At 40.1% G+C, this 115343-nt stretch carries 80 protein-coding genes (1 of these 80 running past the window's edge); 41 read left to right on the forward strand and 39 right to left on the reverse strand.

Going from position 1 to position 115343, the window contains the following annotated elements:
* Positions 1–676: 676 nt before the first annotated feature.
* The 7 genes from LV83_RS13920 to LV83_RS13950 all read right to left on the reverse strand — a co-directional run bounded on the left by LV83_RS13920 (position 677) and on the right by LV83_RS13950 (position 13711).
* Entirely contained in the window at positions 677–2026 is a 1350-nt protein-coding gene (locus LV83_RS13920) for a TolC family protein (protein WP_111612358.1), read from the reverse strand.
* Positions 2004–2687, reverse strand: a complete 684-nt coding sequence (locus tag LV83_RS13925; RefSeq protein ID WP_111612162.1) for an ABC transporter ATP-binding protein — start codon at positions 2685–2687, stop codon at positions 2004–2006. Before LV83_RS13925 ends, LV83_RS13920 begins: the two co-directional genes overlap by 23 nt.
* Before the next feature lie 426 nt (positions 2688–3113).
* Complete coding sequence (locus LV83_RS13930; protein WP_111612359.1) at positions 3114–4463, reverse strand: Gfo/Idh/MocA family protein; 1350 nt, start codon at positions 4461–4463, stop codon at positions 3114–3116.
* A 28-nt stretch (positions 4464–4491) separates the two neighbouring features.
* The gene (locus tag LV83_RS13935; protein ID WP_111612163.1) at positions 4492–5151 is read right to left on the reverse strand and encodes a 3-keto-disaccharide hydrolase; all 660 of its coding nucleotides are present in this window, start codon (positions 5149–5151) and stop codon (positions 4492–4494) included.
* A 1051-nt stretch (positions 5152–6202) separates the two neighbouring features.
* On the reverse strand, positions 6203–8620 hold the full coding sequence (locus LV83_RS13940; protein ID WP_111612164.1) for an ABC transporter permease: 2418 nt from the start codon (positions 8618–8620) through the stop codon (positions 6203–6205).
* Positions 8621–8807: 187 nt separating this feature from the next.
* Positions 8808–11219, reverse strand: a complete 2412-nt coding sequence (locus tag LV83_RS13945) for an ABC transporter permease (protein WP_158530586.1) — start codon at positions 11217–11219, stop codon at positions 8808–8810.
* Positions 11220–11302: 83 nt separating this feature from the next.
* A complete protein-coding gene (locus tag LV83_RS13950) occupies positions 11303–13711 on the reverse strand; it encodes an ABC transporter permease (protein WP_158530587.1) in 2409 nt (802 codons plus the stop codon).
* Between the two features lie 403 nt (positions 13712–14114).
* Here LV83_RS13950 and LV83_RS13955 point away from each other — a divergent pair, with 403 nt between their 5' ends.
* Both LV83_RS13955 and LV83_RS13960 read left to right on the forward strand, forming a co-directional pair.
* A complete protein-coding gene (locus LV83_RS13955) occupies positions 14115–15380 on the forward strand; it encodes a sulfite oxidase (protein WP_111612167.1) in 1266 nt (421 codons plus the stop codon).
* 3 nt (positions 15381–15383) lie between these two features.
* Positions 15384–15899 (forward strand): hypothetical protein, encoded by a 516-nt coding sequence (locus LV83_RS13960; protein ID WP_245947062.1) that lies wholly within the window; start codon positions 15384–15386, stop codon positions 15897–15899.
* 101 nt (positions 15900–16000) lie between these two features.
* Here the strand turns inward: LV83_RS13960 and LV83_RS13965 are convergent, their stop codons facing one another.
* From LV83_RS13965 to LV83_RS13995, 7 genes are all read right to left on the reverse strand, one after another.
* The gene (locus LV83_RS13965) at positions 16001–16540 is read right to left on the reverse strand and encodes a GRAM domain-containing protein (RefSeq protein ID WP_211320485.1); all 540 of its coding nucleotides are present in this window, start codon (positions 16538–16540) and stop codon (positions 16001–16003) included.
* A 7-nt stretch (positions 16541–16547) separates the two neighbouring features.
* A complete protein-coding gene (locus LV83_RS13970; protein ID WP_111612168.1) occupies positions 16548–17021 on the reverse strand; it encodes a nuclear transport factor 2 family protein in 474 nt (157 codons plus the stop codon).
* A 95-nt stretch (positions 17022–17116) separates the two neighbouring features.
* Positions 17117–17329 carry a helix-turn-helix domain-containing protein gene (locus LV83_RS13975; protein ID WP_111612169.1) on the reverse strand — a complete coding sequence of 71 codons (213 nt, stop codon included), beginning with the start codon at positions 17327–17329 and terminating at the stop codon, positions 17117–17119.
* 3 nt (positions 17330–17332) lie between these two features.
* Positions 17333–17869 carry a DUF2975 domain-containing protein gene (locus LV83_RS13980; protein ID WP_111612170.1) on the reverse strand — a complete coding sequence of 179 codons (537 nt, stop codon included), beginning with the start codon at positions 17867–17869 and terminating at the stop codon, positions 17333–17335.
* Positions 17870–18177: 308 nt separating this feature from the next.
* The gene (locus LV83_RS13985; protein WP_111612171.1) at positions 18178–24183 is read right to left on the reverse strand and encodes a PAS domain S-box protein; all 6006 of its coding nucleotides are present in this window, start codon (positions 24181–24183) and stop codon (positions 18178–18180) included.
* 268 nt (positions 24184–24451) lie between these two features.
* Positions 24452–26155, reverse strand: coding sequence for a GH39 family glycosyl hydrolase (locus tag LV83_RS13990; protein ID WP_111612362.1), 1704 nt, complete (start codon positions 26153–26155; stop codon positions 24452–24454).
* A 131-nt stretch (positions 26156–26286) separates the two neighbouring features.
* Positions 26287–27204 carry a carboxypeptidase-like regulatory domain-containing protein gene (locus tag LV83_RS13995; protein ID WP_158530589.1) on the reverse strand — a complete coding sequence of 306 codons (918 nt, stop codon included), beginning with the start codon at positions 27202–27204 and terminating at the stop codon, positions 26287–26289.
* 274 nt (positions 27205–27478) lie between these two features.
* Here LV83_RS13995 and LV83_RS14000 point away from each other — a divergent pair, with 274 nt between their 5' ends.
* From LV83_RS14000 to gdhA, 3 genes are all read left to right on the forward strand, one after another.
* Positions 27479–27850, forward strand: coding sequence for a single-stranded DNA-binding protein (locus LV83_RS14000; protein WP_111612173.1), 372 nt, complete (start codon positions 27479–27481; stop codon positions 27848–27850).
* Positions 27851–28024: 174 nt separating this feature from the next.
* The gene (locus LV83_RS14005; protein ID WP_111612174.1) at positions 28025–30334 is read left to right on the forward strand and encodes a GH92 family glycosyl hydrolase; all 2310 of its coding nucleotides are present in this window, start codon (positions 28025–28027) and stop codon (positions 30332–30334) included.
* Between the two features lie 607 nt (positions 30335–30941).
* Positions 30942–32303: an NADP-specific glutamate dehydrogenase gene (gene gdhA, locus LV83_RS14015; RefSeq protein WP_111612176.1), complete on the forward strand. Its 1362-nt coding sequence runs from the start codon at positions 30942–30944 to the stop codon at positions 32301–32303.
* A 60-nt stretch (positions 32304–32363) separates the two neighbouring features.
* Here the strand turns inward: gdhA and LV83_RS14020 are convergent, their stop codons facing one another.
* The 3 genes from LV83_RS14020 to LV83_RS14030 form a co-directional block, all read right to left on the reverse strand.
* Positions 32364–34340: a M1 family metallopeptidase gene (locus LV83_RS14020; protein WP_111612177.1), complete on the reverse strand. Its 1977-nt coding sequence runs from the start codon at positions 34338–34340 to the stop codon at positions 32364–32366.
* A 166-nt stretch (positions 34341–34506) separates the two neighbouring features.
* Positions 34507–36693 carry an acylase gene (locus LV83_RS14025; protein WP_111612178.1) on the reverse strand — a complete coding sequence of 729 codons (2187 nt, stop codon included), beginning with the start codon at positions 36691–36693 and terminating at the stop codon, positions 34507–34509.
* Positions 36694–36770: 77 nt separating this feature from the next.
* A complete protein-coding gene (locus LV83_RS14030) occupies positions 36771–37661 on the reverse strand; it encodes an aldo/keto reductase (RefSeq protein ID WP_111612179.1) in 891 nt (296 codons plus the stop codon).
* A gap of 236 nt (positions 37662–37897) precedes the next feature.
* Between LV83_RS14030 and pfkA the strand changes: the two genes are divergently transcribed.
* Both pfkA and LV83_RS14040 read left to right on the forward strand, forming a co-directional pair.
* Positions 37898–38872 carry a 6-phosphofructokinase gene (gene pfkA / locus LV83_RS14035; protein ID WP_111612180.1) on the forward strand — a complete coding sequence of 325 codons (975 nt, stop codon included), beginning with the start codon at positions 37898–37900 and terminating at the stop codon, positions 38870–38872.
* Between the two features lies 1 nt (position 38873).
* Entirely contained in the window at positions 38874–39209 is a 336-nt protein-coding gene (locus LV83_RS14040; protein WP_111612181.1) for a hypothetical protein, read from the forward strand.
* Here the strand turns inward: LV83_RS14040 and miaA are convergent.
* Positions 39197–40105: a tRNA (adenosine(37)-N6)-dimethylallyltransferase MiaA gene (gene miaA, locus LV83_RS14045; RefSeq protein WP_111612182.1), complete on the reverse strand. Its 909-nt coding sequence runs from the start codon at positions 40103–40105 to the stop codon at positions 39197–39199. The genes LV83_RS14040 and miaA overlap by 13 nt on opposite strands.
* Before the next feature lie 46 nt (positions 40106–40151).
* On the opposite strand from miaA, the gene LV83_RS14050 reads away from it, so the two are divergent.
* From LV83_RS14050 to LV83_RS14070, 5 genes are read left to right on the forward strand one after another with little or no spacing between them, the layout of a single operon-like run.
* Positions 40152–40895 (forward strand): response regulator, encoded by a 744-nt coding sequence (locus LV83_RS14050; RefSeq protein ID WP_111612183.1) that lies wholly within the window; start codon positions 40152–40154, stop codon positions 40893–40895.
* Entirely contained in the window at positions 40892–41269 is a 378-nt protein-coding gene (locus LV83_RS14055) for a response regulator (protein ID WP_111612184.1), read from the forward strand. Before LV83_RS14050 ends, LV83_RS14055 begins: the two co-directional genes overlap by 4 nt.
* Positions 41270–41271: 2 nt before the next feature.
* Positions 41272–41550: a hypothetical protein gene (locus tag LV83_RS14060; protein ID WP_111612185.1), complete on the forward strand. Its 279-nt coding sequence runs from the start codon at positions 41272–41274 to the stop codon at positions 41548–41550.
* Positions 41547–42320, forward strand: coding sequence for an MBL fold metallo-hydrolase (locus LV83_RS14065; RefSeq protein WP_111612186.1), 774 nt, complete (start codon positions 41547–41549; stop codon positions 42318–42320). The genes LV83_RS14060 and LV83_RS14065 overlap by 4 nt, the downstream gene beginning before the upstream one ends.
* Positions 42311–43891 (forward strand): NFACT RNA binding domain-containing protein, encoded by a 1581-nt coding sequence (locus LV83_RS14070; protein WP_111612187.1) that lies wholly within the window; start codon positions 42311–42313, stop codon positions 43889–43891. Before LV83_RS14065 ends, LV83_RS14070 begins: the two co-directional genes overlap by 10 nt.
* A 165-nt stretch (positions 43892–44056) precedes the next feature.
* Here the strand turns inward: LV83_RS14070 and pyk are convergent, their stop codons facing one another.
* Together pyk and LV83_RS14080 are read right to left on the reverse strand one after the other, a co-directional pair.
* Positions 44057–45481, reverse strand: coding sequence for a pyruvate kinase (gene pyk, locus LV83_RS14075; RefSeq protein ID WP_111612188.1), 1425 nt, complete (start codon positions 45479–45481; stop codon positions 44057–44059).
* Positions 45482–45488: 7 nt separating this feature from the next.
* Entirely contained in the window at positions 45489–45917 is a 429-nt protein-coding gene (locus tag LV83_RS14080; protein WP_111612189.1) for an IPExxxVDY family protein, read from the reverse strand.
* A gap of 152 nt (positions 45918–46069) precedes the next feature.
* Here LV83_RS14080 and LV83_RS14085 point away from each other — a divergent pair, with 152 nt between their 5' ends.
* From LV83_RS14085 to LV83_RS14105, 5 genes are read left to right on the forward strand one after another with little or no spacing between them, the layout of a single operon-like run.
* The gene (locus tag LV83_RS14085) at positions 46070–46306 is read left to right on the forward strand and encodes an acyl carrier protein (RefSeq protein ID WP_057940051.1); all 237 of its coding nucleotides are present in this window, start codon (positions 46070–46072) and stop codon (positions 46304–46306) included.
* Between the two features lie 19 nt (positions 46307–46325).
* A complete protein-coding gene (gene fabF / locus LV83_RS14090) occupies positions 46326–47576 on the forward strand; it encodes a beta-ketoacyl-ACP synthase II (RefSeq protein WP_111612190.1) in 1251 nt (416 codons plus the stop codon).
* 8 nt (positions 47577–47584) lie between these two features.
* Positions 47585–48325 (forward strand): ribonuclease III, encoded by a 741-nt coding sequence (gene rnc, locus LV83_RS14095; protein ID WP_111612191.1) that lies wholly within the window; start codon positions 47585–47587, stop codon positions 48323–48325.
* Positions 48326–48357: 32 nt separating this feature from the next.
* Positions 48358–50196, forward strand: a complete 1839-nt coding sequence (nadE, locus tag LV83_RS14100; RefSeq protein ID WP_111612192.1) for an NAD(+) synthase — start codon at positions 48358–48360, stop codon at positions 50194–50196.
* A 10-nt stretch (positions 50197–50206) separates the two neighbouring features.
* Positions 50207–51310, forward strand: a complete 1104-nt coding sequence (locus LV83_RS14105) for a prolipoprotein diacylglyceryl transferase (RefSeq protein ID WP_111612193.1) — start codon at positions 50207–50209, stop codon at positions 51308–51310.
* On the opposite strand, the gene yidD is transcribed toward LV83_RS14105, so the two are convergent.
* Complete coding sequence (gene yidD, locus LV83_RS14110) at positions 51307–51531, reverse strand: membrane protein insertion efficiency factor YidD (protein WP_111612194.1); 225 nt, start codon at positions 51529–51531, stop codon at positions 51307–51309. The genes LV83_RS14105 and yidD overlap by 4 nt on opposite strands.
* A gap of 108 nt (positions 51532–51639) precedes the next feature.
* On the opposite strand from yidD, the gene LV83_RS14115 reads away from it, so the two are divergent.
* The 8 genes from LV83_RS14115 (at position 51640) to LV83_RS14150 (ending at position 64206) form a co-directional block, all read left to right on the forward strand.
* The gene (locus LV83_RS14115; protein WP_170124572.1) at positions 51640–53058 is read left to right on the forward strand and encodes a POTRA domain-containing protein; all 1419 of its coding nucleotides are present in this window, start codon (positions 51640–51642) and stop codon (positions 53056–53058) included.
* 84 nt (positions 53059–53142) lie between these two features.
* Positions 53143–53961, forward strand: a complete 819-nt coding sequence (locus LV83_RS14120) for a PorV/PorQ family protein (RefSeq protein ID WP_111612195.1) — start codon at positions 53143–53145, stop codon at positions 53959–53961.
* Positions 53961–56063, forward strand: a complete 2103-nt coding sequence (locus LV83_RS14125) for a helix-hairpin-helix domain-containing protein (protein ID WP_111612196.1) — start codon at positions 53961–53963, stop codon at positions 56061–56063. The genes LV83_RS14120 and LV83_RS14125 overlap by 1 nt, the downstream gene beginning before the upstream one ends.
* A gap of 65 nt (positions 56064–56128) precedes the next feature.
* Positions 56129–58555, forward strand: a complete 2427-nt coding sequence (locus LV83_RS14130) for a zinc-dependent metalloprotease (protein ID WP_111612197.1) — start codon at positions 56129–56131, stop codon at positions 58553–58555.
* A 116-nt stretch (positions 58556–58671) separates the two neighbouring features.
* On the forward strand, positions 58672–60048 hold the full coding sequence (locus LV83_RS14135; RefSeq protein ID WP_111612198.1) for a tetratricopeptide repeat-containing protein: 1377 nt from the start codon (positions 58672–58674) through the stop codon (positions 60046–60048).
* Between the two features lie 22 nt (positions 60049–60070).
* Positions 60071–62107, forward strand: coding sequence for a M3 family metallopeptidase (locus LV83_RS14140; RefSeq protein WP_111612199.1), 2037 nt, complete (start codon positions 60071–60073; stop codon positions 62105–62107).
* 61 nt (positions 62108–62168) lie between these two features.
* Positions 62169–63287 carry an AI-2E family transporter gene (locus tag LV83_RS14145; protein WP_111612200.1) on the forward strand — a complete coding sequence of 373 codons (1119 nt, stop codon included), beginning with the start codon at positions 62169–62171 and terminating at the stop codon, positions 63285–63287.
* Positions 63271–64206: a tetratricopeptide repeat protein gene (locus LV83_RS14150; protein WP_245947063.1), complete on the forward strand. Its 936-nt coding sequence runs from the start codon at positions 63271–63273 to the stop codon at positions 64204–64206. Before LV83_RS14145 ends, LV83_RS14150 begins: the two co-directional genes overlap by 17 nt.
* Here the strand turns inward: LV83_RS14150 and LV83_RS14155 are convergent.
* Together LV83_RS14155 and LV83_RS14160 are read right to left on the reverse strand one after the other, a co-directional pair.
* Positions 64194–66434: an ATP-binding protein gene (locus LV83_RS14155; protein WP_111612202.1), complete on the reverse strand. Its 2241-nt coding sequence runs from the start codon at positions 66432–66434 to the stop codon at positions 64194–64196. The genes LV83_RS14150 and LV83_RS14155 overlap by 13 nt on opposite strands.
* Positions 66435–66714: 280 nt before the next feature.
* Complete coding sequence (locus LV83_RS14160) at positions 66715–68976, reverse strand: aconitate hydratase (protein WP_111612203.1); 2262 nt, start codon at positions 68974–68976, stop codon at positions 66715–66717.
* A gap of 291 nt (positions 68977–69267) precedes the next feature.
* Between LV83_RS14160 and LV83_RS14165 the strand changes: the two genes are divergently transcribed.
* A complete protein-coding gene (locus tag LV83_RS14165) occupies positions 69268–71034 on the forward strand; it encodes a sensor histidine kinase (RefSeq protein ID WP_111612204.1) in 1767 nt (588 codons plus the stop codon).
* 3 nt (positions 71035–71037) lie between these two features.
* On the opposite strand, the gene LV83_RS14170 is transcribed toward LV83_RS14165, so the two are convergent.
* A complete protein-coding gene (locus tag LV83_RS14170; protein WP_111612205.1) occupies positions 71038–72042 on the reverse strand; it encodes an acyl-CoA reductase in 1005 nt (334 codons plus the stop codon).
* A 139-nt stretch (positions 72043–72181) separates the two neighbouring features.
* Between LV83_RS14170 and LV83_RS14175 the strand changes: the two genes are divergently transcribed.
* The 5 genes from LV83_RS14175 to cas6 all read left to right on the forward strand — a co-directional run bounded on the left by LV83_RS14175 (position 72182) and on the right by cas6 (position 76289).
* Positions 72182–72529: a 4Fe-4S binding protein gene (locus LV83_RS14175; RefSeq protein WP_111612206.1), complete on the forward strand. Its 348-nt coding sequence runs from the start codon at positions 72182–72184 to the stop codon at positions 72527–72529.
* Positions 72530–72688: 159 nt separating this feature from the next.
* Positions 72689–73012 (forward strand): DUF3276 family protein, encoded by a 324-nt coding sequence (locus tag LV83_RS14180; protein ID WP_111612207.1) that lies wholly within the window; start codon positions 72689–72691, stop codon positions 73010–73012.
* An 89-nt stretch (positions 73013–73101) separates the two neighbouring features.
* Entirely contained in the window at positions 73102–74187 is a 1086-nt protein-coding gene (locus LV83_RS14185; RefSeq protein WP_111612208.1) for an AI-2E family transporter, read from the forward strand.
* A gap of 7 nt (positions 74188–74194) precedes the next feature.
* Complete coding sequence (gene ychF / locus LV83_RS14190) at positions 74195–75292, forward strand: redox-regulated ATPase YchF (RefSeq protein WP_111612209.1); 1098 nt, start codon at positions 74195–74197, stop codon at positions 75290–75292.
* Positions 75293–75389: 97 nt separating this feature from the next.
* Complete coding sequence (cas6, locus tag LV83_RS14195) at positions 75390–76289, forward strand: CRISPR-associated endoribonuclease Cas6 (protein WP_111612210.1); 900 nt, start codon at positions 75390–75392, stop codon at positions 76287–76289.
* Positions 76290–76324: 35 nt separating this feature from the next.
* On the opposite strand, the gene LV83_RS14200 is transcribed toward cas6, so the two are convergent.
* Both LV83_RS14200 and LV83_RS14205 read right to left on the reverse strand, forming a co-directional pair.
* Positions 76325–77602: a type IX secretion system plug protein gene (locus LV83_RS14200; protein WP_111612211.1), complete on the reverse strand. Its 1278-nt coding sequence runs from the start codon at positions 77600–77602 to the stop codon at positions 76325–76327.
* A gap of 40 nt (positions 77603–77642) precedes the next feature.
* On the reverse strand, positions 77643–79577 hold the full coding sequence (locus tag LV83_RS14205; protein ID WP_111612212.1) for an ABC-F family ATP-binding cassette domain-containing protein: 1935 nt from the start codon (positions 79575–79577) through the stop codon (positions 77643–77645).
* Positions 79578–79670: 93 nt separating this feature from the next.
* Between LV83_RS14205 and LV83_RS14210 the strand changes: the two genes are divergently transcribed.
* Positions 79671–80870, forward strand: coding sequence for a PQQ-dependent sugar dehydrogenase (locus tag LV83_RS14210; protein ID WP_111612213.1), 1200 nt, complete (start codon positions 79671–79673; stop codon positions 80868–80870).
* A 508-nt stretch (positions 80871–81378) separates the two neighbouring features.
* Here the strand turns inward: LV83_RS14210 and LV83_RS14215 are convergent.
* The 6 genes from LV83_RS14215 to LV83_RS14240 all read right to left on the reverse strand — a co-directional run bounded on the left by LV83_RS14215 (position 81379) and on the right by LV83_RS14240 (position 90119).
* Complete coding sequence (locus LV83_RS14215; RefSeq protein ID WP_111612214.1) at positions 81379–84717, reverse strand: ligand-binding sensor domain-containing protein; 3339 nt, start codon at positions 84715–84717, stop codon at positions 81379–81381.
* A 465-nt stretch (positions 84718–85182) separates the two neighbouring features.
* Positions 85183–86502 (reverse strand): ABC1 kinase family protein, encoded by a 1320-nt coding sequence (locus LV83_RS14220; RefSeq protein WP_111612215.1) that lies wholly within the window; start codon positions 86500–86502, stop codon positions 85183–85185.
* A 3-nt stretch (positions 86503–86505) separates the two neighbouring features.
* On the reverse strand, positions 86506–87171 hold the full coding sequence (locus LV83_RS14225; RefSeq protein WP_111612216.1) for a TetR family transcriptional regulator C-terminal domain-containing protein: 666 nt from the start codon (positions 87169–87171) through the stop codon (positions 86506–86508).
* Positions 87172–87218: 47 nt separating this feature from the next.
* On the reverse strand, positions 87219–87635 hold the full coding sequence (locus LV83_RS14230) for a hypothetical protein (protein ID WP_111612217.1): 417 nt from the start codon (positions 87633–87635) through the stop codon (positions 87219–87221).
* Between the two features lie 184 nt (positions 87636–87819).
* Positions 87820–88362 carry an ATP-dependent protease subunit HslV gene (gene hslV, locus LV83_RS14235; RefSeq protein WP_111612218.1) on the reverse strand — a complete coding sequence of 181 codons (543 nt, stop codon included), beginning with the start codon at positions 88360–88362 and terminating at the stop codon, positions 87820–87822.
* Between the two features lie 92 nt (positions 88363–88454).
* On the reverse strand, positions 88455–90119 hold the full coding sequence (locus LV83_RS14240) for a pyruvate dehydrogenase complex dihydrolipoamide acetyltransferase (protein WP_111612219.1): 1665 nt from the start codon (positions 90117–90119) through the stop codon (positions 88455–88457).
* Between the two features lie 121 nt (positions 90120–90240).
* Here LV83_RS14240 and LV83_RS14245 point away from each other — a divergent pair, with 121 nt between their 5' ends.
* The 6 genes from LV83_RS14245 to LV83_RS14270 all read left to right on the forward strand — a co-directional run bounded on the left by LV83_RS14245 (position 90241) and on the right by LV83_RS14270 (position 95575).
* Positions 90241–91200 carry a YheT family hydrolase gene (locus LV83_RS14245; RefSeq protein ID WP_111612220.1) on the forward strand — a complete coding sequence of 320 codons (960 nt, stop codon included), beginning with the start codon at positions 90241–90243 and terminating at the stop codon, positions 91198–91200.
* A gap of 29 nt (positions 91201–91229) precedes the next feature.
* A complete protein-coding gene (locus tag LV83_RS14250; protein WP_111612221.1) occupies positions 91230–91928 on the forward strand; it encodes an SOS response-associated peptidase in 699 nt (232 codons plus the stop codon).
* An 85-nt stretch (positions 91929–92013) separates the two neighbouring features.
* Entirely contained in the window at positions 92014–93012 is a 999-nt protein-coding gene (locus LV83_RS14255) for a 3-oxoacyl-ACP synthase III family protein (protein ID WP_111612222.1), read from the forward strand.
* Positions 93013–93576, forward strand: a complete 564-nt coding sequence (locus LV83_RS14260) for a hypothetical protein (RefSeq protein WP_111612223.1) — start codon at positions 93013–93015, stop codon at positions 93574–93576. It abuts the gene before it with no gap.
* A 222-nt stretch (positions 93577–93798) separates the two neighbouring features.
* Positions 93799–95367, forward strand: a complete 1569-nt coding sequence (locus tag LV83_RS14265; RefSeq protein WP_111612224.1) for a toxin-antitoxin system YwqK family antitoxin — start codon at positions 93799–93801, stop codon at positions 95365–95367.
* A 46-nt stretch (positions 95368–95413) separates the two neighbouring features.
* On the forward strand, positions 95414–95575 hold the full coding sequence (locus LV83_RS14270) for a Lacal_2735 family protein (protein WP_111612225.1): 162 nt from the start codon (positions 95414–95416) through the stop codon (positions 95573–95575).
* Positions 95576–95765: 190 nt separating this feature from the next.
* Here the strand turns inward: LV83_RS14270 and LV83_RS14275 are convergent, their stop codons facing one another.
* Entirely contained in the window at positions 95766–96287 is a 522-nt protein-coding gene (locus LV83_RS14275; protein ID WP_111612364.1) for a cupin domain-containing protein, read from the reverse strand.
* Between the two features lie 219 nt (positions 96288–96506).
* Between LV83_RS14275 and LV83_RS14280 the strand changes: the two genes are divergently transcribed.
* Genes LV83_RS14280 through LV83_RS14290 form a run of 3 tightly spaced genes read left to right on the forward strand, consistent with a single transcriptional unit; the run spans position 96507 to position 102395 of the window.
* Complete coding sequence (locus LV83_RS14280) at positions 96507–97745, forward strand: ROK family transcriptional regulator (protein WP_111612226.1); 1239 nt, start codon at positions 96507–96509, stop codon at positions 97743–97745.
* A gap of 31 nt (positions 97746–97776) precedes the next feature.
* A complete protein-coding gene (locus LV83_RS14285; RefSeq protein WP_111612227.1) occupies positions 97777–101064 on the forward strand; it encodes a VCBS repeat-containing protein in 3288 nt (1095 codons plus the stop codon).
* Positions 101061–102395 carry a vanadium-dependent haloperoxidase gene (locus tag LV83_RS14290; RefSeq protein WP_111612228.1) on the forward strand — a complete coding sequence of 445 codons (1335 nt, stop codon included), beginning with the start codon at positions 101061–101063 and terminating at the stop codon, positions 102393–102395. The genes LV83_RS14285 and LV83_RS14290 overlap by 4 nt, the downstream gene beginning before the upstream one ends.
* Positions 102396–102461: 66 nt before the next feature.
* Here LV83_RS14290 and LV83_RS14295 read toward each other — a convergent pair whose 3' ends face one another.
* The 6 genes from LV83_RS14295 to LV83_RS14320 form a co-directional block, all read right to left on the reverse strand.
* Complete coding sequence (locus LV83_RS14295) at positions 102462–104324, reverse strand: FAD-dependent oxidoreductase (RefSeq protein ID WP_111612229.1); 1863 nt, start codon at positions 104322–104324, stop codon at positions 102462–102464.
* A gap of 13 nt (positions 104325–104337) precedes the next feature.
* A complete protein-coding gene (locus LV83_RS14300) occupies positions 104338–105186 on the reverse strand; it encodes an ROK family protein (protein WP_111612230.1) in 849 nt (282 codons plus the stop codon).
* 107 nt (positions 105187–105293) lie between these two features.
* On the reverse strand, positions 105294–106892 hold the full coding sequence (locus LV83_RS14305; protein WP_111612231.1) for a SusD/RagB family nutrient-binding outer membrane lipoprotein: 1599 nt from the start codon (positions 106890–106892) through the stop codon (positions 105294–105296).
* Position 106893: 1 nt separating this feature from the next.
* Positions 106894–109959 carry a SusC/RagA family TonB-linked outer membrane protein gene (locus LV83_RS14310; RefSeq protein ID WP_111612232.1) on the reverse strand — a complete coding sequence of 1022 codons (3066 nt, stop codon included), beginning with the start codon at positions 109957–109959 and terminating at the stop codon, positions 106894–106896.
* A gap of 549 nt (positions 109960–110508) precedes the next feature.
* Entirely contained in the window at positions 110509–112092 is a 1584-nt protein-coding gene (locus LV83_RS14315; protein ID WP_317046684.1) for a SusD/RagB family nutrient-binding outer membrane lipoprotein, read from the reverse strand.
* A gap of 28 nt (positions 112093–112120) precedes the next feature.
* Positions 112121–115343, reverse strand: partial view of a SusC/RagA family TonB-linked outer membrane protein gene (locus LV83_RS14320; protein WP_111612234.1) — the 3' portion only. Its footprint extends 95 nt past the window's final position; 3223 of the gene's 3318 nt are visible here — the last part of the coding sequence; its start codon lies off the right edge, out of view; the stop codon is at positions 112121–112123.

Genomic DNA, 115343 nt, shown 5'->3' on the forward strand with positions numbered 1-115343 from the left:
ACAGGATAGACTTCATTAAATGGTATGTGTTTTTGTCCAATAAAAAATGAGTTTTCAAAGCCATAGAGCATATCAAAAAAAGTAAGGTCTGGCAAAAAATTACCAGACCTCTTTTTTCGTTTATGCGCTGACTTTATTGCTGACAAGTTGGTCTCCACCAGAGCCTGTTTCCTCTTCAAATCAACACTGGATATTAAGAAATTATCTCATTAAAGTCACCAACTATTTTTCAGTACATTACCACAAAAGCTCCAAAAGGCTTCAACAAAAAACCACATAGACACATAGATTACATAGCCTTGGAACTATTGTTTTCTGTGTATCTATATGGTTTAAATGAAAAAAGCTAGTTACTCCAATACCTCCAATGTACCCAGCTCATGCTGCATAGAAGCCTCTTGAAAGAATAAGGTATTTATTGCCTGTAATCCACTACAATAATGAATTGAAATCACCCAAAGGAATACTTATAAACTTCAATTTGGTTAACATTTTTCACCATTGTCAGAAGACCATTGTGAATAAATACTTTGAGATGCTTGATAATGAATATTTCAAATTATAGACAGCACAAGCTCCAAAAGGCTTTAACAAAAAACCACGTAGATAAATGGATTATATAGCCCTTAAACTATTGTTATCTATGTATCTATGTGGTTTAAATGAAAAAAGCTAGTTACTCCAATACCTCCAATGTTCCCAATGCATGCTGCATCAATACTTCTTGGAAATACAAAGTGTAAATCGCCTGGGCTTGATCTGACTGAGCAGCCACTAACTGTTGGTTTGCAGTAGCTAAATCGACGAAATTAGAAATTCCTAAGCGGAAGCGTTCTGCAATCGCAATTTGTGCTTCTTTCGCTGCCAATACTTGAATCCCCGTATTAGTTTCCTTCTTCACAGCAGCCATATAGTTCAGATAGGCTAGTTTCACATCTTGATATATTTTTCTATCCACAGATTCCTTCTGCAAAATCTGATTCTTGTAAGCCACTTTACTTCTACTCACATCCAGCCTAGTTTGGAAATTGTTGAAAATCGGAATGGAAAGGCTAAGTCCTAGCGTATTTTGTGGATATACCTTCCAAAGCTGATCTTGGAGATTCCTATCATCCAATGAGGTAAAGAAAGTATTGTAATTATAAAACGCCCCAATTCTTGGGTAGTACATGGCTTTAATCGCTTGCATATCCTTTTTGTAAGAGGTCACCAAAAGATCCTGCTGCGTACCATCTGCTCTATTTAATTGAGCAATTTCATACAACTCCTGCATCCCCATACCATCAAATCTTAACTCACCTGACTTAGGATCCACAGATTCCAAAACAGGCACTACCCCTGGCTCCAGTAGCAGGTATTCTGACAAGTCCCAAACATCATTTTCGTATTGCAACTCTGCATCCACCAGCACAGATTCTAACCGTGCGACTTCTGATTCCTGATTATACTTGTCCGAAAGGGTGCGAAGTCCAGCATCCACAAAACCTTCAATTTGCCTTAAAGTCTCCTTTTGATTATCCAGGTTTTCTAGTGAAATCCTCACTATTTCCTGATCCAAAAGCACTTGAAGATACCTTCTAGCTACATCAAACATTACTTGTTGGGAAGCTCTATCAAGCCCTTTCTCACCAGCTTCATAGGCCAATTTCGCAGACTGAGTATCTAATATCCTTCTCCCAGCATTGAAAATAGGCATGCTCATATTTAGACCAGCATTTACAATCTCATTGGTCACATTCGTTACTACGATTTCTCCTTCAATCTGCTGAAATTGCTGTCCTGACTGCTGCGAAAGGGAGCTGTTAATATTGGCATTTGGGAAATGGGAAAGAAAGGCTGACTGCTTCTGCAGCTTCAATACTTCCATATTGTTGGACTGGGTTTGGTAAGCAGCATTTGCAGATAAAGCTAAATCCACTGCTTTTCTGAAATCAATTCTTAAGGTGTCCTGAGCTTGAATTGTACCCGTTATCATCACTACTATTAGTAGCGCTATGTACTTCTTAAACATGAATAATCGCTTCATCTTTTTCAATTTTACCATCCAGCATATCGATCAATCGAGTGCCGTAATCTGCATTTTCCCTGGCATGCGTAGCCTGAATAATAGTAGTCCCCTCACCGTGCAATTCCTGAAAAACTTCCATGATTTCCTTAGCCTGACCTGAATGCAAATTCCCCGTAGGTTCATCAGCTAGGAGCACACGGGGTTTGCCTGCTACTGCCCTTGCGATACCTACCAACTGCTGTTGTCCACCTGATAATTGAGCTGGAAAAAGATCCTTTTTGGCCACCATATTGAAGCGGTCAAGAAGGTCAGCGATGATACTCTTACGCTCGTTGGAAGACACTCCTCTATACAAAAGTGGCGTTTCGATGTTTTCATAAACCGTCAATTCATCGATCAGGTGATAAGCTTGAAAAATGTATCCAAACTCACTTTTGTGAAGTGCCGAACGCTCCCGTTCTTTCATTTTGGCAAGATTTCTATCCCCAAACCAGTATTCTCCTTCATAGTCTTCATCCAGTAATCCAAGGATATTTAAAAGTGTAGATTTCCCTGCGCCACTTGGCCCCATAAGGGTGATAAACTCTCCTTCGTTGATGGTAAGATTTATGCCTTTGAGAATAAAAACACGCTGAAATCGTGATTCAATGTACTTGTCTAAATTCTTAAGTTGTATCATTTTTAATTGAAGTATTTGAAAATTGAAAAACTGGAAGATTAAACTAGCCCGTTAAACCACTTAGTTTAATTGTACTCACTAGCATCTAAGCTGCCCGGATTCCTTGACTACTGTAACCTGCCACTGAATACAGCCAACTTCTCTTTTCCACATTTATGCCACAAAAAATGCCTCTGGATTGACTCCAGAGGCATTTTTTAATATAAATCTAGTTCGCTTTCTCGAACATTTTTGTTCGCCAGCGAACAAAAGAAATTATCAAGTTTCAATTTTCAAAGTACAAAGTAGTAGTCCCAAAGAGTAAAGTCAAAGTTATTGCTGAGCGAGGTCTCGACTTCGACCTTACACGGCGTCTCAATTCTAAAACTGCCTTATTTCTTGATTCCCGATTCTTGACTCTAAAATCTAATGTCTTGCTACTTGGTACTAGAATTCACGATACTTCCCGTCCAAAAACTCATTCGGTTCTTTTTCATCAAACTTGGCTTTTTTGCTATTCCAGTGCAATGTTTGATTTGGGAATCTACCTGCAATCACTCCAAGTAGAATCGTCTCGGTCAATCTCGCTGCATAAGAGAATGGCGCAGTAGTTTCCCCTTTGCCTAGACAAGCATCCACAAATTGATGGTAATGTTTCTTGCTTTCAGCATCATAATCCTTCACAGGCTTACCCAAATTGAATGATTCTATGTCCATCTCCACATACTTACCATCCACGATTTTTCGAGGTAGCTGCTGGAAGTGTGGCAAAAGCAACCTGCCTTTTTCACCCATAAACATAGCTCCTTGGTCTGGTAAAGTTTCTCCATCTGGCAAAACTAAATCTAGGTGATTTGAGGGTGCTCCTCCGCCGTCATACCAAACCCATTTTAGCTTTTCAGCTGTATAATCAGTGCCTGGAAATTCATACGTAACAATATTGTGTTCAGGGAATCCAAAACCAGTAGGAAGACGACATTCGTTAAGGATGGTCTCAGGCACATCAAGCTGAAGCGCATTGTATGGCGTATCAAAAATATGTACGCCCATATCTCCTAGAGTACCACAGCCGTAATCCATGACCTTCCTCCAGTTCCCCGGATGATAAAACCCCTCCTTGTATGGACGCTCAGCAGCAGTTCCTTGCCATAGGTTCCAATCCAAGGTACTCGGAACAGGATCAGATCCCGTTGGTCCAGGGCCATCATATCCCCAGTTTTTAGGAGACCAAGCTCTTACCGTGTGTACTTTACCTATAATTCCTGACTGGATAAGTAGCGTCGCTAATTTGTAGTCATAGAACGAGTGAACTTGGATGCCCATTTGAGTTACCAAATTCCTCTCAGCGGCCATTTTATTCATCGCTCTAGCCTCACTCACATGATGTGTAAGCGGTTTTTGGCAATACACAGGCTTGTTCAATTCCATGGCCATAATAGATGCTGGCGCATGCGTATGATCCGGAGTAGAGACTATTACTGCGTCAATATCATCCCCCATATCCCTGAGCAATTCTCTATAATCCGCGTAGGTTTTTGCGTTTAGATGTAAAGCTTTGGCTTTGGCTAGATTGATACTGTCCACATCACATAAGGCAACTACATCCACTAATTCATGTGAGGAAATTGCGTCCAAATCTGCCATCCCCATACCGCCAAGGCCAATGTGAGCAGTTCTTAATCTTCCTGCAGCGTTCAGGTTGCTTAAAAACGAAGGTGCCAATGCAGCTCCAAATAAACCAATACCACTTTTTTTGACGAAGTCCCGGCGATCCATTACTGAAATTTTCTTACTCATTTTCTTATTATAGTTATTTCTTGGTTGCTTATAATTCTTTGATTCTGATATCCTTAAAATAGACAACATCTCCATGCCCTAAAAACCCAATATGCCCTGAGCTTTTCACCAAGCCTGGATGATCTTTATGATCTAATGTGCCATCCTTACTTGCTTCCAAATAATCGCCTTCAAGAATGGTAGTACCGTTCACGATTACCTGAATTTTCGGATGGTTCACTATCACTGTTTGTTGATTCCACTCTCCTACCGGCTTCAAAAAGCCACGTCTGGCAGGAATAACTCCATAAACGGACCCATGATACTGGTAGACTTCAAGTTCCGCATACTTATCCGCGGTATTATCCAAAATCTGGAGCTCTTTGCCAACATAAGCAGCATCTCCTTCAAGTGGCGCGTGAATTCCCAAACCATTATTGGCTCCTGGGGTTAGTTTGAACTCAAAGTGAAGAATGAAATTACCATATTCTTTTTCGGTGTAGAGATTACCTCCCCCTCCACCCTGCGGATCGATGACGATCATTCCATCTTGAGCTTTATAGGACTCCTTATTACCAACCCATCCTTCCAAATTAGTACCATTAAAAAGCGAGGTGAAGCCTGATTCAGTTGATTTGCTTTGGGCTTTTACCCCAAAAATTACTGCCAAAAATATAATGGTAAAGAAGAAAGCTTTGGTCTTTGTCATGGCGATATCGAGATGAAATAAATCGATGATGGATAAAACGTTGGCACAATTTAACTTTTATGGGCAAATTCTGGTAGTTTAACTTAATTAAAAATTTTATTTACTCTTGAGGTTATTTATTGATTTTTTTGGAAAAGATGGAGAGGGAAGTCAGTACAAAGTAGCTAGTAACAAGTATCAAGTCTGCCTGAGGAATTGTATATATGATATCTGGAAATGGTGCAAAGGGCAGGATTCAGAAAGGGCTACAAAAACACCGCACCTATGGTGCTTTTACATTGATCCAGGCTCCTCATCTCTATGTATACTATGTGTCTATGTGGTTAAAAAAAACAAGTCAAGTCTTCAAAAATCCTCTACCGTAGGTTATATTTTTTGGCTAGTGGTATAAAAAATTTGCGCCGATGCGCATTCGTAGGAAATATTTACCCTCCCTTCGTTTTGGCGAGCCGTCATCATCTCTATTGACATCATTCCGGCCAAAACCCCGATTCGGCATACGATCCTATTACCCCAGGTTGAAACCTGGGGCTACAAAAACACCGTACCTATGGTGCTTTTACATTAATCCAGGCTCCTCATCTCTATGTGAACTATGTATCTATGTGGTTAAAAAAAAAAAGCAAAGCCTCAAAAATACTCTACCGTAGGTTATATTTTTTGGCTAGTGGTATAAAAAATTTGCGCCGATGCGCATTCGTAGGAAATATTTACCCTCCCTTCGTTTTGGCGAGCCGTCATCATCTCTATTGACATCATTCCGGCCAAAACCCCGATTCGGCATACGATCCTATTACCCCAGGTTGAAACCTGGGGCTACAAAAAAACCGTACCTATGGTGCTTTTACATTAATCCAGGCTCCTCATCTCTATGTGAACTATGTATCTATGTGGTTTAAAAAAACAAGTCAAGGCTTCAAAATACTCTACCGTAGGTTATATTTTTTGGCTAGTGGTATAAAAAATTTGCGCCATTGCGCCGTTGCGAAAGACACCTTGCATCGCAGTCCATCCCCACACTGCTCACTGCGACTGATAAATGCCTACTAAGCTACTCGCTCTTCAATACCTTCGCAGGATTCGTTTGCGAAGCCACATAGGAATGAATCCCAACGATGAGCAAACAAATTGCCATCACTCCCAAACCAGCCAAAGCAAATATCAAATAGGGCATATCGACTCTCGAATTGAATCCATTCAGCCAGTCATTCAGAAAATAATACGCTGGGAAAATCGCTATCAAAAATGATACGCCAACCAAAATCATGTACTCTTTAGAAAGCAGGAAAATGATCTGCTGCAAGGTGGCTCCCAATACTTTTCGGATGCTGATCTCTTTGGTTCGCTCGGCAATGGTGAAACTGGAAAGTCCAAACAAGCCCAAACAGGAAATCAAAATCGCCAAGGCACAGGCGAATCCCAGCACATTTTTGATCTTCATATCCTCCTGATAGAATCGGTCAATCTGCGTATCCAAAAAACTAAAGGAAGCTTCCTCGTAAGGGTAAACTGTAAGGTAAATCTCCTCAAGTCGCTCCTTGGCCGCAGCCAAATTCTGATCAGAGTTTAGCTTTACATTGACTGATTGGAAGTAAGGAGCATTATAAGTGAATAATAAAGGCCGGATTTCCTCACGCATAGACCTGGAATGAAAATCCCCTACCACTCCGATGATCTTCACTTGCTTCTGACTATATCCGATTTCAGCTCCGATGGCTTCTTCAGGACTTGAGAAACCGGCCTCCTTCACAAATTTGGCATTGACCATGATTTCGTCCTCCCGGTCTATACTAGCCTCACCTGCCAAAATCAGAATGCCATTCACCCCTACAAAAGCCGAATCCACATTCATCACCTGAATCGAAAGCTCTTCAAAGGTGGTATCAACTGGCACCTTTACGATGGACGTCCACAGACTCGTTGAGGACGCCAAACTACCGCTCAGGCTGGTACGCTTCACCATCGCTTCCTGATTGTATCGATCCTGAAGTTGGAGCATTTTATCCGGATCAGACATAAATGGCAAGTGGGCATACAGCACCGCTTCCTTGTCAAACCCAAGCGGCTGACTCGTCACGTATTTCAACTGATAGCTTAGCACCAACACCAAAATAATAAAGGCTATGGAGGAGGAAAGCTGGATGACCGTAAGATTTTTCCTCAGGAAAACACCTACCGAAAATTTCCCATCTCGGGTCATTTCTCCCTTTAGCGCCCGCTGAGGATCATAATTGGAAAGAATAAACGCAGGGTAAATACCAGTGATCAAGGTCAACAAAACCGGGAATACTGTATAAAAGAGGATGTTCGTAAGCGAAAAGTAAGCTATCGCAAAATCCTGTGGCAGATAGGTAGAAAAAATCAACTTGAGCCCTTCCACAAAGGCCAAAGCCAAAAGAGTACTCGTGAAAATAATTAAAAATGTCTCCACCAAAAACTGTGAGATCAATTGAAATCTTGTTCCACCAATTGTCTTCCTAATCCCAACTTCCTTAGATCGACTTATCGCTTGCGCCGTTTCCAAATTCACAAAATTCAAAGTAGCCAGCACCAGAATGATCAATCCTATAAAAATCAAGCCCTTTAAAAATGTCTTGGATACGTGGGTACTTGCATAATTTGGCTGAAAATGCATTTCAGAAAGCGGCTCGGTGAAAAAACTTGTGGCGTATTCACCGTCATCCTCAGCCTCCATATTTTTTACTATCAAAGGTTTGAAAGCTTCATCCACTGATTCTGGAGTGACACCCTCGGCAAGTTTGACAAAAAGCTGACTGCTGGAATTCACCGAAGTCCAATCGTGCAAGCCATACCACTCGATCTGTTCCTGTGTTCGGATGGTACTCAGCGATACGAAATCCCTGAAAATGAAGTCAGTATTTTCAGTGTAATCAGCAATCACACCAGTGACTTTAGCATAAATAGAATCCGAATCCACAAACATCAACTCTTGCCCAAGTACATCTGAAGCCTCAGAACCAGGGAAATATTTATGCATACTAGCTTCAGAAATCACGACAGATTCCGGTTGAAGCAGAGCAGTTTCAGGATTCCCTGCAAGCCACTCTCTCGGAAATATCTTGAAGAAACCAGGGTCTGCAAAAGTGACTTCATTAGTCCTCCCAAATACCTTATCCGTAGCTGGCAATGCAACTAAAGCCTGATACATGGTATAAAGCCTGCCTTTTTCTTCCAAACCTGCTATCTCATCGGTAATCACTTCACCAAGCGGACCCGGCGTTCCAGAATTAGGAAAACTCCCCCCATCTCCCCAGTCTGTCAGGGTGTTGATACGGAAAATCCTATCCTTATCCGGGTGAAACTGATCAAAACTATAGGAATGCATCACCACGTTGAAAATCAAAAAACAGATCGCAATCCCAATCGACAAACCTAAAATGTGGATTGTAGCTCTTAGCTTATTTCTTTGGAGGTTTCTATAGGCTATTTTGAAGTAGTTTTTTAGCATTTTTTATAGAGGATTGAAAAATTGGAATATTTTAAAATTGGAAGATTAGATGGTTCATTTTAATCGTCATTGCGAGCGAGGCACGAGCGAAGCAATCTAATAGGTAAAGGAGATTACTTCAATACAGATTGCTTACCCGACCTATGATGACAGGACGTTCTTCACAATGACGAAACTTAACTGCATTTTATTCATCATTCAATATATCTGCAGGATTGACAAAGACGGCTTTCGCTGTTTGGTAAGCAGTCGCTATCAAAAACATTAGAAGTATCGAAAGGGAAGGGATTAAGAAAAACCATAAACCCAAAGACACTTGAACATGAAATTTCTCCAACCAGCCTGAAAGGATAAAATAGGAAACTGGAATCCCAGCTAGAAAACAGACGCTTAGCCAAACCAGGTATTCGCCTGAAATCAAATTCAAAAGCTGAAACGGAGTAGCACCAAGGATTTTCCTTATACTCAATTCCTTATTTCTCTGGAGAACCAATTGGTTTGTTACACCTAAAATCCCCATTACGGCAATTAAAACCGCCACTAACGAAGCCATTCCAAATAGTTGCACAAACTGCTGCTCGCTTTTGTATTGTTTATCAAAATGCTCATCAAGAAAGTAATATTCAAAAGGAGAACTTACATATGCCTTTTTGAAAATTCGTTCTACTTCCTTAAGTGAAGCAGTTGGATCTGAGCCAGTTATATCAACTACATAATAATTTAGATCCTGAGGCGAATAATTGAGCACCATGGGATCAATCTCTACATTTACTCCTTGCTGCCGATAATCATCGACCACCGCCACAATTGGGATCTTTCCATTTCTGGACTCCAATAGCTTTCCAATTGCTTCTTCTGGATTTTGAAAACCTAAAGCTGCAAGTGCCTTTCTATTAATTATAGCTTCAGATCCTTGATCTAGGGCCAAATTGAATGGTCTTCCTGCCAAAAATTTAATCTCAAAAACATCAAAATATCCTTCACCAACACTCAGCGAGGTGTACATGACCCCATTTTTCTCTTTCCCTTCTACATGATAGTCATCAGAACGCCAATACACTTCATTACCTGGAATCTCATTAGTAGCTCCAATACTTGTAACTGCGTTCAGTGATCCAATAGAATTCTGAATTTGCTCTTGATAATTACCACTCCCTTCCACAAACAGCATGGGCGAGCGAAAGACCAACTTATCTTCTAAACTAAGCCCCAAATTCTGGTCTCTCATAAAATTGAGCTGTTTATAAACGGTTAAAACTCCCGCTATAATTACCAAACAAAACACCAATTGAATTACTAAAAGAGGTCTAGCGAAAGCCGATTTCAGCTTAAACTTAAGTGTACCTTTCAAAGCTCCGGCAGGAGAAAATGAGGCAAGAATAATAGCAGGATAAATCCCTGACAACAATGTTCCAAATACCCAAAACGCTAGGATATAGGATGCAAAGGAGTCAAATTGAAAAATATCTTTTGGTAAACCCAAGTCCAACACCGAATTCAATAAATCACCACAACTAAGCACCAATAAGGTGGCTAATACACTGGCAAGAAGATTTAATAGAAAACTTTCGAATAGGAACTGAAAAAATATCTGAATCCGATCTCCACCAGAAACTTTCCGCACTCCTATTTCTTTGGCGCGAGTCATGGCTTTAGCGTTTGAAATATTGATGGAATTCAGATAAACCATCAGCAAAACAAACCCTGCTATCCAAAGGAAATAATTCAGCTTCTCTCCATCTACACCCTTTTCATATTCGCCCGTATACTCCAAACTAGTATGGATAGCATTCACAGGCTGTAAACTCAGATCCCAGTTCGACCCACTAGTTTTCAAAGATTCTCCATAGTGCGCTTGAAGACTTTTATTGATTGCCAGTTCTGTTTCTGGTACGGATGCCGCTGGAGATAATTTCAGAAATGAAAATTGATTTAACCAATCAAAAGACTGATCAATTCCCTTTCCGATAAAGTGATGAAGCGTAGCATAGGAAATAAGAATTTCTGGTCTTAAATGGCGATTAGTGGGAGTTGAATTATAAATCCCAACCACTTGGAATTCTACCGTTCCGTCAAAATTGGTGCTGTTGATTTCCAACGTCTTTCCAACAGGGTTTAAGGCTCCAAATATTTTCTCAGCTGTTGATTTTGACAACATTGCCTTCAGAGGCTCATTCATTTGATCAAAATCACCCTTAATCAAATCCACATCAAAGAATTCAAAGTAGTGCTGATCAGTCAAGAAGATATTTTCCTCTCTGACAAATTGCTCCTCAAAGCCAGCAATAACTTCTCCTAAGATCACAACCCGACTAAAATCCTCCACAGAAGCTATTTCTTTTGCAAAGGTCTCGCCCATTGCCGGTGAAGTTCTAGCACTTTTTTCTACGAGTCCATCATTGGAAATTGAGGTTAGATTCACCCGATATAGCTGATCAGAATACATGAGATCTGAATCATAACTTTGCTCAAAATTCACATAAATCAAAATGATCAACGCAGCGCTTATACCTATTGCCAGACCACCAATATGGATTATGGAGTTGACTTTGTCAGAAACCAACTTTCTCCAGAGTATCTTAAAATAGTTTTTTAGCATTTTTTTTATCGATTGAAAAATTGAATTATTATAAAATTGGAACATTGCGATTCTACATCAGAAATCCGAAATCGGAAATCGGATCACTCGTCCTTCAGCGTCTTTACCGGATTCATTTGCGTAGCGCGATAGGACTGTGCCGATACTATCACTAAAGTGAACAGGATCCCGGCGACTCCTAAAATCGAAAAGTTCAGCCAAGAAGGCCATTCTTTCACAGCAAACTGTTCAATCCAACTTTGCATAAAGTACAAACTCAGTGGCAAACCCACCATAACTCCCACGATGGTAATCACTAGAAATTCCTTATTGAACATCCAGGAAATACTCCAACTTGATGCGCCAAGCACTTTCCTAATTCCGATTTCCTTGGTACGTCCTGCTATACTCAGTGCTGCCATCGCAAACAAGCCCATAGCTGCGATCAAAATTGCAATGCAAGCCGCCAAGAAGACCATTTTCCCAAGTCGCTCATCTGCAACATATTCTTTCTGAACAGCCTCATCCAGAAAACTAAAGCTGAAAGCTTCCAGTGGAAATACCTGCTCCCATTCGCTTTCAAGTAAAGTTCGGAATGCCTCAAAGTCAGTTCCATTCCCTTTCACAATTACCTTAGGGTTGGCAGCAGAATTAATCATCAGCATATTAATACCACTGAAAATAGTCTCTGGGCTTTTTGCTAAAACAATAGGCTCGATTTCCTTATACAGTGAATTGTGGTTGAAATCCTTCACTATGCCTACGATCTCATGATTGCCAATCCTAGTACTCGGTAGCATTTCGCCTAAGGGATCCTCCCAACCTAAAGCTTTGGCAAAGGTTTCGTTGATCAGTACTGCGCTGCTATCCGAGCCAGGTACCGGGTTCAAATCACGTCCTTTGGCAATCTCTAGCCCAAGCGTCTTCACATAATCCCCTCCTACAAAATTCAAACGGAAATTGAACTGCTCGTCTTCCGGTGTAGGAAACCCACCATCCCAAAAAGCATCATCTCCATAGGTAGCGATGGTAATGCCTGCAGATTGAACCTCCGACCTGCTGGCCAACGCTTGGCGGTATTTCTCTGCCTGGGCAAAACCAGCATTAATGGAAGTCACGAAACTGGTGCTCGGCACTTCTGGAACATCTACGATCACAACCATCTTTTGATCGAAACCCAAATCATAATCACGGATTGCCTCCATCTGATTTACCATGATCAGTGTAGAAGCGATCAGCAAAAAGGAAATAAAAAACTGAAATGCCACCAAGCCTTTTCGTAACGCCTGCTTTCCAAAACGGATAGACAGATTACCTTTCAAGACTTTGATAGGCTTCAAACTGGACATAAAAAAAGCTGGATACGCGCCTGCCATGGCCGTGATCAAAACAACCAAGCCAAGGATTATTGCTATTTGCGTAGTCCCATAAACCAAATCAAGTTGCTTTTCAAATAAATCATTGAAAGTAGGTAAAAGCAATTCTGCTAATAATAACCCCAAGACTAAAGCAGCTATAGTCGTTAGAAATGCTTCCGTCAAAAACTGGAAAACCAACTGCCCAAAATCTGCCCCCATAGTCTTTCGAACGCCAACTTCTTTGGCACGGGTAGTAGATCGACCAATCGCCATAGTGGTGAAATTGATGCAGGCAATCAACAGGATCAAAAATGCAATTCCCGCCAAAATCCATAGCAGTGACGGTCTGGTGGACTCTACCATTCCTGAGTTCGGATTATCGGTCAGGTGCATCTCAGTGATTGGCTGTAGCGTAAACAGGTAGGATCCTTCCTCATATTCCTCGCCTAGCATTTTCTTCATCATCGCCTCCACACCGGCTTCTACCGCTTCCTTGGACTCTGGATCATTGAGTTTCAAATAGGTGTCGCCATAGACGTTAAACCATGAATCCATACTCTCCTGATCGACGGTAAAAGCAAGATTTTCATCATTCATCAGCATTTCAAATTGAATGCTGGAATTCGCCGGCAAATCCTCCAGGAGCCCTGTCACCCTATACTCTTCATAGTTGTCGCCCATCCGCATCCGAATAGACTTCCCCATGGGATCACTATCACCAAAGAATTTCTCAGCGGTTTCCTCTGTAATTACAACACCGAATTTATCCTGTAAAACCCGCTCTTTAGTTCCCTGGAGCAGTTTGAAATTAAAAATCTCTAGAAAATCAGGACTTACAGTGAGGTATAGTTGATTTTGAGTGGTTTCCTCATCCAAATAGGCCTGTGCTGATCCTCCGACCATTCGCGTAGCCAGCGTCACCTGAGGAAACTCGGCAGCAAAAGTGGGAGCAGTTAGAAGAGGTGTAGAAAAGGAAGATTGCTTTTCACCCTCTTCGATCTGATGACGTTCTACTCGGAAAACCTGCTCATTCTCCTGATGGAAATCATCAAAACTGCGCTCAAACTGTACGAAAAAGAATATGAGAATACTTACGCCCAAGCCAAGGGTCAGCCCGATCAAATTGATACCGGTGTGCAACTTGTTCTTGGACAAATTACGGATTGCGATTTTAAAATAGTTTTTCCACATAAAAGATGAATGCCAGATAAGTGTTACTAAATGAAGCTCATGATTTGGAATAAAGAAGCACTACCCCAAAAACATAGAATTTCACTTCTCCTTACCATCAAATTTCTGTGCCAGTAAAAAACTGGTAAAACAGGCTGAATTCACTTGATAAGCCATTCTATAGAAAAACCAATCGGACGATTTTGTCCGCTAGTGGGCAAAGTTTTTCAAACAGTATTCAATAGTTCCAGCGATCAGTTTCTGTATCGAGACGCTCCACAACGCAAAAATCTTTTTTGCTCTGCTAATCAAAATAAGGAATGATTAAGGCATTACTCATTAAGATTTTTACTTTTAACTTTTAGGCACTTTTCAACCCAACATCACCATGTCAAAAAAAGACTCGAATAGCTCAACAAAAAAGCTGAATATTTCTCAAGATAGAAGAGCTTTTTTGCAAAAAGGAACATTGGCGGCGATGGCCTTAGCACTAGGCACGGATATTATCCATGCCGCCAGCATGCCCGAAGGATACATTCCTGTGATGCTGCCGGCTGATTTTGACCCGATGAAAGGCAAAAGTGAAGGGATGATCATCCGTAATGAAAAGCCTTGGAACGTGGAGCCAGCACCTCATCTTCTGAATGATGCGATCACGCCTTTCTCAAGTATTTTCATCAGAAATAATGGGCTGATCCCAGAGGATGTAGATGCTGCAAAGTGGACTCTCACAATTGGTGGAGAGTCCGTAGTGAAGGAAAAAACTTATACACTCGAGGAGCTTAAAAAGAAATTCAAGTCCTACACGTACCAGCTCACTCTAGAATGTGGTGGGAATGGCCGAGCTGGCTTTTATCCTCCTGCCTCTGGAAATCAATGGGAAGAAGGAGCCGTTTACTGCTCAGAATGGACCGGCGTGCGATTGAAGGACGTGTTGGCAGATGTAGGGATAAAACCCGATGCAGTCTATGTGGGATATTACGGAACTGACAAGCACCTCAATGGAGATCCAAACAAAGTCGTGATTTCCCGTGGCGCACCCATGGCAAAAGCCCTACAAGACGAAACACTATTAGCTTTTCAGCTTAATGGCAAGGACATTCCACTTCAGCATGGCTATCCGCTTCGATTGGTTTGTGGTGGCTGGCCAGCGTCTGTCTCAGGGAAATGGTTGAATAAACTCGTCGTTAGAAACCAAGTGCATGATGGGGAGAAAATGATGGGTGATGCCTATCGGGTTCCAAAATATCCAGTAGCTCCCGGTGATAAAGTACCAGACGAAGACATGAAAATCATAGAATCCATGCCGGTGAAATCAATCATCACCTATCCTAAGTCAGGAGCTATGTTTAGTACTTCCAGAAAACTAAGCGTACAAGGACACGCTTGGGCCGGAGAAAACGAAGTGAGTGCTATGGAGGTAAGCACAGATTTTGGCGCAACCTGGAAAAAATGCAGTTTGAAAAAGCCAGTCAATCGACTCGCTTGGCAGCAGTGGTCAATAGAATTGAGCTTTCCGCAGGCAGGTTATTATGAGATCTGGGCTAAAGCAACGGACGATCAAGGAATCTCGCAACCTATGGTCATTCCTGGTTGGAATCCAAAAGGCTACCTGAACAATGCCTGTCATAGAATCGCCGTAAAAGTAAGCTAAGCCATGAGCAAATCACATGAAAGAAACCCTTCTTCAACTCAAAAGGAAAAACGCAAACTATTTGATGGGCTGATCAAGTCTGTCGCAGGACTCGTGGCAGTAGTTGTAATCCTAATTGGATTAGTTCTTTTATTGGTATTCCAACCTGAAATTTCTGCTAGGTTAAGCACTTTTACATCTGAAGAAAGCACAGAAAACCCTCAACCTCTGACAGATTTCTCTACCGAACTCGTGGATGGAAAAGATGTGGAAACTGGATTGCTGGCTGGTGATGGACTAGAACTGGTAAAAGCCCACTGCACTGCATGTCACTCCAGTGCGCTTATTCTCCAAAACCGCTTCACCCGGGAAGGATGGCACGAGAAAATTGTTTGGATGCAAGAGACTCAAGGGCTTTGGCCGCTTGGCGAAAACGAATCAATTATCCTGGATTACCTAGCGGCTAATTATGCTCCAGAAGCGCCGCGAGGAAGACGAGTTCCACTTACAGATATTGAGTGGTATGAGCTGAAGGAGTAGTAAATGTTTATATGGCGGGTGACCTATGTCCGATGTCCGATGAAATCAGTAAAACATCACATCGTTTTGTTCCAAAAGCATCGCAAAAACCTCAAAGAATATCAGTCAGCTTTGAGTTTTGTTCCTATTTTTTCCATCCAGCTAGTTCTATCTGAGACAACAAAATGATACTCTTGGCCATCTATTAGTGTTAAGCACATGCCATTATCAACGAACTTGGCTGCCTTTCTTGGAGTAGCCTCAAAAATCGTTTCATAAGAAATATCAGTTTGTCCCGTCTGGATATTGAGTGAATGAGACTTGAAAATCAACTTCTGATTTGTAAGGAAAAGCTTCCCTCCCACAGCTTCGGCTCCCTTAAAAAGATTTGCCGGTCCTTCCATTTCTATTTCCTCATCGGGACTCAGTTCAGGATGTATAGACTTCCCTAGATTATTTCCCAACTTCTTAAAAATGTAAGGAAACCCAATGGTCATAAACAGTCCGAAGAATACACCTTGAAAAATCAAGCTACCCCATGGTATAGGTTCCCCGTCCATGAAATAATGGGTTAGAAAAAGAAGAAGAATGAAAATACATGCATTGGAAGCAAAAAGTGCAAGACGCTTTCTCCAGCTCCCTTGATTAATTTTAGTAACCATATTCAAATTAGTTACTCGTAATATTCACTTCCTCGCATCCCTCTTTATCTATCGTATAAGACAGATTGATAATCTTCCAGTCACCCTCATTTTTAATAAGGGTAAAAACATCCACACCACAGTGCGAAAATTCTCCATTCAATCTAAACTCATACGGAACCCACGCCATGGCCATTCCTTCATGGATTTTTATATCCATTGATTTGGCAGTTTCTAAGTAGGTATTCTTGGATTTAAGTGACTTCAGATCATCCTTGAAAAACCGCATTCGATGTCTGGCGGGACTTACTGTATTGTTCATCGTCCAGATTTGGCCTTCCATGAAAGCTACTTTTTTCAACAGTACAGTATCCTGCTTTTCTAAGGATTCAAAAAATTGATTCACTACAGTTTGTACCGAAGTAACTTCAGATCGATTAGTTTCCTGCGAAAAGCAATTTATACTGTTCAGGAGCAGGAGAATTACTAAACTACTTTTCATGGATTTGGATTTTTTTTTGTTCTAATGTAAGGACACTTGCCATAAAATGGAATTCATTAATAGCTCTATTGGAAGTATAAAACATTGAAAAAAAATCAATCTCCCTCATCCACAAATTCCAATAAGTCACCTGGCTGGCAGTCCAAAGCCTTACAAATAGCCTCTAGCGTACTAAAACGGATGGCTTTTGCTTTTCCAGTTTTTAAGATTGAAAGATTGGAAAGTGTCAAGTCAACCCGTTCAGAAAGCTCATTTAGAGACACTTTCCGCTTAGCCATGACCACGTCAAGATTTACAATAATGGCCATACCCTAGACAGTTAACTCGTTTTCGTTTTGGATTTCTACGCCTTTGGCGAAAATAACTCCAATAACATACACCACTGCAGCCATCAGGATAAAGGCTTGACTGTCCCCCCAGAATTGATCCAACACATCCAGAGAATAGCCATGATGTTCGAGGTTCTTAGCCGTTTGCCTCGCGATATAACTCAACAGCCCAATAGAAAATGTGTAGTAACTAATCTGCAAAATTTGCTTCGAGACCAATTCATTGAAGGGTTTTTGCAGATTAATTTCTGTCACCAACTTGATAACTATGTAAAATAGCACAGCTTTCAGTAAGGCAATGGAAAGGATAAAACTGTACATCCCAAAGAATGCCCATTTGCTTCGTTCATAAATTTCGCTTAGATCCAGCTTTTGATAAAGCTTGGACACGAAGTCCGGATTGTATAAACTGAAAAAGAAATTCACAAGCAAGCCTCCTGCTTCTATACAAATGCCAACGAAGATGACCCAGGCAATAACCCTCAGCCCTTTGAAAATGAAAGTGTTTGTTTTTGACATAACTGTGATGGATATAATTATGTCACAAGAATACTAATTATTTATTGTTATTCAATAAATATAAATTCTTTTTCGATAAATATTTAATGAAAAGCATCTAACAATTGAAATCACAGCATAAAAGCTCCGGTTTTTCTGAATTAATAAAAGTATCCCTCTTGAAAAGGAAATCAAGTGACTCTATTCTATTTCTTGCTACCCTGATTTCAGGTTGAAATTTACTTTCTTCAAATGCATAAAGTGAAAGCAAAAAAGCGCCTTCGTTATTTTGAAACAGGAGGATGTAAAAAGAGTTAATCCTTTTTATATCAAATGGTTAAATGTTTCTTTTCAATAGTAAAATAAAAGATTGTTCCTTTACCTGGACTGGATTCAAGCCAAATTTTACCTCCCAGGAACTCCACATGCTTTTTAGCTATGGAAAGCCCTATTCCTGTTCCATCGTATTCATTCCGGTTATGTAATCGTTGGAATAGGGTGAATATTTTATCATGGAATTCTGGATCAATTCCAATCCCATTGTCCTTGATAGAGAACGTCCATTCATCAGCTTGTTCAGTCGCATCTATTTCAATGTGAGGTGCTATTCCCGCCTTCGAATATTTTATCGCATTGTCCACTAGTGAGTGAAAAACTTGTGTAATACCAGCCTTGTAGGTGTAGATGGTAGGTAGTTCAGAAGCAGAAATCTTAACCGCTTTTTCGGAAATTATTTTTCTTCTCAGCTGTTTGAAGTCTGAAAGTATCATATTTAGATTCACTAGCTCCAAAGAGTCACTAGGCTTTCCTGCTCTTGAATAGTCCAATAAATCAAGGATAATTTGTTTCATTCGCTTGGCACCGTCAGAAGCAAAGTGAATATACTTGAGGGCTTTTTCATCCAACTGATCTTCATATTTGCGCTTGAGCTGATCCATAAAGCTGGATATCATGCGCAGGGGTTCTTGTAGATCGTGAGAAGTGATAAAGGCAAATTGCTCCAATTCCTCATTGGAGCGCTCCAATTCCTTGGCATAGGTTTGCAGTGATTCGTTTAGCTCAACTAGCTGGTGTTCAAATTTCTTCCTTTCCGAAATATCCGTCATCGCACCTATCACCCGTATTACCTGACCTTGGCTGTTTCTAATAAATGTGGCACGGTCAATTACAAATGCAAACGAGCCATCAGCTCTTAAAAATCGGTACTCTTCATACCAGCTAGTCAGCTTCGGGTCTTGCATATATTGTGCAACTTTAGTTGCAATACGTTCCCTGTCACTTTCATGAATAAGTGATACCAAAAAATCAAATGAAGGTTTTGTCTCATCCATGTCATATCCGAACAACGTTTGAAAACCCCTCCCCCAAAAAAGGTCATTTTTCAGCACATCATAGTCCCAGATCGCATCGTTGGTAGCGTCGGTTACTTTTTCAAATCGTTCGTTGGCTTGAATTAGCCGGATATCTGCTTCTTTTCTGAGCGTCACATCTTTGAAATAGACGGATAAGCCTTCTTCGGAAGGATAGACTGCTACTTCAAACCACTTGTTTAGCGTGGAATAATACTCCTCAAAGCTTACGTTCTCGCCCGTCTTCTGAGCCTTGTGATACTGCCGGTAAAAATCAGAATCAATGGCATCCGCATATTTTTCCCATATATATTCACCTATCATTTCCTCCCGCTTTCTGCCTAAAACCAGTTCAGCCTCCTTGTTCCAATAAGTAACAATCCAGTTCTTGTCCAGTGCAATGAACGCATCCCCGATACTTTCGAGAATATTATTTTTTTCTTCAAATGCTTGTTGCAAAGCTTCTGCCGCTTCCCTACGCCCATCTATATTTTTGAAATACGCTGAGACTCCTCCACTGGAAGGATAGGCATTTACTTCGTACCAGTTACCATTACCAGGGAAGAAGTATTCAAAGGATTCAGACTTTCCTGTCTGAGCTACACGTAAATATATTTCCTGAAGTGGGGTACCTATTGCAGCAGGAAATTCTTTCCAAATGTTTTTTCCTAAGACATTTTCACTTTTTCGATTCAGTAAGTTTTCCGACTCTTTATTGAAATAAGTGAAATTCCAATTTGAATCAACAGCATAAAAAGCATCTGAAATACTCCGCAATATTTCAGAAATATGCAGTTCAAGTGATTTTGTAAAGTGTATGTCCTGAAAGCTGCCATAGATTTTAGTACACTTACCGTTTATCCGTTCACTTTTTCCAATTGCCCTGACCCAGCGTTCATCCCCTTTACTAGTGATCAGTAATAATTCTTCATCAAACTCGACTCCTTCATCAATTAAATCTGATAAAGCTTTTTTAATACGTTCATGACTCTCTTCAGTATAAAACTCAAGGCCTCCGGAAAGGCTTGTGTCATAGTCCTGATCCACTTCCAGAATTTCTTTAATCAACGGCGACCAGAACATTTTATCCCCTTCCTGAGACAATAGATCCATTTCCCAACTGCCGATTCTCGCCATTTCAGAAGCCTGGCGGAGTAGCATTTCATTCTTGACCTCCTGCGTGACGTCGAGTAAAATAGAATTAAAAAGTATGCTGCCATCTGCCAAGAATACAGGTGTGCCGATACCCAGATGCGTTCGTAGCTCTCCTGTTGGCATCAGGTATTTCACGCGGGTTGACCACTTGGAATTCGTTTCTATGGATTTGAAAATACTTGCTTTGGTTTCTTCAAAATCACCAGCTGCCTTTATCTGATCCCAAACTAAGTTTACATTTTCTAAAACTTGCTCTGCTGTGAAGCCCCACAACTGCTCTACGGCTCCCGAGATATGCTTTAGTGCATCTGTCCCATCGGGATATATATAATACTGATATACTACACCGGGAATGTTGTCTGAAAGGGAAAGCAACCTTATTTCAGCTTCCTTGCGCTCGGTAATATCCTGTACACTTCCATAGATCTTTTTACACTGCCCAAGGTGCATTTCTGCAGAACCAAAAACACTAACCCATTTTTCTTTTTTATTTTTGGTAACGATTACTGCTTCGTGATTAAAACTTGTGCCTTTTTCTGTGGATTCTTTTAGTTTAGCTTGTGCCATGGAGCGAAAATCTTCCCTATAAAAATTAAAATCAGTCTCTAGGTTTGGCCTATGATTTTCGCGATCTGTTTCTAAAATCTGATGGGCAATTTCAGAAAAGTAGAGTTCATTTTTTTCTATATCAATTTCCCAGCTGCCAATTTTCGCCAGTTTTGATACCTGTTCCAGAAGTTCTTCGTTTTTGGCTTCTGCAGTCACATCCAAAATCACAGAATTAAATACGACTGTACCATCAGCCAAATAACTGGGCGATCCATAACCCAAATGAGTTTTCAATTCTCCGGTGGGTAGCACATATTTCCATTGGGCTGACCACTTAGATTTACTTACAACGGACTCTGAAATACTTTTTTGTACTTCTTCTAAATCACCACCAGCAGCAATTTGATTCCAAACCAGAAGATTATTTTCCATTACTTCCTCAGCAGAAAAGCCCCAAACTTCCTGAGAACCCTTGGTTACAGACTTTAAACGGTCTGTACCATTTGGGTAAATGTTGTATTGAAAAACTACACCTGGTAGGTTATCAGCAAGCGATAACAGTCTAATTTCTGCTTCCTTTCGCTCATGGATATCCTGAAAACTGCCGTATAGACGCTGACATTTTCCATCGACCATCTCGGCATTCCCAATGACACGTACCCAAAGTTCTTTTTTGTTGACAGTCACCAATACCGCCTCATAATCAATAGGTTCACCTTCTCTTATACATTTCTCCACATTGGCATCTACCAATGCCCTAAAATCCTCTCGATAAAAGTTAATGCCATTTACCAAATCGGGCACGAAGGAATTCGGATCAGTTTCATGCATTTGGTGCACTTCCTCTGACCAGTAGAGTGTTTGATTGATCATATCCACCTCCCAGCTTCCGATTTTGGCAAGCTTGCGGGACTGCCTATTCAACTCTCTCAGCTTCTTTTCTTCGGTAATGTTTTTTGCTGTGGCATAAATGAGCCCTTCTTCCACTGAGGAGTTGCCTATCCAATTCAGCCAGATTATTTCACCACTTTTTGTGATGTACCTGTTTTCGAACTTGAAGGTTTTTTTGCCTTTTGCTAACTGTGCAATCTCATTGATAGATATTTCATGATCCTCTGGATGTACAAAGTTTTCGCATGTTTGATACAGGATTTCATCTTCACTATAGCCCAGCAATTCATACCCTGCCTTGTTCATTTTCAGAAACCTCCCCTGAAAATCCACCAAACATAAAATATCTGGAATGGCTTGATATAAATGATTCAAGTCATTTTCCAACTTTTTCCGATTGATCTCAGACCCGATAAAATCTTCAAACTGCGTAAATAGCTTAACATACTTTTCCAAGTGGGATAGTTCCCCTTGGGTAGCTACTACTAGCACTCCCACAATTTTTTCGTTGAAAAGCAGTGGAACGCCTAATGCATGTTGAATACCGGCTACCTGTGCGGCTTCTTTACGGACAAAATCATCTACTTTACTGATATCCTTCCAAAGTAAGGTGGACTTTAGACCCCAGACCATTCCGGGTAGTCCTTCGTCTTGAGTAAAGGTTCGAATCTCCTTACTGCATTCATAAAAAGTTTTAGCATTGGCAGATCCTGAATTGCAAGCAACCAAGTGGATCTTATTGTATTCAATATTGGGTAACCAAATCTCTACAAAATCAAAATGCCCATAAGCGTTTATAGTTTCGCAAAGTGCCTCGGAGGAAGTGAGAAGATCATTTTCTGAAGAGAAATTCAAGCTAATTTTCACCAAAAGTGCTTTCTCCAGTTCCTTTTGTTTCTGCTCGGTAACATCTCTTTCAATGGCAATCCAATGGGTATGCCTGCCATTTTCATCGGCTACCGGTGAAACGGTAAAATTAATCCAGAATTCTTCCCCGTTCTTTTTGTAGTTGATGGTGGTGATCTCGCATGACTCCCTATTGCGAAGTGCTTTATTTAATTTTTCCAGTTCAACTCGATCTGAATTTGGTCCTTGCAAAATTCGAGGTGACTTACCGACTACTTCTGCGGCTGTGTAGCCAGTCATTTTGGTAAAAGCCTCATTCACATAAATGATTCGCGGACCAGGTTCGTCAAGAGGTTCCGCTTCAGTAATTAAAACCGCATCATTGGTATTTGTGATGACACTGCTAAGCAGTTTCAGCCGATATTCTTCCTCTTTTTGTTTGGTGATGTCTCTGGAAACAGCTATGATTTGCTTAACGGGTTCATCGGAATTACTTACAGGCGAGACCAATACATCCCACCATTTAGGGGTGCCTTTCACTGTGGGACAAAATGCAGTGAATTGAGAAGTCTCTCCAGCCAAGGCTTTAGCTAAAGACGCATTTATTATAGCTTCATTTTCGCTGCCCCACAATTTAGACCAGGCTTTGTCCTTAAAATGGGAAAAGTCGTCAATCTCCATATGAGACAATCCATTGTAATTCATATACTGAAGGCAACCTTCGGTATCTATTACTTTTACGCAATCTGGACTACTTTCCAATACAGTTCGGTTAAACAATTCACTGGCTTCAAGTTGCCTTTGCGCATTTACTTGATCAGTAATATCCCTCGAATTGGCTACTATACCATTCACAGCGGGATTATCCATCATATTTGTCAAGACTGATTCAATCCATCGCCATTCATTCTTACCATCCCGTAATCTAAAAGGCTCTACTACAACCTTGTTTTCAATACTGATCCGCTGCATGTACCCGGAAGCTCTCTCTTTGTCATCCGGATGGATGAAGTCAAATATCGTTTTGCCTTCAAACTCTTCTGGTGTAATCCCTAAGATGGAGGTAGTAGTAGGACTGGTATAGCTATATTTACCTTCGGTATCAATGATGCTGATCATGTCAGCACCTTCCTGCACCAAGGCTTTGAAGCGTTGCTCACTTTGAAGCAATAGCTCTTCTTGTTTGATTTTTTTCGTTACATCCTGACACACCACAAGCATGCATTGGCGGTCGTTGAAAACCAACTTATGTCCGTTGATTTCCATTTTGATGAGCGTACCGTTCTTTTTTTTGTGAATGAAAATTCCTATGTAGATATTTCCTTCAATGTTTTTTACAACTGTACGGGACTCCATGAGCTTGGGAATTTCCTCAGGTGGCCTCAAGTCTTTCAAAGTGAGGGTTAAAAATTCCTCTCTAGTATACCCATAATGCGCTATAGCTGCTTGGTTTACCTCCAAAATTCCAAGCGTTTCATCGTCATAAATCCATGACGGAAGCGGGTTAAGGTTGAAAAAATTATTATTAAATTTCTCTGTTTCCATATTTTTCACTTATGAGCAGAAGCTTATATATGTAAAGCATAGCCAAAATACCTCAACTGTATTTACCTCTTCCTAAACCTACTGAAAACATTTGAAATATTTAACCGACTCCAAGCCAATCAAACCTTCTTAATCCAAATACAAAAGGCTACTACGGAAAATAAGAGACCGATTCAAAAACAATATGGTCTCTACAGTTTCAACGTTCCAGATAGATTGAGACCTTTTCCTTAGAACTTGAAATTGTCACTATTCCGCTTGTAGGATATCACCAGGTAAATCTCAACAGAGAAACTCCTTGCCTCTCGATGTCTAGTTTTAGGATTGTTTCTCCTTTTTCGGTAGTAATCCACTTTGGCGAAGCTGCCAATTTTAATTGCCCAGCTTCTTCTAGTTGAGCTATTTGATCGGCTGTTGGGTTTTGTGGTGAGCCCATTTTCAACCAAAGTGCGTAGGAATTACTGTTTTTTTGATCAATGATGAAATGCTCCAGAAGCATCTTCCCTTTTACCAAGCCTTTGAGTCTCATCTCTACTGAAGTGGTATCGCCTATCTTAGTATTATCGTCATGATAGTTCCAAAGCATAATGCTGGCAGAATTTTCACTTTTAGTTGCCAGTGCATTGACATCTGTGCGCTCCCCTCTGACTCCACTTTCTATGATGCTGTTGTGGTCATAAGCTAAATCACCGCTTACTTCCACTCGATTCCCTCCCATCATTCCAAACATCCGAAAGACATTTAATACAGGCTTATTCACTCCGTTTGTAGCCATGTCCCTGAATCCTGCGAACCAAGCCTGATTTTCAAATTCAAAACCCCAGGTAACTGCTCCCAGTAAATTCACCCCATACTCATCTGCAAGAGCATATTTGCGGGCAAAAGATGCGGCTGTATAACTTGAATACATGGTGCCGTTTCTATAGGCATTGTGCGGATAATCTGCCTCTGAACAGGCAGCACATCCTTCAGGGTCTGATTCCCCGATGATGATCGGCAAATTTTTAAACTCTGGATACGAAGCAACAATTTCAAATCCTTTCTCAATATCATTCAATTGAGCGCCCATGTTCATTTGAACGATTCCATCTACTACTTTTGGACTACCCTTCGCATGAAAAGTGATAAAATCCAGAGGCGTTCCCTTCTTTCCAGTGGCATAATTTGTTCCTTCCTTGACATGATCAAGAAAAGTGGTAAGAAACTCAGCTGCCTTGTCCCAGCCTGGACCAGTGCCTTCCGGACCTCCAACTTTTGCCGTAGGCAAAGCCCGCTTGACAGCATCCGCAGAATAATCATAGAGCTTGATGTACTCTTCTGTAGTTCCCTGCCAGTATCCAATATTTGGTTCATTCCATAGTTCCCAATACCAACTCTCCACTTCTTCTTTTCCATAGCGGTCAATAGAATGCTTCACCCATTGGAATACTAATTCGGCGAACTTCTCATAATCATTCGGTGGATAGGCCCAGCCTGTATAGATTTCTTCATACTTGGCACCTGGCTTCCAAAAATGCCGATAAGGCTCAGGCTTGCTGGAAAGCGCCTTGGGCATAAAGCCGATCTGAGCAAAAGGTTTCATACCTCGTTCTATGTAGGTGTCAAATATCTGATCAATGACCGTCCAATCATAAACAGGATTGCCTTGCTCGTCTTCTGTGTAAACATTGGTAGATCCCCACTTCAAAGCTGCCCGTGGTCCTTCATCTGTCACCAACAAGCTATGCGCTCTCACATAAACCGGCACTGGACTTAGCTCCGCGATTTCGCCGAGTAGCTTCTTCCCATCTTTCATATAGGTATAGTTGGGTTCGTCATACCCCCACCAAGCCCAGACAGGGTTCATAGGTCCTTTTTCACTGGCAAAATCAACTTCAATCTCAATTGGATTATCTGCTGATTGGGCAGAAATTTCACCGATAAAAGGTAGGAGAATACAGAGGACTGATAAAAATGTTTTGGAGATGGTCATGGTTGTTTTGGTTATTGGGGAATTACTCATTGCAATGCCAAGCTAAAAGCCGTAAGCTCTGACTATGTTACTTTCTTAAAAGTATCAGATTCAAGTGCCCTTTGCAAGAAGATCAAAAGCCTAAAAGATTGTTAGCGATTGTTACGCTGCTGGTTATATTGTTTTTGAGACTTCAGCCAATATCCAAATTCCTTTCCGATTCCAATTGTTAGTTCGGAAAATGAGTCGAGTTGATAGTAGTTCACAAAGAGCTCAACGTACTTAGTGAAAAATGTGACTTCACCTACAATTTCTGTCCGATTTCTATATAAAGCTACTTTTCCAGTTAGCAAGGTTCGTACAGGTACAGTGTTAATCCAAGTTCCGAAACCAACCACCGGAGCGGAAAAATTGCTATTATCATCCAAAACTCGATCATCAAAGTTGAGGTTACTGTATCCGGCAGTAAGTCTGAAGTTTCCGTAATTGAAGTTTGTTTCAAATGAATTGGTCGAAGATCTGAAATCTGTGAAATTGACTCTTCTGTGATACCAATTTAGGTCAAAATCCAAATCACAGTTGAAAATGAAATGTTTGTATTCAAGTTTTCCATTAATGAAATTCTTGTCTTCAAAATCGGATTGATAGGAAAAACCAGCTATAAAGGTTCCTCGGCTAAAGGTTGGAAATGCAAAGTCAAGCTGGCCACCAATCGGATTATTTAAAATTCCAGATAAAGCGTAAACACTGATAGTCTGAGAATCAAAAAAATCTTTATTACAATCAAGTTTCAGTCTAATTGAGACAGAATTATCACCATTCAAATCGACTTGTTTGGGAATGAATCCAACAAATGAGATTTCCAGTGTTGTGTTCAGATTGGATACTGTTATTTGGAAGTTCCCTTCCAAGTCAGTTAAAGTTCCGTTCTCTGTTCCAAGTTCAACAACTGCAACACCGGGGAGACCTAAACCATCTTCCTCTGATATGACAGTTCCCTTAACTTCAATTTGTGCGTGGCAGATAGAAGTAGTTAGAAGGAAAAATATGAGAGATAATGATCTGTTCACTAAAATCTATAATATGAAGGAAATGCTATACACCACTTATACATCCACAACTGCGAATAGTACTCACTAAACCTACTAAACTTTTTTGATTCCTCAATCATCCTCAAACCCACCCAAACCCACCCAAACCCACTTTATCCGACAACAAACGGCTACTATCGAATACAAACGACTATGTACCGACTTTGCGCAGACCGATCCTGCAACTTTGACCCATCAGTTTTTCCTCTAGCGAAAACGACAAACAAATTTTCTAACCAAAACAACAAACATCATGAATACGCTAAGAAACAAAGTACAGCTAATCGGACGTCTAGGATCCAAAGTAGAAATCAAAAACCTAGAAGGTGGCAAGACCTTGGGTAAAGTATCCCTCGCTACGAACGAGTATTATAAAAACCAAAAAGGCGAGCGGGTAGAAGAAACCACCTGGCACAATATCGTGGCTTGGGGTAAGCAAGCCGAACTATTAGACAAATACACTGACAAGGGCTCGGAAATAGCCATCGAAGGCAAACTCAGCAACCGCTCCTACGAGGACAAAGAAGGTATCAAGCGGTACATATCTGAGGTTATTGTTCACAACATTCTGCTGATGGGTGAGAAATCGGCGAAAGTCAATGAAGAAGCTGACCTTCCTTTTTAAGGGAAATCCTGAAACCATTAAAGCTAAAAGGCTGGAAGTTCATACTTCCAGCTATTTTTTGTATTTCTATAAATCAACGGTTTCAGAAATCCTTTCCGTAATTACTCTCAACGCTCAGGTTTGTTTTATGAAGTTTTGAAACTTACTTAACTTCCCAATCAACTGACTCAAAAGATGAACCTTCGATTATGCCTTACTTTTCTATTTTTCCAGCTATCACTTTTAGCTTCTGCTCAATCAAACTTGACCCCGGCTGATCTAGTAAATCCCTACGTAGATAGCAAAAACTCCCGCTGGTTCTTTTTCAATACCGCAACCAGACCTTTCGGGATGGTGAATCTCAGTCCTGACACGGACACGGGCGGCGCTTGGGGCTCAGGCTACAGATACGACAGTGATTCCATCAAAGGGCTCAGTCACGTACATGCCTGGCAACTTTCGGCACTTTCTGTACTTCCAGTCTCAGGGGTGAGTTTGGAAGCAGAAAGAAACTTTGCCTCCCCTTTTTCCCATAAAACTGAAATAGTACAGCCGGGATATCACCGATTGATACTTGATCGATATGGAATAAATATAGAACTCACCTCCACCCTACGTGTTGGGTTACATCGCTATACTTTCCCGAAAAACAGTCAGCAGCAAATCATGATCAGGTTAGGTGGAATGCTCGGTCCATCTGAAATCATAGACGGAGAAATCATCCAGATCAATAAAACCACACTCCAAGGACATATTATCATCGGTCCAACGGTAAGAAGACCCAATGACACCCCTATCTTTTTTGCGATCAAACTCAATAAAGAAATCTCAGAGATCAGTGGTTGGTCAGAGAATGGAGTCACTCCCACCCTTTCTGAGATCAGAGGGAAAGACTCAGGTGCGCTCCTGACTTTCGATAATTCTGAGAATGAATTACTCATGAAAGTTGGGATTTCCTACGTGAGTGCAGAGCAAGCTATGCTTAATCTCACCACGGAATTAGCGCATTGGGACTTTGACCAAGTGAGGGAAGAATCCTTTGCAGAATGGAACGACTACTTGGGAAGGGTTAAAGTAGAAGGTGCCACAGAAAAGGACAGGAGAAGGTTTTATACAGATCTTTTTCATGCGCTTCAAGGAAGAAGAACTATCTCTGACGTAAATGGCTACTATGCAGACCTGACCAGCGGAACACATATGACCAAGCAAATTCCACTGGATACAACTGGCAAACCTAAGTTCCGTCACTTCAATTCGGATTCGTTTTGGGGAGCTCAGTGGACCATCAATACATTATGGCATTTGGTTTATCCTGAGATCACCGAGGAGTTTGTCAATTCCATGTTGCAATACTATCAAGATGGTGGTTTGATCCCGAGAGGACCTTCTGGAGGAAATTATACTTACGTGATGACGGGGGCTTCGAGCACGCCATTTATCGTCAGCGCTTACCAAAAAGGAATTCGTGGTTATGAAGTTGAGATGGCTTACGAAGGTCTCAAGAAAAATCACCGTCCTGGTGGGATCATGGAAAAGGCTGGGTATGAACACAAAACTTCGCTGGGTGGCGGCTTGTCCTATTATTTACAAAACGGCTATGTGCCTTGGCCAATTCCGGAGGGAAACTTCGGATACCATCAGGATGGACCAAGTCTAACTTTGGAGTATGCTTATCAGGATTGGACGCTGGCACAGTTGGCAAAAGCACTAGGTGACGCGGCTGGCGAGCAAGAGTTTTTGAAGAGATCAGAAAATTATAAAAACACCTTTGATTCAGAATCAGGCTGGATGCGTCCTCGAAATGTGGACGGAAGCTGGAAAACGCCATTTGATCCTTACGAGTACAACGCTGGTTTCAACGAAGCGAATGGAAGTCAAGGAACGTGGTTTGTTCCTCATGATTTGGATGGACTGGCTGACTTGATGGGTGGAAAAGAAAAAGCCATCGAGCGATTGAACAGGTCATTCGAAGAATCCGAAAAGCTTGGCTTCACTTCGGGTACCTCTCACTCACAAGAAACACATCCTGAATACCGTAGAATTCCGATTAATTATGGAAATCAACCTTCCATTCAGACAGCATTCATTTTCCACAAATTGGGAAGACCTGATCTGACTCAGTATTGGTCCAGGGCTATAGTGAAAAGAATTTATTCTGACCTAAGTCCCGAAAATGGATACAACGGCGATGAAGACCAAGGGCTCATGGGAAGCTTGGCAGTGTTGATGAAAATAGGCTTATTCCAAATGAACGGAGGAACCGAAGCTGATCCAGCCTATCAAATTGGCAGTCCGATTTTTGACAAAATCACGATTCAGTTGAACCCTAACTATTACTCAGGAAAGGAATTCATCATCAAAACCGAGTCAAACAGCCCATCTAATGTTTTCGTGAAATCTGCAAACTGGAAGAATCAAAACCTTGGCAATCTTGAGCTTTCGCATAGCCAAATCACAGGTGGTGGTGAGTTGAAATTAGAGATGAGCGAAAGTCCTAATAAGTAGATTCGCCCCTGTTCGTGTCACGAAGGGTAATTAGCAATAATTGAAAACTGACCAAATATTGTCCAGCCTAGGAGTAAGTTGGACAACAGATAAACACAATTGAATCTATGTTTTACTATGCGGTTATATGGTTGAAAATAGTTCGTCTTTACTTAACCACATAGAATCATAGTTCTCATAGCTTACCATCGCCCCCGTTCGTGTCTCACGAACGGAAAAATAATAAATGACTCATGACCAAATAAAGTCCAGCTTCTGGAGAAGCAGGACAACTGGGAATTGGAAATGAGTGAATTACCAAACAAAGATTAGATTGGCGAACCATCTCGTTTTCATTCTCTAAGTCGGGGTCGAAAGAATGATATTTCATTGGACTGAAATGAAACTTCAACTTCTTATTTTTTTGCTCATTGGTAACAAGGACTTGCTTGAACAAAATCCGTTGAAAACCTCAAAAATCATTGCTTTTAACGCACTGGAGCATCCCAAAACAGTACAGGCTTCCTGCATGGGCCGGAACAGTTCGCCATTTTATATAGTTAAACCATTATTCCCAGGTAAGCGATACATTTTTACCTAGTTGTTTTAACTATAGAAAAATAAAAAAATGAGTGATCTAAGAAATAAAATCATCGAAATTCTCAAGCAGAGAGATCCAAACGACACAGAATTTATTCAGGCTGTGCAGGAAGTCATCCCTTCTGTGAGCAAGGTCTTGGAGAAACATCCTGAATTTGATACGCTCAAAATTATGGAGCGAATGATCGAGCCAGAGAGGGTCGTCACTTTCAGAGTCGCATGGAAGGATGACCAGGGAGAGGTGCAGGTCAATCGGGGCTATAGGGTTCAGATGAATTCTGCCATAGGACCTTACAAAGGCGGATTGCGATTTCATCCCTCAGTCAATATCAGCATATTGAAGTTTTTGGCTTTCGAGCAGATTTTCAAAAACGCACTTACCAACCTTCCTATGGGAGGCGGAAAAGGAGGATCCGATTTTGACCCCAAAGGGAAATCAGATAACGAAATCATGCGCTTCTGCTTTGCGTTCATGCAGGAGCTTTTCCGTCACCTCGGCGATTTCACAGACGTCCCTGCAGGAGATATCGGTGTTGGGTCGCGGGAAATCGGATACCTTTTTGGAATGTATAAGAAGCTTCAAAACAAATTCACAGGCATAATCACAGGCAAAGGCGAAGATTGGGGAGGAAGTGTCATCCGACCCGAGGCTACGGGTTACGGATTGATTTATTTTGCCAGCAACATGCTAGAAGTCAAAGATGACTCAATTAAGGATAAAAAATGTCTCGTATCGGGTGCCGGTAATGTTGCCCAATTTGCCATCGAAAAAATCATAGCACTTGGAGGAATTCCTATCAGTATATCGGATTCTTCAGGATACATTATAGATAAAGACGGGATAGATACTGCCAAACTTGATTTCATCAAAAAACTGAAAAATGAAAAGAGAGGCAGGATCAAGGAATATGCTGACAAATATCCTGAATCCGAATATCATGAGACTAAAAAAGACCAGGATTTTAACCCACTCTGGAAAGTAAAAGCATCATGTGTTTTCCCTTGTGCCACGCAAAATGAAATCAACGAGCAGGATGCCAAAAACTTGGTTTCGAATGAAATCATCTTGCTTGCCGAAGGTGCCAATATGCCTTGCAGTACAAAAGCAATTGAGATTTTACAGGATTCGAAAGTCCTGTACGCACCAGGCAAAAGTTCCAACGCCGGGGGTGTTGCCGTCTCGGGATTGGAGATGTCCCAAAATCGCCAAGGAGTATATATGGACAGAGATGAAGTGGACCAGCAGCTAAAGAATATCATGAAGGATATTCATGACGAATGTCTGAAAACAGCTGAAGCTTATGGCGTCCCGGGAAATTATTTGGAAGGTGCAAATATCTTTGCCTTTTCAAAAGTAGCTAGAGCTATGCAAGCGCAGGGGGTTGTGTAATCACCAAAAATTCATTGTTATAAAAAAATGAGGCTCCTTCGAACCTCATTTTCATTCCAATTACTTTGGCCAAACATTGTCGGCCATGTCTTTATCAGGAAAACGTCCGTGGGGATCCAAGGTGATCTTTTTGATCGTTGCATCTCCCAAATTCATAACCGCATCAAATGTCCTGCTTCCATTAAACCAAACCGTCACCGGCCAGGTCAGTTCAACAGTAGTATCATTTATCTTTTTAGCATTTGGCATCATGACGCTCGCTGGACCTTCAAATTCTACTTGTAACACAACTGGTGATGGCATCTCCCCTGCCTGATGCACAGTTACAGTAGTTTTGCCATTTGCCGAACTCACATCCTGAATAGAACCTTCTACAGATTCGGTGGTGAACAGCCAGTAATACCAGAACCATCCGAGATTTTCGCCCAACTCATTATCCATAAAGAACATGTAGTCCCAAGGTGATGGATGCTTAAACGCCCAAGTAGTGGTATATTTTTTCATTGCATTAATCACCGCCTCATCACCAACAATGCCACCCAACATAGAAAGCATCAACGGTGTCTTCGAATAGGTTTGAAAACCATACATACTGCCCGCATCATTAGCACTCCACATCAGCGGAGCTTCATCTTCCCTCCCACTGATTCGACCGTAGTTTTGTCCCAAACCATCCAGATTATAATCTACTCCTCTGCTATCTGCACTGGAAAGAATATTCATGTATTGGTTGAATCCCTCATCCATCCATCCGTAGCGGGTTTCGTTGGTCCCAACCATCATTGGCCACCACTGATGCGCAGCTTCATGATCTGCAGCTAACTGGCTGGAATTAATCACCATAGGATATTCCATACCTGCACTTGGGCCGTCTTGGAGAGTAAGTTGGGGAAAAGGATAGGGCGCCCAAAGCTTGGAATAAAACTCCAAGGCATGTTTGGTGATTTCCCCTGCTTTTTCAAAATACTTCGCTCTCTCCGGAATATACACCATGTAAATTGGTACTTCTCCTTTACCGGGAATATCCGCTTTAGTAGCCTTCCAAATAAACCTATCTGAAGTAGCCCAAGCAAAATCATTGACTTTATCTGCAACAAAGTGCCAAGTCAAGTTATCCCCAGCTTTGGTCGCTTTACCAGGACCTTTTTCATCTTCTCCTACCAGCGTCACTTCACCATCGGAGTCAAGCACGTTTGCATATCGCTCAGCTACAGTTGGTGTCAATACCTCAGTTGGATTTTGCAAAACTCCTGTGCCTGTCACGATCCAGCCAGCTGGAACAGTAAGCGAGACGTCATAACGTCCAAAATTATTGTGAAACTCCGCCGGACCTAAGTAAAGACTGCTCTCCCATCCTCGCAGGTCATCGTACTTCGCCAATCTTGGAAACCATTGGGTTGGTTGAAACAAGGTGCTATCAAAACGCTGAGTCATTCTATGTCCACGGCCACCATCTCCCCCAGGCAATTTGGTATGCCAGTCAATTTCTACTTCTACAGTAGATCCTGCTTTGATCGGGTCAACGAGCGTAATTGTAGCAACTGTACTTTGCAAACCTCTCACGCTTAGAATGGCTGGATCATTTCTACTACTTCTTGATGGAGCATTCAAATTCACAGATTCTCCTCCAACTTTAATCGCAGTCACGATCATTCCTTCGGTGTTTTCCGCAGGAACTGAACTGCCTCGAGGCACATCTCCTCTGAAAATATTGTGATCCAATCGAAGAACGATAGCATTCAAATCATCCTTACTGTTGTTATGTACCAAGATTTTCTCAGATCCAGTGATGGTCTGCGTACTTGGATCTAAGCTTGCCTTAATGACGAAATCCGTTTCCAGCTGCCAGTAGTTTTCTCCCGGTTTGCCTAAGAAATTTCTCGAGCCTTCTTCAAAAGCTTTGCGAATAGAATTCGTCATTGGGACATCTTGCCTGATCGCCCGAGTATCCGTTTCTATGGATTTTCGGAGAGGCTTTTCTTGCTGCGCAAAAGCTACAGTTGAGCTCAGGAGCATAAAAAAAAGTATTTTTCTCATAAGTTGGTTAGTTTTTTTTCTAGTTGGTCACTACTAAATCAAATGGCGGGATTTGACTTACTGATCTAAAGATTCAATTCGTTTTCGAGGCATATTTCAAAAGTAAGGTCTTCTCGCCCGTTAAAATCTCAACGGTCAAAAACTGAATACTGCCACTGATCACTGCCTACTTCCTCTTTCCCGGTACATATCTTTCCTCCATTCTTGCCTCCACATCTTCTCTGTAAAAGGCCACATCCTTGAACTCACCATCTACATACCCTTGAGTCTGATCATAGAAGTGTGGGGAATTTGGGTCTGAACTTTGTCCACCTGCGAGGATTGATTTTGCTTTTACTTTCTCCCCAAACTCCACTGCTGCCACAAAGCTGTTACCTCTGTAGCCATACAATCTCTTCGTTCCAGGATAAGTTCTGGCGCCAAAAGCCGCCAAAGCACCCCAAGTTCCTGATGCCATTCCCACTGGTGTATATTCTTTTTCATCATCAAATGGCAGATCAATCTCCCCTGTCAAGCGCTGGAATCTATTGATTTCGGACCAAGGCGTATTCCAAGTTCCAAAGTCCGCATTCATCTGATCCAATGTTTTGGCAAAAGTGGCTAAAAGTTCGGTTGGCGATGGGTTTGGGATCTTTGTGTTTTCATCTTGATTAAAAGGAATGAAGTTATTGATGCTGCCATATTCTCTCATAAAGTTCATCCCAAAGAAATGTGCCAGAGACATCGCTACTGATTCTTTGGAAGTACGATAATCCCAAGCTTCCAAAACACGAATTGCTTCGGCAAACTGCGGATCTCCCACACCACGCATTTCATGAGCATTGAGCAGCATAGGAACCAAGTGCTCAAATGCAGGCAAATAAGGATCGTAAGCCAATTCGATTATGCCATCCAAAGTCAAACCCGAGGTATCGTTCAACACTTTAATCGCATGTATTCCACGATAATTCTCCTGGTCTGGCGCCATGTAAAACGGATAATCTCCCTTTTTTGGACTGAATTCAGCTGCAGCCGTGAATGGTGTGGAATTACAGTTTTGGATCCATCCTGTACCTGGATTTAAGATTAGAATACTTTCATCCACTGTATGTAAACCTTGCCAATCTGAAGCAGGATCTGATCCATCCACAGGCTCGGAGAAGTCAAACCCTTCATTTCTCTTTGGGATAAAATTCCCATGGAAATAGGCAATATTTCCATCTGCATCTGCAAAAACAGTATTGTTTGATGAGTTGGTACGGATGTCCATCATCTTTTTGAACTCCTCATGATTGCTGAGTTTTGTACGTGTAAAACTTTGGATCAAGGCATTTACTGGATCCCAATTGATCTTGGTAGCCACCCATTTGTCTTCGATTTTATGTGTGATCGGCCCATGATGCGTTCTGTAGAAAGTGAAAGGCTTTTCTTTCATTTCCGCACCGTCTTTATATTTCAAAGTGACCTGAAGCTCCTCGACAGCTCTAGTTTCTCCTCCATATTGATACTCATATTTCCCGTCCTTTTCAGTGACCTCTTCCACAAACTCATCAATAAAATCCACTTGGGTAGAAGTATGCATCCAACCTGTTTTTTCATTAAATCCCTGGTATACAAAAAACTGTCCCCAAGTCACCGCGCCATAGGCATTCAAGCCTTCTTCGCTTACTACATGAACCTCCGGTCTGAAGTAAAATGAAGTGTGTGGATTGATCAGCAGCATCGCATTACCCGAAGCAGTCATTTTGCCATTCAGCGCAATTCCATTAGATCCTTTTGGCTCGTCTAAAAGGGATTCATTCGCAAATTCTGGTTCATGCATAGCCATCACATCTGGTTCTTTTTCGGCATAGAAAGCCCTAATACCTCTTGTAGGAATTTGCTCTATATCGCCTCCAATAGATCCTTCGCTAAAAAACATCGGCATCCAAGGTTCATATTTTGTAATCACCTGAGGAGTCACATCAGGATGTGTTGCTAGATAATAATTGACGCCGTCGGCAAAAGCAACACAAAGGTCCTTCAGCCAGTCAGGTGCAGATTCATAGGCAGCTTTTGCTTCTGCTTCAGTCATGTACATATTGGCTCGCAAATCGCTATAAATAGCTTCCGCACCTTCCAGCTCAGCAAGCCGGCCGGTAGCCCAGATATAATTGCGCTCAACTCTCCTGAAATCATCCTCACACTGCGCGTACAACAAACCAAATACTGCATCTGCATCGCTTTTTCCATAAATATGTGGAATGCCATAATCATCTCTAAGGATCTCCACTCGGCTGGCGGTATCTTCCCAGCGTTCCGCTTCAGTTAGTTCCTTGGGTTCGCAAGACCAGATTAGAACTGGTAAAAGAAAAATTAACAATCTAAGCTTCATATTTGGGTGTTTTTAAAGGCTGGATAAAATAAATTCTTCCAAAATAGACTATTTGTTGAGTTTAGGCAATTGGTATTTTACCTGTGTTGCTCGTATAGGTTCAGCGGTATTTTAGCTGATATTTCGGCTATCAGCTCATCTGAAATCATAGAATGCTGTTGATATGCGAAATTAATTTTCTCGACTTGCTGTACCGAACTGGCACCTATCACGAGTGAACCCACAGCCGGCTGAATCAAACCAAACCGGATCAAAAATGCTTCTGGAAGTACTCCTGAATCTGCGATCAACTCACGTATATCTTTTACCTCAGCAGCTGAGTAGTCCAAAAATGATTGTGCTGACTTGTCTATTAAAAGCCCTTTTGCGAAAGCTCCGCGGACCAACACCCTAGTGTCAGACTCTGCAATCAAAGGAAAAACCGATTCCTCAGGCCTGCGATCCAACGGGCTGTATTGCATCATGATGGTCGCTGGACTACTCATACCTAGAACTTTACGGATCACATTTGGACGAATGGATGAAATGCCAAATGCTCTAATTTTACCTTGACTTTTTAGGATTTCAAATGCTTCCAACGTTTCATCCCAGGGATCCTCTATTGTCCCACCATGCAATTGATAAAGATCTATGTAATCTGTCTGCAGTCTTTTCAAACTCTGCTCCACTGCTCTTAGAATGTAATCCTTCCTAGGATTCCAGTCCCATCCGTTACCATCTGCATGCAGTTCATTCCCAACTTTAGTGGCTAGGACAATATCTTTTCTCCTGTCGCGTATGACCTCCCCAATAATTTCTTCATTCATTCCTTTTTGGTACAAATCAGCCGTATCCAAAAAATCAATACCCACAGAAATTGCAGCATCAATAACCTTTTGATCGGCTTTAAGGTTGCCCTTTAGCGACATACATCCCAAAGCGATAGGACTAATTTCAAAATCTAAGGCTGGTAATTTTCTCTTTTCCATTCTCACAAATTCTGATTTTTAAAGATGGAATTCAAATTCTACTGGAAATCTGGATTTATTAAAAGTTTAATAATTTGAGAAACTGAAAGCATTCTTTCTATAATCCCTATTTTTGGATTCTCAAACCTATGTAAAATGAAAGCGAGCATGAATCTAACCATACTTTTACCATGCAGGATCATCCCGAAATGAGTTTGGGAAAAGCTTAATGACCTATTAAACACACTAATTGACTTATGAAAAAAATAGCAGTTTTTACTTCTGGAGGGGATAGTCCTGGCATGAACGCATGTGTGCGAGCGGTCGTTCGTACAGCTATTTTCAAAGGGCTGGAAGTATATGGAATCTATCGTGGATATGAAGGTATGATTGATGGAGATATCAAGCGACTCCAATCTCACTCAGTAAGTAATATTGTTCAGCGTGGTGGAACTGTGTTGAAATCTGCCAGATCAATGGAATTCAAAACTCCCGAGGGAAGAAAGAAAGCATACGACAATCTGAAAGCACATGGCATTGAAGGTCTTGTTGCTATCGGCGGAGACGGTACATTCACTGGAGCAAAAATCTTTTTTGAAGAATATGGTATACCAACGATTGGCTGTCCGGGTACTATTGACAATGACCTGTATGGTACTGACTATACGATTGGATTTGATACAGCTGTGAATACTGCTTTGGAAGCAATTGACAAAATTCGTGATACTGCAGCTGCGCACGATCGGATATTCTTCATCGAAGTGATGGGTAGAGATGCTGGATTTATTGCGGTGGAATCTGGAATTGGTGGAGGAGCTGAATTTGTGATGGTACCGGAAACCAAAACTGATTTGAACGATGTGGTGAAATCCCTAAAGAATAATAGAAAAAACAGATTCTCCAGTATTGTTGTTGTAGCAGAAGGTGATGAAGCAGGCAATGCACAAACGGTGATGGAAATAGTTAAAAATAAGGTCAATGACCCTACAAAAGACTTTAAAGTGACCACTCTTGGACATATTCAGCGAGGCGGAAACCCTACAGCCCGTGATCGAGTTTTAGCTAGTAGATGTGGGATGTCGGCAGTAGAAGGGTTACTTGCCGGTCATCAATTTCACATGGCTGGAGTTGTCAATCAACAAGTCGTATTTACCCCTTTTGTTGATTGCATAGGAATGAATAAGCCGCTGATTGCCGATCATCTTAAATTAATGAAAATCTTGAGTATATAAGATGGGTTTTATACCACTATTCATCATGCTAGGAAGCGGTGCTCTCCTGTTTTTCCTTACTGTGAAAAATGAGCTGCAGCGTAAACTCAATCAGCAGAAAGAGTTGCTATTTAAATTAAATTCCTTGAATCCAGCATTGGGTATTCTGGTCGATGATTCCTCCGATCCAGACTTACTTATAGCTGCGCTAAAGGATAAAAAGACAGAGAATGGCATCACTGAAAAAGCATTGAAAATCATTAGGGATCTAAAGGTCAATCGAATTCAATACAACCAGCTTCTAAAAAAAGCTCCTTACAATTGGGTTGGAAAAATCGCTCGTTTTCAGGCGATTTGATCTTCTACAAAGGCTTGGATTTCTTCTTGCATTTCAGGAGTAAACCAATGAATTGATTCATCTTTTTTGAACCAGGTCATCTGACGTTTTGCATAGCGCCTAGAGTTTCTTTTGAGCAATCTGACGGCTTCCTCCTTATCATACTTACCTTCCAGATACCCGAAGATTTCTGAGTACCCAACAGTTTGCAATGCATTCAGATGCCTTTTTCCAAAAAGTGCATCTGCCTCATCAAACAAACCTGTTTGGATCATCTGATCCATTCTTCGATCGATTCTGGAGTACAACTCTTCTCGATCTCTTTCCAAACCAATTTTAATCGTTTGAAAGGGTCTTTCCTTTTTTGATTTCACTCTAAATGAACTAAACTTCTTTCCCGTACCTCGCCAAATCTCCAAGGCACGCATCAATCGCTGAGGATTTTTTTGGTCAACTTTTTCAAAATACTGCGGATCATTTTTAGCAATCTCTTCCTGTAAAAACGCTAAGCCCTTTTCCTCATATTCCAGAATTATCCCCTTGCGGATCTTTGGATCCAGCTCTGGCATTTCATCCAACCCATCGACAATTGCATCTGCGAAAAGTCCTGAGCCTCCAGTCATAATGACCACCTGATACTTTGCAAACAAATCATTCAGCACAACCAACGCTTCTTGCTCAAATTTCCTGACATCATATTCATCGGCTATTGATAGACTGTTGATGAAATGATGAGGAACCTGCTTCAACTCCTCAGCACTGGGTTTTGCCGTTCCCAAATTCATTTCTCTATAAAACTGTCTGCTATCGCAGGAGACGATTTCAGTCTTGAATTTTTTGGCTAGATTTAGACATAAATCAGTCTTACCCACTGAAGTGGGACCCACTACTAAGATTAAATAGGATTGATTTGACAAAATAGATTAGATAGGTAGCCGAAAGCCAAAAATCCAAAGTATTGTAATGAAAACCAAAAAGGTATTGATTGTTGATGCTAATGATATGAATCGGCGGTTAATAGAAAACTTGATCGAGCAGTTGTGTGGATTTGAATCTGTAAAAACCGGATTTGAAGCAGTTGAGAAAACTAGCCAAGTAGCGTTTGATTTGATCTTGATGGATATTCAACTGCCGGTAATGGACGGTATGACCACGGCTAAGGCAATCTGGAGAAAATCTCCCTACAGGTGCCCAATTATCGCTGTTTCAAACTTTTCTGAAGAAAACTCCAGAAAATGTTTGTTGGAAATGGGTTTTCATGATGTAATTTCAAAGCCAATTCGTCCTAAACATTTTCTGGAAGCTGTATCAGATATTCTTTCCTGCACTGATGACGAAAAGCTAAGCTTTCATGATTCTCCCGAAATATTGGATAAAACCGTATTTAATCAACTATCTAAATTTAATCCCCCAACTACTCTAAGGTCTTTGTATATTGATTTCATTGAAGAACTCGATCAGCTGATGAGCCTAATAGAGAAGGCATTAAAAGAAAAGGATAAGCAATCGCTGATCGAAAACTTTCATACCATTAAAGGTAATTCTGGTACTTTTGGAGCCAAGACCATTTTTACAATTTCTAGTGATGCAGATTTGCAAGCACGTGCCGAGGAATGGGATTCTTTGGAATCAACGATAAAAACCCTCAAAAATGAACGTGTTATATTTAAAAAATATCTTGAAGAAGAAACTATTTTTAACTCATGAATGAATCAAAAAAAATCCTTGTTGGGGAAGATAGTTCAGTCATTTTAAATTTGACTAAGAGCATTCTTTCATTTGAAAAATATGAAATGAAAGCTGCTAAAAACGGCAAACTAGTGCTGGACATGCTGGAAAAGGAGGATTTTGATCTTATTCTCATGGATCTAAATATGCCAGTCCTGGATGGAGCTACCTGCACAAAGATGATCCGGGCATTAAATGATGAAAGCAAATCCAAACTTCCGATCATTGCAATTACCGGCAACATGAACAATTATACCATGGATGAATTCAGGAAATTGGGATTTGATGATTTTATCCAAAAACCACTGGACTACGACAAATTACTAGTTACTGTCAAAAAATTCCTCGTATAAATATGGCAACAAAATACACCAAGCACTTTTTGGACAAACTCGAAAATCTATTCGCCTCATCTGATTATATGTTGCGTTATGAAAAGGGGAATTTCAAATCTGGCTATTGTGTATTGAATGATGCTAAAATCGTAATCGTCAATAAATATTTTCCGCTGGAAGGTAAAATCAACGCTCTGATTGATATTCTCATCGAACTAAATCTTGACCCAGCCGATTTTAAGGATAAAGCAAATCATGACTTCCTCACAGAATTGAGGCAAACACAATTAAAATTTTGAAAGTAACCTTTTTAGGAACCGGAACTTCTCAGGGCGTGCCAGTGATTGGCTGTACATGCGAAGTATGCGGATCATTAGATTTTAGAAACAAGCGTTTTAGATCATCCATCCACGTGCAGGCGGGAAAATTAAGCGTAGTAATCGATACGGGGCCTGATTTCCGTACACAAATCCTCCGGGCAGGCATCACCGATCTAGACGCAGTGATTTTCACCCACGAGCACAAAGACCACACCGCTGGTTTAGATGATATCCGTCCATTTAATTTCAAGCAACAAAAAGACATGCCTGTCTTTGGAAAGCTTCAAGTAATAGAGCAAATCAAACGTGAATTCGCTTATATTTTCAGCGGAAAAAGATATCCTGGTGTACCTCAGGTAGCCCCTATTGAAATAGATGAAAATCCATTTACAATTAAAGGCATCAGGATTACTCCCATTCCTGTGATGCATTATAAGCTTCCCATCTTAGGTTTTCGAATCGGCGATTTCACCTATATCACAGATGCAAATTATATCCCTGATGAATCTCTAAAACTCATTGAAGGAACTGAAATTCTGGTTTTAAATGCTTTGCAAAAGGAATCACATATCTCACATTTCACATTAGATGAAGCGGTTGAAATGGCAAATAAAATCGGGGCCAAGGAAACCTACTTTACGCATATTTCGCATAAACTTGGCCTGCATGATACAGTCGACAAGGAATTACCTGAAGGAATAGCCTTGGCCTATGACGGGCTTCAGCTAACTTTGGGCAAATGCATCTAAATTTTCACTTCCTACAATACCTCTGTCCTGAACTGGAAAAAGCTTTTCAAGGAAAGACAATAACCGCCTGCTATTCTCAAAATAAAGATGAGTTGATCATGGAAACGGAAGATGCTGAAGAGTCGCGATTCGTCCGAGCGCATTTTTTACCACCTCAGATTTACCTTTCATTTCCAGAAAACTTCCAGCGCGCTAAGCGAAATAGCATTAACCTGTTCAAGGAAATCATCGGAGAAAAGATCCTGGTTTGTAAGGTCTTGAGTTTTGAGCGGGCCTTTTATTTCAACCTTAGCTCAGGTAAAATCCTCCTTTTCAAATTACATGCGAATCGAAGTAACGTTTTGCTTTATGAGCATGATGAAGCAATTCCATTTAAATTATTTAGAAATGGCATTACAGAAGATCGCGATTTGGATTGGAGAACACTGAATAAAAATTATGATTTAGGTTGGGGGAATTTTGAAAAACTGGAAGGAAATGCTTCTCAATTTCTGCCCACTTTAGGTGCTATTCCAAGAGGCTGGCTTAAGGAAAGAGGATATCCAGATGCAGATCTGCAGAGTAAATGGGAACTCATGCAGGAGTTGTTGGATATGCTGGAAACGCCACTTTTTTCTCTAATAGACCAAAAGGGAGAGATTCAGCTAAGCCTTCTGCCAAATGACAATCCTGTCAAAAGCTTCTCTAATCCTATTCAAGCAGTCAATGAGTTGTTTTATTTGGCTCTGGTCCGAGGGAATTTTGAGAAAGACAAAAACTCCTTACTCAAAAAATACCAAGAGCAACTCAAGCGCACCAAATCGTATATCCAGAAGTCCACGCAAAAACTTGAAGAACTTCGCAACTCTCCTCCTCCTTCAAATCTGGCAGATGTGATTATGGCTAATTTGCATGTTTTTCAAAACGGACGACTAGAAGCCGAATTGATGGATTTTTATTCTGGAGAAAACATCCTCGTCAAACTCAAACCAAACCAAAAACCGCAGGATTACGCAGCCTCATTATACAGAAAAAGTAAAAACCGGAAACTGGAATGGGAGCAATTGGAAAAAACTATTTCTGCAAAAATCACCCAAGCTGAAATGCTCGAATCTAAAATTGAGAAATTGAATGCAATTGATGATTTCCGATCCTTAAAAGCCTTTAAGAAAACTCACGGTGAGGACAAGGCTTTGCAAAAGGAGGAAGTCATTTTACCGTTCAAAACTTTTGAATTTGAGGGATTTCCTATCTGGGTAGGTAAGTCTGCTCAGGCAAACGACGAAATGCTTCGTGGCTACACCAAGAAAGACGACCTCTGGCTGCACGCGCGCATGGTTCCGGGTTCACATGTACTTATCAAGACTTCGGGGCTTAAAAGCATCCCATTGGCCGTCTTAGAGACCGCAGCTTCATTGGCTGCTTTTTATTCTAAAAACAAAAATGAATCCCTTGCGCCGGTGATTCATACTGAAGCCAAATATGTGAGAAAAGTAAAAGGTTCTCCTGCCGGTTCAGTCGTCGTGGAAAAAGAAAAAGTCCTAATGGTCATTCCCAAAGGTCCAGAAGAGATTTTTGGAAAGGGAAATTAATCAGTTTACAGTTGTCAGTTGCAATTCGCAGTATTGACACATTGGAGGTTTTGTAAGCCTCGAAGCTTTATAATTCTAATTACTTCTTTATTTATTTAGAAATGTAAAAAGCAAAAAAAGGGTCCCGGAAACCCGAAACCCTTTGGTTAATATTTACCAGAAGCGTTATTCTACAATATGCACTTTTAGCATATTGGTTCTTCCATTGGCTTTGAGTGGCATACTACCTGTGTTTACGATGATATCACCTGAATTCACGTGGTCATCTGCTTTCAGCGTATTTTCTATATCGGTAAACGTAGCATCAGTAGATACTTGATTTTCGTAGAAGTATGCTCTTACCCCCCAAACTAAGCTCATCTGAGTAATCAAAGGCCTATTTCTAGTGAATACGAAAATGTTTGCCGATGGTCTGTGAGAAGCAATTCTGAATCCAGTGAAACCAGAAGAGGTTATACCCACAATAGCTTTTGCTTTTACATTTCGTGAAAGTCTTGATGCCATCAAAATCAAGTTGTTGCTTAAGAAGGTATCATCATCCTCAGGAATTTTGTAGAGGTTGTGATAGATATCAGCATTTTTCTCTAGGTAGCTAATGATGCTACTCATTGCTTTTACTGCATTCACTGGATATTTACCTGAGGCAGTTTCAGCAGAAAGCATTACCGCGTCAGCACCGTCGAGCACTGCATTTGCGACGTCATTTGTTTCTGCACGGGTAGGACGAGGATTGGTAATCATGCTCTCCATCATTTGAGTAGCAATGATCACAGGTTTGCAAGCAAGCTTACATTTCTCTACAATTCTTTTTTGCCAAAGAGGAACGATTTCCATAGGAACTTCCACTCCCAAATCACCACGAGCGACCATAATTGCATCTGTAGCTTCGATGATTGCATCTATGTTATCAAGAGCTTCTGGCTTTTCGATCTTAGCAACGATTTTGCAAACTTTTCCTTTTGCTTCAATCCGCTCTCTTAGATCAATAATATCTTCGGCAGATCTCACGAATGAAAGTGCGATCCAATCCACTTCCTGCTCCAAGCCAAAAGCCAAATCTTCAATATCCTTCTCCGTAAGCGATGGTGCACTAACTTTGGTATTCGGTAAGTTGATGCCTTTTCTGGATTTCAGAATACCACCGTGGATGACAGTGCAATTGACATTTTTACCATCGGTATCATTTACTCTTACTTCCAAATTACCATCGTCGATCAAGATTCTATCTCCTGTTACAACATCATTTGGAAGGTTCTGATAAACCGTACTCACCAAATGGCTAGTCCCAACCACTGGATCATTGGTGATGGTGATCAATTCACCAGGCTTGATTTCCACTCCATTATTTTCTACTTCACCCACCCGGATTTTCGGACCTTGAAGATCCTGAAGAATCCCAAGGTTTAACCCTTCGTCCTTATTGATCTGTCTTATTATGCTTGCTACTTCAGCGTGGATATCGTGTGTACCATGTGAAAAATTTAAACGAAATACATTGGCGCCGGCAGCTGCCAAGCTTTTGATTGTTTCGTAATTATTTGAAGCGGGGCCTATAGTTGCTAGAATTTTTGTCTTATTGAATTGGCTCATTAGGGGATTAATAAGTTAATAGGTTTTCTTTTGATTTAAGTTTACTCACATCCAGCTTCATGACATTTTGTATGTAGCGATTTTCAGCCAGCTGGTTCGCAAATGTATTAATACTTATTTGAAAGGTCTCGTCTTGAACCAAAAGGAAATAATCCATTGATTTCAATTCTGGTATCAGATAAGACACTTGATTTGTGGAGTTGAGCGCTTTATTTTTTAAAAGTTGAACAAATCCATGTGGTAAAGAAAGGAAATATTGGGAGATTTTTAGGCTTGGAAGGGTCATAAATTCCAATAAAAGATCTTCAGATTTAATAAGGTTCAAGTCTAAATCCCTGTTGATAAGCCAGGCCATTTTATAGTCCTTAACAGGCGATACAAGCCCCAAAAGCTCGAAATCATAGGTATGTTCAATTAGTAACTTGGCCTTCTTCATTCAGTCAAAAAATCAACGAAAACAAAGTTAGAAAATATAATTCAACTTCAAGGTGCAGCAAATTGTATTAAAATTTACTTGAATCTTTTCTTTGCCAATTAGGCATTAAATATATTTCTTTGCGAAGTGTTAATAACTAAACTGATCACAAAATGTCTGAAATTGCACAAAAAGTAAAAGCCATCATCGTTGACAAACTTGGCGTAGAAGAGTCTGAAGTTACTTTGGAGGCGAGCTTTACCAATGACCTTGGTGCTGATTCTCTTGATACTGTAGAATTGATTATGGAATTCGAAAAAGAATTCAACATCTCTATTCCTGATGATCAGGCTGAGCAAATCGGTACTGTTGGACAAGCAGTTACCTACTTGGAAGCTAACGTAAAATAATAATTCCTAAATTCATTCTATGAATTTAAAAAGAGTTGTTGTAACAGGTATAGGTGCCCTCACACCAATAGGCAATACCGCAGAAGAATTCTGGCACGGTCTGACTAATGGTGTGAGCGGTGCTGCGCCGATTACCAAATTCGACGCTACCCTTTTCAAAACCCAATTTGCCTGCGAGGTCAAAAACCTGGACGTAGAGCAGTTTATTGATCGAAAAGAAGCTCGAAAAATGGATCCATTTACTCAGTATGCCATGATTTCTGCAGAGGAGGCCATGCTAGACTCAGGACTGGATCTTGAAAAAATCGATAAATCACGAGCTGGAGTAATTTATGGATCAGGAATCGGAGGGTTAAGAACTTTCCAAGACGAGGTGACTGCCTTCTCTACTGGAGACGGTACACCGCGATTCAATCCCTTCTTTATCCCCAAAATGATCGCTGATATCAGCGCTGGTTTTTTATCTATTAAATATGGTTTTCGTGGTCCAAACTTTGTAACCGTTTCTGCCTGTGCTTCCGGTACCAATGCCCTTATTGATGCATTCACTTACATCAGAATGGGTAAAGCTGATATTTTCATCAGTGGTGGATCAGAAGCAGCAGTTACTGAAGCAGGTGTTGGTGGATTCAATGCGATGAAAGCACTTTCTCAACGAAATGATTCACCTGAAACTGCATCTCGCCCTTTTGATAAAGATCGTGATGGTTTTGTATTAGGTGAAGGAGCCGGAACATTGATCCTGGAAGAATTAGAGCATGCAAAAGCACGAGGAGCCAAAATCTACGCAGAACTAGTAGGAGGCGGAATGACTGCGGATGCCCATCATATCACTGCTCCTCATCCAGAAGGACTGGGTGCCAGTAGTGTGATGAAAATTGCTTTGGAAGATGCAAACCTTAAACCTGAAGACATAGATTACATCAATGTTCACGGTACATCTACGCCACTAGGTGATGTAGGAGAAACTAAGGCTATCCAGCAAGTTTTTGGAGAGCATGCATATAAGTTAAATATCAGTAGCACCAAGTCAATGACTGGCCATTTATTGGGTGCAGCGGGGGCTATAGAAGCTATTGCTTGTATCCTGGCTATCAATAAGGGGGTTGTTCCTCCAACGATCAATCACTTCGAAGATGATGAAGCATTTGATCCAAAATTGAATTTGACTTTCAACAAAGCGCAGAAGAGAGAGATAAATTATGCGTTGAGTAATACGTTTGGATTTGGTGGACACAACTGTTCAGTAATTTTCAAAAAATATAATTAATCTGAATTTTGAAATTATTTCAAAGGCTCGGATTTTCTAATCTCTTCTTTAGCGAAAAAGACAAAAGGCTTGCTGCCTCCATCAGATTGATGACGGGGAGCAGGCCTTTTAATTTATCATTATACAAACTTGCACTAACCCCTTCCAGCCTAGGGGAAGAAACATCTCAGGGATTCCGACTTTCTAACGAGCGGCTAGAATTCCTTGGCGATGCAATTTTAGGTGCGGTGATAGCTGAGTTTCTATTCCAAAAATTCCCTTTTCGCGATGAAGGCTTTCTCACCGAAACTCGTTCAAAGCTTGTAAATAGGGAAACCCTAAATGATACCGGAATTAAAATTGGATTACGGAAAGCATTGGACATGGAAATTGGCGAACGGAGTTTCACAGGAAATAAGTCACTCTATGGAGATATGCTAGAGGCTTTTCTTGGAGCTATTTACCTTGATAAAGGCTACCATTTCACCAAACATTTCATCACCCATAGAATCCTACTTCACTTTGACGTGGAAAGTATGATCGCTACTACGACGAATTATAAAAGTAAAATCATCGAGTGGTCCCAAAAAGAAAATAAGCAAGTGGAATTTTCAGTCCTAAGCGTTAGCGGAAACCAGCGTTTCAAGGAATTTAGGGTTGCTTTGCAGGTAGAGGGAGATGAAGTAGCACAAGGAAAAGGAAGCACCAAAAAGAAAGCTGAGCAGGAAGCCTCCAAAAATGCCTGCGAAACACTAAGAATTGCCACATAGCTGCGTAATTTTAGGATCAATTATATCCATTTATGTCTTCAATAAAAATAGCAGGAGCTACCGTCAATCAAACACCACTGGATTGGTCAGGCAATTTAAAAAGGATCATACAGGCTATAGAAGAAGCAAAAAAACAAGATGTCGAAATCCTTTGCTTGCCTGAACTGGCTATCACAGGTTATGGTTCCGAAGATTTATTTTTAAGCTATTGGTATCCAAAAAAAGCGATTGCGCAACTGGAGCTTTTACTGCCGCATTGCCAAGAAATAACTGTTGCTGTCGGGTTGCCTGTACGAATTCAAGACAAAGTTTATAACTGTGTTGCCCTCATTGAAAATGGATTTGTAAAAGGATTTGTTGCGAAACAGTTCATGGCAATCGATGGAGTGCATTACGAATTCCGCTGGTTTACGCCATGGCAAGCTAATGAAGTGATTGAATTAGAATTTCAAAATCAACAAGTTCCTTTTGGAGACTTGACTTTTTATCATAAAGACGTTCATTACGGATTTGAAATCTGCGAAGATGCCTGGAGAGGTAAACTCAGACCTGGCTATAGACTTTGTGAACGCAAGGTTGATTTGATTTTCAATCCCAGCGCAAGTCACTTTGCCATGGGCAAGACTCAGCTGCGTAAAGAGTTACTTGAAGAAAGCTCCTCTATTTTCGACTGCTATTATTGCTACGCAAATTTGCTTGGAAATGAAGCTGGCAGGATGATTTTTGATGGAGAAATCATGCTGGCAAAATCAGGAAAATTACTCTCCAGAAACAGACTTCTTTCCTTTCAAGATTTTCAGGTAAAAAGCTTTTACCTAGAATCAAGGACACAAGAAATAGCCCCTATAAATTCCAAATATGAAGAATTCGTCCAAGCTTCAGCTTTGGCTCTTTTCGATTATATGAGAAAAAGCAGAAGTACTGGATTTGTGCTCTCGCTTTCTGGAGGAGCAGATTCATCTTCCATCGCCATTTTGGTAGCTGAGATGGTAAAGCGGGGAATTGATGAATTGGGTTTGGAGACTTTCTGTGAAAAAGCTGGTATTAAAAACATCCCAACTTCTGCAAATCCTGAAAAGGAATTGATGAAGCAGATTCTGACGACTGCTTACCAGGGAACTAAAAACTCATCAGACGAGACCTTTTCTTCTGCAGAAACCCTTGCCCAAAGTATCGGCGCCACCTTTTACCATTGGGAGATAGACGAAGAAGTAAAATCCTACACAGCCAAAATAGAAAAGGCAATTGGCAGGAAATTGACCTGGGAAAAGGACGACATTACCCTGCAAAACATCCAGGCTAGAACCCGCTCCCCTATTATCTGGATGCTCGCAAATATTAACAATGCACTTTTGCTCTCTACCTCAAATCGAAGCGAAGGAGACGTAGGCTATGCCACTATGGATGGTGATACATCTGGTAGTATTTCTCCCATTGCGGCAGTAGATAAATATTTTATCCTTAACTGGCTAAGCTGGGCAGAGAAAAATCTTGAGCGTCCGGGTTTAGCTAAAGTAAATTCACTTCAGCCAACTGCGGAACTTCGACCTTTGGAAAGGACCCAAACTGACGAAAAGGATTTAATGCCCTACGCAATTATTGTCGAGATAGAAAAACTTGCCATTCGTGACCGACGTTCACCACTAGATATTTATTTGATTCTTTCCGAAGAATTAAAACTTGAACCTGACACTTTGAAAGGCTATATCAAAAAATTCTTCCAACTTTGGTCCCGAAATCAATGGAAGAGAGAGCGTCTTGCCCCTTCTTTTCATCTGGACGAATTCAACGTAGATCCAAAATCCTGGTACAGATTCCCGATTTTGTCGGGTGGATTTGCTGAAGAACTTGCACAATTAGATCAACTATAAATCAACAACTATGCTTGAATTAATCATGAACTATATCGTCTGGGACCCTAGCCCTTCCGTGATTCCTGGATGGGAAAGGCCACCCTGGTATAGTATCCTATTTGCTGCTGGATTCGTGATCTCTCAGCAGTTCATGGTTCACTTTTTCAAAAAAGAGGGGCAAAATCCGGAGTTAGTTGATAAACTGACTATCTTCATGGTCATTGCGACGATAGTTGGCGCGAGACTTGGGCACGTGCTGTTCTATGAGCCAGCAAAATACTTAAGTAACCCTATTGAGATTTTGAAAGTCTGGGAAGGTGGGCTTGCTAGTCATGGCGCCGCTATAGCAATTCTCTTTGCACTTTGGCTTTACGCCAAAAGAACTCCGGGCCAAAGCTATCTCTGGGTTGTTGACCGAATTGTAATCGTCACCGCCCTGACTGGGGCATTGATCCGATTTGGTAATTTGATGAATTCTGAAATCGGTGGAAAAGATACCGGATCCGATTATGGAATTGTTTACGCATGGGATACGGAGGAATTACTTTCTACTTTGAAAGTCCCCGTAGAATCAATCGACCCATACAAACCTGCAGATCGTCAGGGCGAATTGGTGGGCAATGGAATCGTTCCTTTGAATATTGATTTGGAAATCAACAAAGGATCCTACAGCCTTGAAGAGCTAGAAACGACCTTGAGACGTGATATTAAATATGCTTTGACTCAGTTTAGCTCAAGTCAAGACTATTTAGCGGAACCTGTGGAAAGCCCACTAAACATGGCCATCTCAGATAAAGGAGACCATTACTTAGTTACAGTTCAGACATTTGGGAGAACAAAACACCCAACACAAATCTATGAGTCCCTATCCTACTTCGTGATTTTCTTGGTCCTTTTCGGACTTTGGAACAAATACAAAGAAAGATTGCCAGAAGGAATTCTGCTTGGATTATTCTTGATATCAGTATTTGGAATGAGGTTTATCTGGGAATTCTTCAAAGAAAGCCAAGTCGCCTTTGAAGATGGAATGGCGTTCAATATGGGACAACTGTTGAGCGTTCCACTGGTAATAGGAGGGATAATTCTCGTGATTCGTGCGCTGAAAAACGGCTTAAAACCTATAAAAAATTAAGGAACTGGATCATGCCCGTGGCCTCCCCAAGGATGGCAACGGGCAATTCGCTTCAATCCCATCCATCCACCGCTAAAAACTCCATGCTTCATAATAGCATCCTTCATATATTGACTACATGTCGGTGTAAACCTACAGCTAGCAGGAAATAAGGGAGAAATGGTGTATTGATACACCAAGACTGGAAATATAGCTATCTTACGAAGTATGGATTTTGCCATGAATTAGTCCTATAATTGTGGTCGTTACGTAATTAACCAATAACATCATTTTAGAATTCCCTCTTGATCCTCAAGAAACCAAATATCCTTTACTTATCAATTTTGTGCTTGGCTCTATTACTAGAGTCTAGAGCTAATATTTGCTATGCACAGCAGGTTGATACAACTTTTGCTCCTAAAAGTACAAGTACTCCAGACAGCGTTCGAGTTAATAACATTTTTATAGTTGGGAATGAAAAAACAAAAAAAAGTGTAATTCTCAGAGAGTTAGATTTCACTACAGACTTCTATTACGATTGGAATACCTTTCTAGAAATACTCATTGCTGATCAAAAGAAAATCTATAATCTCAGGCTGTTTACATCAGTCGAAATAACACCACTTTTCACTGGAGATAATGAGGTGGAAATCCTGATAACAGTAAAAGAACGATGGTATATAGTCCCTCAGGTTATTTTTCAGCTCGCCGATAGAAACTTTTCCGAGTGGTGGACCAACCAAAACAGGGATTTCTCAAGGGTAAATTATGGACTAAGAATGAGCCATAGCAACGTAGGTGGCAGGAATGAAAAGCTAAAATTCGCAGGTCAACTTGGGTTTACCAAAGCCTTAGATCTGCAATACAGCAAACCTTATATAGATAAAAATCAGAAGCACGGACTTGCTGCCCAGCTTACATTTAAGGAAAATAAGACGATCCCAATTAGATCTGCTTTCAATAAGCAAGTTTTTTATGGGAATGAAAACGAAGATATCATTAAGAAAAGCTTCGCAGCGGCCTTAAGGTACACGTACAGAAGAAGTTATTATAACTATCACTTCCTAACTTTGGGATATAGCGGTACTTGGGTCAGCGATGATGTTTTGACCGAAAACCCCAACTATTTTCAGTCAGGAGATAATAGACTCCGATACGTTTTTGCTACTTATACCTTTCGACATGATCGTAGAGACAATGTCTCTTATGCCACTGATGGGGAATTATTGGACCTTTCCATTACAAAATATGGGATAATATACACCGAGGAACTTGATGAAGTAGAGGTGAACCTAACTGCTAATAAGTATTTCAAAATTTCTGACAAGTTTCATTTCAATACCGGTTTGACCGCCGATTGGTTTTTGAGTGCAAGCCAACCATACACTTTAGTGCGAGGGATAGGGTATAATCCAAACTTCGTACGCGGTTATGAGCTGAATGTAATCGAAGGTCAACAACTATATGTCCATAAAAACAGCTTCCGATGGAAATTCGTTGATTGGCAAATTGATATTTCGAACATGATACCATTGGAGCAATTTAATACCATCCCGATTCGACTTTACCTCAGTGCTAATTTTGATCATGGGTTTGTGAAGGATAGAAATAATATCCCTGAAAACTCTCGACTTGCAAACAAATACCTCATGGGTTATGGGACGGGAATCGATCTAATTGGCTTTTATGATTCTGTTCTTCGCTTTGAATATTCTTTAAACAACAGCGGAGAAGGCAACTTCTTTTTTAACTTTTCAACACCCTTCTAATTCTTTTCCGTCAAAAAAATCTAGTTACATGAATTGATTATCAAGTTTTTAACTAAATTAGTTAAGGCTTTTTTCAATCTATTTATGAAGCAATTGATTTTTTTCTGCTTCCTGTTTTGTCTGCCTTTTATTTCAACAGCACAAACGGACCCACATACACAAGTACATGGCGCTAGAAGCCAGGGAATGGGTAATCTTCGCGTTCATGGAATGGATACTTGGAGTTATTTCAATAATCCAGGAGGACTGGCTAAGTTGGAATCATCAGAAATCGCGGCAGGCTCTGATCTTAGATTTGGACTCAAAGAGCTGAGTTCTGTCGATCTCGTTGGTGCTTGGAAAGTCAATGCTGGAACTTTAGGATTTGGAATTTCCAGGTATGGCGGGAAGTTATTTAATCAGCAATCTCTTGGGGTAGCTTTCGCAAATCAGTTGGGGATTGTAAGTGTAGGAGGAAAATTAGAATGGTTTCAAACCCAAATTGAAGGATTTGGAAGTGGAAGTAGCGTGATTTTCAGCTTGGGTGGTATGGCTGAGCTCAGTCCTAATTTTTCTGTAGGAGCTAGCATTTCCAATCTCAGCCGATCTAAACTCTCAAAATATTCCGAAACAAGGCTACCAACCGGTGTGAGCTTAGGTATTTTTTACACTCCGATTTCACAGCTTCAAATTCATCTAGAGGTAGAAAAAGATATTCAGATCAAGCCAATCGTAAAAGCCGGAATTGAATATGGCATCAGAGAATGGATATTTCTCAGAACTGGGATCAACAGCAATCCAAGCAGACTATTTTTTGGCTTGGGACTCAGATCAAAAAGCATGAGTTTGGATTATGCTTTTGGTCAAAATCAGGCACTGGGAATTACAAATCATTTGAGTTTAGGCTTTGCTTTTGAAAACTAATGAAAGCTGCCATTCTATATTTATGCATTTCGAGTTTCCTTTTCTTTAAAGCTATTGCCCAGCAGCCGCCTCAAAAAGAAATAGATCTGGAATCATTTATGGAGCGGCTATTCCCTGTTCAAGAGGAAGATCTGGACTATGAATCTATTTATGAGGTACTTTTGCAGCTCTATTTGAATCCTATGGATATCAACCGTGCAAATGCCGAAGTATTAGCATCTAGCTATTTACTTGACCCCAATCAAATCACCAGTTTGATTGCCTATAGAGAAAAATTCGGACCATTCATATCACTCTATGAACTTCAGGCAATCCCTGGATTTGATCTCACAACAATAACGCAAATTCTTCCATTTATAACGCTGGGAACAAGCATTTCAAATCAAACCCAAGCTTTCTGGAAACGAGTTTTGACTGAGGAGCAGGCTTATTTTCTATTACGGCATCGTAGGACTTGGGAGACCCGCAAAGGATTTACACCAACTGACACCAGCTCTACTGGTAAGGTTTCAAGTCGATACTTAGGAGATCCAAACGAAATATATTTAAGATTTAGAATTCAGCATACTCGGGATTTCAGTATGGGTTTCACTCTGGATAAAGACCCCGGTGAGAAATTCAGTTGGGACGGAAAAACTGCCAGATATGGCTTCAATTTTTTATCCTTTCACTTCACGAAGTATTTTGTTGGCAAATGGAAGACCATCGCTTTGGGAGATTTCCAGGCTCAGTTCGGTCAAGGATTGGTTTTTGGTGCTGGATATTCATTGGGAAAAGGTGCAGAAACTGTCCCGACTGTCCGAAGAGGTAGTGTTGGCATACTTCCCTATACAGCTGCGCTAGAGTTTGGATTCTTTCGGGGAGCAGGTGTTACTTATCAAAATGGAAGTTGGCAAAGTAGCCTGCTTGCCTCTTATGCTCCTAGAGATGGTCGCGCAGCTGCAAGTATTGACACACTGACCTCCGAAGATTTAACAATCAACTCGTTTAATCAAAGTGGCCTTCACAGAACATCCAGCGAGCTTAGTACCAAAAATCAGTTTCGCGAATTAACTCTTGGTGGAAACTTCCAATATTCGTCCAAATCCGGCAAATTTCAAGCAGGCACAAATTACCTCTTCACACGATTTAATCATCCCTGGATCAAAGAAAAAACGCTTTACAACCAGTTTGATTTTACTGGACAAAGCAACAGCGTGGGAAGTGTCTACTTGAATTACAACTGGAAAAACTTCTTCCTTTTTGGTGAATCTGCTATGTCACAATCTGGTGGAAAAGGTAATGTGGCAGGGTTTATTTCCAGCCTGAGTAAGCAGGTAGATTTTTCTGTCTTGTGGAGAAAATACGATACAAATTTCCACAGCTTTTACGGAAATGCTTTCGCAGAAAGCACCCGGCCTGCCAATGAAAATGGAGTTTATCTGGGAATCCAAATCAAGCCAATTCCTAAATGGAAGGTAAATGCTTATTACGATTTCTTCAGATTTCCCTGGATGAGATATCGCGTATATGCTCCTTCCAAGGGCTATGAATGGCTTGCAAGAATTAGTTTCCAACCCAATCGAAACCTAACAGCTTTCTTTCAAATCAGAGAGGAACAAAAAGATCGAAATTTATCAGATTCAGGAGAACCTGCACTCCCCTATCAAATCAAACCAATAAATAAAATCAATGGACTTCTCAGCCTTGAATATCAGGTTAGCAAAGCATTCTTTTTTAGATCCAGAATTCTTTTTAGTAGAGTGAATTTTGATACCCAAAAGTCAGCCGGGTTTATGATCCTTCAAGATGCCCAGTACAGTTTTGGCAAATTCAGACTCACAGGAAGAATCGCACTTTTTGACACGGATGATTACGATACGAGACTTTATGCATTTGAAAACAATGTATTATGGACATTCTCCATTCCCGCTTTTTCCGGTCAGGGCATGCGTCACTATCTCCTTGCCCAATACCAAATCAACTCCCAGTTGACTACATATTTCCGTTTTGCCAGAACTTCCTACACCGACAGAGAAACTATAAGCTCGGGGCTTCAGGAGATTAATGGCCCAACGCAAACCGAAACCACTTTACTGATCAGATACATGCTTCACCACTAAATTTCCATCAATGGTATTAAGAAGAATCTGCTTTTTTGATAATTTGAACTCAAACTACCACCTGTATGAAAAAACACCTACTATTACTTCTAGTCACCGCCTTTTCATTAAATATTGGTTTTGCTCAAAGCCTAGATTTAACCAAAATGACCAAAAAGGATGGATTCATTCCTTTTTACCTAGATGAAGAAAAAGGCAAAATCTACCTTGAGATTGACAAGCTTGAATGGGAATTTCTATATGTGAATTCACTGACAGCCGGTATAGGATCAAACGATATCGGGCTGGATCGTGGGCAGCTTGGAGACACTCGGATTGTAGAATTTAGAAAGTCTGGAAATAAGCTTTTTATGGTTCATAAAAACTATGATTTCAGAGCCTATTCCGACAATCCTGCGGAAGTCCAATCGATCAAGGATGCTTTTGCAGAATCTATAATCTGGGGATTTGAGATCGCTCAGAAAGATGGAGATAAGCTGATCGTCGATGCTACCAGTTTCTACTTACAAGATACGCACGGAGTAGCAGAAACCTTGACCAGAAGTCGTCAGGGCTCCTTCCGTACAGATGCTAGCAGATCAGGTTTGTATTACCCGATGACTAAAAATTTCCCTCAAAACACCGAGGTAGAAATGACAATCACGCTAACAGGACAAGCCACTGGCGGAAATCTTAGGTCTGTAACACCGAGTCCAGATGCGGTGACCGTACGCCAGCGTCACTCGTTTATTGAGCTTCCCGACGACAACTATGAGCCGCGTGAATTTGATCCAAGAGCAGGGTTTGGAAGTATTGCTTACATGGATTTCACTACACCGATCTCCGAGCCAATTATGAAGAGATTCATTGCTCGCCATCGATTGGAAAAGAAAGACCCTACTGCCGCAATGTCTGAGGCTGTTGAACCAATCGTTTATTACCTCGACCGAGGCACTCCTGAGCCGGTTGCGTCAGCATTGATAGAAGGAGGAAACTGGTGGAATCAAGCATTCGAAGCTGCAGGATTTATTGATGCGTTTCGGGTGGAATTAGCACCGGAAGGCATGGATCTGATGGATGTGCGATACAATGTAATTCAGTGGGTTCACCGATCTACTCGGGGCTGGTCCTACGGAGCTAGTGTACGGGACCCAAGAACTGGAGAGATTTTAAAGGGTCATGTTTCGCTAGGTTCACTTCGGGTGAGACAGGATTATTTGATCGCCCAGGGACTTTTGCAACCATTCGAAGAGGGAGCTCCTGCAAATCCTAAAATGCTAGAACTTGCTGTTGCCAGATTGAAGCAACTATCTGCTCATGAAATCGGGCACACGATCGGTCTGGCACATAGCTATGCTACTTCTGCAAATAATCGCTCCTCAGTAATGGATTATCCTTATCCATTGATCACCGAGACAGCAAATGGAGAGCTAGATCTGAGTAATGCTTATGATGACAAAATCGGTGATTGGGACAAATGGGCAATCAAATATGGATATGCTGTAGTTCCAGAAGGACAAAATGAAGCTGCATTTCTCAAGAAAACTTTGGAAGACACCTATGATGATGGGCATCAATTCATCACGGACTCTGACTCGAGAAGTCCAAGTGGAGCACACCCTACCTCTCATCTTTGGGATAATGGCTCATCAGCCTCTGATGAATTAATGAGAATGCTGAAACTGAGAGAAAATCGTATGAAGACATTTGGGTTGAATGCCATTGAAGAAGGTCAGCCTACGGCACTAGTAGAGGAGGTTTTTGTGCCACTTTATCTCATGCACAGATTCCAGATCGAAGCTACGAGCAAGCTTTTAGGTGGCGTGGATTACAGATATAAGGTAAAAGGTGACAACCAACCTAACCATGGCTGGGTGTATGCGGCTGAGCAAGAAGCTGCCTTGAACGCACTACTATTCGCCATCTCTCCAGATCAGCTTCGAGTTCCTGACCATATTTTGAAATTAATTCCGCCACGTCCTTTTGGCTACGGAAGAAATAGAGAAACATTCGTATCAAGAGTAAATCCAATCTTTGATCCAATTGCGCCGGCAGAAACTGTTGTAGATTTAACGCTTGCTTTCCTGTTGGATGGAGCTAGAGTAAACCGCGTTTACCTACAACATTTACAACAAAGTAATCTTTTTGGGCTTAATGATATGTTGACAAGTATTGAGAAGCAGATTTTCAAAAACTACACAGCCGAAGACATTAACCTGGAGATAATCCTAATGACTCAAGCAAAATATGTAGATCATTTGATTGTATTAGCTAAAAATGCGGATGTCTCCAATACCATTAGAGCGATTGCCAGAGGGAGGTTAAGGCAGCTTTCTGTAAGTGGTCCGCTATTATTAGGGGCAAATCCCAGAGCCCAGCACCAATCTTACTTGGCTGAAAAAATAGTTGCATTTTTGGACCTACCAGAAGAATTGAATCCGCAAGAAACCTTGAAAGCTCCTGACGGTTCGCCTATAGGAATGGAATCTATGAGTTGCGACTTTGACTACTAATTTATTTTAGAAATACCTTTACAATAAAAGCTGACGTCATGTCGGCTTTTATTGTATTGGGGCATTGAACCCGAAATAGATAAAGTTTATATTGGAATTTTAAAGCTGAAATTTTTATGGGAGAGTCTAAAAAGAGATGTTTTGTAGTGATGGGTTTTGGTACCAAAACCGATTATGTAAGTGGAAGAAAGCTAGATCTAAATAAATCCTACAAATACCTCATCAAACCTGTAGTAGAATCCAAAGGAATAGAATGTGTGAGAGCAGATGAAATTTTACACTCTGGCTCCATTGATGTGCAAATGTACAAGGAGCTATTAATGGCTGATTTGGTGATTGCGGATCTTTCCACATCCAATAGTAATGCGATTTATGAACTCGGTATCAGGCATGCCTTACGTCCATATACCACAATCGTAGTCGCCGAAGACAAACTTGCTTATCCCTTTGATCTAAATCACATCCTTATAAATAGCTACAACCATCTCGGTGATGCCATTGACATCGAAGAGGCCGAACGATTCAAAGAAGGGCTAGGAAAACAAATAGATGCCGTAATCAATAAAAATGAATCTGACAGTCCCGTTTATACTTATTTAAATTCCTTGATTCCTCCTAAAATCAAGGACGCTATAGACGAAGAAATTGAAAAAGCTGAAAATACTGAAGCTACTCCTACAGAAACCGGGAAAGCATTATCAAAGATTATTCAAGACGCAGAAGAATTGATAGAGCAGAAGGACTTTGAAAAAGCAAAACTTCTCTTTCAAACAGCAATCGTCCTGGCCAACATGAATAATTCACAGCCAGATACCTATTTGACACATAGGCTAGCATTTACAACTTATAAGTCGGCCCAACCTGATTTGATAAGTTCGCTAAATGAATCGATGAAACTCCTCAAGTCCATCAATTTAGCACATACTAACGATCCAGAGACGGTTTCCTTAGCTGGTGCGATTGAAAAGAAGCTTTACGAAAGTGGTGAAGGTGAAGAACATTTAGACGAGGCTCTTCTTTACTTTTTGCGTAGCTACTACACGCTAAACAATCGCTACAATGGAATAAATCTCGCTCTCACTTATGTCTACCGAGCTAACTCGGGACTTGCAGCTAGCGAAACTGAAAAAATTGCAGACCTGGTCATGGCAAAAAGAACCTGGATTAGAGTCCTTTATCTATGTGACCGCGATTGGCCAATAGTCATAGTAAAAGAAAAAAATGACGAATTAAGCTTGAATGCTAACACGATAGATGGTGATGAATTAAAGAATTATTACAATACTCAAAAATTCTGGATATCAGTAAACCGAGCTGAAGCCTATTTTGGGCTTGGCCAATTTGATACCTATCGGGAAAACAAAGAGCGAGCAAAAAATATCCCGCATCCAATCTGGATGTGGGAAAGCTTTAGCGAGCAAATCGATAAATTAGCTGCTGGATTGACCAAAGTAGGTCATTTGATGGAACCTTCTTGGAAAGCCCCTGTTTAGATAGCCAAACGATTTTAGATTTATGAATAACCCACTACTGGCAGAGTTTGCCACACCATTTGATACCGCACCTTTTGATCAAATCTCTCCAAACCACTTTCTTCCTGCTATAAAAGCTGCAATTGCTGAAGCAAAAGAAGATATTTCAAAAATTAAAGCTGAAGCATTACCAACTTTTGAAAATACAATTGAGGCTCTTGATGGCTCTGGAAGACGGCTGGGTATAATCGCAGGTATTTTTTTCAATTTAAATTCCGCAGAAACAAACGAAGAAATCCAATTACTAGCTTGGGAAATTTCTCCGCTGTTAACTGAACATGGAAATGATATTTTACTTGATCAAGAACTTTTCCAAAGAGTAGCGCAAGTTTTTGAGCAAAAAAGCCATTTGGAATTATCACCAGAGCAAGTAACCTTGCTGGATAAAACTTATAAATCCTTTGTAAGAAATGGTGCCAAACTAAAAGGAGACAAAGCTGATCAACTACGAAAAATAGATCAGGAACTAGCTCAAAAATCGTTGAAATATGGTGAAAATCTACTGGCTGAGACAAACAAATATGTTCATTTTGTAGATCAGGAGTCTGATCTAGATGGCTTACCTGATGGAATCAAGGAAGCTGCGGCACAAATTGCCGAAGAAAAGGAGCAGCCGGGTAAATGGGCCTTTACGCTTGACTATCCAAGCTATATTCCAGCGATGACCTATGCCAAAAATAGAGCATTGCGTCAGACATTATTCATGGCTAGTGGCAGCAGATGCGCAAAAGGAGATGAACTGGATAATCAGGAAATCATAAAGAATATCTTGAAGCTTCGTCATGATCGAGCGGTACTTTTAGGATATAAAAGTCATGCTGATTTCGTACTTGAGGAGCGTATGGCAAAAAGTCCAGACCAGGTAATTTCTTTTTTGGATGCATTACTAGAAAAAGCAAAGCCAAAAGCCAAATCTGAAATCAAAGAGCTGGAAGCTTTTGCAAAGGAACTTGATGGGCTCGAGGAGTTGAAGAAGTGGGATTTCGCCTATTATTCAGAGCTTCTGAAAAAAGAAAAGTATTCCCTCGATGATGAGCTTCTAAGACCCTATTTCCAATTAGAGAAAGTAATTGGAGGAGTATTCCAAACAGCCGAGAAACTCTTTGGAATTACATTCACTCCTAGAAAGGACATTCCTCTTTATCATAAAGATGTCACAGCATACGAAGTGACGGATAAGGACGGAAAATACCTTTCCGTATTCTATGCGGATTTTTTCCCTAGGCCTGGCAAAAGAAATGGAGCTTGGATGACAAGCTACAAGGGCCAAAGTATGAAAGGTGAAGTGGATATTCGCCCGCATGTTTCTATCGTTTGCAACTTCACTAAGCCGACCAAATCAAAGCCAAGTCTGTTGACCTTCAATGAGGTGACTACTTTATTTCATGAATTTGGGCATGCACTTCATGGCATGATGGCAAAAGGAAGATATGAGTCACTTTCGGGGACCAGCGTATTTTGGGATTTTGTAGAATTACCCTCTCAGATTTTCGAGAACTGGTGCTACGAAAAAGAATGCTTGGATCAATTTGCGAGACATTATGAAACCGGTGAAAAGATCCCTGAAGAGCTAATAGAGAAAATCAAAAAAGCATCAAACTTCCAGCAAGGCTATCAAACGCTGAGACAAATAAGTTTTGCCCTTTTGGATATGGCATATCATAGCAAAGATCCAAGTGATATAATCAGCATACCTGACTTTGAGGAAAAAGCGATGAAAGCCACAGACCTGCTTCATAAAGTACCAGGAACTTTGATGAGCACTTCATTTTCTCATATTTTCCAAGGAGGGTATTCTTCTGGGTATTATAGCTACAAATGGGCGGAAGTGCTGGATGCAGATGCATTTGAATTGTTCCAAGAGAAAGGCGTTTTTGATAAGATTACAGCAGATTCTTTTGCTAAAAATATCTTGTCTGCAGGAGGAAGTGAACACCCGTCCATTCTCTATAAGAGGTTCCGAGGAAGAGAACCTGAGCAAAATGCCCTATTGAAACGAGCTGGATTGATTTCAGAATAATTTGGTTTATTTACTTTAAAGTAATTTGTAAGGACGAATTAGTATCAAAACTCAACCCTTGATGGAGATTTCAAGCAACAAACTTCCTACTTACCTCCGGGCTCTTTCAGTAATGATTTTCATTATTGTATTAGTTTTTCTATTAATAGTTGGAAAAAGCTTGCTTGTACCCTTATTCATGGGCGGTTTTTTTGCAATATTATTTACTCCTATTGCTATTTGGCTCGAGTCAAAAAAAGTTCCTAAAATACTTGCCTGCATCATTTCACTATTAATGATGACTGCACTTGTGGGGGGCTTATTGACATTTGTAATCAGCAATGTGGCAGAATTCACTCAAGATTTTGATGATGTTTCAGGCCGATTGACAGAATATGCGCATGCAGTAGATGAATGGGCAATGGATAACTTTTCGTACGACACTGCTTTAGCAGAAAAAGCAAATACGGACTATTTGAAAAACCTGCTGACAGAACATAGTTCGAGTATTGGTGACTTTGCTCTAAAAACGGTGGGGTCATTAACAGGACTGGTATTGATACCCGTATTTATGTTTTTCTTTCTTCTGTACCGTAATCACCTTACCAATGTGATCATCCATATTTATAAAGACAAAGATCCTGAACTGGTAAAACTGCGCATAGTTAATTTGAGGAAGGTGATTCTAAATTACATCGTAGGGGTAATCAAGGTGATGGGAATTCTGGCAATTCTAAATATTACTGCATTTTCATTACTGGGAATTAAACATGCTGTTTTCTTTGGTACACTTGGGGCGATTTTGAATATCATACCTTACGTAGGTCCATTTTTTGGAGCGATGCTTCCTATGATATATTCGTTTCTCACTAAAGACAGCCTATTCTACCCAGCTGGAGTGCTAGTTTGTTATCAGGTTATTCAGATGATTGAAGGAAACTTTCTCACCCCAAAAATCGTGGGTGGAAATGTAAATCTGAATGCATTTATTACATTCTTAGGATTGATAGTAGGCGGTTCAATATGGGGAGTTGCTGGAATGATCTTGATCATACCAAGTATGGCAATCCTGAGAGAAATATTTGATCTAAGTGATGGCACAAGACCATTTGCGCTTCTATTGGGAGAAGAAAAAGATTTAGAAAAGAGCCAAACAGACACAATTGAAGCTGAAGAAGTAAATGATGATAAAAAAGATTAAGACCTTATTGCTCCTGGCACTAATTGGAATATCAATTTCATGTGATTCAGACGATACTAAAAAAGGAAGGTTTCTATTGAAGGGAAATGAAAAGATGGAGGAGAATGATCCCAAAGGAGCAATGGAATTCTACGGTGAAGCACTGGAAATAGATTCTACCTATGCCGATGCATACTATAATAAGGCGCTGGCCCACTTACGGCTAAACCAACTTTCGGAGAGTATCCAAGACCTCAGTCTAGCTATTAAATACAAGGCTGATTATTACGATGCTTTGTTTCAGAGAGGATTAAATTACCTTGATAATGGAGAATACTATAACGCCAGAGCAGATGCTCAAAAGCTGGTTCAACTGGATAACCAGAACTGGAAAAGCTATTTTCTAACAGGCTTAGTGGAAGAAAAGCTTTCTAATTTCCCGGATGCCATGGCAGCTTTTGATCAAGCCTCCAAACTCAATCCAGAGAATTCAGATCTACTCGTAAACCAAGCAACAATACTTTATTATCAGAAGGATTATGAAGGCGCAAAAAAGGTATTGGATAGAGCAATGGCAGTTAATCCGCTTGAGCCAAATTTGCATAATCTGCGGTCTATGATCTTTTTTGATGAGCAAAATTATGCTGAAGCATTGGATGCTGTGGAGAAGGCTATTTCACTTGATAAAAGTCAAGCTTACTTCTACAATAATAAAGGACTATATCTTCTGTTTCTAGATCAAAAAGAGGAAGGCTTGGATCTGATAAATCAAAGCATACAAATGGATTCAAATAATCCATTTGCATTAAGAAATAAAGGTATTTACTATGTAATGGAGGGAGATAAGATCTCGGCCTTGCAATATTTAGTGGAATTGAGCCAAAATTATCCAGAAATGGACTTAGTAGAAGAATATTTAGAAAAAGCTCAGGCGCTCTGATTTCTCTCAAGAATAACTTCCTGAATTATCTTCTGCAATTCTGAAGCATCAATAGGCTTGGCTACAAAACCATCAAAATCACATTCTTCTATTCTGTCTTTTATTTCAAGTTTGGCTGCAGCTGTAAGCGCAATAACTGGTGTTTCGGAGATTTTTTTGATAGCTAGAGTTGCATCAAAACCATCCATTTCAGGCATTTGAATATCCATTAAAATGCAATCAAAATTAGTTTGATTTACGGCATTAACCGCTTCCACACCATTGATTACACGCTCGTAGGTAAAGCCCCACTTGCTGATAATTTTACCTAAAACCAAAGCATTTACATCATTGTCCTCGGCCATCAATAGGTGAAGGGTTGAATTTTGATTTGCATAAGTATTAGGGAGTGTAGGTCTCTCAAGTTGTATTTCAGCAATTTCGAACTCTAATTCAAAGTAGAATTTACTTCCTTCGTTAACCACAGAATCAAGCCCAATTTCTCCTCCCATCAGGTTCAATAACTTTCTTGTGATAGAAAGGCCCAGGCCAGTTCCACCATATTTTGTACTAAAGGTTGGTCTTACTTGATCAAAATCATTGAAAATCTTATCCTGATGCTCTGGCGCGATGCCGATTCCATTATCACTTACTTCGAAATAGACTTTAGCTTTGCCATTGCTCCTATTTATCAAATTAACGGTAACCTTAACTTCTCCTTCATTAGTGAATTTGAGTGCATTAGTAATCAGATTATTTAGAATTTGAGATAGGCGGGTTTTATCTCCAGAGACTGTAATATCCAATCCTTCGGAGAGTTTAACTTCCAATTTATTTTTACTGTCTCTAGCGTGAAATGTCAAGCCTTTGATTATCTGATTTATAAAAGAGCTCAGGTGGAAAGGTGCATTTTCTATAGTTAATTTACCTGCTTCTATCTTCTGAAAGTCTAGCAAATCATTGATCATAATGATCAAATTGTCCACCGCAAAATTGATCGTATCCAACTCTGATTTTTGGTGGACTTGAGGATGATCGTGAATCAATGAATAAGTAGAGCCTGAAATCGCATTCAATGGCGTACGAAGCTCATGACTAATCATTGAAAGGAAGTCAGATTTAATCTGATTAGCCTTTTCTGCTGCCTTCCTTGATTCATCCAAGGTTGCTTCAAACTCCTTTTGGTTACTGATATCTGTCAAATATCCATACCAAACCATGTCTCCATTCTCAAGAGCTTGTGGCCTTGCAGCTCCCAAAATCCAGCGATAATCTTCAGATTTAGGGTCAGATTTGACTCTAAATTGGCATTGCCAAGGTTCTACTTTTCTTGCTGAAGCAATGGAACTCATTATGACTTGTGGCAGGTCAACAGGATGCACCCGAGAGATTGCTAATGAAATATCGGTGAAATTATCAAGCTCCTCAGGCTTCAATCCCAATACCTGCGCAATTCCTTTGGATAAAAATGAAAAGTTCAATTTCCCTTGCGAATCCATCACCAATTGATACAAACCTCCTGGAACTTGCTCAGTAAGATTCATCAAGAAATTGCTGCTATCCTCCAAATTCTTCTCCAGAATAACCTTCTCGGAAATATTCTTAAACGACAGCAAAACATATTGAACACCAGCAACGCTGAGTTGCTTTGATGCAACTTCTAGATTCAATTGAGATCCATGGGGATCAGTAAGATTAGTAGAAAATCGATGTATAGTATGTTCAGAAACAGCATTACTCAACCAATTTTTCCATTGAAGTGAATCATCAAATAATCCTTCTACTTCACTTAGGTGGTGTAATTTTTTATCCTCAGAATATCCAAAAAGGCTTAATGCTTCAATATTCGAAAGAAATACCTCACCATCTGGCTTAAGGACTAATTGTGGGTCTGGGAACTCCAACAAAAACTTTTGAAATTCCTCTTTAGTAGGTAAGCCTTGGTCTCTGACTTTTTCACCCTTATAAAATAGAAAATAGTTTGTTGAGCTATCTTGAGGAAGTTCAATATGAAAATCATACTTATTTCCATTATGACTCAGTTCTAGCGCTTCTTTGAAAATAAAACTGCTAATATCCATCCCCAAACCGACGAGACTTCTATCTATCAACTTTTCTCCTATTTGATCTTCAAAAGCTTTATTTGAATAAAAAATAGGATACGGGAAAGTATCATCTGCAAGAAACACCATCTCTGATGACTCGTAAATAAGTTTCTTAAAGGTACTGTTGATTCCTCTTTCCTGCATTGAAATAGTGCTTACTTGGCTTGAGTTATGATCTTGATAAAACCATAATTCCTAGGGCTGATCGATTATGACGTAAACATACAGCAAATTGTATTTCGTAGCAAGCTATTTGATTTATAAATACATTAATTGGATAATATTTTGATGATTAGTTAACTAAAAAAAATAATACTCCTGACCAGTAGTGCTTAGTTTAGTGCAAAAATTAGATTTTGCTGGAAATAGCAACACAAAAAAAGCCGTAACAGTCAAGTTACGGCTCCCACTCTATTAATATTTGTTAGGCTTTAGCTTTGATCAGGTTGAGTGCTGACCCTGCTTTAAACCATTCTATTTGTCCCTCATTGTAGGTATGATTTACCTGAATCGTATCTGAAGATCCATCAGCATGATTCAAAACCACCTGCAATTGCTGACCTGGAGCAAAGGTAGTCAAGCCGATAATATCAATTGAATCATCTTCTTGTACCAAATCGTAGTCTGAAGGATTAGCAAATGTCAATCCTAACATCCCTTGCTTTTTCAGATTAGTCTCGTGAATTCTCGCGAATGACTTTACTAAGATAGCTCGCACACCGAGGAACCTAGGCTCCATCGCAGCATGCTCCCTAGAAGAACCTTCACCATAGTTTTCATCACCCACGACGATAGAACCTATACCATTGGCTTTATAGTCTCGCTGCGTTGCCGGTACTTCACCATATGCTCCAGTCAGCTGATTCTTCACTGAGTTTGTAGCATCGGTGTAGGCATTCACAGCACCGATAAGCATATTATTGGAAATATTATCAAGGTGTCCTCTGAATCTCAACCATGGTCCAGCCATAGAAATATGATCTGTAGTACACTTACCTTTTGCTTTGATCAGGAGTTTAAGACCTTTCAGATCTGTACCTTCCCAAGGCTTAAATGAATCCAATAATTGAAGACGATCTGAAGTTGGGCTTACAGCAACAGTTAAATTAGATCCATCCTCAGCTGGCTGCTGATATCCGGCATCCTCCACTGCAAAACCTTTTGTTGGTAGTTCAAGTCCGCTTGGCTCATCCAACATAACTGAAACACCCTCTTCGTTAACAAGGCTGTCGGTCATTGGATTGAAGGTCAAGTCACCAGCAATAGCCAAAGCAGTCACAATTTCAGGAGAAGCTACGAATGAGTGGGTATTTGGATTTCCATCGGCACGCTTTGCAAAGTTTCTGTTGAAAGAAGTGATAATGGAGTTTTTCTCCTGCTTTTCAGCTCCATGACGAGCCCACTGACCGATACAAGGTCCACAAGCATTCGCAAGAACTACTCCACCCATTTGACCGAAAGTATCCAAGAAACCATCTCTATCAACAGTAAATCTTACCTGCTCAGATCCGGGAGTGATTGTGTATTCAGATTTTGCTACTAGCTTTTTATCTACCGCTTGTTGCGCTAAAGATGCGGCTCGGGAAATATCTTCATAAGAAGAGTTGGTGCAAGAACCGATCAAACCAACCTCCAATTTTGCCGGCCAGTTATTTTCTTTCACAGCAGCAGCAAACTTCGAGATAGGCCAAGCCAAATCTGGCGTAAATGGTCCATTCACATGTGGCTCCAATTCAGACAAGTTGATTTCAATTACTTCATCGAAGTAAGTTGCAGGATTAGCATAAACTTCTTCATCACCAGTAAGGTGCTCGGCGATTCCATTTGCCAATTCAGCTACATCAGCTCTCTCAGTCGAAGCTAGATAAGCAGCAGACTTTTCGTCATAACCAAAAATAGAAGTAGTTGCACCAATTTCAGCACCCATGTTACAGATAGTGCCTTTACCTGTGGCAGATAGTGATCTAGCTCCATCTCCGAAGTATTCTACAATTGCTCCGGTTCCACCTTTCACAGTAAGTATACCTGCCACTTTCAAGATTACATCCTTCGCTGAAGTCCAGCCTGAAAGTTTACCTGTAAGTTTAACACCAATTAATTTTGGGAATTTCAGTTCCCAAGGTAGTCCAGCCATTACATCACATGCATCAGCTCCACCAACACCGATCGCTACCATTCCTAGGCCACCTGCATTTGGGGTGTGAGAATCTGTACCAATCATCATTCCGCCTGGAAATGCATAATTCTCAAGCACTACTTGGTGAATAATACCCGCTCCTGGCTTCCAGAATCCTAGACCATATTTATTTGAAACAGAAGCTAAGAAGTCATAAACCTCTTTGTTTTTATCCTTTGCCTTCGTCAAATCCTTCACAGCTCCTACTTCAGCTTGAATAAGGTGATCGCAGTGTACAGTAGAAGGGACAGCTACCTGATTTTTACCAGCTTGCATAAACTGCAGCAATGCCATCTGTGCCGTTGCATCTTGCATTGCAACCCTATCTGGTTGAAAGTCAACGTAAGAAACACCTCGGCTATATGCCTGGGAAGCGGCACCTTCGCTCAAGTGTGCGTAAAGAATCTTTTCAGTCAAAGTAAGTGGACGCCCCACAGCCTTACGAGCCGCTTCGATACGTTCTGGATATCGGGCATACACTTTTTTGATCATTTCAATATCAAAAGCCATTGTATAGGGATTTTTTGTTTGGTAAAAGTTTCGATTTTATCGACCGCAAATATAGGAAGTTAGCCCAATAATAGGTAACCATTCGACCACTGTAAAGGCGCCTTCCTCCTTATTTAAAACCATTTTAGCTTCGTCCTAAATTTCTACTGAACTAGTGTTGCTAAATCTCATGTCAAAAGGTCACTGCCAAAAAGAAAAATTTATACTGTGACACCTATCAAAAAGGAAAAAAATCTCAGCCATAATTATAGGCAGATAATATTTACTTTGCAGCATCAAAAAACTACTTGAATGGAGTTTATTCTGAATCCATTTTCATTAACGTTAATAATTTCCGGATTACTTGTAGGAGCATTATCTGTTTATATCTCCGTCAAAGTGGAAGGATCTACTAGATTGATTGCACTTACCATGCTTTGTGCGTCTATTTGGGGTTTTTTTTATGGACTCGAACTTAGCGTTTCTACCCGGGAAGCCATTCTGATTTTCATTAAACTTGAATACGTAGGGATTTCATTTTTAGGAGCGTTTTGGCTAATTTTTAGCTTGATTTATACCAGTTTTAGACCCAAATACTATGGTATAATACTCGCTCTAGTATTGGTGATACCTATCCTGACTTATATCCTTGTTCTTACTAATGATTCCCATCAGCTTTTTTATAAATCAATTTCAATTATTGAATCCGGCGCGCTCTCAATAGCCAACATCGAAATAGGACCATGGTACATTGTGAATTTAATTTATACCTACACTTTATATTTATTAGGATATCTCATAATCTGGTGGCGATTTCGGTTTTCTGATCAGCTTTTCAAAACTCAAACTAGACTTATGTTATTAGCAGGGGTTTTCCCGATGATATTCAATCTTTTATATCAATTTGAAATAATAATCCCTCTTCAAGTTATTGATTTGACTCCATTCTCTTTTCTGTTTACCTATCTTATTTTAGGCTTTGCTATCCTAAAATACCAACTCTTCAATATTAAGCCCATCGCCCATAACAAAGTAATAGAGGCAATCACAAAAGGAGTGTTATTGGTAGACGCGCAGGATAGAATAGTGGATTTCAATCCAGCTTTTTTAGCTTTTGGTATCTCAACTGAAAAGGTCAAAATCTCAATTGAAGTACAGGATATTTTCCAGAATCAACGTGATATTCTAGCGCTAATTACCACTGGAGTGGCAAACAGGATAGAAAGTAAAATCACTAGTGATGGAAATAGGCGTTTTTTCCAGATTGAGACAATTCCGCTTTTAAACAGAAAGTCAAATAAAAATGGTCTCATAGTACTATTTGAAGATATTACTGAGCAAAAATCAATAAACCAGACTTTAAAAAACCAAAAACTAGAACTTCAACAACTTAATGACCTTAAGGATAAATATTTCAGTATTATATCACATGACCTTAAAGGCCCAATTTTCGGAATCAAAGAGCTAATCCACCTAACAAATTCGGGAATGGTTGCTCAAGATGAATTTATGAGTATGCTGCCGGAAGTTTCCAGAAATATGGAACAAGTAGCTTTGTTACTAGAGAATCTTTTGGCTTGGTCAAGCTCTCAACTTAAAGGAGGTGAACGAGTAAAACCTCAGGAATTTGACATTCACAAAATCTTGGAGCAGCAAAAAAGCATTTTGGAACGAATAGCTAACGAAAAGCAACTTGAAATAGAAATAAAGCCTCAAGCCAAATCTTTGATCTCAGCTGACAAAAACATGATTGAACTAGCAGTCAGAAACATCATCAGTAATTCGATCAAGTTTTCCAAAAAGGGAGGAGAAATCAAAATCTCCACTCACGATGAATTACAGTTCGTGATAATTTGTATTGAAGATTACGGAAAGGGAATTTCCAAAGAAAACCTTTTAAAAATCAATGAAGGAATTTCCTTCACGACGGTTGGCGAAAATAATGAGTCTGGAACTGGCCTAGGCCTCGTTTTGGTAAAAGAATATATTCAAAAGAATAATGGATCAATCGAGGTTTTCTCACAAGAGGGCAAAGGCACCAAATTCTGCATATATCTTCCCATCAGCACACAAGAATAGCCTTTATAATTCCACAAGAAATGCCATTGTATCTACTTCATCGGCGTACTCCCAGGGCTCAGGAGTTTGGGCAGCACCAAAAGGAACAAGACCATCTGCATTCCCAACAACACATTGAATTTTCTCTTTCAAACCATCCAATTTTTCAGCCAATTCCTCCTCACTTGAGTAAACCTCATAGTAAAGAACTGATATTGGCGATACTAAATCCTCACTATCTTTTAAAAGCAAAAAACCATTATCTAGGTGATCCTCAAGATTAACTAGGTATATAGATTTATTGTAATCATAATTGTTATGGTATTTGTGGTGTGCGCCAACCGATGCATAAACCTCCAAAGCTCCCAGCAAATCCTGAAGTTGATCTTTCGTTTTCACAAAGATTTTTGAAACGTTTCTACAGCCAAGACCATAATATTGGAAAATATCCTTCCCTAAATTGACATAATCTTCGCGAGTTTCATCTCCTTTCAAAACAGCAACAGAAGTCCTATTTTGGCGGATAACATGAGGGTATTTTCCAAAATAATAATTAAAGTATCGAGAAGAATTATCACTGCCAGTAGCTATATAGGCATCCATTCCTTTTAGCATATCTTTTATTCGTACCTGCGACTCAAGTCTAGGGTCAATTTCGATCAGCTTATTGAGTAGCCATTTCATCAAGACCTCATCAGATGAGCTTAACTTAACAACTGCCTGATGACCAGCGAGGATAACACACATAAGATCATGAAACCCAACTCCAGGAATGTTGCCTGCAAGCATCAATCCTATTGATTTTGGGGTTTGCACTTCGCTCAACTCATAAATTGATAGCCAAGAATCTAATTTCTCTTGAGAAAGCATAAAGGAAATACCTTGAAGCGCAAACTCTACTGATTCTTTTGTAAACCAATTATTATTATTCTCAGCTCTCCAAAGCAACTCATCTTTTTGCTCAAAACTTAAATTGTCGATTGTTTCACCTAGTTTGACAAATGCGGATATGCGTTCTGCTGGCTTCATACTTTGGATTTAAAGTCACAAATTTAGGCTTTTTGAAAGGAAGCAACCTTAGAATCGAATTAAATTAGTTAGTGTGACAACTTTTTTATTGCCTCACAGCTTTAAGGTTATTACTTTTGAACATTAAATAATTGAAGTTATGGCTATAATGATTACCGACGAATGCATCAACTGTGGTGCATGCGAACCAGAATGCCCAAACACTGCGATCTATGAAGGTGGCGTAGAGTGGACTTGGGGAGGCGGTACTACTTTAAATGAAGTGACATTAGAAGACGGTACTGTAATAGATGCAAATGAAAAGCAAGAACCTGTTTCGGATGAATTCTACTATATCGTGACCGATAAGTGCACCGAATGCAATGGCTTTCACGAAGAGCCACAGTGTGCGGCAGTATGTCCTGTAGACTGCTGCGTAGACGATCCTGATCACCGCGAAACTGAGGAAGAGCTATTGGCCAAAAAAGCCATGATGCACGGCGAATAAATAGATTTACAGTAGAATTTGCTTCATATTTCTAACGTTTTAGCCTAATAAGCCAGCTTAATGGATAAAAATAATAAAGGTCTGGTTTGAAATCTCGGGTCTAAATGTTTTATCTTGGATTGAATTTTATACAACCTTATACTTAAAACATAAAGAATTGTGGACGATCAAAGAGGCTATGACAGAGAGGAGATTTTCTCCAAAAAAGTAAAAGCGGGCAAAAGAACGTATTTTTTCGATGTTAAATCTACTCGCTCAAATGACTATTACCTTACTATTACTGAAAGTAAAAGAAAGGTAAATGGGGAAAATTTCACTTACGAGAAGCATAAAATCTTTCTTTACAAAGAAGATTTCTTCAAATTCGCTGAAGCACTTAATGAATCTGTTGATTACGTTAAAAGCGAACTTCTTCCCGATGTAGATTTCGAGCAATATGAGAAAGAAGAGTCTGAGTATAACGATGAACTCAAGTGGGAATAAGTTGATTGGATACATCAGATTTATAGTTTCAAAATAGAGAAATAGTATATTAGAGGAGGCAGATTTGTCTCCTTTTCTTATTTCAGAATATGCAGCGATTTTTCATTTATCTCATTTTATCCATAGCAGTTTTCTTGCTGTTTGGTTGGTATTTCTCAAACATTACACTTTACCTGATTATTTCTCTGATTCTCGCCGCACTATTGCGCCCATTGACAAATCAGTTGAATGATTTCCATTTATTAGGTCAGCATATTCCAAGATGGTCCGCCATTCTCCTATCCTACTCTGCGATAGTTCTTTTAATAGTATTACTAAGCTTTCTGTTTTTTCCACTAATCAATAACCAAATCATCATCCTCAGTGAACTAGATCTGAACGGAATATATGAGCAAGTACAACTTCCAGTGAGTAGAGTCGAGGGTTTTCTTTTAAGGCATGAATTACTGGAAGGTCAACCTGGTTATTTATTTGGCAGCTTGAAAACGAGTATGATAGAAATGATCAAGAGTTTTGACTTTACTTCTTTCATCAGCGGAGTCATTAATACTACCAGTAGCCTTTTTATTGGCACTATGGCCATTGCCTTTATCAGTTTTTTCCTACTTCTGGAAAATGGTTTGCTTCGCAGAAATCTACTGAATTTGATCCCGAACCCATATTTCGAACTTTCAGTAGCGACATTTACCAAAGTAGAAAAGTTACTCTCAAATTATCTTTCAGGGCTATTATTGCAGATGCTAGCTATTTTCTCATTAGCAAGTTTTGGCCTAACCCTTATGGGTGTAGAGTATGCTTTAACCATTGCCCTTTTTGCAGCTGTCGCAAACCTGATCCCCTATGCAGGACCATTGCTAGGAGCTTTATTCGGTATTATTGTTGGTATTTCTTCTGGAGCTTTTGAAACAAATGCAGAATTAAATTACCTGATAATCAAAATTCTATCTGTTTTTGGCCTAGTACAGATCACTGACAACATATTTCTACAGCCAATGATCTTTTCTAAATCTGTAAAAGCGCATCCCCTTGAAATATTTGTTGTTATCTTTGCCGGGGCAAAAATCGCCGGAGTTCTCGGGATGATCTTTGCCATACCGGTTTATACGATCTTTAGAGTATTTATTTTGGAGTTCTATAAAGGGTATAAATCATACAGAATATTTCAAATAAAATAACAAATTAATGGCATTACAATGTGGCATTGTTGGACTTCCAAACGTAGGGAAATCCACTCTGTTTAACGCTCTCTCGAGTGCAAAAGCTGAGGCAGCTAATTTCCCTTTTTGCACGATCGAGCCAAATGTGGGTGTTGTGACCGTTCCTGACAAAAGACTTCAAATCCTTGAAGAACTTGTAAATCCAAATAGAGTCCTCCCTACTGTGATTGAATTCGTGGATATTGCTGGCCTTGTAAAAGGAGCCAGCAAAGGAGAAGGTCTAGGAAACAAATTTCTTGCAAACATCCGCGAGGTAGATGCAGTTATTCATGTAATAAGATGCTTCGACGATGAAAATATAGTTCATGTAGCTGGCGGAGTTGACCCAATATTTGACAAGGAAGTAATCGATACCGAACTTCAATTGAAGGATTTGGAATCAGTGGATAAGAAAATCCAGAAGACCGAAAAAGTAGCTAAAGCAGGTGATGCAAAAACCAAAAAAGAATTGGAAACTCTATTGGAATTCAAGCAAGCACTTACAAATGGCAAGAATGCTAGATCCGTAGAAGTGGAAAAGGAAGACTTGGAGGCCGTTCGGGATTTGCATTTGCTAACTATTAAGCCTGTAATCTATGTAGCCAATGTAGATGAAGAAAGTCTACAAACAGGAAACCAATACGTTGACAAACTTCGCGAAGAAGTGAAGGATGAAAATGCTGAAGTAATTGTCCTTTGCGCCGCAATAGAAGAGCAAATCGCTGAGTTTGATGACCCTGAGGAGAAAGAAATGTTTCTTGGAGAATACGGCTTGGAAGAAAGTGGGCTAAACAAATTGATCAGTGGTGCGTACTCACTACTAGACCTGATTACCTATTTCACAGCTGGTGTGCAGGAAGTTAGAGCCTGGACTATCAAAAAAGGCTGGAAAGCTCCGGCAGCAGCAGGAGTAATTCATACAGATTTTGAGAGAGGATTCATCAAAGCTGAAGTAATCAAACTAGCTGAATATCAGAAGTTCAAAACTGAAGCAGCATGTCGAGAAAATGGAAAAATCGCTATCGAGGGCAAAGAATACGTAGTTCAAGATGGCGACATTATGCATTTTAGGTTTAATGTGTAATATTTTCTCAAAAAAAATGATAATTTTGTAATTGCTTATTCACCCAATACGTTACGATTTTATCTTATTTATTGTCTCATTTTATTTTTAATTTACCGTGAGAGTTAGACTAATATTTTCCCTAAAAAACAAGGGTTCGTACCTGCCTTTTCACCACCAGTATATTCTGGCGCAATTCCTTAAAGGTCTTATTGTGAAAGGTGGAAGAGAAGAGTTTTACAACTATAACTACTTCAATTTCTCTGGTCTAAAAGGCCAGACTAAAGTTAGTAGAAGTGGATTGCACTACTATTCCAGTTTAGTAACCCTAGTATTGTCTTCCCAAAGTGAAGACTTCATGGACTATCTGCTAGAGCAGGTTTTTGCCACCCCAAAAATCGAGCTTGGTAACCTGATAATGGTCCCTGAATATACTGAAATCGAAGTAGAGCCGGTGTTGGAGACTTCAAACAAATTTGTTTGTATTTCCCCATTGGTCTTGATCACTCCAGCTTTCAATGAGGAAGCAGGTAAACGTTTCATTAGCCCGGATAGCGATGAGTTTTCCGACCTACTTTATGAATCAACCCTTACTAGAATGGAGCGATCAGGCTGGTACACTCCAGAGCAAATGGAAACTTTCTACAAGTTCCAGGTAGTTCCAGATATGGTTTATGTAAATAAACTCAAGGAAGCTCAGAAGAAATTTGCTAGAATCTATGCCGTCTATGACATGGATGTGAAGTATGAAGTGAGAGGATACACCCTTCCAATTACCTTGTACGCAGCACCTGAAGTTCAGGACTTCGTATTCAAATGTGGTTTGGGAGCATTTACCCACAAAGGTTTTGGTATGCTAGATTTGGCTAATCACCCAACTGGGCCAAGAACTACAACTTACAAATTCAAGAGAGAAGGCTTTGTTCCTTATAAGCCAAGTGGCGAGCGGACACGTGAAAACGTCGCTCCACCGGCTGAGGAAAATAATGAAGATTCCTCTACTTCAGAAGAATCATAAAAAAATCCCTTCCGGTTTCGGAAGGGATTTTTCTTTTAAAGCCTGCGACGATTTGGATGCAAGTAAATATAACCTACCAGCTGATCGTATCGTGACCCAAGATTTCTAAAATAAACCAGGACCTCATACTCATTTTCGGTTTCAAAATAACTGCCTTCAAAAGGCTTTGTTTCAAATTCTCCATTTCTCAAGTAGGCATATTGGTAATCATACCAACCTTGTTTTACAAGGAGAGAGGTTACATAAACCCCCATTTTCGGGTCCCATTCCATTTTTGACTCAGGGGCTTTTCCCCAATTGGTCAATGACCCCAGGAGGTAAACAGGATCTGATGTTTCTTCTTTAGCTAACCTGAAAGTCATTAGCATATATTCGCTTTCTATTTCTGGATTTCCACCCGGGCGATCCTTTGTTTCAATTATATATTGCCCATTCAAATCCAAATACTGAGAATATGCTGTCTCTGGTCTTGGTTTATTAATGTTTCCATCAGCAAATATCACATCTGTCTCCACTCTCATATTTGCGATATTTACTCCATTTGCCCTGATGAACCTCAAGTCAACGAAGCGAAATTCATTACCAGCATCAAATGTATTACTTCCATCAAATGACTCATACCTTACTATTTTTGAACTCTCATTCATAAAAGTTGGCTTAGCCAAAAATTTCGCATTGTCCCAACTTTGATTTTGGCGAATAAGCACTTTGATCTGTCCATCAGGATTAGTCACTTCTCCAGCAGAGTAGTTTACTACAACATTTATTTGCTGGGAAGTACTTCGATCAGCTGTCTGCGATGGCGGAACAATCGATGCTCCTACTCGAAAAGTCTCCTCATAAACCATAAAGCGTTTTGTCAAAATCACATCTGACTCATCCCGTTGCCTATAAACTTTTAAAATATAATTCCCTGATTTTAAAACGCTAGGAAGTTCAAATCGGTAATGAATGTAAGGGATTCGAGTATTGACAGAATATTCATAATCCTGAATATTGAACTCGTTGAAGGTGGGTGAAAAATCATTGTCCTTGAGCTGAGACTTCTGCCAATCAGCATCACAATGAATCAATTTGGCAGTATACAACTCTGGATCATAAGCCAAATCATCAAATAGCAAAACCAATGGCTTCCCAGATCTCAGTGGAACGACTGGCGCATCAATAGACGCATCAAAAGTCACTCCAGCAGGAAATAAACGGACTGACTGTATGTGATCCTTGTATACTTTATCCTCCAGTTGCTGCGCAAAAAGATGGAAAATAGCTGATATGCTTAGTAAAAAGCTGAAAAAAACAGATTTGGTCTTCATCCTGAAAAATAGGCAAAATGAAGACCATATCTAAAATTTACTAGGAAAGGACTTCCTGTAGATTGGAAATTTTGTCAACTAATTCTTCCCATTGCTCATTTGACGCTTTCAGCTTGGATTGAATTCCTTGGTAATTTTCCTGAACTTCCTGAGCTTCCTCTTCTCTTGAGTAAAGTTCTGGATCAGCCATTTTGCGCTCCAATCCTAACTTTTTCTCCTCCAGTTTTTCCACTTCTTTTTCTACCCTTACAAGCTCTTCCTCAAGTTTTCTAAGGTCTTTCTTAGCTTGCTGAACTTCAGGATTAATTACTGGAGCTTTGGCTTTAGGCTGTTCCTTTTTCTCTGGCTTTTGTACAGTTTGTACCGGAGCTACTACAGCTTGTTTTTCACGCCAAGCTTCATACTCCGCATAAGTACCCAAGTATTCCTTGATCTCATGATTCTCTATGTACCAAATCTTATTTGCCACACCTCTGATAAAGTGTCTGTCGTGAGAAACAGTCACAAAAGTACCCTCGTACTGCTGCAATGCCTGAATCAATATATTTACCGACTGGAAATCAAGGTGGTTGGTAGGCTCATCCAGAAGCAAAAAGTTAGATTCTGAGATCAATGTTTTGGCCAAAGCAACTCTGGATTTCTCTCCTCCAGATAATACTTTGATCTTTTTAAACACTTCTTCATTCGTAAACAAAAAACACCCCAAAACACCACGAAGCTCCATTTCAGATTTCGCACTGCCTGCCTGAGCCATTTCCTGCAAAATCTCATTATCTAAGGTCAGAGCCTCTAACTGATGCTGCGCAAAGAATGATTTATTGACATTATAGCCTTCAGTTCTTTCACCCTGTAGATTTTTTTCAGATCCATCGATGATTCTAAGCAAGGTTGACTTACCCTTTCCGTTTGCTCCGATCAGGGCAATTTTATCCCCTCTTTCGATACGCGCGGTGGTATTTTTCAGAATTATATTATCACCATAAGCCTTCGAGATGTTATCCAAAGTAATGACATCACGCCCAGACTGCTTTGTGAATTTGAATTTGAAATTCACTGAAACCTCATCACTCACTACCTCATGTACTCGATCCAATCTATCCAGCGCCTTGATTCTAGACTGGACCTGATTGGATTTCGTCGCTTTTGCACGGAATCTCTCAATAAACTTCTCAGTCTGCTTGATCATCTGCTGTTGATTCTCATAGGCATTCTGCTGGATTTCCATCCGCTCCACTTTCTCTTCTTTATAGAAGGAATAATTTCCGGAATATAATGTCAGTGTATTACTCGCCACTTCCACTGTGCTACTGATACAGTTATCTAAAAATGTCTGATCGTGGGAAACGACGATAACAGCGCCCTCGTAGTTCTTCATGTAATTCTCCACCCATTCGATGGAAGGAAGATCCAAGTGGTTAGTAGGCTCATCGAGCATCAGCAAGGAAGGTTTCTCCAACAAAAGCTTGGCAAGCATTACACGCATCCTCCAGCCACCGGAAAACGTTCGTAGCGGTTTATTCAAATCTGCAGACTTAAAACCAATTCCTTCAAGCACTTCTTCCGCTTTGGCTTTGATCGTATAGCCTTCATTCGCTTCGAATCTTTCCTGAAGAAATGCCAACCTATTGATCATCTCATCGGAATAATCCGTTTCCATCTTCTTCAAGATCTCATCTATCTCATCTTGAAGCGCCAAAGTTTCCTTGAAAGCCGCCAAGGCCACATTCAAAATACTATCGTCAGACTGGTAGGAAAGCAAATCTTGGTTCAAAAAACCAATGGTACAATCCTTTGCCTTTTGGACTTCTCCTGAACTCGGCTGATAGTCGCCGTTGATAATTTTCAAGAGCGTGGATTTACCAGTACCATTTTGACCTACAAGGCCAATTTTGTCCTTTGGCTTGATGTGCAAATTGGCGTTTTCATACAATGGACGCCCTCCGATGAAGTAAGAGAGATTGGAAATCGATAACATGGCGCAAAATTAACCATTAACCCGCTCATAACCTTTTCATTCCCAAACATTCTGAATGTTTCTTAACTTACTATATCAAAGAAACACCCAATTATGAAATACTTAACTAATTATTCAATCCTTCTTGGAATAGGAATTACCCTTCTAGCTTTTGGTTGTGAGCAAAACCAAAAAGCTGAAGCTCAAAGCTTTGAAACTCCGAATAGTGCGAACAAACGTGATATCAGCGAAGCAAAAGCAGATGTGAAACTTGACGAAATCATGTTGCCTGAGAATTTTAAAATTGATGTTTGGGCAGCTGATATTCCAAATGCCCGTGAGATGGCAATCTCTGAAGAAGGGGTTGTTTTCGTAGGCACCAGACAGGAAGGAAATGTTTATGCTGTAATTGACGAGAATGGCGACGGGAAAGCTGACACCAAATTTATCTTAGCAGAAGATCTCCAGATGCCTAACGGAGTTGCATATAAAGACGGTGACCTCTATGTGGCTGAAGTGAGTAGAATCATTCGGTTTAAAGACATCTTAAACAATCTTAATGATCCAAAATATGAAATTGTTTATGATGAATACCCTACAGAAACCCACCATGGATGGAAATTCATAGACTTTGGCCCAGACGGAATGCTCTACGTACCAGTCGGAGCACCATGTAATATTTGTGAATCTGAGGATGAAATTTTTGCATCGATAACTAGAATGGATGTCAACTCTGCAAATCCTACCCCAGAAGTATATATTCATGGCGTGAGAAATTCTGTTGGGTTTGATTGGGACCCGAAAACTGGAGACATGTGGTTTACCGACAACGGACGGGACATGATGGGTGATGATGTTCCTAATTGTGAATTAAACCATATAACTGAAGCTGGACAGCACTTCGGCTATCCTTACTGGCATGAAGGAACTGTGAAAGATCCTGAGTTTGGAGACAAAGGTGGTCCTGCCAGTGATTATGTTGCTCCAGCAGCCAAAATGGGTGCACACGTAGCACCTTTAGGGATGAGGTTCTACCAAGGAAGCATGTTCCCTTCGGAATACAAAAACAAAGTAATTATAGCTAAACATGGCTCCTGGAACAGAAGTAAGAAATCAGGCTATGTGCTTACTTCGTTAAATGTTGATGGTGCAACTGCATCTGGCGAGCAAGATTTCGCCACAGGATGGCTAGATGAGGAAGCTCAGGAAGCTTGGGGACGACCAGTTGATGTCCAAGAGTTGAAAGATGGAAGTCTGCTGATTTCCGACGATATGGCTGGAGTGATCTATCGGGTCACTTATTCGGCTAACTAACGCATAAAAAAGGGAAGCAATTGCTTCCCTTTTTTCAATCTAACAAACTTCTACATACAAGAATATTGGCGGTATTTTTTCAACGCTCTATTATTATTTCATAGGATATGATTACCCTAATAAGACTATCCTCAATCTTACCAGCATAGTAATGTATTCAGTATAAAACTTAGTAAAACGCAAATTTTTTCTAAAATTATGAAACTGAAGTTACACATGGCGCCGAAGGTGCCAAACCATTCATAACCCTGTACGCAAGTGCAGGGAGGTTGATAAAGTAGTAAACCATAGCCCTGAAAGGGCGGAACTTCAAAGTTTCGCCCTTTCAGGGCTGCAAAGGATATTAGTTTTATACCCCCGGCTTTGCCGAGGGTTTTGAATCGTTGCAATCCTTCGGATCTTTTTCGAGCTGTGAATTCAATTCATGATACATAGAAAGGCCATAAATTTGGCAACTGGTGAAAAAGCGGATTTACATAATTCCTAATTACTACAAGGAAATAGAATCTCAGCCCATGCACTTGATTTCAACTTCATAATTCACATAACTCTTCAGCGAAAAACTAAAGGTACTTCCTTTGCCGAGTTGGCTTTCGACCCAAATTTCACCTTCATGTTTTTGAATTATTTCCTGACAAAGGACCAAACCCAAACCAGTTCCTACCTCTCCCAAGGTCCCACGTTTTTGTTGAATGGATTTTGAAAAAAGCCTATTGAGCACTATTTCATCCATTCCTGTCCCATGGTCACGCACAGAAATGACCACATCTCCTTCTTTCTCCTGAACATGTATATCTATTATTCCATTTTGATTGGAAAACTTGATAGCGTTGGAAATTAAGTTTCTCATCACCGTCAATATCATATTCTGGTCAGCAGACACATAAATATTCTCTGAACAGAATTTATCCAGTCTGATTTTTTTATAGTCAGCCTGAGAAGAAACCATCGCACTGGCGGTCTCTATTAATTTACTCATCTGAATTACTTCAGCTTTGATTTCAAACAACTTAGTTTCTTTGATTGCCCAGTGCAACAGGTTTTCAAGTAAGTTATGCGTATTACGGGAGACATTTAAGAGGTATTGAATATTCTCCAGATGCTGTGAATTCCCAGAGTCTTCAAATTCATCCTCCAAAAGCTCCATGTAACCAATGATAGAAGTGAAAGGATTTCTCAGGTCATGGCCGATGATACTTAAGAGCTTGTCCTTTTCATTGATATGGTTTTTCAATTCTAGGTTAGCGTGTTTCAGCATAGTGGTCCGCTCTTTTACAGTGTTTTCTAGCTGCAAGTTTTGTGCTTTGATTGTACGGACTCTCCATTTATAAGCAAGTAGTAAGAGAAATATAACTAGCAGTGAAGACAAAATAATAAACCATTCTGTCTTCCAGAAAGGTGGAGTTATTACTAATACCAATGAAGCTCCAGCTTCATTCCATAGGCCATCATTGTTGGAAGATTTTACCCTAAATACATACGTACCTGGGTTAAGATTGGTATATGTAGCGTTGCGCTGCGCACCTACATAATTCCATTCTTCCTCAAATCCCTCCAATATATAAGCATATTGATTTTGCTCAGGAAGGGTGTAATTGAGGGCTATAAATTCAAAGGTGAGCACATTTTCTTTGTAAGTCAGTGTGATAGAATCGGTTTGAGAAATATGCTTTTGTAAAGGAGAATCGGCTTTTTTAAAATCTACTGATTGATTGAATAATCTAAAATCCGTAAAGTAAACCGGAGGCACATTTGGATTCGAGTTTAAGCGGTCGGGATGAAAAAGGTTAAAACCATTCATTCCTCCAAAAAGCAATTCACCAGTTCTAGTTTTAAGTACCGAATACCGAGAAAATTCATTTCCCTGCAAACCATCTTGCTTTTCAAATTTCGTAAATTCCAGATTGTTTGGATCAAATTTCACTATTCCCTTAATAGTACCGAGCCATAAATAACCACGATCATCTTCTACTATGGAGTTGATTTCATTCACTGGCAACCCATCCTTTTGCGTGAATGTGAGGAAATTATCTCCCGCGGGGTCATACTTCGACAGCCCTTTTTCAGTTGCTATCCATATATTCTTCTTTTGGTCTTCAAAGATCTGCCGAATATAATTGCTGGGAATACTATTTGGGTCTAAATCAGAAGGATTATAAACTTTGAATTTCCCTATTGCCTTGTCTTTTGATTGGATCACACTCAAGCCAGAATGCGATCCAATCCATAGGTTATTTTTACTATCCTCAAAAATCCGCAATATTTGATTCGAGGAAATACTTTCAGCATCATTCTCGTCCTTTTTAAAAAGTTTAAGCGCAGCAGTGCTTTTATTATACCGATACAGTCCTTCGTCGAATGCGGCTATCCATATGTAATTCTCATCAAAATGCACATCAAAAACATGCTGGATCGGATACGTGTCATTTTTTATCCAATCCTTAAAACTGGTAAATACACCATTCTCCTCATCCAGTAAAATATTAATCCCACCGGCCCAAGTACCTGCCCAAAGCCTTCCTGCCTCGTCCTCATTCAGACTGATCACAGCATCAGAGCTCATGGAGTTCGGATTTTGAGGATCGTTTGTAAAGGTTTTAAAATTACCTTTCGCTCTATCGAAGTAGTTTAAGCCACCTCCGTCTGTAGCTATCCAGATATTTCCACTTTTAGTCTCCAAAAAATCCCTAATAATATCATTATTAAGGCTTTCCGGATTTGATGAATTATTGTAATAATGGGTGAACTTGGAGGTATAAGGATCAGCTAAGTTTATACCAGATTGAGCTGTACCCACCCAGTACCTATCCTGCTTGTCCTGAAAAATATTCCAGATGGAATTATGAGTGAGACTGGTAGGATTTGTGGGGTCATGTAAATACCTGAAAAAACCATCCTTTTCTTTATTGTATAGATGGAGTCCGCCATTTTCGTTACAGGACCAAAGATTTCCTTTAGGATCTACGTAGAGCTTAAATATTGTATTATTGTTAAGGCTAAGCGGATTTCCAGGTTCATGAAGGTACCGCACAAAACTGACCTTATCATCTGACACTATCATTCTATTGAGCCCTTTACTCCGGGCTCCTGCCCAAAGATTCCCTTCATCATCAATGGCAACCGTTTTAATATTATTCGAACTGATCGAATGTGGATCGGTAGGATCATGCTGAAAATATATCATCTGCCCACCTGAAGTCTTTAGCTTAATAAGACCATTTTGCTGAGTTGCAAGCCATAACACATCATCATCTCCGGCAACCATTCCATTTATTGAACCAAGTTGGCCGTCTTTATAAGACAGAAACTGGTTCTTATTGGGATCAAAAAAAAACAAACCTGAAGCAATACTGGAAACCCATATTTTCCCACTACTGTCTTCTAAAATGCTGTGTACCAAGTTACCCTCCCCGGCATGAGCACTATCCTCGGAAATAAGCTTAAACCTAGTGAAATCATCCGATTCTCTATTGTAAATCGCTACTCCATCTCCAGTTCCTATCCACAATTGATTATCACTATCCTCGAAAATCGCCCCAATATACTTATTGTTGATACTAGTAGATTCTGAATCAGATACATAAACCTGAAAATCCAAGCCATTGTACTTGTGTAGTCCACTGTGAGTGCCAACCCAAATAAAACCGAGTTTATCCTGAAAGACAGCCGAAATCCTGTTATTAATAAGCCCATCGCTTATCCTTTGGAATTTTAGATCGGGCTTAACTTCCTTTATTTGGCTCTGGGCAGGAAGCCCAGTTAGTATTATTGCCACAAATGTGATCGTAAAAATAAAGCTCCACTTAATTACTTTGGGCAAACAAAAATAGATCTTGAAATTATCCATTTTAAATTCATTTCGGGTTTATCTGGGCAAATTATTAGGTTCAATGATATTTTTATTCGCTGAAAACCTAAAATCTGGCACAATCTATTGATAAATAGACTTGTAACCTACAGCCAAAAAAATGATGGCTACTTCAAAGAAAAATCAAAAAAATTATACTTTTTCTGGAAAAATTTTTACGGCATTTTAATCCTAACAATTTACTTATATTCATTTTTCATCAGGATCGACTAAAAGTCCAATAAAGAAAACACTTTCTTGTATATATCTGAAATAGAACAGACTATATTCTATCTAATAGTTTTATCAGTTAGATAATATAATTTGATTCTTTTTTAGAATTCTTGAATGATAAGATTTTAACTTTTTTAGCAAATAAAAATTCGCTTTTTCCCATAAAATATAAAATTCGTCCCTTTCGGGACTATAAATCAGCCAGAACTGCATTCCTAAAGATAGAACGAGTTACTTCAGCCAATCTGGCTTAGTGGTAACTACTTCGGCTTGTAGCTGATTTAGCAGATTGTACAAGCCGAAATAGGTTCGGTTGACATATAATCCATGTCTAGAACCTCTGGCCTGCCTTGATTTTTTGAACATCTTATCGTTTGAAATACGATCTCCCAAAGCAAATATTTTCTCAAAAAAACCGTCATCTGAAAAATCAAATTTATCAACATGGAAAGGCTTGCCTAACAGAGAAATCATTTCTCTAAAGACAGATTTAAAATAAAGCTGCTCTTCAGGACTGTCCTTTTCCGATATAAAATCCAAATCGAAGAAAACCTGATCAAGCTCACTATTGTTGATCAACAAATCCTTTTTGATTAGTGCAAAATAGCCTTGATAGAAATCCTCAGGTATGATTTTAACGCAACCAAAGTCTATAATTCCCAACTGATCATTTTCTTGAATAATAAAATTACCAGGGTGTGGATCTGCGTGAACTTGCTTTAGGTTATGTACCTGATGGTGATAAAACTCCCAAAGTGCCTGTCCGATTTGATTTCTAGATTCTTGACTTGGGTTGGTTGCCAGCCATTCTTTCATGTGCGCACCTTCGATCCAATCCATGGTGATGATCCGATCAGCACTTAATTCATCGTAATAAACAGGGAATTTTAAATTAGGAATATGGCTACATTCTCCGGAAATCTCTCTGGAGCGCATCACTTCCAACACATAATCTGTCTCTTCAATAAGCTTCTCCTCCACCTCTTCCATATAATGATCAAGTTCTTTCTCATTCATATTCAAAATCCGCAAAGCAAATGGCCTTACCAGTTTCAAATCTGAACTCACCGAATCTGCTATACCAGGGTACTGGATTTTTACAGCTAGCTTTTTATCTCCAAGCGTAGCTTGATGAACTTGCCCAATGGAAGCTGCATTTACAGCGGAACGGGTAAACGTATCAAAAACCTGATCTGGAGATTTGCTAAAATATTTCTGAAAAGTCTTTACCACCAAAGGGTAAGAGAGTGGCGGAGCAGAATACTGCGCCATGGTGAATTTATCCTGATAGGCCCGCGGCAAAAGATTCTTATCCATGGACATCATCTGTGCTACTTTCAGCGCAGAGCCTTTGAGCTGACTGAGCGAAGAGTAAATGTCAGTTGCATTATTCTGATGCAGTTCCTCCCTGTCCATGCTTGGATTCACCATTTTCTTAGCGTAATGCTTCACATAGTTGCCTCCTACTTTTGCTCCAGTAGAAATGAATTTGGCAGCACGCTGCACTTTTGAGACAGGGATTGCCTGTTGCTCATTTAAGTTTTCTGTCATGGCTTATTTAGACTGATACATGAATTTTGCAAAATCAAGAAATGAATCCAGTGCGCTTTTACCCATTAGGTCAAAAGCTAAATTCACTGATTTCTCAATTGCCGCATCGGTTTTTTCAAATCTTGGGGATCTATCATCCAGCCAATAGCGAAACACAAACCCGACTTGAATCCAGAGCGCTTCATCATATCGGTCTGAAATCACCGGCCGACTTGCGATTTCTTCGGTCTCCTTCCCTTCTAATATTATTTCACTTACGAAACCCTTGAACTTCTCCTTGAATTCGGAGGATTCTTTGGGTAAAGCCATAGCTGACTTTGCCTTATTCTCGTACATACTCAATAAATAAGACCTGTTTTTCTTCAAGACTTCAATCCAGGTAAACAGAAAGCTCAAAAACTTCTCACGAGCAGAATACTCTTCGAAAACACCTTGTTTTTCAATATCTGCGAGAGTTTCATCAAAAATATCCACCAAAATCGTTGACTTGATTGCATCAAAAGATGTGAAGTAAGTATAAAACTCCTCCTCCTTCATCTTCAAATCCTTTGCAAACTTGAAAACTGACTTGGGTAATTCACCATGCTCAAGCACATGGTTTTTAAATCCATCCAAAATCACCATTCTATAATCTTTTTTGGTTGTCTTCTTAACAGTGGTAGATTCCATAGTAATTCATATTTACTACTCAGTAACAGTCAAGAGGCACAACAGGTTTAGAAAAAGTGAAAAACATTTGGATGTTCATTGATTATGAACTTTAGATATAAGATAGGGTGAGCAAACAATCTTTGATAAAAATAAGAGCCATGCAGGACAAACTCAAGATTATTCATCGCTGCAAGATTCAATTTTGAGTTGAAACCTATAAACTTCCAGCTCTGAGCCTGAAACTTTAGGATAAAAGCCTCGACATTTATACTCTGAGCCTGAAACTTTAGGATAATAGCCTCAACATTTATACTCTGAGCCTGAATCTTCAGGATAATAGCCTCAACATTTATACTCTGAGCCTGAAACTTTAGGATAATAGCCTCAACATTTATACTCAAAGCCTGAAGCTTCAGGATAATAACCTCAATGTTTATACTCAGAAGCTGAATCTTAAGGATAATAGCCTGAACTTGTACCAATAGCCTAGGAATACCGAACTTGCAGTATTTTCAATCAGCTATTCAGCTATTCGAGACTTGTAATCTCACTGAATCTAAAAACAATACATCCAATTCGCAATCATAATGCATAGCGCTTATTCTCCACCTATAAAAAAAACCGAAGTGATTAGCTTCGGTTTGATACTCAATTCTATATACGGCTTTAGCCAGAGACTTTTTCTATCACTAAGTTGTGATTAGTATATATACAGATATCAGCGGCGATATTCAGGCTTTCTCTTACCATTTCTTCAGCGGTCATTTGCGGAGCAAACTGCTTCATCGCTCTAGCAGCTGACTGGGCATACATGCTTCCAGATCCGATGGTAGCTATTTCCATATCCGGTTCGATCACGTCGCCGTTTCCAGAAATAATCAAAATATCATCGGCGTCTGCCACAATCATCATGGCTTCCAGCTTAGAAAGCATCCGGTCCGTTCTCCACTCTTTAGCAAGCTCTACGGCTGAACGCTTCATATTATTTCCAAATGCTCCAAGCTTCTCTTCGAATTTCTCTAAAAGTGTAAAAGCATCAGCTGTGGATCCTGCAAATCCAGTAACAATTTTACCTCCCTGCAATATTCGCAATTTCTTTACGCTGCTTTTCGCTACGGTATTACCCAAAGTTGCCTGCCCATCGGCTCCTATTACAACTTCTCCGTTATGTCTAATTGCAACTACAGTTGTTGATTTAATTTTTGTCATGTCTGTGGTTATTGTGTGTTGGGTACTTACCAATAAACGTACAAAAAGCAAAAAGTCCTGAAATCAGGACTTTTTGGCAGTTTATAGTTTTCTTAAACCAGTATTCTAACTGGATCTTCGAGTAAGCTTTTCAATGTAATCAAGAAGGCAGCTCCAATAGAACCATCTACCACTCGGTGGTCGCAAGATAAAGTCACCTTCATCACGTTACCAACTTGCATCTGACCATCTTTCACGATGACAGTTTCTTTGATGCCTCCTACAGCTAGGATACATGCATCAGGTGGATTGATGATCGCTGTGAATTCATCCACTCCGAACATACCCAAGTTAGAAATGGTAAAGGTATTTCCTTCCCAATCCTTAGGTTGCAATTCTTTATTTTTTGCTCTTCCGCCAAGGCTTTTCGCCTGAGTAGAAATCTGAGAAAGTGAAAGACTGTCTGCAAACCGGATCACTGGAACCAGCAATCCCTCATCCACAGCCACTGCCATACCGATATGTATATGGTCATTATATCTGATCTTATCACCTAACCAGCTAGAGTTCACTTTAGGATGCTGACGCAAAGCTGCTGCTGTAGCTTTGATCACCATATCGTTAAAGGAAATCTTCACCGGAGCGATTTCATTCATGCTTTTTCTAGCTTCGATCGCTTTGTCCATGTTGATTTCCATGGTCACGTAGAAGTGAGGCGCGCCAAACTTGCTCTCTGCAAGTCTCTTAGCGATCACTTTTCTCATCTGAGAAACTTTCTCCTCTTTGAAGCTTTCTACACCAAGTCCTGGAGCAGCAGTACCAACAGCTTCACCTCCTTGAGGAGCAGCAGCAGGCACAAAGTTCTCTACATCTCTCTTCACGATTCTTCCACCGTCACCTGAACCACTGACTGTACGAATGTCTATACCTTTATCTTCAGCCATTTTCTTAGCTAAAGGTGAAGCTTTCAATCTATCGCCATCTGCAGTAGTGGCAGGAGCACTGCTTGTAGAAGATTCTGATTTAGCCTTTGGGGCTTCTTCCTTCTTCTCTTCTTTAGCTGGTTCAGATTTAGCTTCTGCAGGCGCTTCGGATGATTCAGCTTTTTGAGCTTTCAACAGGGTCTCGTAATCGGCACCTTTTTCACCGATCACAGCAATCACTCCATCCACAGCCACACTATCTCCAGCTTCCACTCCTATATATAGCAATGTTCCATCGTCGTAAGACTCAAGTTCCATCGTCGCTTTATCCGTTTCTACTTCTGCGATTATTTCACCGGATTTCACTTCATCTCCAACTTTCTTCAACCAAGATGCAATCGTGCCCTCTTGCATGGTATCAGACATCTTCGGCATGGTGATCACCATTGCATTGATATCTGAAGTATCAATTTTCTTAGCTGGAGCTTCGGATTTTTCAGAGCCAGCTTTTTTATCTTTCTCTTCTGACTCCTCCTCCTTTTCTTCTGTCTTAGGAGCTTCTTTTTTGTCTGATGTAGAATCTTCACCACCGTCAAGAAGGTGCTGGTAGTCCTCACCTTTCTCTCCGATCACAGCGATCACGCCATTCACAGGCACTGCATCTTTCTCTTTAACTCCAATATATAAAAGCACACCCTCGTCGTAGGATTCAAGCTCCATCGTTGCTTTGTCGGTCTCCACTTCAGCCAGGATATCACCCGGTTTCACTGAATCTCCAACTTTTTTCAACCATGCAGCAATCACACCTTCTTCCATGGTGTCGCTCATTTTAGGCATTCTTATTATTTCGGCCATAGGTTATTCCGCGCTAGTTCGTTTTTAAAGTGTCCAAAAATAGTTTTTATAATGGCTTTAATCAAATTTAAAACTAGTAATTTCCCCAAGCATTTCAGCCTTCAAACCCTATCTCCCTGATATGCCATTATTAGAAAACTCCACCTACACCAGACCCAAGTGGCTGTTTAGCGCACACTTAGAAACTATTTACCCATCACTTTTCAGGAAGGTTTTAGCCCCTAATCCAGTTAAAGAGAGAATTTTAACTTCTGACGGTGACTTTCTTGATTTGGATTGGTACCGCCAAAACAAGTCGAAATTAGTCATAATCAGTCATGGTCTGGAAGGCAATAGCACTAGAGCTTACATGCTTGGGATGGTTAATACTTTTCTGGGAAAAGGCTACGATGTGCTTACCTGGAATTTTCGAAGCTGTAGCGACGAGATGAATAAGCAGGTGATTTTCTATCACTCTGGTGCCACGTATGACCTGGATCTGGTAGTAAAACATGGCTATGATTCTTATGAAGAAATTAACCTAGTTGGATTTAGTTTAGGTGGAAACCTGACGCTGAAATATCTGGGAGAAAAAGGAAATAGCCTTCCTAAAATTCATCGAGGTGTAGCCATTTCTGTACCGCTGCATTTAGGAAGTTCTTCCAGAAAAATCTCTGAAACAGAAAACACCTTATACTCCAAGCGCTTTTTGCGAAGCTTGAAAAAGAAAGTAATAGAAAAATCCGCAGCTCACCCGGGTCAAATCCCAGTAGAAACCCTAAGAAATATTAAAACTTTGGCTGATTTTGATGATTTTTTTACCGGACCACTTCACGGCTTTGCAGATGCCGAAGAATACTACGAAGTCAATTCCTCTTTGTATTTTCTAGATCAGATAAAAGTCCCAACATTGGTCTTAAACGCATTAAATGACCCTTTTCTAAGTGAAAAATGCTTCCCGACAAATCTCGCTAAATCGCTTGATCAGGTCCATTTCGAATTCCCAAAACATGGAGGTCATGTGGGGTTTTCTCCTGAAAACTCATCAAAACCTTATTATTCGGAACGACGGGCAGTTGAATTTATAAGCGCTGTTATCTAACTTCCTGCCAATTACAGCAATATAAAATTATGTGTGGACGATATTCCCTAAGCAAAAGCAAAGAAGAACTTGAAGAGAGATTTAAAGCAGAAATGCTGACTGATCTAAAACCAAGATATAACATCGCTCCAACTCAATTAGTCCCTGTAATTACCTCCCAGAGCCCGAAAGGATTTTCCTATTTCTATTGGGGAATCACGCCGGAATTTGGCAAAAACAGACCTGTGGCGCAGAAGCTCATCAATGCCAAAGCTGAAACGGTAAATGAAAAAATTTCTTTCAAAACAGCCTTCAGACAACGCAGATGCATTATTCCAGCAGATGGCTTTTACGAATGGAAGCGACTTGGGAAGAAAACCTCCGTTCCATACAGATTTACTTTACGCGAAGACGAGCTATTTTCTTTTGCAGGAATCTGGGAGGAATATGAGTCAGCGAATGGAGAAACTCAGCATACTTTTTTGATCCTGACCACCTCTCCTAATTCTGTAGTCTCTGAAATTCATGATAGAATGCCTGTCATCTTAGATAGAGATGCCGAAAAAAAATGGCTGGATAGTTACGCTGCTGAAGAAGAGCTTTTGACCATGTTAAAACCTTATTCTGCTGATTCTATGTTGGGCTTTACAGTTTCACCCTTAGTGAATTCCGTTCAAAATGATAGTCCAGCTGTCATCCGTAAGACCTCCCCTATGGATCAGCATGGAAATTATACGCTGTTTGGTTAATTCTACCGCTAATCCTTCTCGCCTTTGCTAGAGTAAATTGATCTCGCGATATTGTCATTCAATTTTATGAATAACCCAAATTGACATGCAAAAATCGAGGATTTTAGGAGTCGGCCACTATGTACCAAAGCGAAGTGTGACCAATCATGAACTTTCTGAGATGATGAACACGAATAATGAGTGGATCGTCGAACGAACGGGGATAGAATCTCGCCACTGGTTTACTCCAGGGGTAGACACAGTCACTAGCATGTCAAAAGAGGCCTCAATAATGGCCATGGACAGAGCTGGAGTTCAGGCTTCTGAGATTGATTTTATTGTTTTTGCCACCATCACTCCTGATTATTTCATTCCTGGAAATGGAGTCTTACTCCAGCGTGAATTAGGACTAGGAACTATAGGAGCTCTAGATATCCGAAACGCCTGTTCTGGATTCATCTATGCACTTTCCATTGCTGACCAGTTCATCAAAACTGGGATGTACAAAAAAATCCTGGTTGTCGGTGCTGAGATCCAATCTTCCGCTTTGGACAAAAGTGACGAAGGTCGCTCTAGTTCAGTCATTTTCGCGGATGGAGCCGGTGCTGCAGTCCTTGGTGCTGCAGAATCTGACCAACCGGGAATTCTAAGTACACACTTACATTCCCAAGGGGAGCATGCAGAGGAATTATATTGCAAAGATCCTGGAAGTAGTCGAGAGGTCAGGATATCTCCGGAACTGATCGAATCTGGAAGTTTTTTTCTCAAAATGAATGGAAATGCTGTTTTCAAGCATGCTGTAGTGAGATTCATGGAAGTGATCAAAGAAGCCCTTGATGCAAATCAGCTGGATCAATCCGCAATTGATTTACTCGTTCCACATCAAGCCAATCTTCGGATCAGCCAATACATTCAAAAGCAGCTGGGTCTGCCTGACGAAAAGGTTTTCAACAACATCATGGATAAAGGAAATACTACGGCAGCCACTATCCCTATTGCGCTTAGCGAAGCATGGGAACAGGGCAAAATCAAGGAAGGAGATTTGATTTGTCTTGCCGCCTTTGGGTCTGGATTCACTTGGGCTTCGGCATTACTCCAATGGTAAATGGCGGAAAATCCGAATGAAATAGACTTGCAACTTTGGCTTGACCGAGAGGTAATCCCACGCCAAAATAGGTTAAAAGCTAAATTCTGGAATATCCTCTCTGATATAGGTAACGCAATAGACTCAGAAGACCTGGTCAAAATTCATTCTAGCAGTCGCGGTGTCAAACTATCCAAAGGAAATAACCTACTAGGATTCCCTTACCACGTTTTGGATTTAATTAGAGATTTTGATCAAGATAACGGGCTAAACATTCGCCTGCTAAACTGGTTTGGACATGGTATTTTCCTATTTATATTGATAGGTAATAAACACCCAAAAGCGCCTTTAAATCAACTGAAAAGTGAGAATTGGCTGTTTGACTTATCAGAAACACCATGGGATTATCCAGAAATCCTTTTGAATTTTGCAGCGACTAATACGCCTACGGAAAATGAAATAGCAAATTCATCGTTTTATCAATGGCACAAACCAATTCCTATTAAGTCTGCCTCAGAAATTAAGACCAGAATTTTGGATGAACTAAAAAATCTGAATTACTTACTCTTGGAAAAAATGGGATAAAGCTGGAATTAACTTATTTTTAAACAGGAATGAAGATCCTTCGTAAACTATTCAGATTATCCTTTTGAAAGATTTCAACTAACCCATGGAATCTAGACGAAATAAAAACCATATGAAATCGAGCATAATACAAGCTTCACCTAAAAAGCAGATTATCAACCTTGCGAGATTCCATAGCCTGCCCCGACTAGTCGGGGTGGCCTTAAAAAAAAATACAAACACATGAAATACATCCTAATCGCAATAATCCTTTTCAGCACGCCAGTATTGGCCCAAGAAAGCTCTATGGTCCGGCAATATAATTCTGACTCTACGCTGATGGCTACAGGTATTGTTACTAATTCATTGCGAGAAGGATTATGGAAATATTATAATCCTAAAACAAATGTCTTACTCACTGAAGGAACCTTTAAAAATGGGGTCAGAGAAGGTAGTTGGACCAGTTTTTACCCAGATGGTAAAAGAAAAGTAGTAGCAGAATATAAAGACGGGATACTTTTTGGGCCTTCTAAACTTTATGATGCAGATGGAGCATTAAAGAAAGAGATGATTTTTCAGGACTCAGTTATTGTGGGTAAGTATATAGAATATTTCGGCAAAACTGGAGTGCCAGATTACATAGATGCAACTCAAATATCACTAGAAGGCCAATATATAAACAGCAAAAAAACTGGTCAGTGGGTACAATATTATGACTTTGGTGAGGTAGCTACCAGAGAATTCTATGTAAATGGAGTGAAAGAAGGACCATTTTTAGAGTATGACCCAGAAGGTGTCCTAGTCACCGAGGCTTTATATAAGCAAGGGGAATTAGATGGAACATTTAAGAGATTTACTTACCCAAATCTGATAGTTGAGGAAGGCAATTATAATAATGGTAAGAAAGTAGGGGAATGGGTTCGATATTTCCCAGGAACCAAAACCAAAGAATCAGAAGAGTATTATGACGAAAATGGCAATCGCGTTGGGACTTGGAAATATTATTATGAAAACCAACGACTTGCGAGAATTGAGAAATATGAAAATGGAATTGCTGTAGGAACGTGGGAAGAGTATTTTCCTAACAAATCAATAGCAAAACGTAAAACCTACGAACTCGGAGTTCCCGTCGGTGAATACGTAGAATATCACAGTTCAGGACAAGTTTCAGTTTCAGGGCAATACGCTAACGGCATGAAGACGGGTGTTTGGAAGAATTATTTCCCAGATGGAGAGATTTACTCTATAGGAGAATATCGAAATGACTTAAAAACAGGTCTTTGGAAATATTTCAATAAGATTGGAATTCTTGTTGGAGAGGGAGAATATAGTTTAGGACTGGAAGATGGGCAGTGGGTGTATTATTACGATGGTGGGCAACTTAAATCTGTAGGTAGTTACAATATTGGCTTTGAAGATGGTATTTGGGGTCTATTTTATGACAATAAACAACTTACTCAAGAAGAATTTTGGGACAATGGTCGCCTGATGAATGTAAGTGACTATAATACGTATGAGGGGAGCTCGACCCTTGACAAAGGCACGCTGAAAGACGGCAACGGCACCAGGATTACCTACTATGTAACTGGCAAGAAAGAATCCGAAGGAAATTATGTTTTAGGTAAGGCGGACGGAACTTGGGTTTTCTACCATGAAAATGGCAGGAAAGCTTCCGAAGGTCAAATGAAAGATGGTAGAAAGGAAGGACCATGGAGGTACTATAATCCTGCTGGACGCTTAGAAGATTTAATTAACTACAAAAACGATGAGATTCAGGAAGAGCCATTAAACAGTTTGCTCAATTTCAACTAATGGAAAACATTGTTGAAAATTCAGAGTTTCTATACTAAAACTCATCATGTTTGGATTATTTAATAAGAAATCAGAGAAAGAAAAACTACAGGAAGCTTATTCTAAAAAACTTGCTGAGGTGCACAAAGCATCACAAGTAAATAGAAAGGAAGCTGATCGCTTGGCTGCAGAAGCTGAAGAAATAGCAAAAAAAATAGATTCCCTATAGAAAGCTATTCATAAAACACTGACTACTTATAAAATACAATAGTTTAAAGTTCAGGCATTTAGAAAAAAGATCAATCATTCTATAGGCTAGTCCTGTAGGATTATTAATGACTAGAAGTTTATCTCAGGGTGACTGAGCAACAGACGGAAACTTTAAAGCTTTTTAAGCTCGGACTAAAATCCGAGCTTTTTTATTTTCTAGCATAATCATCTTCCACTCTCACAATATCCTCTTCACTTGACGGGGTTTGAGGATCTGTATGCATCCAAATTTCTGCAACTATCCCCCATGAATCCAATCCAACCAATCGATGCCTTTCGCCTTGTGCTAGGAAAATAGTCTCTCCAAGATCCATTTTCTCCAGTTTGCCAAGTTCATCTGTTGGACTCCTTACTATACCGGCCTCTCCATCAATAAGCTTCCAGATTTCAGCTCTACGATGATGGTACTGCCATGAAAGCCGAGCTCCAGGAGCTACCAATAGCAATTTCGGACTTAGTTTCTGTGTTAATTGAAGTTCAGAAAATTCAACGTCTTCGAAAAACATTGCTGCAAATTCTCGAATTTGTTTTTCATCCAATGCAAAAAAACCGCCCCAAGGCCTTTTATCATCTTTAACTCCAATTCTGAAACCTTTTACCTCCAAAAAGTCCTCTACTTTTTGAAATACCTCATTTTCATTTAGTTGGCTATTCTTATCAAGTAAATCCATATCTGTTTTAAAAATGTGAAGGTCAAAAATAATTAATTCAGAGAGAAAACGCATTCCTTAAAAAAAATATCACATTTCGAATCTTTTGCAAAAAAACCATAACCAAACCACCTAGAATTGGGCGATATCACGACTTACAATCTACCGTTAACTTATTTTTTTAAAAAAGTACTTTTTTGAAACTAGAAAATTGCCGTAATTCAGGCATAACTTACACCTATGCACCTAATAAATCCGCAAGAGATAATCCAGAAAATGGAAGGAGTGGTAGAAATAAAAAGCTACCTAAACAAAATTAAGATTATTAAAAACCTGTATACAAAGGGTGCAAATACAGCCAGCGAAATATGTGCTGAAGTCGGAATCTCCCTGCCTACTGTCAATTCACTGCTTGGTGATTTGATTACCAGTGGAGAAGTTATCAAACAGGGACGCGCGGAATCACAAGGTGGACGTAAACCAGACTTATATAGATTGGCTCCTGATGCCTTCTATGTACTTTCTGTCGATCTATCAAAGTTCAACATGAATCTTGCGCTTTACTCCTGCAATCAAACCCTCACTACCACGAAAGAAAGTCATAGAATAAGCTTAGACAACGAAAAGGAAACATTTGATCGCATATGTACTTTTATAGAAGCATACCTCGAAAAGACAGGTATTCCAGCTCATAAAGTTATTGCAATGGGTTTTTCTATGCCAGGCTTAACAGATTCGGTTGGTGGTGTGAACTATACGTATTTAAGGTTTGGGAATAAAACCCTATTAGAAAACCTTGAATCTAGATTTTCTAAGAAAATATTTCTTGAGAATGATGCCCGAGCAATGACGCTAGCAGAATATAAATTTGCAACAGATCGAAGTCATAAGAATGTTCTTGGCCTTTTTATAGGCTGGGGAATCGGACTGGGAATCATCATTGACGGAAAATTATATCAAGGAGCATCAGGTTTCGCTGGAGAATTTAGCCATTCTCCGATCTTTGAATCTAGAGATGTCACCTGCATATGTGGCAAAAAAGGTTGCTTGGAGGCAGTAGCCTCAGGTACAGCTATTGTGAAAATGGCTGAAGAAGCTATCAAGCTGGACAAAGACAGTATACTGGCCAGAATGGCTAGAAATCACGAAGGTGATATCATGCCAAATCTTGTGGTAGATGCAGCCTTGTCAGGTGATCAAAGAGCAATTACCATCCTTTCCGAAGCAGGTTTGGACTTAGGCAGAGGCATTTCCATGCTTATTCAAGTTCTAAACCCCGAATTAATAATAATAGGTGGATCAGTTGCAGAAGCAAATCAATATTTAATTACTCCAATTCAACAGGCTTTAAATATTTACAGTATGGCTAAGTCACGTGAAAAGTCTAAGATCGCCCTATATCAACTAGGGGAAGATGTTGGTCTTTTAGGTGGAGTCGCCGTTGTAAACGAAAAACTATTCGAAGATGTAATCAATTGATTGGAGCTTAACTTCGAAGTTGTAAACGCGCATGAATTTCCTTCATAAATCTAAGACAGTCTTATTACTGACTTTAGGGTCTTTCATATTTCTTAAACCAGTCGTCCTTCTTCAAGCTCAATCTTCTTCCCCCAATTTTGAAAAGATCTCCAATAAAAAATCTGGGATTACTTTCAAAAACGAGCTGAAAGAGGATGAAAAGAACAATATTCTGCGCTACGAATACTTCTACAATGGCGGTGGAGTAGCTGTAGGGGACTTGGATAATGATGGCTTGGAAGACCTATTTTTCACAGCAAATATGAGTTCCAATAAGGTTTACCGTAATCTGGGTAATTGGAAATTTGACGACAAAACCAAATCAGCTGGAGTGGGTGGAAAGGATGTTTGGACTACTGGAGTCAGTATGGCAGATGTCAACGGAGATGGCCTATTGGACATTTATGTCTGCTATTCTGGCAAGGGAAATCCAGATTCTAGAGGAAATGAACTCTGGATCAATCAAGGCAATTTTACTTTTTCGGACGAAGCAGAGGCTTATGGACTTGCAGATCCTTCAAATAGCACTCAAGCCTTATTTTTTGATTTTGACCGGGACGGTGATCTCGATATGTATTTATTGAATCACCACATTGAAGCTATTAATGAACTTGAATTTAGTGAGGTTAAAACTGTTAGACACCCTTATGCAGGGGATAAGCTTTTTAGAAATGACAATGGTAAATTCATAGATGTAAGTGAACAGGCAGGTATTCAGGGCTCTGCTTTAGGTTTTGGATTGGGCGTAGTTTCCTCAGACATCAATCAAGATGGCTGGCCTGATATCCTGATTACTAATGACTACATAGAGCCGGATTATCTTTATATCAATAATGGTGATGGTACATTTACCGACCGAATGAAGGAGTACTTCCAGCATATATCGCACTTTTCTATGGGGGCTGACATTTCGGATATCAATAATGATGGGAGACCGGATATCTATACCTTAGATATGCTTCCAAAGGACAATGAGCGCCAAAAACTACTTTATGGACCAGAAAACTACGAGCAATATGCCTTGATGATAAAGGAAGGCTTTTACCATCAAAGTATGCGAAACATGCTCCAACTGAGTCAAGGCGATGGATTATTTGCCGAGGTGGGTCAACTTGCGAAAATTTCAAACAGTGATTGGAGTTGGTCAGCTTTGTTTTTTGATGCAACAAACAATGGTAAAAAGGACCTTTTTATAACCAATGGCTACTACCGAGACTATACCAATCGAGACTTTCTGAAGTACAAAGGAGATTACTATTTCAAGCAGGCAATTGCCAATGAGAAAGCAGATACGCTACACCTGGTCACCACGATGACCTCCACTCCTATTCATAATTACATTTTTGAAAATACCGGAGAACTAAATTTCGTTGATAGATCAATGGAATGGGGATTCGAAGAAAAGGGCTTTTCGAGTGGAGCAGTTTATGCAGACCTGGACAATGATGGTGACCTCGATTTGGTAGTCAATAACTTAAATGAGCAAGCTTCTGTTTATGAGAATGTTAGTCCTTCGAAAAATTGGTTACAAATTTCTTTAAAAGACAACTCTTTAAACTCGTTTGCTTTAGGAGCAAAAGCTGAACTATACACAGGTGATGAAAATCAAACTTTAGAAGAACAACCCGTCAGAGGGTTTCAATCTTCAGTCAGCCCTAGACTTCAATTTGGGTTAGGCGAACTCTCAACCATTCCTTCTATCCAAATTATCTGGCCTGATGGCACTCAACAATTCCTTGAAAATATACCATCCAATCAGCATCTAACCATTGAAAAAGAAAGTTCTCAAGGAGCACAAGCCTCCACAAAACCTTCTCCTGTCCTGGATAAAAGCAACTTTGCACCAGAATACACCCCTGAGCCAAATCAATACAATGACTTCAAGCGTCAGCCGCTGATGCTCACTATGCCGAGCTACATCAGTCCAATTTTATCCCAAGGAGACGTGAATGGAGACGGCAATCCTGAGCTATTTATTGGCGGATCAAAAGGACAACCTGGCAAAATGATTTCCTATGAAAATGGTACTTGGAAGGACTATACCGGCTTCAGATCTTCTAATGAATTTACCGATGCTGTCGCAATTTTTGAGGATTTTAATGGAGATGGAAAGCAAGACCTATTCATAGCCAGTGGCGGATATCATGACTATTTAGGTTCGGATGAAGCCCTTCAGGATAGACTTTATTTGAATGATGGACTGGGTAATTTGACTAGACAATCTTCATATCCAGCTTATACATTTAGCACAGGAACTGCCCAGGCTTTTGATGCAAATGGAGATGGAAACTTGGATCTATTTGTGGGCGCTAGACTTATCCCTGGCCGATATCCAATTATCCCCGCAAGTAAATTGCTCATCAATGATGGTCAAGGAAATTTCACCGATCAGACTCTTGAATATTTACCTAATGAAGGAAAGATAGGATTAATCACCTCCTCAGAGTTATTTGATTTGAATTCGGATGGCAAAATGGATCTGATTCTTGCTGGAGAATATATGCCGATCACCGTTTTACTAAATACTGGGCTAAGATTCGAAAACCAAACCTCAACTTATTTCAATTCAGATCTTTCAGGCTGGTGGAACACACTATCCAAAGCAGATATTGACAATGATGGAGACATGGATTTGATCGCTGGGAATTTTGGTTTAAACTCACAATTTGAAGCGAATGAAAATAAAAAGCTTCGATTGTATGCCGCTGATTTCGATCAAAATGGATCAATCGATCCTATTCTGGAGTGCTTCGTGGGAGACAAAATGTATCCATATCCAAGTCGTGATGAACTGCTAGATCAAATGGCAAGTATGAGAAGTCGGTTCACGGATTACGCTTCCTACTCCAAAGCGACAATGACTGATCTTTTTACCATGAAGGAGTTAGAAAGCTCCCAAATTCTGGAAGCAAACACCTTAGAATCAGTAATTTTAGAAAACACAGGTAATGGATTCAAGGTCAAATCATTACCTAGAATTGCACAATCATTTCCTGTCTTTAGCATTCTACCTATAGACTTGAATCAGGATGGAAATATGGATTTGATTTTAGGAGGTAATCAATCTTATACTCGCATACGCATTGGATTAATGGATGCTGGGCTAGGTTTAGTACTAATTGGTGATGGCAAAGGAAACTTCTCCCCATTAAGTCCTGCCGAATCTGGCTTAGCCATAAAAGGAGATATAAAATCTATTTTGCCATTCAAAACGTCCAAAGAAACGCAACTTCTTTTTGGAATCAATCAGGAACCTTTGGTAAGCTATAAAATCAGATGAGTCGATATTTAAAAAAATCCTTTAGCCTGATCATACTCATTTGCTTGGTGATAAGTAATTCACTGGGGAAGCCAAAGGATATCAACTGGCCGAGAATGTACACTCAAGAACTCTTTCACATCACCGAAGTGATGGTGACTGATGTGGCGAGCCCTCCTGTAGCAGCCAGAATTTATGCCTATTCCAACCTCGCTGCATACCTGATTTCAAAGGAATCCGGTAAAAGGTTTGAAAACCAGAATATTTTAGATCAAACTTACTTAGCAGATTATGATTGGGGAATTACCGATCCGGAAATTAGTTCTCCAGAGTTTGCAGCTATCTACGCGCTGCTGAAAGTCGGTGAATCCATTATGCCTTCTGGGTATCTGTTGAAAGAAAAACAGGAAGAGTGGGTTGAAACTGCATTAAAAGCAAAAATCATCAATAAGAAGTCGCTTCAAGCACATATTGATTACGCATCCTCAGTTGCAAAAAAAGTAATGGATGTAGCTAAAAAAGATGGATACCTACAACTTTCTACGCTGACTAGATACACTCCTCAAGAGGGAGAAGGTTTTTGGTACCCAACTCCGCCTGCCTACATCGCTGCGGTAGAACCAGAATGGGAAACAATTAAACCCTTTTTCATTCAAAATCTGGAAGAGTTTAAACCCGCTCCTATGGCTCCATTCGACATGAATGAGGGTAGCTCTTTCCACACTCAACTGATGGAGGTCTATACCGTCACCAAAGAACTTGACGAAGAAAGAAAACTGATTGCCAACTTTTGGGATTGCAATCCATTCAAAGTTCAATTTTCAGGACATATGGCCATTGGCGTAAAAAAAATATCTCCAGGTGGACATTGGATCGGTATTACGGGTATTGCTGCGCAAAAAGCTGAGCTATCATTTGCAGAGACAGCATATGTGCATGCACTAGTCGGGATGACTCTCCATGATGCGTTTATTTCCTGTTGGAAAGCCAAATACGACACCGATAGAATTCGACCTGAAACTGTAATCAATCAAAAACTAGATCAACGCTGGAGACCACTTTTGCAGACACCTCCATTTCCAGAATATACCTCGGGACACTCCGTCATCAGTAGGGCATCGGCTGTAGTTTTAACCGGATATTTCGGAGATAATTTTGATTTTATAGACAGCTCGGAAACCTACTTTGGCTTACCGGAAAGGCCTTTTCCATCCTTTCTTTATGCTTCAGAGGAAGCCGCTATTTCCAGACTTTATGGTGGAATTCATTTTCGAGATGCCATAGAAGAGGGCGTTAAGCAAGGTGAAAAAATCGGAGAAATGATATGGGAAAAAGTAGGTAGACAACCTTAAAACCAAGTTAACACATTAACCTTAAAGCGATAGAATAGATTACGACTATCAGCCTAATCTGCAGCTCTAATTTTCAAAATATCCTTTCCAATCAATTTCATTGGAAAAAGGATCCAATATCTCATCTAACAATACGGACACTTGCTCTCTGTTCAGCTTCACCTCTGTAGTAAATTCACCTCCTAATTCTCTCCTTTTCCAAGCTTGAGCTATTTCCACAAGAGGCGTATTTGGCTTAATCATTTCTAGAAAAATTTGAAATCTCTGCCCCGTCAAATAATCCCCTGAAGCACCCCAATGGTCTTTCAGGCTAGGATAAAGTGGTCTTAATCCATCGACCAGTTCATATTCTGTAACCAAGCGACCTGGATAAAACCAGGTTTGATTTGCCCAGAGATATGGAACTCCCTCCCCTTTCAATATTCCAGTTAGGCCGATTTTCTGCATTGCTTTAAAGTTTTCATCGCCTGGGTTCATATCGATAAATGGCATGAGGTAAGCATTCTGAGAGAGCAAAACAGACTGCACCTCTCTTATAGAAACTTCATCAAGATTTAGCTTTTCTTTAATGGAAACCGACGCCAGTACTCCCGCAGCCTGGCCAATACCCAAAACCACCGGCTGAAGCCTTGTAGCACCATTTACAATATTTGAAACCGAGATACTCTTTTCTGCAAGGATCAAAGCAGGATAATCCTTTGGAATCAAAGCACCCAAAGGGACATTGTAAGAAGGGACGCGAATCTTGATAAAGTCGATTGCCGGAGCTTCAGGATTTTTTTTGTGATGGTGATCTATGGTGTAATCACCGACCACAACTCCAGTTCGATACAAAGGATTCGGAGCTTCATAAGGAGTTCTTACATAAGGCAGGGTGAAATCTACTAACCCATAATATCTCCTGGATTCTCTGTGATACGGAATCATGGGCAGATCATCTTCCGTAGGATATTCATCTTCAGCTATCCCCAAATGCGCATATCCGAGCTCATGTTGTATATAATACGTAAACCTGAGTGTTGCCTGTTTTGCAGCCTCCAAAGCAACTTTGCGATCCTCTGGGTTCATCTCAATACTATTCAAATAATAATCATTGCCACAGTTGGGCCAATTGATCATGTATTTCCCATTAGGAAGCTTCCCGTAATTCAGCATTTTATCACAGTCCGAAGTCGCTGCCAAATCGGTAGTCGGATCTGAGTGAGCACAGGCACAGGCAAATTCTGCTGAATCATAATTGGCAGGTTTCGGGATTGTCTTATCAGTCCCTATTCCATAATCTTGGAGAGTTACAACATAAGTGAGGTCCTGGATTATATCATTACTTTCTACAGGCGCAAAGCTCTCTCCAATTTCATCGCGTGCATCCATCCCAAGTCGATAAGATAATCCTTGAGATGCAGCCACATCTCCTAGTTCTGTTGCGTCAATTAACATAGGCGCCTCCACAGTGATCAGCTTTCCTTTATGCAGAAAGCTCACAGTCCAGACATTATTGGAATAATCAGCAGTTTTCCATTCACTTTCGAAGGATACAGTTAAAGCATCAACTGATTTTGCCACATCCTGAAGAATCTTATTCGCGACGCTTGGTTCAAAAAGTGTGTTGCTCACCCAGCCCGTGGAGAGCTTTTCTGCCCCCCCATAGTGATCCTCCAATTTTGCTTTGAACTCACCCCAAATCCCTGATGGCAAGCGATGATTCCCATCAATTGCAGACACTCCTGCAGAAGTTAGCATTCCTCCTAGCCAAACTGTCTGCTCGATAATCAATGTTTTAGTCCCTAATCTTCCAGCTGAAATACCAGCCGAAGTCCCACTAGCGCCTCCTCCAATAATGATTAAATCATACTTTTCCTGTGCAAAAGCAGGTGTGACAAACCATAGGGAGAGCCAAATAAAAATTGTGTTGAATCTAATTTTACTCATTTTATTTTGGTGATTAGATAAAGGTTAAGCAAGCACCAATCAATGCAGACCTTTCGCCTAAAATTGATCTATTTATTAGTACAGGATAGCCCATTGTCTCTAGATATGAACTAGTGGTAGGTAAATAATGATCTCCAGCCAAGCTAATTTTTCCTCCTAACACTACTCCCTCAGAATGCAAGCGAATCAAATATGGAAATAAAAATTCCCCCAAAGCTCTGCCAAATGTCTCAAAAATCTGCTTGGAAATAGCGGAGTCAAAACGCTCATCAAGAAGATCTTTCACTCCAGAAACTTGTAATCCAAAGTGTTCAAAACTATAGTTCACAAACCATGCAGTCCCCAAATAATCCTCTGCTATTCCATCCCGGAAGGGTGCCGTCCAGAGCTTTGCATCTTTCACGACATCATGAACTTTGATTGCGGAACCTAACCCTGTCCCCAACGTGATCCCCATAGAATTTTGAAATTCTTTGCCTGCACCAGCATAGCTTTCACCAGCTAAAAATGCCTCAGCATCATTAGTAAATTCTATCTGACTAGGCGAAATCTCGAGACTATCGGCTAGCAAATCCTTGACAGATAACTGATATAAGGAAGCCATTTTTCCTTGATCCTTGATCAAAGAAATACCTTTTTCATAGTCAAATGGACCTGGCATAGCAATGCCAACTTTGATGTCTTTAGAATTATTAGAAGCAAGTAATATTACTTTTGACCAAACCCTAATAATTGAATCCTGGTCCCCGAATGTATTCACGTGAGCTTCTTGAAAATTATGAAAAACCACCTTTCCATCTCTTAAATCCACATGAGCTGCTGAGATGTGTGAACCGCCAATATCTACTCCGATAAGTTTCATCTCAGATATAAGAACATTAATACGTTTATAATTCAAATTTAGACATAAAGAAAGAGGCTTCGAAACTAATCGAAACCTCTTTCAAAAATCAAAATTATTAAAGGATATTACTTATCCCACCATACTGAATTAATCCAAGTATCGCCTCCCATGTTAGAGATAGCATTTGCTAAACTTTCAGGGTTAGTAGTACTTTCCGATGCTGGATATACTTGTCTCCTAGGAATTTGACCTGAAGAGAAATTGCCGGTATAATTCACAGCATTCAACTCAGGATAGCCAGATCTTTTCCAGTTATTCCATGACTCTACGAAATTTGCAAGGACACCAGTAGTAGCCCAGATTTGTTCGTTAATCATTTTTAAGGAAGCAGCAGCACTGCTTGTATCCAACGGATTTGCAGTAGCAAAAGCAAGAGCGTCAGCTGGCGCAACAGATCTTCCACCGAATTTACCAATAGTAGTCATTGCTCCTTGCAATCCAGCAGTATAGTATGAAGATGCTGTTCCCGGAACAGAGAAGCCTCTTACAGCCGCATCAGCTAATAAAAACTGAATTTCAGCGTAGGTGAGAATAAATACAGGAGCGTTTCTATCTCTGTAAATTGCTGTAGGCCTAGAATATGCTCCTATTGGCGCAACGTCTCCACCAGTCCCAGTTGGTCCAGGATACTTAGCATAGTTAGTAATGTCCTCTGCTCCGCCTTTCAAATCAAAGCCATTTGGCAAACCAATTTGAACACTAGGATCACTATTTCCAACTACGTTTCCATTACGGTTAGCAGCGAGTCCAGCAGGTGGTACTTCAGCTATAATTGATAAACGTGGATCATCATTAGACTTCAAGAAGTCGATCAACTTTTCTGACCAACGGACCTCATACACATCGTCAGTTACATTCAACGCATTTGCACTTGAATTTGCGTAACCATTGTTCTGATCTGAAACTAATACTGCTTCATCTGCAGGAGAGGCAAAAACTCCTCCAGCAACAGCTTTTTGAACATAGGACTGTGCTGTAGAAGGATCCACGTCCACTAATCTCATGGCCATACGAAGCATTTTAGAATAACCTAGTTTCTTCCATTTAGTCAGATCGCCACCATACAATACATCGTTTTTGATAGGATCACCAGAAGTATTGATAGAGGAAAGAGCTCCTTCCAGGTCAGAAAGCATTGCCATGTAAGCTGCTGACTGAGAATCGTATTTAGGTTGGGTAATTCCAGCTTCAGCCATTAGAGCCTCGCTATATGGAATATCTCCGTAAACATCAGATACAAAAGAAAGCGTAAGAACCTTCCATATTTCACCTACTGCTACCAAGTTAGAAAAGCCTTTTGTCTCAGCAAGAGACTGCATTTGATACACTCTAGAAGCAGCAGCGAAGCCGTCATTCCAAACACTTTGGATGTAGCTATTCGTACTTCCAGAAGCTACGTACTTATCAGCATTTGAATAGTAGTTAGCTCCTCCTGTTGAAGTAGAGGCCATTACTTGTACCCACATACTTTGGAAAAGTATCGCTCCGGTATAACCGGTCATCATATTACCATAGTTATAAGAAACTGTAGGCAAGATCAAGTTAGGGTCAAAGACATTCCCTGCAGCACGGTTTGGATCTGTATTAATATCCGCAAAATCACCGTCACAGCTTGATACGGCTAATAGAATACCCGTAAGAAATAAGCTTATATATTTTTTCATATTAGTTCAATTTGAAATTAAGGTTAAAACCAAAAGATCTAGTGCTTGGAAGGTTACCACCTTCAATACCAGTGTAGTTAATATTTGAACCGAAATTAGCTTCAGGGTCAATATTCTTAGCTTTACGCATCAGGAAACCAATGTTTCTTCCAACTAGAGATGCACTCAAGCCTTTCAGGACAGGAACATTTCCAAACCATTTTGCAGGGAAAGTATAACCTAAAGTCAATTGTCTCAATTTGATGAAATCACCATCTACGACGCTGGTACTAGTTACATTCTGTGCTAGCGCTTGGTAGTAAGCCTGAGCTGGAGCTGTTACACCTCCATTTGTCACACCTGATTCTCTACCTTCAAGAGTGATTTGGTTAAGACCTCTGAAAATTGAGTAAAACTCAGTTGCAGAAAGCACTTTGTTACCGTAGTTATAGTCTATCAAGAAGGAGAAAGAAACACCTTTGTAATTAAATTCGTTATTCCATCCACCATATAGAGTTGGTAATACTGAGCCCATATTGATTAATTCTCCACGAACAGGAAGTCCTGCCTCGCTTACCATGATGCTTCCATCAGCATTGTATGCGTAATCATAAGCTCTGATCTGAGGTCCAGGCTCGCCTACTACATAAGAAGTGATAGCATTTCCAAGTGTACCTCTATTTTGACCCAAGTTGATTGGATTGTTATTAGGGTCAGTACTTAGTATTTCACTCTTAACACTCGATAAGTTGAATGAAGACTTCCAGAAGAAGTTTGGAGTTTGGATAGGCGTACCAGTCACTAAAACTTCCAAACCTTTGTTACTGGTAGAACCAGTTGCAACTACAGAGCTATTGAAACCAGAAGTTATACTTAGGTTGGCATTCATGATCTCGTTATGCGTCTCCTTCTCATAATAAGCAATATCAAAACCTAAACGGTTATTGAAAAAGCTCAAATCAACGCCTAACTCTAATTCACTAGTTGTAAACGGCTTAAGGTTCAAATTAGGAAGAGATAAAGGAGATGATCCAGCTGGAATTCCATTATAAGAGTTTGCAGAATTATAATAGAATGTACTTTGGTAAGCGTCAAATGGCTCACCACTGGTCACAGCGTAAGAAGCTCTAACCTTACCAAAATCCAAAGCAGGCATATCGATCAACTGATCAAACACAAATGCAGCGGCAACTGATGGTGAAAATATACTGTTGTTGTCTGTAGGTAATGTACTATACACATCATATCTACCTGTAGTTGTTAGCGTCAAGATGTTGTTATAGCCGATACCAACTGAATAGTATGCAGACTGAACCTCTCTCTCATTGAATCCATAAGATCTGTTGAACGCCTCTACGTTGAATGGAGAATATAAGTAAGGAATTACAAATCGGCTTCCGCCTACTCCTACCGACTCAAATTTGTTATTTCTTCTATTCGCACCAGCGATAAGATCCAAATTTAACTTACTTGTTAACTCAAAATTAGCACCTAAAATACCGTCGATGTTGGTTTCGACTCTAGTAGACTGACCTCTGCCGCCCAGACCGCCTTGTAGATTTGCAGAATATGCAAGTCCAGAAGGATCTACACTAAAGAAGTCATCGTTAGAAGCATCGTTACCAAAGCGAATCAACGCGTATATATCTTTTGTAAAGCTATATTTCGTAGATAGTGCAGTAATGGTACGCTTTCTTCCGATATCATTTACACCTTGATTTGAGATAAAATAAGGGTTAGTCACATAGATATCATCACTAAATACTGTCTCAGCACCAGTATCAGGATTATAGCCAGGAGCAAAAATGCTTTGTCTAATATTTGGAGCAAGAAGCAAGAAATTGTTTGGGTTCTTAGGACCATCACTTAGGTTAGGCACATTGGTAGATTGCTGATCGGTGTAGTTGATCATGGCAGTTACATTAAACTTTTCAGTAATGTTTTGTTCCACGTTCAAATTGAGAGATAGTCTATCTACTCCACTATTAGGAACAATTGATTTCGCATCAAGATTGGAAGCTGACATTCTGAAAGATCCATCCTTACCTAGTCCTTTTGAAATAGATACAGTGTTTGTAAAGTTTGTTCCTGTTCTATAGAAGTCAATGTAACGATCGTTTGACGGAGAATATGGATACTGATTTCCATCAAAACCTATCACTTGGCTTCCATCCATCTTAGCACCCCAAGCCAAACGACCAGAAGTCTGAGCGTCTACAGCAGTAGTTGGCTTCAATCCTCCAACTCCTTGGCCATAAACTTCCTGAAAATCTGTAAAATCTACAGGATTTTCAGCCATTACGTTCATAGTATAAGTTAAAGACCAGTCGTCGCCCTTTGATCCACTCTTAGTAGTAATCAAAATAACACCGTTTGAAGCTCTGGAACCATAAAGTGCGGATGCAGCCTGCCCTTTCAATACAGTCATAGTCTCGATGTCATCAGGGCTCAGGTTACCAATACCGTCACCACCATCTGCTCCACCCCATTGTCCAGCCGAACCTCTTTGGGTGTTATCCATTGGGATACCATTGATTACATATAAAGGTGATCCAGTACCACTGATACTTGGTAATCCTCTCAACGTGATCTTAGATGTTCCACCTGGTCCACTACTTGTTCCTTTTACCACCAAACCAGCAACTCGGCCAGCTAATGAGTTCGCCACGTTCGTTTCGCGCGCAGTAGTTAATGCTTCACTACCTACCTGCGTAACAGAATAACCTAGCGTTTCTTTGTCCTTGCTGATACCCAATGCAGTTACTACCACTTCTGATAGCTCACTCGCATCTTCCTCTAGCAATACATTTAATTCTGAACGGTTACCAACAGGAATTTCCTGTGTAGCATAACCGATAAAGGAAAAAACCAAAACAGAGTTTGGGCCGACTGACAAGGAATACTCACCATCAATATTAGTGGTGGTTCCTGTCTGATTACTTTTATCCAGGATAGTAACCCCTGGCATAGGCAAGCCGTCCGTTGCTGCGGTAACGACGCCTTTCAGCACCCTCGTCTGAGCTTGCACATTAGCCAGCAGGCCAACGGTCAGAACAAGTGCTAAAGCAATTGATAGAATTTTTTTCATAGTTTGAAAATAGTTGTTAGAAATAAAATGATTTTGCTAATCGTGCACCAACACACACCTCTGCGCACTAGAGGGCCATTCATTACCAGTAATTCAGTCTAGTAGGATAATAAAAACTCTTAAAATAATGCCTCATCAAATTTTTTGATGAGGAAATTTGAATACAGTTCCTAAAGCTAAAAAAAACAACTCTCTATCAAAAAAATTTAAGTGATTTTTTCTTTAAATATAATAGCACTTAGTAGAAAAAATTTAATAAGTAGCCGAATTAGCAGAAAATTTGAGCGACCGCCCTAATTGTTTTAATGCTTTTTATTTCTCAATCCAAAAGATTTTAAATATGTAGGTTAAGAAGATAAGAAAATTCCTAAAACACCTTTTTTTCAGTTTCTGCCTACTGTGCATTTCGCATAGAAAAAAAGGTCGTTTTATCAGAAATCAGGAAGTCTATAGGACTTAATCTTAAGAAGCCAAAATTTTCATAATCCAAAAAAAAAGACCTCTCAAACAAATGAGAAGCCTTTTCCAATTAATAAACCCAATCTATTATTAATTCATATCCCAGAAAACTGTGTTGTTCAATTTATCTTGAGGCTGAACTTCAGAATAGTTCTCCAAATTGTAAGTCTGCTCTGACCCTGGATACATCCAACGTAATGGAGGAAGGCTCTGCTGGTTTGAATTATCAACCCAGAAATCTAATTCCACTTTACCTAGACGTCTTAATTCATTCCAGTTTTCATTTGACTGAACGACATTGAAGTGTAGCCATTTCTGGTCTGCGATGAGGGATAATTTGTCATCCATTCCAGAAGCAGCATCCCAAGAAATTCCATCCATTGACAAGTAACTGTTTATAGCATCATCTGTTGGTTCTATAGGAGCAGCTGATTCTGCATTGTTACTGATATCTCTCAGATATACATAGAACCCAATTGATTGCTTAATTGCTTCTTCGTAGTGCATTTTTGCCATAGCCTCTTGACCTTCTTTCAGGTAAAATTCTGCTGCCATCAAATGAACTTCTGACGCAGTAATAAGGATACCCGGAAAGTATTGGTTTCTACTGATGGTTGAGAAATTGTAGAGACTTAAAGTTTGGGTCAATACTAAAGCGTTTTGGTCGGTAGGATTCATCAAAGGATCTAGACCCAAATATTCTCCATTCGCATTCAAACCTGGCTGGAATACATAAGTCAATCTAGGATCATCATTATTAACCATATGATTCAAAATTGCTTCTCCAGCAATATTACCGTTCCAATCTTCTAAACCACTGCGAAAATCATTTGCTCCAATCACTGTACCTAAGGAGAAGATATCCCACATAATATTACTGCCATTATCTGCCACTATAGGAAATTGTGTAGAGTTGGATAAAATTGCAGCAATTTCTGATTTAGCTCTGCCGCTGAATTCACTAGTACCACTTACTCTTGTCAACATTTTCAATCTTAAGGAGTTAACATATCTTCTCCACATATTAACATCTCCGTTATTGATTAAATCCTGAGTTTTAAATTCTACTGTAGTAGCAGGGTTAATCTGTAACGAGCTAAGTTCTGTAGCAAAACCAGCTAAATCATCTAACATAGTAGTGTAGATATCAGTGGCCTTATCATAACTCGCATAGGATTTTGAATAATCACCCCCATTAATGCTCAACATACCAGCTTCTGACCAAGGAATATCACCATGTAAATCCACCATTTGCTGAGTATGATCATAGAAGTAAGTTGCAGCAGCTATCATAAATACACGGTTGTCTGCCTTTTTCTCATCAGATAATCCATTGTATACTTTCTGCAACTCTCTATACTGAGCCATAAAGCCGTAGTAGTTATTCCATTTGTCATTAACAGCTGCAGATCCAGGCACGTATTGGTTTTCAACATTTACCCAGCCTACTGACTGCGTATATCTGTTTGAAGTGATTCTTTTGATCACAAAATAATCCCAATAGGATGGTAATACTGACTGACGGTTAGACATTATCATTCCCGTAAACTGCTTACCAATTGTAGTCTCCGCAAGCTTGGATGGATCTGTATAATCATCCGCAAAATCATCTACTGTACAGCTAGCTAAGCCACTGATTAGTAGTGCATATATAAATATTCTTTTAATATCCATTTTCATATGTTTTTATCTTATCTAACTATTAGAATCTAGCTGTTAACATCACACCCCATGTTCTGGTAGCTGGGTTTGTACCCGCACTAGTCAACGTCTGCGTCCATCTAGATCCTCCAGTTAATACTTCTGGATCTAGGTCTTTGATATTTCTATATAAGAAAAACAAGTTTCTGCCATATACTGAAATATTCACATTAGATGCGCCGATCTTAGAAGTGATGTTATTTGGAATAGTATATGCCAATGACAATTCTCTCATTTTGATGTAATCGTTGTCCTGGATATACAATTCATATCTAGACTGGCTATACTGAGGACCACCCCAGTTGTAAGTATTCCAATAGTAGAATGCCTGAGATACTACATTTGAGTTAGTTGACCCATCAGCGACAACACCGTCCATTAACATACCATCATGGTAAACCGTCTCCCCATTTGGACCTTGCGCTGTAGAATGAGGTACTTGAATTCCTTGACCATTAGCGTTCTGATAGTAAGCCAATCCTCCGCTTGCCTCATCCATATTATTCAAGCTTTCTTCAGTAAGACCACGGCTTATCATCCAGTTTATACCTGTAGGCATTACACTGCCACCGATCTGGAAATCCATTGCTGCATATAGAGTGAAGTTTTTATACTTGAAATCGTTGATAATTCCACCTACTGCATCTGGCATTGCATTACCAACCTGTACCCAATTTTGATCATCAATCTTGTATAAGCCATTCGGCTGAACAATTTTATTACCATTATCATCTAGTGCTATTGGTCTTGCATAAAAATCACCCATGGGTCTACCAACCACTGATCTAAGTTGAGCAGCGTTTCCATCGTAATCAGCATGTAGCAGCTCTGTGGCATTGTTTGCAAGTTGTTCAACTTTGTTTACGTTTCTAGCCAAGTTGACAACTAGGTTCCACTGGAAGTTAGGCGTAGCCATGATGTCACCTCTCAACTGAACTTCAACACCAGTATTTCTAAGGGTACCAATATTTGTCAATACAGAAGTTGCACCGGATGTGGCAGGAAGTGTCAACGGCAAGATCTGGTCACGGATCTGGGCATTATAATAAGAGATATCTATACCGAATCTGTTATTGAAGAACCTGGTATCCAGACCGAATTCAAATTCGTGTTTCTGCTCAGGTTTGATGCCGTCATTACCAAAAGAAGATGACAAATTAGTATATAATACGTTAGCACCACCTGGCTGCTGTACACCCAAAGAGTTTTGGTTGTAAGCAATATTGGCTCTGTAGATATCTGGATAGTTACCTACAATCCCCCAAGATCCTCTTAATTTCGAGAAAGTGATGAATTCAGGCAACTTAACAGCATCAGATAGAGCAAAAGCAGTATTAACTGATGGATAGATGAAAGCATTGTTGTCAGGATTCATAGTAGAGATTCTATCTCTACGGATTGTACCTTCTACAAACCAAACCCCTTTATAGTCTAAATTTACAGTACCTAAATATGCATCAATCGTTCTGAATTGACGACTAGAACCATTATTAGGGATATTTGTCGAAGCAACAATGTCAAAAAGATTCTCAGTACTCAGACCTCCGTTGGTACTTCTACTAATGCTACTGAATTTTTCAGTTCTAGCAGTATAGCCTGCCATTGCACCTATAGAAATATCTTCAGTGATTGCTTTCTTATAATTTAGCATTATGTCTCCATATAATATGCTAAACAATTCTGTATTCATTCCAAAGCCACCAGAAGGACCAAATGCTAAAGGTCTTTCTGAGAAATTACTGTTTTCACTATATCTATTAGTAAAATCAGTAGATATACGAGCTCTAAGATTCAAATCATTGGTTATTTCGAATGTATTAGTCAAACTACCAATTACACGATTACTTACCTCAGAAGATAGATTTTTGTTAACTCGCCATACATAATCTGCAATATCTCCTCTGAATCCATTTCCAGTAATATTTTCTTCAGGAGTCAAGCTTTGGCCGTTACCGGTTACAAATCTATAACCTCTACTAGTCTGATATCTATCTAAGTACCAAGCTCCATTATCAAAACGAGTCATCATTCCGCCAAAATTGTTAATCATTCGATCAATAGAGTATGGACGGTTTTTAGTGTTCTGATTAATGTAATTAATCATCAAATCGGTCTTCAGTCTTTTATTTACTTGATAGCTAGAATTAAGGTTTAAAATATTCTTGCTGTTTTTAGAATTCAAACTTAAAGCCTCATTGTCCTGACGAGTCAGAGAAAGACGAAAGTTTGATTTCTCTGTTGAGTTAGCAATGGATACGTTCACCTGAGAACTTACCGGATCATTAAATAGTGCAGAATAATTATCTTCTTGGGCCACATATGGTCTAGCAATCCCATCCCAAGCAATCATAGGCTGGCCATCAAATGCCGGTCCATAGTTGGTAGTGGTGTTAGGAACTGTCCTCTGGCCACCAGCTGTATAATTAAATCCGTCTTCAGCCTGTCCCAAATTCTGAATATGAGATGGCATTCCTGGACCTCTTACATTCTGGTATCGAGGTAAATAAGCAATATTATCAACAGAGTAATTTGTATTGAAATCAACCTGCATTCCATTTTTTCCCGCTTTACCTTTTTTAGTAGTAATCAGGACCACACCATTAACAGCTTCGGAACCATAAAGTGCTGCAGCAGAAGCTCCTTTCAATATGGAGATGTTATCAATGTCTGCTGGGTTGATATCCAGCAAACCATTACCTCTCAAACGCTGATCTCCCCAATAGTTATTATTGGATACTTCCTCATTTCGGATAGGAACTCCATCCAAAACGATTAGAGGCTGACTTTTACCTGTGATCGAGTTAATACCACGAATTTGAATATTAACTGGAGAAGTTGCTCCACCTGCTCCGCTTTGAATCCTTACACCAGGAGCTTTTCCATATAATGACGATGCAACGTTTGGGTTACCTACTTTCACTAACGCGTCTGCCTTTATTACACTACTAGCGTACCCTAGAGATTTTTCTTCTTTGTCCACGCCGAATGCAGATACGACAAATTCAGAAAGCTCACTTTCATTCTCCTTTAACGAGATATTGATTATCGATTGATTGCCAACCGTAACCTCTTGAGTTGAATACCCAATGAAAGAAAAAACTAGTACCGAATTAGGCCCTACTGAAATAGAATACTCACCATCTACATTTGTAGTGGTACCGGTCTGATTTGTCTTATCCAAGACTGTGACACCAGGCATAGGGAGACCATCCTCTTGGACAGTA

Source organism: Algoriphagus yeomjeoni (assembly GCF_003259505.1).
Taxonomy (GTDB): Bacteria; Bacteroidota; Bacteroidia; order Cytophagales; family Cyclobacteriaceae; genus Algoriphagus; species Algoriphagus yeomjeoni.

Coding starts and splice junctions, on each gene's coding strand:
- LV83_RS13920 (WP_111612358.1), bottom strand. CDS start 2,026: ATGAAGCGATTATTCATGTTTAAGAAGTACATAGCGCTACTAATAGTA.
- LV83_RS13925 (WP_111612162.1), bottom strand. CDS start 2,687: ATGATACAACTTAAGAATTTAGACAAGTACATTGAATCACGATTTCAG.
- LV83_RS13930 (WP_111612359.1), bottom strand. CDS start 4,463: ATGAGTAAGAAAATTTCAGTAATGGATCGCCGGGACTTCGTCAAAAAA.
- LV83_RS13935 (WP_111612163.1), bottom strand. CDS start 5,151: ATGACAAAGACCAAAGCTTTCTTCTTTACCATTATATTTTTGGCAGTA.
- LV83_RS13940 (WP_111612164.1), bottom strand. CDS start 8,620: ATGCTAAAAAACTACTTCAAAATAGCCTATAGAAACCTCCAAAGAAAT.
- LV83_RS13945 (WP_158530586.1), bottom strand. CDS start 11,219: ATGCTAAAAAACTATTTTAAGATACTCTGGAGAAAGTTGGTTTCTGAC.
- LV83_RS13955 (WP_111612167.1), top strand. CDS start 14,115: ATGTCAAAAAAAGACTCGAATAGCTCAACAAAAAAGCTGAATATTTCT.
- LV83_RS13960 (WP_245947062.1), top strand. CDS start 15,384: ATGAGCAAATCACATGAAAGAAACCCTTCTTCAACTCAAAAGGAAAAA.
- LV83_RS13965 (WP_211320485.1), bottom strand. CDS start 16,540: ATGGTTACTAAAATTAATCAAGGGAGCTGGAGAAAGCGTCTTGCACTT.
- LV83_RS13970 (WP_111612168.1), bottom strand. CDS start 17,021: ATGAAAAGTAGTTTAGTAATTCTCCTGCTCCTGAACAGTATAAATTGC.
- LV83_RS13975 (WP_111612169.1), bottom strand. CDS start 17,329: ATGGCCATTATTGTAAATCTTGACGTGGTCATGGCTAAGCGGAAAGTG.
- LV83_RS13980 (WP_111612170.1), bottom strand. CDS start 17,869: ATGTCAAAAACAAACACTTTCATTTTCAAAGGGCTGAGGGTTATTGCC.
- LV83_RS13985 (WP_111612171.1), bottom strand. CDS start 24,183: ATGGAAACAGAGAAATTTAATAATAATTTTTTCAACCTTAACCCGCTT.
- LV83_RS13990 (WP_111612362.1), bottom strand. CDS start 26,155: ATGACCATCTCCAAAACATTTTTATCAGTCCTCTGTATTCTCCTACCT.
- LV83_RS14000 (WP_111612173.1), top strand. CDS start 27,479: ATGAATACGCTAAGAAACAAAGTACAGCTAATCGGACGTCTAGGATCC.
- LV83_RS14005 (WP_111612174.1), top strand. CDS start 28,025: ATGAACCTTCGATTATGCCTTACTTTTCTATTTTTCCAGCTATCACTT.
- gdhA (WP_111612176.1), top strand. CDS start 30,942: ATGAGTGATCTAAGAAATAAAATCATCGAAATTCTCAAGCAGAGAGAT.
- LV83_RS14020 (WP_111612177.1), bottom strand. CDS start 34,340: ATGAGAAAAATACTTTTTTTTATGCTCCTGAGCTCAACTGTAGCTTTT.
- LV83_RS14025 (WP_111612178.1), bottom strand. CDS start 36,693: ATGAAGCTTAGATTGTTAATTTTTCTTTTACCAGTTCTAATCTGGTCT.
- LV83_RS14030 (WP_111612179.1), bottom strand. CDS start 37,661: ATGGAAAAGAGAAAATTACCAGCCTTAGATTTTGAAATTAGTCCTATC.
- pfkA (WP_111612180.1), top strand. CDS start 37,898: ATGAAAAAAATAGCAGTTTTTACTTCTGGAGGGGATAGTCCTGGCATG.
- LV83_RS14040 (WP_111612181.1), top strand. CDS start 38,874: ATGGGTTTTATACCACTATTCATCATGCTAGGAAGCGGTGCTCTCCTG.
- LV83_RS14050 (WP_111612183.1), top strand. CDS start 40,152: ATGAAAACCAAAAAGGTATTGATTGTTGATGCTAATGATATGAATCGG.
- LV83_RS14055 (WP_111612184.1), top strand. CDS start 40,892: ATGAATGAATCAAAAAAAATCCTTGTTGGGGAAGATAGTTCAGTCATT.
- LV83_RS14060 (WP_111612185.1), top strand. CDS start 41,272: ATGGCAACAAAATACACCAAGCACTTTTTGGACAAACTCGAAAATCTA.
- LV83_RS14070 (WP_111612187.1), top strand. CDS start 42,311: ATGCATCTAAATTTTCACTTCCTACAATACCTCTGTCCTGAACTGGAA.
- pyk (WP_111612188.1), bottom strand. CDS start 45,481: ATGAGCCAATTCAATAAGACAAAAATTCTAGCAACTATAGGCCCCGCT.
- LV83_RS14080 (WP_111612189.1), bottom strand. CDS start 45,917: ATGAAGAAGGCCAAGTTACTAATTGAACATACCTATGATTTCGAGCTT.
- LV83_RS14085 (WP_057940051.1), top strand. CDS start 46,070: ATGTCTGAAATTGCACAAAAAGTAAAAGCCATCATCGTTGACAAACTT.
- fabF (WP_111612190.1), top strand. CDS start 46,326: ATGAATTTAAAAAGAGTTGTTGTAACAGGTATAGGTGCCCTCACACCA.
- nadE (WP_111612192.1), top strand. CDS start 48,358: ATGTCTTCAATAAAAATAGCAGGAGCTACCGTCAATCAAACACCACTG.
- LV83_RS14105 (WP_111612193.1), top strand. CDS start 50,207: ATGCTTGAATTAATCATGAACTATATCGTCTGGGACCCTAGCCCTTCC.
- yidD (WP_111612194.1), bottom strand. CDS start 51,531: ATGGCAAAATCCATACTTCGTAAGATAGCTATATTTCCAGTCTTGGTG.
- LV83_RS14120 (WP_111612195.1), top strand. CDS start 53,143: ATGAAGCAATTGATTTTTTTCTGCTTCCTGTTTTGTCTGCCTTTTATT.
- LV83_RS14125 (WP_111612196.1), top strand. CDS start 53,961: ATGAAAGCTGCCATTCTATATTTATGCATTTCGAGTTTCCTTTTCTTT.
- LV83_RS14130 (WP_111612197.1), top strand. CDS start 56,129: ATGAAAAAACACCTACTATTACTTCTAGTCACCGCCTTTTCATTAAAT.
- LV83_RS14135 (WP_111612198.1), top strand. CDS start 58,672: ATGGGAGAGTCTAAAAAGAGATGTTTTGTAGTGATGGGTTTTGGTACC.
- LV83_RS14140 (WP_111612199.1), top strand. CDS start 60,071: ATGAATAACCCACTACTGGCAGAGTTTGCCACACCATTTGATACCGCA.
- LV83_RS14145 (WP_111612200.1), top strand. CDS start 62,169: ATGGAGATTTCAAGCAACAAACTTCCTACTTACCTCCGGGCTCTTTCA.
- LV83_RS14150 (WP_245947063.1), top strand. CDS start 63,271: ATGATAAAAAAGATTAAGACCTTATTGCTCCTGGCACTAATTGGAATA.
- LV83_RS14155 (WP_111612202.1), bottom strand. CDS start 66,434: ATGCAGGAAAGAGGAATCAACAGTACCTTTAAGAAACTTATTTACGAG.
- LV83_RS14160 (WP_111612203.1), bottom strand. CDS start 68,976: ATGGCTTTTGATATTGAAATGATCAAAAAAGTGTATGCCCGATATCCA.
- LV83_RS14165 (WP_111612204.1), top strand. CDS start 69,268: ATGGAGTTTATTCTGAATCCATTTTCATTAACGTTAATAATTTCCGGA.
- LV83_RS14170 (WP_111612205.1), bottom strand. CDS start 72,042: ATGAAGCCAGCAGAACGCATATCCGCATTTGTCAAACTAGGTGAAACA.
- LV83_RS14175 (WP_111612206.1), top strand. CDS start 72,182: ATGGCTATAATGATTACCGACGAATGCATCAACTGTGGTGCATGCGAA.
- LV83_RS14185 (WP_111612208.1), top strand. CDS start 73,102: ATGCAGCGATTTTTCATTTATCTCATTTTATCCATAGCAGTTTTCTTG.
- ychF (WP_111612209.1), top strand. CDS start 74,195: ATGGCATTACAATGTGGCATTGTTGGACTTCCAAACGTAGGGAAATCC.
- LV83_RS14200 (WP_111612211.1), bottom strand. CDS start 77,602: ATGAAGACCAAATCTGTTTTTTTCAGCTTTTTACTAAGCATATCAGCT.
- LV83_RS14205 (WP_111612212.1), bottom strand. CDS start 79,577: ATGTTATCGATTTCCAATCTCTCTTACTTCATCGGAGGGCGTCCATTG.
- LV83_RS14210 (WP_111612213.1), top strand. CDS start 79,671: ATGAAATACTTAACTAATTATTCAATCCTTCTTGGAATAGGAATTACC.
- LV83_RS14215 (WP_111612214.1), bottom strand. CDS start 84,717: ATGGATAATTTCAAGATCTATTTTTGTTTGCCCAAAGTAATTAAGTGG.
- LV83_RS14220 (WP_111612215.1), bottom strand. CDS start 86,502: ATGACAGAAAACTTAAATGAGCAACAGGCAATCCCTGTCTCAAAAGTG.
- LV83_RS14225 (WP_111612216.1), bottom strand. CDS start 87,171: ATGGAATCTACCACTGTTAAGAAGACAACCAAAAAAGATTATAGAATG.
- hslV (WP_111612218.1), bottom strand. CDS start 88,362: ATGACAAAAATTAAATCAACAACTGTAGTTGCAATTAGACATAACGGA.
- LV83_RS14240 (WP_111612219.1), bottom strand. CDS start 90,119: ATGGCCGAAATAATAAGAATGCCTAAAATGAGCGACACCATGGAAGAA.
- LV83_RS14245 (WP_111612220.1), top strand. CDS start 90,241: ATGCCATTATTAGAAAACTCCACCTACACCAGACCCAAGTGGCTGTTT.
- LV83_RS14250 (WP_111612221.1), top strand. CDS start 91,230: ATGTGTGGACGATATTCCCTAAGCAAAAGCAAAGAAGAACTTGAAGAG.
- LV83_RS14255 (WP_111612222.1), top strand. CDS start 92,014: ATGCAAAAATCGAGGATTTTAGGAGTCGGCCACTATGTACCAAAGCGA.
- LV83_RS14260 (WP_111612223.1), top strand. CDS start 93,013: ATGGCGGAAAATCCGAATGAAATAGACTTGCAACTTTGGCTTGACCGA.
- LV83_RS14265 (WP_111612224.1), top strand. CDS start 93,799: ATGAAATACATCCTAATCGCAATAATCCTTTTCAGCACGCCAGTATTG.
- LV83_RS14270 (WP_111612225.1), top strand. CDS start 95,414: ATGTTTGGATTATTTAATAAGAAATCAGAGAAAGAAAAACTACAGGAA.
- LV83_RS14275 (WP_111612364.1), bottom strand. CDS start 96,287: ATGGATTTACTTGATAAGAATAGCCAACTAAATGAAAATGAGGTATTT.
- LV83_RS14280 (WP_111612226.1), top strand. CDS start 96,507: ATGCACCTAATAAATCCGCAAGAGATAATCCAGAAAATGGAAGGAGTG.
- LV83_RS14285 (WP_111612227.1), top strand. CDS start 97,777: ATGAATTTCCTTCATAAATCTAAGACAGTCTTATTACTGACTTTAGGG.
- LV83_RS14290 (WP_111612228.1), top strand. CDS start 101,061: ATGAGTCGATATTTAAAAAAATCCTTTAGCCTGATCATACTCATTTGC.
- LV83_RS14295 (WP_111612229.1), bottom strand. CDS start 104,324: ATGAGTAAAATTAGATTCAACACAATTTTTATTTGGCTCTCCCTATGG.
- LV83_RS14300 (WP_111612230.1), bottom strand. CDS start 105,186: ATGAAACTTATCGGAGTAGATATTGGCGGTTCACACATCTCAGCAGCT.
- LV83_RS14305 (WP_111612231.1), bottom strand. CDS start 106,892: ATGAAAAAATATATAAGCTTATTTCTTACGGGTATTCTATTAGCCGTA.
- LV83_RS14310 (WP_111612232.1), bottom strand. CDS start 109,959: ATGAAAAAAATTCTATCAATTGCTTTAGCACTTGTTCTGACCGTTGGC.
- LV83_RS14315 (WP_317046684.1), bottom strand. CDS start 112,092: ATGGATATTAAAAGAATATTTATATATGCACTACTAATCAGTGGCTTA.